We start from the raw sequence: 115343 nt of genomic DNA on the forward strand, positions 1-115343 counted from the left end.
TGATACTTGATTTCGTCACCCGGTTGGACCGCCTGAAATATGCGCTGCTCAATGCGGTCAATTGCTTTCAGTTCTGGCACGGCTTGTGGCTCCGTTGTCAAAACCAGCCCCTCCGGCTGCCACTCGAAAAACAGGGTTTCGGTGCGTCCATTCCGCGTCAACACCGTGCACCGCCGGACAGAGTTTGGGTCATCATCGTTGTTCAATGCCATGAGCACCACGGTTTCAACCTTGCGAGCCAAAGCCGCACTTCCGAAAAGCGAGTCACGGCCAAAGTATTTGTTGTCCTTGCCGCGTTGCTTTGGGCTGCCCACCGTGCCAAGCACTGCGACATCACGCCGGGTAGCAATGCGCTGCAAGCCGTCAATCACCGGCCCTACGACCTCCATCTTGTTCGGGTCCGTAATCCAGAGGTCCAGGCCCTCAATGAACCAACACTCAACGCCCGGTTCCCGTTCAATGGCCGCCTCCAAAGCCTCAGCGGGCGGATGTGATTGCTGCTCTGAGGTCAACCGGATGACGCGCTGAATTGCCTCTGTGGACAGCCCCAAGGACTTCACTGTGCGCTGCATGGCCTTCTTGGAACGGTCATGCAACAACACCCGATAGTCGCGGGGCTTCGCACCGTGCCCGAATATGTCCGCACCTTTGCGAATCTTCTCAAGTAGCGGCATTGCCCATGACGTTTTGCCCGCACCAGATGACCCGCCAATGAGGGAGACTTCGCCCTTCGGAAACCAACCCTCGTGCATTGGCTCCGGGAGCGCGTCAACGAGATACTCCGTGGGTCCGTCATCTTCGATTGGGTCATGGTCACTGCCATCGAAAACGGGCGTGTCCTTCGCTACAGCGGTCACAGCCCGTGTGATTGTCCCTTCCCTGTAGTCGTCCCTCTCCCACTTTTCCCGATACAGGCCGGAGTCACGAAACTCCGCGTCAATCTTGAACGCATTGCAGCGGTGTTTCTTTGCAAGCAAAATACACAGCGCAAAGTCCGCCGTGCTGTGGTCATCCTTGTAATCACTCATGTCCCCGGCCATCAGCTTGCGAAGCCGCTCTTCCTCACTGAGTTGGAGAGAGATTGTAAGGCCGCTTTTCGGGCTGGTGGCCTTGGACACGCGGTCATAAAGCGCGTTCACCTGCTCCTTCCGGTCCATGAGCAGGTTGGGCGTCTTGTTCAAATGGCGTGCGGTGAATGTGAAGTAATAGCCGTCTGACTTGACCTCAACGGACTTCAGACCAAGGTAAGGTTTCTTGATTCCCGGTCCAGGCAGCCCGCCGATGCCAAGCACGTGGCAGCCCGTCCCCGATGGGCTGTATTCCCCATAACTGTCCAGGCCAATGATTATCTCACGTGACTCGGGAGTGAATTTGCCCGTGTGCGCATCACAGCATCCATCAATGTCAACGCCCCAGACGCACACGCCGTCCACCCTCCCGAGCGCAAGGCCCACCCCAGAGAATTGTGGAGCGAGCGCCGCGCACTCAGCGTGTGTGTGCCACGTGCTTGGATTGTTCGCCATAGCCTTGCGTCCGCTTGGCTGATATGGAACCTTGGTCTGTTTGTCGTGGACAGTTTCCATACGCCACAGGACCCAACGCCGTTGTGCTTTCAGGTTTTCAATTGAGAGGGCCATTACCAACGCACCCCCTCAGCGAATGGAGAAACAACGCTGTCATCCAGCAACACGGTATCGAAATAGGATTTTCCTGCATGATTCCGAATGAGGAGTAAATGGCCGTGCCCCTCTTCGCAGCGCACCTCCAGGCGCACCCAACGGCGGTCCCGCTCGCGGGGATCACGTTCCCACACCACGTCAACAATATGTGTTTTGTGGCCGCACTTGCACTTGGTCCAAGGGCACCTCAGATAGCCGTCTTTGATGAGGTCGTCAATGATTGGCATTGGAAAAGGAAATTCTGGAGATGTTAGCCGTGAGGCAAGTTGATCAATTTCCGTTGTGTTGGACAGCATTTATAACTCGCTTTCTGCCGCTAGCTGCGGGCTTCGGATTGGTGACAGCAATGCCCCGCAATCGCGCTGCAAGGCGCGTAGGTGTGTTGCTGCGAATCACTGGGCGTCATCCTGCCACACAACGTAGTGTCCCGCAAGGGCGAGTACAATTGTTCTATGCAAAAAATGTCACCCATCCCAACCGTCCCAATCGCGCTCCACATCCGGGCTGCTCGGATTCCGCTTCGATGGACCGTGCGCGACCACGAGTTACAGGAATGGCGTGCTGCTGATGGGAAAGTGATTAGTGAAGGCGGAATCGAACGGGTGTTCTGGCCTCAAGTCGAGACAACGAAGTGGGGGGACGTTGAGCTAACCGAGATAGAAGACCCTTTGGAGTTCCGCATCAAGCTGTTTAGGTTTTTCAACATCAACAAGACGGAGGCCGCCGCGTTGGACTTTCTCCAGGACATTGGCGCATGGCGCATCGTGACTGAAGAGCATCGCGAACGGTGGGCCGAAGGGACGTATGCGAACGTAACCTACGGGCACCGTCAAGGTGTCGGACTTCGTATGCTGCCGACAACCCTCCCCGAGATTCTCCAGGCGATTGAGGGCTGGTACAAACTTCTGGGCAATCACAACCCGAAGAAGCTGGAGAGCCAATTCAAGCCGCCCCCTCCGCCGGATGCCCGCGTATCTGACCGCAATCTTTTTGCGATGGAAGCACAATTCGTCAACACATTGCCGGTTTCGCTGGAATGGCGCGGAAAGGACCCCTATGCGGTCATTGAAACGATTAGCGCATGGGAACTGATGATTGCTGCCGCTTGGGTTGACGTTGTGAGCCGGGCGGAAGAGCAGGTATGCGCAAGATGCGGGACGCGGTTCACATGGCCACGAAAAAAAAAGCATTGCCGGTGGGAATGTGGGCACTTGGCCGCCGTTGGCAAGTACAAGAGAAAGAAAGCACTCGAAAAACAACAACAGTCGGAGGCAGCGAACGGCACGCCTGCTTAGGAGCCGCGCCGGAGCTTCTGAGATGTAAACTTTCAAAAGAAAACAAGAGGATTGTCAGACCGTATGCCGGAGCTTCAGTTCAAAGGGAAAGAGTTCGTCTACAACCACCATTTGACAGTGCCGTACCGCCCTCTGGTGCCGGATGCGGGCAAGTCTGTGGGGGAGCCGTCTCTGCTTGGCAATCTCATCATCCACGGAGACAATTTGCACGCGCTCAAGGCGCTGTTGCCGATGTATGCGGGCAAGGTGGATTGCATCTTCATTGACCCGCCGTACAACACGGGGAATGAGGGCTGGAGCTACAACGACAACGTGAACAGCCCAATGATGAAGGAGTGGCTTTCCAGCAATCCTATCAACGCTGAAGACATGCTCCGCCACGACAAGTGGTGCGCAATGATGTGGCCACGACTAACGCTCTTGAAGGAGCTTCTTTCGGAATCGGGCAGTATTTGGATTACGTTGGATGACAACGAGGTCCACCACGCGCGCAATCTACTGGACGAAATATTCGGAGACGATCATTGCATTGGTCAGTTGGCATGGCAAAAGCGCACCTCTCGTGAAAACCGTGCTGTGCTATCTCCTAGCATTGACCATCTAATTGCCTACTCGAAGTGTTCCACGAAGCTATGGCGACTGGTTCGGAATCTCCTGGAGCCTGGTGACGAAGGCTATTCAAATCCGGACCAAGACTCACGAGGAGATTGGAAGTCCATACCCTTTTCGGCACAAGGTTTTCGAAAAAATCAGGTCTACAAAATCACATCTCCAACAGGAAAAGTCTTCGATCCGCCGAAAGGGAGGTGTTGGGGCGCAACAGAACCAGAATTTGAATCGCTGAAACACCAAGGTCTTGTTTATTGGCCAAAGGACGGTGATGGGCGGCCCCGAATCAAGCAGTTTCCAAAAAACGCAAAGGGACTTGTGCCTGAGACTCTTTGGCTCGCACGTGAAGTCGGAGATACTGAAGACTCGAAGAAACAATTGCTCGAAATATTCTCAGACAGGGACGAAATTGACTTCCACGCCCCAAAGCCTCCTCAGCTAATTGAACGGATACTAAAAATCTCAACCGAAAAAGATTCGGTGGTGCTCGATTCGTTTGCGGGAACAGGTACAACCGCCCATGCGGTCTTGCTTGCGAACAAAGATGATTCAGGAACACGAAGGTTCGTGCTGGTGGAGTTGGAGGATTTTGCAAATACGTTGACCGCTGAGCGCGTGCGCCGGGTCATCGGGGGATATAAGTTCGTGGGAACGCAGAAGGAGGAGCTTCTTCGAGATTCCCTCACTTGGACAAAGTTGAACAATGCCGAAAAACTGCTGAAAAAGGTCGTCCGTCTTGAGGAATTGAGTGCCGCCAATTACAACAATATCGGCAAGGTTGTGAAGGACGGCGAATTGGTGGTGACGGGAGAAAATACGGTAACCGAACGCACGGAGGGCTTGGGCGGCGAATTTACCTACTGCACGCTTGGCGCTGAATTGAATGTGGACAAGATTCTGACTGGCGAATCATTGCCCGATTACCTTTCGGTTGGCGCGTGGCTCTTTCATACTGCCACTGGCGAAGCCTTTGATGCCTCCAAAGCAAAGGCTAAGGACTGGTATCTAGGCGAGAGCGCGGCGTTCCACGTCTGGCTTGTGTACCGCCAGGAGTTGGATTTTCTCAAGTCCGCTGATGCTGCGTTGACTCTGGCACTCGCAGAGAAGATTGCAAAGGCGAAGACCGCCGGGAAGAAGCATCTTGTGTTTGCGCCCGCAAAGTATGTGCCCAATACCAAGCTGTTGCCAATGGGCGTGGAGTATGCGCCGTTGCCATTTGCTCTCTACCGGATTGAGAAGGGCTGACCGACATGGAGCTGAAGCCCTATCAACAGGACAGTCTTGACACGGTTGACCTCTACCTTGAGCAGCTTGTTCTATTCAGAGCCAAGGCGGAAAAGACCCGCGCCCTCGCGCTCGAAAACCCCGATGTGGAAGTGCCGATTCCCGACTTTCCAAGGCAGGCATGGAACGCGCTGCGCAACAAAGGCGTCCTTCCGGTTTCTCGTAGGAGCCACCAGTACGTTTCCCGCAAGGACGGTACAGGAGAGGATGTGCCGAGTGCCTGCCTGAAAATTCCCACGGGCGGCGGCAAGACTCTGCTTGGGGCGTATTCGGTTTCTCGAATCATGGGTAGTTATCTGGAGAGCAACTGCGGCTTTGTTCTCTGGATTGTGCCCAATGAAGCGATCTATTCACAAACAAAACGGCAACTCACAAGCCGCGAACACCCAATACGCCAAATCCTTGACCGTGCGGCGGCGGGGCGCGTGAAGATTCTTGAGAAGGATGACCCGCTCAACGCGCTGGACGTGCAGAGTAACCTTTGCGTGATGCTGTTGATGCTCCAGTCCGCCAATCGGGAGACGAAAGAGACATTGCGCCTCTTCCGGGACCGGGGCAACGTACACGGTTTCTTTCCGGCGGGAGACGACATACAGCGCCATTGGGATTTGATCGGGCGGATTCCGAATCTGGATTGCTACGGGCGTGCCGATACGATGGGCGCGACAGCCAAGGACAGCTTGGGCAATGTGTTGAGGCTACTGCGCCCCGTAGTGGTGATGGACGAAGGCCACAAGGGTTACTCCGCCATCGCCATGAACACAATCAACGGATTCAACCCGTCCTTTGTGTTGGAGCTTTCTGCCACTCCGAAAGAAAACGCGAATTGGCTGGTGGATGTGCGGGGCGCTGCGCTGCAAGCGGCGGAGATGATAAAGCTGCCCATCAATGTGAAGGTGAAAGCCGGAGACGACTGGAAAGACTGTCTGCGGGAGAGTTTTGACAAAATCAACAGCCTGCAAGTGAGCGCGGACCGGTTGAGAGCAAACACGTCCCGCTATATTCGCCCAATCTTGCTGGTGCAAGTGGAGCGGACGGGCAAGGAACAACGCGACGGGAAAATGATTCATGCTGAGGATGCGCGGGATTTTCTCCTGTCAATTGGACTGGACCGCACACAGGTTGCAGTGAAGACAGCGGACACGAATGAACTGGACAATCGAGGCAACGGTGACCTGCTCAGTTCCACTTGCCCCGTGCGCGTCATCATCACGAAGCAGGCATTGCAGGAAGGGTGGGATTGCCCCTTTGCCTATGTGCTTTGCACGCTGGCAACGAATCGCAACCTCAACGCCGTTACACAGCTTGTGGGACGGATTCTGAGGCAGCCGGAGGCGACTTACGTTTCAGAGGAGTTAGCCGTCCTGAATGAGTGCTACATCTTTTGCCACCATGCGAGCACAAAGGAAGTGGTGGACAGCATCAAGACAGGTCTGGAAAAGGACGGCATGGCGGACTTTGCCGGGAAGGTGAAAGAGGGCGACAGCAGTTCCAGTGCCAAGCAGACAACCCGCAAAGTGCAAAGGCGGGACCAATTCCGTACACTGCGGATTTTTCTTCCAATGGTGAATTGGGTGGACGGAAAGGCATCACGCCCGCTGGACTATGAGCAGGATGTTTTGTACCGGCTGAATTGGGAGGCGCTGGACCTCAAGCCACTGGTGGAACAACTCTCGAAGGCTCCCACAGCGGAGGCAAGCTATGTTGTGCGTGTCGGTATCGGGACCGGCAAGGATTGGCTTGAGGAGTCGGGACGGCAGACAGTTGTTGAATCCACGAGTTTCGACACCGTGTATGCAACCCGGCTGATGGTAGACATTCTGCCGAATCCTTGGGTGGCACGCGCACTCATCGGGGAGTTGCTTGCTGCCCTACGTGGGCGCGGGTTGACCGATGCTGACCTTGGCGGCGCGTCCGGCTACATTCTGGAGGAGCTTCGCAAGTGGCTGGTGAAAGAGCGTGACCGGCTGGCAGAGACGCAATTCTTCGGTGACGTATCGGCGGAGCGGATTCAATTCAGGTTGCGGGCGGACCGTGCGGTTTGGGAATTGCCGATGACCTTGGACACGGAGCGGCCTGAGAAGGCGCGTAAATTGGTGCGGCCATCATCGGGCGGCCCCGTAGAGAAGAGTATTTTTGCGCCCGTTTATGAAGAGGATTTCAACACGGATGAGGCGGAGTTTGCCTGCTACTTGGATGAGCAAGCGGCCTTGGACTGGTGGCACCGCAACGTTGCCAAGGCTGGGAACTATGCACTTCAGGGGTGGCGCAAGAATCGGGTTTACCCCGACTTTATTTTTGCGCACCAGAAGTCCGGCAAGAAACAGCGCATTGTGGTTTGGGAGACAAAGGGCGACCAACTTGAGGGGAACCTAGACACCGTGTACAAGCGCAAATTGCTGGACGCGATGTCAAAATCCTTCAAGGCTGAAGACGTGGTTCACGCTGGTGAATTGGAACTGGTGAGCAAGGACGGTGTAAGCGTCAGTTGTGAGATGGTCCTGATGAGCGAATGGAAAGGGCAAATAATCGGCACGCTGGGGTCCGAAGGATAGAGCTTCGGTGGAGTCTTGAGGAAGCGACTCCGGGGCGTAATCGTCTTGGAGCACCCGGAGCGGCTACACAGGTGAACCTATCGGAGCATTCGGATTCCGCGTGTCGTGTAAGAGGGTTTGTTTAGGAGATTTTCAAGTCGGACCGGGGCTAGTCGTTCCGCCACTTGGCGCAATAGCCGCATTCCATTGCAGAGTCCTCAATAGCTGCTTTGATTGCATCTGTCATTTCACGGCGGTCTGAAAAGACACCGTTCAACTCGCCCGAAGAGAATAGGCGATTGCCGCGAATGTATGCCGGAGTGTTGTCGTCTCCGGGTGCGCCATAGACTTCACTGTGGAACTCGCAACGTTTCAACACACCCGCGTCCACTGCAATTTCTTGGGCGATTATCCATTGATCTTGCTCTAATTGCATCTGCCTTTTCGCGAAGCCCATATTCTGCTCCTGCCGTTTTCTGCTCTAAACCACTTCCGCTATTTTGATCGACAATCCTTGCACTAATTGAGTACTCGCCTTACAATTTCCCTCTGGAGGGTAATCCTTCTAAGTCGTTGATTCTAATAATGGTCGGGACGGGCAGATTTGAACTGCCGACCCCTCGCACCCCAAGCGAGTGCTCTACCAGGCTGAGCCACGTCCCGACACGGTTTAGCCGGCTCAGATCGTGTGGACCGAGCCAGCATGGGGTTCTGATTTAGTTTACACGAGCCGCGCTTGATACGGATTTGGGCCCGGCAGAGGAGGGCTAGTGCTTCGGCGGAACGTACTCTGCCGGCAAGGCTGCGCCGTCGCCAAAGAAGAACTCCTGCATCTGTTCAACTAGAAAGCTCTGCGCCTGCGGAGTCCATGGCTGCAGCCGGTATTCATTCAGCAGCATCTTCTGGCGCTCGCTCCACTCTGCCCACGCCTGCTTGGAGACGTTCTTGTAAATCTTCTGACCAAATTCGGAGTCGAAGGGCGGCTCATCGAGACCCTCCATCTCTTTCTTGTTGCGAACGCAAAATACCATGTGTGCCATCGTCATCGGGCTCCTCAATCAATTGTAGGGGATGTTGGACAGCGCCGCTTACTTGCGCGGCCGCCCTTTCTTGGAGAATTTTCGCTTGCCGCCGGGGCGCGTGGCTTCCCTCCGGGAGGCTTTGGCTTTGCCTGACTTCGTAATCGCAGTCTTCTTCGGCGGCTTGCCGGCAATTGTGCCGCCCTTCTTCGATTTGAGCGGGGGGGCTTCTACAAGTGCAAATTGCAGCTTGCGTTCGAGCGCCAAGACGCGGTCCAGAATCACCCGCACCTGGTCGCCCGCGCGGTAAACCCGACCGGTCTGCGCGCCAACAATCTCGCGGGTGTTTTCGCGATACGTGAACCGGTCGCTGACCAGCGTCTCAATCGGCACCAAGCCTTCGACAAACAGGTCTTTCAACTCCACAAACAGGCCGTATTTCGCTGGATTCAGCACCATCGCCTCAAATTCCTCGCCGACGCGATCCTGCATGAAGCGAACCTTCTTCCACTCGACCAATTCGCGCTCAGCGTCGGCGGCGCGACGTTCCGTAATGCTGGTTTCGGAGGCGATGGCTGCCAACTCGGCCTCGGGGATCGGAGGGCCTAAAGGAACCGCGACCTGCTTCGGCGGACGCAGATCGCGAATGCCGAATTTTGCTCCCAAACCCTCACTTGTATGCGACCAGGGCGAATTATGGCGATCTTCGCCAATAGCGCCTTTGCCTGAGACGCCTTCGCGCAGCAGGCTCTTGCTGATGCGATGCACGATCAGATCCGGGTAGCGGCGGATTGGCGAGGTGAAATGCGTGTAGCTGGGCGCAGCCAGCGCGAAATGGCCTTCGTTGATCTCCGAGTACCGCGCCTGCTTGAGCGAACGCAGCATCAGGTAGCTCAAAATCCGCTCCTCTGGCTTGCCTGCGATACGCGCGCTCAGCTTCTGATACATGCGCGGCGTCACCGCAACGTCTTCCGGAACTTCGTAGGAACTGGCGTCGCGCTGGTTGCGTCCGGTTCGCTGCTGTTCGCGGCGATCTCCCCTCGGCTGGAATTTTTTCACCGGCAGCGCTCCCAGACCCAGCGAATAGCCAAATGCCGCCGCAGCGTCTTCAAAATCGACCACCCTGCGCGGGTCCGGCTTCTCGTGAATGCGGTAGATCGACGGCATGCCGAGGTCTTCGAGCCACGTAGCGACGCACTCGTTAGCGGCCAGCATGAACTCCTCAATCAGACGGTTAGCCCATGTTCGTTCCGCGCGCGAGACCCCCTGCATCTGGCCGATCTCGTCGAACTCGATCACAGGCTCCGGCAGGTCGAAGTCAATGCTGCCGCGCTCGGTCCGCCGCTTGTTGAGCCGTCCTGCAAGCTCGCGCATGCGCTCAAATTCCGGGACAAGATCGTGGTATTTGGCGCGGGTCGCTTCGTCGCCTTCCAGAATTGTGTGGACCTCGGTGTAAGTCATGCGCGCTGCCGAGCGGATCACGCCTTCGACAATTTCGAAGCTTTCCAGTCGCGCATCGTCGGTCAGGCGCATCAGGCAGCTCAGAACGAGCCTGTCTTCCTGCGGACGCAGCGAGCAGATATCGGTTGAAAGCTCATGCGGAAGCATCGGTATTGCACGGTCCGGAAAGTAGACGCTGGTTCCGCGCAAACGGGCCTCAAGATCCAGATCCGTCGCAGGGCGTACATACTCGGCGACATCGGCGATGTGGACTTGCAGCTCCCATCCGCCTTCTGGAATCTGACGGACAAATACAGCATCGTCAAAGTCGCGCGCCGTCGCGCCGTCAATCGTGACAATCGGCAGATTCCGAAAATCGTGCCCTGCTTCAACGCGGCGAACCACCTCGGTCTGGTCGAGATGAGCCACGCTGCGCGCTTCCGCAAGCACGTTCTCGGGAAAGATGCGCGGCAACTGGTGCTTGCGGATGATCATCTCAACGTCCACGCCGAAGTCGTCGGGCGCGCCAAGCACCTCGATCACGCGGCCAAAGGGTGGTTTAGTCGGCGTGGGCCAGCTCGTGATCTCCACATCGACCACCAACCCTTCGAGATCGTCGTAGGCCGCAGCAGACTGCGCTTCCGTGCCCAGAACGCGATGCTTTGCTCCATCCGACACTTCCGGCGTCTCCGCACCCTCGGGAATCAAGATCGGCTGGCTCATCCGCGAGTCAAACGGAGTGACCATGTTCCCGCGATGCTCGCCAGGAATAAAAGCGCCTCTGCGTCCCTTGCGCGCGTAATGGAAGACCCCAACTACGGTCGGATTGCGGCGCTCAAGGACGCGCACAATCCGCCCCTCGCGCCTACCATCCCGCTTCGGCGGCCCAACCTCCACCAACACCTGGTCGCCCTGCATCGCGCCGTTGATCTCGTTGGGAGGAATGAAAATATCGTCGTCATTTCCGGTCGAGCGCGCACCCGGCTGGGGATTGGGGCGGACAAAACCAAAGCCATCCCGATGCAGATCGAGACGCCCTGCGGCTAGATTGTCACGGCTCTGCCTGTCGCGGGTCCGGTTGTCGCCGGTCTGGCTCGCTCCGGAACTGCCCGGTTTTGAGGCGTTCAAATCTTTCGAGGGGATGGCCCAATGTTCACGGTCCAGCTTGGCAAGCTCGCCACGCAGCGTCATTCGATCCAACTGCTCCAGCAGTTCGCGTCGCTCTTTGCCGCCGCCAAGGCCCAGCTCGCGTACGAGCTGTTTATAACCCGCCTTCTGACCGGGCGAGCGGCTGATATGCCGACTTAACTCTTGATCCGTCATCTTTCCAGAGTAGGCCATTCCACTGCCAATCCGCTCTCACGGTATATACGTGGGGCCGGTGAGATTGATTTGGCGGACGTACTTGAATGACAACTGTGGTTCCAATTGGACATACGATGTTGCGCCGGCGAGCTAAGATCGGTTCGATTTGCAAGCGGTTCGCTTGGGCCAGGCGTTGGAAGGATGCCATCGGAAAGGAGGGAGTGTCATGGCCACTTATGCAGAGAAGCCGGAATCGGAGTACCATTCCGGAATAAAGGATCAGACTAAGGAACTGATTCAGGATGTAAAGAACGAAGTGACGCACGAGGTCAGCCGGATTCAGACCAGCAAGGAGCCGGTCGATCCGTCCCACAGCGATCGTTTGGTGCGCCGACACATTGCCGGATTGTCGATCTGGTTCTTTGTCGCTATCGCGTTCTTTCTGATTGCTGCGATTGCAGGAATCATGATTTACACCCAGACCCACCACTAATGCATCTAACTGGTGGGCCGAAGGGAAGCATGACCAAACTCCTCACAGAATTCGAGAAGCATTCGCGCCACACCGCAAACGATGCAATTGACGAATTCGTCGCCCAGGAGACTCCCATCGACGAGTTGGTAGAAGACTTGCGGAGTGAATTCCGTCGCGGAATGCGGCGTGAAATCGCCCGCGGTAAGGCCGAAAAACAAAGGCGTACGAAGCGATGGATCATCGCGCTGGCGGCGTTGGCCGGGGTTCTCGGTACCGCTGCCGCGATTGAATTTGTCTCACACCATTCGCATTGAAACCGCTATTACCGCGAATTATCGCGCTACATACCCGGCTCCGCGCAAAACCTTCCCCGGTAGAGCTGCGGTCATTTTTCCCGCCGCGATCACCGGAACTCCATTGACCAGCACATAATCCATGCCCTGCGAAAGCTGATTGGGCTGCTCGAAGGTAGCCATATCCCGGATCGTTGCCGGGTCAAAGATCACCACATCCGCCCACATTCCCTCCTTCAAGACACCGCGATCTGTAAAGCGCATCCGCTGCGCCGGAAGCGCGGTGAACTTGCGAATGGCATCCTCCAGCGTGAGCGCCTGCTCTTCGCGGACGTACTTGCGCAGAATGCGGGGAAACGTGCCGTAGGCCCGAGGATGCGGGTGTTCCTGGCCGAGCAGGCCATCAGGCGATGTGCCCTACGAATCATTGTCGATGGAAACCCAGGGCTGTTTGAGTGCAAGCACAACATCCGGCTCGTCCATCCCGAAAACCGCAACGTTGGTGAAGGCCTTTTCTTTGATCAGGATGTCGCAGAGCACGTCAATCGGGTCTTCAGATTCCCGATCGCGGCAATGCGTCCTGCGCGAATGCTGATATCGCCCGAGTACCAGGGCGACCCGGTGCCATCGATGATGTGCCCGTGGACGATAACGACATCTAAAGGGGCCGCGTCCGGCGTCGCTGTCTGCACTGAAACGGTAACGCCCGCCCCTGCGGTCACAAGGAAAACTACGAGTCGAATCAGATTTCGCATGAATTTCATTGTTTCCTCAGACAAGTCATTCGGTTCCGTAGAGCGCAAGCAGCGCCGAATGAACAGTTTGAAACAGTATTGAAATATATTGTCCAACGGATAAAACCGGCATGATTCCCGGTAAATCGCGAAAATAGTTGCCTGCCTTGAGTCTCGGCATCGACCTCGCTCCCGCGCAATCAGGCCGCTACGCCCACCCATGCGGCTACAATCGAAGCAAGCCAGCTGTGCGATGCGGTGAGAGCGATCGCGGGGAATTTCTTTGAGTGTCATCGCACCGGCTTGATCCGTTTCATTCCGAAGTTGCAGAGGAAAGGAAGTCACCGAATCTTATGTGGAAACCCAGTCAGCCAGGAGCATCGTCCGTGCCGCCAGCACCCGAGCCGGTTCGTCCCACGGCTACCCCCGCCCCTACGTATGAGCCGCCTGCGCGCGCGGCAGCTCCGACCGGCGATCAGGCCACCATCGGCAAGGGTCTCGTTATCAAGGGCGAGATCAGCGGCAGCGAGTCGCTTTTCATCGATGGCAAGGTCGAAGGAACCATTAACCTGCCCGGCAATCGCGTGACCGTCGGCCGTAACGGCCAGGTTGCCGCCAACATCACCTCGCGCGAGATCGTTGTGCTGGGGAAGGTGCGCGGCAATATCACGGCGACCGACCGCGTCGATATCCGCAGCGAAGGTGCTTTGACCGGCGACGTAACCGCAGCCCGCATCAGCATCGAAGATGGCGCCTTCTTCAAAGGCGGCATCGACATCCGCAAGCCCGATGCCAAGTCAGGCGCACCAGCACCGGCAGCCGAGCCCGTTAAGGCAGTGCAGGCGTAATTCCGCAACGAGCAAGAGATCGCGCAGAACCCCGGATGAATCCGGGGTTCTGCGTAGGTTTCAGGAAAGGCCAAGCCGCCTGAGCGTCGCTCTGGGCAATGCCGATCCCAGCCGCTCCAGCAGCACGCCGGTAATCGCCAACCATAACGCGGAGCCTGCCACCAACTCCGCAGCGTCCATCCAGCGGCTGCGTCCGGGCAGAAAATGGGTTGCGCCCAAAACTGCCGCCCAAACTGCTACACCGCTCGCGGCTCCAGCAACCAGGCATCGGCCCAGCTCCCGATAGTCGATGCTGGCCAGCGACACCATGCGGCGTTGATGCAGCAATACCGCCAGCGCAAGCGTCTGCAGCGCGATCCCAACGTCCGATGCTACCGCCAAACCTGCGGCTCCGTGCCAGCGATACCCGATGCCGTATAGCGGAAAGGCCGCAATCGTGACCACCGTACTCGATAGCATCGGCAGCCACGTCGTGCCCGAAGCATAGAACGCCCGCGCATAGATAGCCTGTGCTGACCAGAGAAAGAGTGAGACGGAGAAGAGAGCGAAATATCCCGCGGTCTGGCCCGCAATCGCAGAAGTATAAAGGCCGCCGCGAAACACCAAATCCACCAGCACCGGCGCAAGCGCAATCATCGCAGAAGCCGCCAACAGACCAAGAGCCGCAACGCGAGATACAGAGTCGGCTACTTCGACGGCGAAATCGTATCGCTTTTCCTGCGCCCAGAGTTTGGCGAAAAACGGCATCGAAGCGGCCCCGGCTGCCTGCGCCAACACTGCCATCGGTGCGGAAAAAAGTTGCTTGGCATTTGTCAGCCGGGTGATATCGCCCGCGCCGTGCGAGGCGTAGTAGCCCGCAAAGTATGGGTCGAGAAACGGCAGAGTAAAGCCGAACATCAAAGGGACAGTCATTTGCAGCCAATCGCGCAGTCCCGGATGGTGCAAGTCAATACCCCAGCGATATTTCACGCCTGCCCGCGCCGCTCCAATGGCGTTGAGGAGAAAGGCGCCGAGAAAAGCGCCGACGGTCGCGCCCACGGCAAGCGCCGAAACACCGAGACGGCGCGCGAGCAGCATTCCTCCGCAGATAATGCAGAGGTTGTAAAGAATTGGCGTCATCGCCTGAAAGAGAAACTGTTTGCGCACCAGTAGCGTTGCGCTCAGTACGCCGCCTGCGAAGAAAAATATTTGCCCCGGCAGCAGTATCCGGGTCATACGCGCCGACAATTCCACTTGCTCGGGGGTAAAGCCAGGATTGGTGTGGCGGATGTACGGGCCAGCCAGGAACATAAGGACGATGGTTGCTGCAATCAGTACAAGCACAACCAGACTTAGCACGATCGATAAGACGCGCTCGCCCTCGGATTCCTGACCGCGCTCTTTGTATTTGTTGAGAATAGTGACAAAGGTGATCGATACCGCTCCGCCCACCAGGAAGTTATTCATCAGGTCGGGCAGGCGGAAGGCTGCCTGATAGGCGTCCGTCTGCGGCCCTGCGCCAAAGAGCCAGGCAATGTATTTTCCCCGGACCAGACCAATAATGCCCGACAGGAAGGACGACGCCATCAGCAGCACCGTCGCCGTGTAAGCAGTATGGCTGTGCGAGGGACGAAGCAAACGCAACACCCGTGCAATTTTCGACGGACGCGCGCCATCCTCGGTCGGAGCGGACGTCACCGTCATCGGACGCGATTGCACAATGTCCTCGACAGGATCTTGCGGTCCGATGCCGGGTAGAAAATCCTCTGGCGGAAGCTTGGCCACTGGATTGATTCTACAGTTGCGGCCACTTCGATCACGCCCGCATCCAGCGTGCCCACGCTGTGCGGAACCAACGTCCGGACAAATGTTTGACCAATGTATTGTTGTGGAAGCGGAGCTTATCATGCGGACCGATTGGATTGCCTTAGCTATCGTTCTTACCACTGCCCTGACTCCTGTTGCAATCGCTGCTCAGACAGCCAAGGAATCACCCAAGGAACCGGCCCGCGACACAATTCGGGGCGGCGACCATATCCATCTACCGTCGCCGCCAGCCGCTGATGCCATTCCCGTTGTCGACAACTACTACGGTACGAAGATCACCGACAACTATCGCTGGCTGGAAGACGCAAAAAGCGCCGAAACCCGCGACTTCCTCGACAAACAGATCGCGTATACGGATCGCTACCTCAAGCAGGCAAAGGTTCGCCCCGAGTTCGCCGACAATCTGGATGCGCTGGTGCATGTCACAACCTGGACCACCCCCATTCAACGCGGCGACAGCTACTTTTTCACCAAGCGCCTCTCGGGTGAGGAGCAGCCTTCGATCTTCATGCGTCATGGCTGGGCCGCTTCAAGTGCAGTCAAATCCATCCCCAAATCCGCCAAGCAGACCACGTCCGAAGTGGGAAAAGACATCCGCCTGATTGATCCGGCATCCCTGAGCCGTGATCCCAACACCTCCGTCTCGCTTCTCGAAGTCTCTCAGGACGGCAGCCTGCTCATCTACGGAGTCCGCGAGGGTGGCGCGGATGAAGAGGAAGTCCATATCTTCAACGTTAAAACGCGCAAATCGATGGAGGATTCGCTGCCCGCCGAGCGCTATCAGAGCGTCGACTTCGCGCCCGACCTAAGCGGCGTCTATTACTCCCGTTTTACCCACAAAGGTTGCCTTGTTTACCTCCACAAATTCGGCACTCGCCCCAGCAGCGACATCCTTGTCTTTGGCCGCGAATTCCGCGGCGAGCCGCTGGCCGAGATGGACCTGATCTCCGCCAAAGTGACGGATGACGGCCACTATCTCGCCGTTACGATCAGCCGCGGCGTGCCTGCCAAACGCGTCGATATCGTGTTCCGCGACCTCAAGAAGCCCGGCAATCCCTTCGATCTCCTCATCTGGGGCACCGACTCGCGCTTTGCACCGCTCTACTCCAACGGCGACTGGTTCGTCCGCACCGACTATAAGGCTCCCAACGGCCGCATTCTCAGGGCCATCCCCGGCGGCGTTGCCCCGGACGCCTGGGAGACCATCGTTCCCGAGGGCCCCGACGTGCTGGACGGCGCCAATATCGTTGGCAACAAGCTCTTCGTCCATCGCCTGAAGGACGTCAAATCCGAAACCACCATCTACACGCTGCAAGGCAAGGCGACCGGCGCCATCCAGTATGACGGTATTGGAGACGCCTCCGTTGTCAGCGGCTCCGCGAAGGACCGATACGGCTTCTACAGCTTTCAATCCTTCATTCAGCCCCCGACCATCTACCGCTACGACACTACGACCGGCAAGCGGGAGATCTTCGCGCAGCCCAAAACGCCCTTCGATTCCAGCGAATATGAGTTGAAGCAGGTCTTCTACAAATCAAAAGACGGTACGCGCATTCCCATGTTCGTTGCCGGAAAAAAAGGCCTGAAGACGGACGGCAGCGAGCGGTTGCTCATGACTGGCTACGGCGGCTTTAATCTCAGCGAAACACCGGACTGGAACCCGCTGTGGGCGGCTTGGATGGCGCAGGGCGGCTGGTTTGCGCTTCCCAATCTGCGCGGCGGCGGCGAGTATGGCGAAGCATGGCATGAGCAGGGAATGTTCGCGAAGAAGCAGAATGTCTTCGACGATTTTTACGCCGCTGCAGAATACCTGATCGCCAATCACTATACTTCCGCCGCGCACTTCGCCATCAGCGGCCGCTCCAACGGCGGGCTGCTCATGGGCGCGGCCATGACCCAGCGCCCCGACCTCTTCGGCGCGATCTGGTGCGGCTATCCGCTGCTGGACATGCTCCGCTACCAGAGCTTCGAACTCGGCCGCCTCTGGACAGCCGAGTACGGATCGGCGGAGAACGAAAAGGATTTCCCTTATATCCGTAAGTATTCTCCCTATCAGAACGTGAAGCCGGACACCGCGTATCCCGCCATCATGTTCTTCACCGGCGATAGCGATACCCGCGTCGATCCGCTACACGCACGCAAGATGACAGCCCTCATGCAGACCTCCAGCAGCAGTGGACGTCCTGTCTTGCTTCACTACAGTCTCAAGAGCGGACATAGCGCCGGAGTCTCGGCAGCGCAATTGATTGACGACTACGCCGACCAACTTGCCTTCCTGTGGACGGAAACAGGCCCAAGGTAATCCAAGCTTCCTTACCATCGGTACTGTAATGTCTTGTTCTCAGCCTCCGATGAAGAGAGAGCAGAGACTCTCGGATTGGGCGGGCGGTGTCGTCTTCGCACCTCGCCTTATTCCGGAGCCTTGAATTGCTTCCGGAGCCGCGATGCCCCAACTCACACACAAACCTGGGACGATACCAGACGCAGCGGAAAAGGCGCGTCTCGACGCCTTGCACGATTTGGGGATTCTCGACACCCCGCCCGAACCTTGCTTTGACGCCATCACCCGCATGGCCGCGAGTTGCATGAAGCTGGACACAGCTTACCTTGCCTTTGTGGACGAAACCCGCGTCTGGATCAAGTCGAAGCGCCCAAACGAGGGGAAGGAATCACCGCTAAACCGTTCCCGGCATGGCTCGCACTACGAGCGAATAGTGCTCGAAGGCAAACCCATTATCGCCATCCCGCACGAGGACCATCCAGACATCCGTCCCGACAGCCATCCCGGCGCCAGCCGCAAGAAACCCGCCCACCCGCGCCTCTTCGCCGGGGTGCCCGTGCGTACAGCGAGCGGACACGTTGTCGGAGCATTGTGTGTCTGCGGAGCCAGGTCAAATTACAGCGTTTCCGATCAGGAATTGAGCCTGCTTGAGCAGTTGGCGGCTCTCATCACCGATGAGCTGGAGCTGAGAGATCGGCGCCGCACCATGCCTGCGATCAGCAAAAACCTGAAATCCAATCCGGAAAGTTACCCGTTGTACGCGGGCGCAACCGCAGGTTCTCAGGATGAGGGCACACCCACGCTCTGGCCGAGACATGCCGACATGGTCCACGCGCTCAACCTGAACCAGTTCGTGCTCTTTTACCAGCCTGAAGTGGAGTTGACGACACGGAGGATCGTCGGAGTCGAAGCCCTCGTTCGCTGGCAACATCCGCAGCGCGGTCTAGTCTCCCCGCTCGATTTCATCCCGCAGGCCGAGGAAAACGGGCTGATTCTTCCCCTGGGAGACTGGGGGCTGGGCCAGGCATGCCGCCAGTTACAGACATGGCAAAAAAAGTGGCCCCGGCTTTCGAATCTGCGGGTCTGCGTAAACCTTTCCGCCCGCCAGTTTTCCCGCATTGGCCTCGCCGATCACGTCGAGTCGCTGCTTCTCGAAACCGGCATATCGGCGAATCAGCTTGGCCTGGAATTGACGGAATCCAGCCTGATCTCCGATGCGACCGAAGCAGCCAGGGTCCTGACCAGCCTCAACCGTCTCGGCGTCTCCCTGCACATGGACGACTTCGGGACTGGCTACAGTTCCCTCAGCCACCTTCACCTCTTTCCCTTCGACGTTCTCAAGATCGATCGCTCCTTTGTGCAGCGCATGAGCGCTGGCCAGCAATCTCTTCAGATCGTCCAGACCATCCTTGAACTGGCTCGTGTTCTGGGCATGGATGTGGTTGCCGAGGGAATTGAAACCGAAGAGCAGTCCAAAATGTTGCTGGAGTTGGGATGCCGCTATGGCCAGGGATACCTGTTTTCTCCGCCGCTTCCTGCAACGGAGATCGAAGCTTTGCTGGCTCATCCGGAACTACCCCTGCACGAGGAGCCCCGGACGCCCATCGCCGGTCAAGTACTCCCTGAAGCACTCCCGGAGGCTCCGGCTCACGCGGCTTCGTAGAATAGAGCTCCAGCTCAACCGCAACGAAATTCGATTCCCAAAACAATCCAGCAACCGGATCAAAGCCTGTTCCGGGAAGACGGCGCCGCAGTCGAGCGCTATTCGCTCATGAGGCGCTCATGGACCACGCTATGCTCCGACCATGAGCCGCTTTGTTCCCCCACCGGAGACTGGAGAGCAGGAGTTCGCCGCATTCCTGGAACCATTCCTGGAACGCCTTACCGGCAGTTCCAGAGACGAGACCGCCGAGCAGGACTCCGGAGTCTATTTCACGTCGAGCGAGCACGGGGCGAAAAACGCGGAGAAAAACTCTGTAGCGAATTCGGTCGCAACCAGCCGCACAATGACGCGCCCTTTGGCCCCGGAATCGAAAGCTCGTAAACGCGCAGCGGAATCCGAAGGCGCGCAGATCAGTTACGAGAAGGCGCTGCGATTGCACACCCGGCATCGCAATGTATCGGAAGACGATCTCCCGAAGGCCGAACCAGACGGGAACGATCCCCAGAACCATCTCGGGGTCGATTCTGCAAACATTGCCCCGGCAGGACATGCCAAATCCGGCAGGCCAACCGGTCCTGATCTGGAGATTGCCAACGCATCAAGGAAGACAAAGCAGGCCAAATCCCTAAATCGCACGGGGCTGTCCAAGAGCAAACAGAAGGGAAAATCGTCGGCTCCGTCCATAGTTGGGCCGAAGACGTCGCGAGCGAAAGGACATCGTCTGTCGAACCAGGAGGCTCCGGGACCGTATCTGCAGAAGTTACGGCCTCAAGCCCTGCAATTGCCGCAAAGGCGAGCCGTCGTCTCCGTCCGGCTTACGGAGGTGGAATTTGCTCAACTCCGTGACCGGGCCGATGAATCTGGCATATCGGTCTCTGCTTATATGCGCTCGTGTGTTCTCGACGCGGAGATTCTCCGCGCCCAGGTCAAACAGGCGCTCGCTGAAATGCGGGCGTTTCGTGACAGATCAGAGCCTGCGCGCAATCCAGCCATCGCGCCCTCGCGAAACGCCGATGCCGCTGATTGTGGCGCGTGGTTCCGAGTACTCCAGCGATCCGCGGCATTTCTCCTGAGTCCGCTCCTTCCATTTCGGCGCAGCGCCTGATTCCTAGGCCTGACCGTTGGGTATTGAATACGGAAGATCGATCCTCAGGCTCACTTCAGCTTCCCTATTGTTGGGCGTAAAACCGTCCGACAAAGCTCGCCAACCGTGCCGCCCGGCGCATTTTCTTCAACCGCGCCGGGGTGAACGGCTGGATAGGGCCCTCAGCACACTCCAGGAAATGCTTGTCGCCGTTCCAGGGTGGATTACCGGAGAAAGCGGAGCTGACAAACTTCTTGCGCCAGGGCTTCTTTCTCCCCACCGTGTGGTACATGGTGAAGCCTCCGGGAACCCAGCCCATCCCCTCTGGACCAATTGTCGTCAATGGCGTCTTGGCGTACATCGCGGCCACATTCAATGCGTCCTGATCCGTGGAGAAAAACGCCTCCGTCCGAGTGCCATGCTGTATGTGGTTTTCGTTGACTCCCGCCGAAGCAGCAACCCGCATTGCAGCTTTCCACGTCTCCACGAATGCCCGATGCTCCAGACCCAGTCCGACAAAACCTCCGTTATAGTAACGCTCCTGCTGACTGACAACTTCTCCCCAGCCGTGGTTCTTGACTATTTCCATCCATTCGCAACGAAGCGGGTGATTGGAAGGCATCACCCCCATAGTGATTTCTTGGCAAAGACAGACTCCAAAGCGGACCCATCGTTCGAAGAATTCCCATTCGCACCGGACCGTAATGTCCGGATCAAAATACCAGAGGTACTTCCTTGCGATCCCTCGATCGATAATCGTGCTCATGAACTCCGGCTTGAACTGGGTAAAGTGGCCGGAGCGGTCGATCAATTCAAAGCTAAGCAACGCTTCTCCAACCTGGTAGAGGCCGTCCGCTCGCAGTTGCAACTGTGTCGTCCAAGGCGGCAGCTCACCCCGATAGCCTACCCAAAACAATCCCCGGAAGCCGCCCCTGACAATCGAGTTGATCAATGCGGCTAGGCCGAAGTGATAGTCCCCTTCGTAAAGCGTGCAAATCACCTGCTCATTGCATGGCAGTGTCATTAACTCCTCGGTCATTCCTATAGCTTTCCCCATGGCCTACGTTCCGGACTCCAGGCTTTCCTGCAGCCCCGGCTGATGTAGCTCTTGCCCGCCTCGCAAGAATCCGTAAACGCCGCAGGAGAGATTGACCGCCAGTGAGACCAGCGCCGACGCGACATTCATGATCAGAACATTCCGCACTATGCTGAGATCTACCTTCCAAATAAACAGCACCTCCACTGCCAGGATAAGAGCTATATTGGCAATCGTGACCCACCAATAGACGAAGCGGCGCGAGGAATGCACGATCCATAAGAATCCGCTGAGATATTGAATGGAAGAGCTGAGAACCATCAGACCAACCTCAACCCGCAGTTGGCTGTAGTGCGGTCCCAGTATCCAGAGAAAGGCCTCGGGAAAGAGAAAGGCCAGTGCTGAAAATGCCGCCACACCAAGAGCCACCAACCCCACGGCCAATAGGTAAATCCGTTTGAGCCGCGCCTTCTCGAGCTTTGCGAAGAACGGTTCGGCCAGAATAATATTCATCTGCGAAAACAATACAAGAATCTGGCCCAATCGGCCCAACGCGCCAATGCTGGCCACACTCGATACATTGTGCCCAAAGACAATGATCAACATCAGCATGACCTGGCCCTGGATGGCATAAAAGACCGTGCTGGGCACATTCGGCATTGCCAATCGAACGATTGCCTTTTCCTGCGGTGCGCTTGGCTGGCCCTTGACTCCCAGCAGTTCCCGCGCGCGCCGGTAGTAGGTAAAGGCGAGAAAGAGAGTCTGCGCAACGTTCAGCAGAATTCCGACATAGACATTCATGCCATGCAGAGCCCAGAAGATCACCAGAAGAGTCAGCGATCCAAGACTGCCGATGATCTGCGCGCGATAGTAGCGGCTGCGGTCACGCCGCAGGATTAATACTGCGCCATAGGCGGAACTCACTCGCGCAAACCACGTTGTTACCAGCAGCACAACAACCATCTGCGCCACCACGAGCGCGCCCCAATGCTGCCTCTGCACCAACAGAACAAAGATCACTCCCGCGACGGGAGCAACAACCAGGTACATGCGCACTGCGATTCTGCGGATAGAAGCGACGTAGTTGGCAATCAGAGGAAGATTGGCGATCTGGCCGCCCACGAGTGGAGTTATCGTTCCTGACATGCCAACGTCGAGCAGAGTTGTCAAAGAGCCCATAAAGCCAAACAACACGGCAAACTTGGCATAGGACGGGACGGGAAGCATCCTTACGCAAAGCAGGCCATAGAGCATATTGCCCGCCATCGCGATTCCCTGCTTCGTCAGAAAATGAAACGCAGCCCGAAGCTTTGGAATAAGAAATAACTTCCCTCTTTCCAACCACGTCATCGCGGAATCCATAGGGCAAGCTCTAACCGATGCAATGTATGGCCTCCCGGCTTACTCCCTGGCTTCGAACAGGGGATTTGTAATTGGGATCTGGCGCCTCGAATGCCATTCCGCAAGACGAATAGAAGTAGGAGTTTGCGGCACCTTCTCGCAATCTGTTAGTTCCCGATAGCGAGAAAGGTGTGCGTCATTGGATTACTTCTTCTTCCCGGACGAGAGGTAGCCGCCGACTCCGGAACCGTAATAGCTCCCGCCGCCACCGTAGCCTTTGCCGTAGTACTTTCGGTAGTTGCCATAGCCGCCGTAGTAGGTGTCGGCATGCGGCAAGGCATTCACCACAACTCCCGTCTGCTTGCCTGGATACTTAGCCAGATCCTGCCGGATTCTGCGCAACGCGCGTTTCTGCGCGACCCCAATGCGCACCACAACGAGCAATGTATCGCAGTGGGATGCAATGATCAGCGCGTCCGTGACAAGCAAAACCGGCGGTGTATCGATTAGAACGTAGTCGTAGTGATCGCGCGACCAGGCAAGCAACTGCTCCAGCCTTCCCTGACCCAGAAGTTCGGATGGAAATGGAGGAATCTCCTGAACGGGGATAACGTCCAGTCCCGCAACCTCCGGCACCTTCTGAACACATTCTTCGGGAGCTACTGTAACGTCGCTCAGAAAGCGGCTAAGTCCAGGCTGGTCGGTCGCTGGCATTTTGAGCCGTTGCGCAATCGTCGGCTTGCGCAAATCGGCGTCGATAAGCAGCACTCGCTTGGACTGAGTCGCCAGAACCACGGCCAGGTTCAGCGCGGTCGTAGACTTGCCTTCTCCAGGTCCGCAACTTGTCAACGAGATAACGCGATGCTTCTGGCTCACCGGCATCAAGGTAATCGCCGTTCGCAGCAGCCGGTATGCCTCTGTGCCAGCGGAACGCGGCGCAAGCAAGGTCACAAGGGGCAGCACATCGTCCGAAAGGCGCATGGCGGCCAGATCTTCCTTGTACTCCGGCACAGAAGCCAATACCGGCATAGGTAGTCCTTCTTCCACCTGCTCCACGGTCTGCACCGTATCGCTGTTCAAGACAATGATTCCGACGATCACAAGTGCAATCAGAAATCCGCCTGCCGCGCCGGCCATCGTATCGGCGCGCACATTTGGATACGCCTTGATCCCTGGCACCTCAGCCGCGGTGAAGCGATTCAGTTCCTGAGATTGCATACCGGCCTGAATTGCGCCCGTTCCCATGGCAGAGAGCAACACGTTGTAAAGTGTCTGATCGCTGATGTATTGGGATTTCAGAATCTCGTAGCGCACCGTGTCGGGAGTCTTGCCTTGAGCCTCCTTTTGCAACGCCCCCAGACGGTCATTGATGCTTTGCTCTGCCTTCTGCGCTCGTTCAAGGTTCTCCGCGGCGCCGTTGAGAACATTCTGGCGGAGGCCCTCAGCGCTCTTTTGCAGACTGGAAAGCTGAGCCTTGGCCTGCTGAAGAGGTGGATAATTCGGCCCATACCGATCTTCCAGCGATGCCACCTGTGACTGTGAGGCGGCCAATTGGGATTGCAAAGCAACCAGCGCGCCGGCGGATGGAATATCAGGAGGAATGCTCGCATCGGGATGATGAAGCATATTCTGATATTCAGCTTCCGCAAGATATCGGTCGCTCTGGACCTTTACGCGCTCGCTGAGTAGCTGCGTCGTTTCGCTAACGAGCATGCTCGAATCCGAGTTAGCGGTGGAAGATAAGATTCCGAGCTTTGCCTCAGAATTCAGAAGATCGTTCTGTTCGTCCTGAATCTTCTGCTTCAGACTATCCATCTGCACTGTCAGATAGTGCGTTATGTCCTGAGTGCTCTTGTAGCGCTGGGCAAAGCTTTGTTCCATGTAGACATCGACCAGCGTGTTGGCCACCGAGGCCGCCAATGCCGGGCTCGAGCTTCGAAACCGGATCGATAGAAGCTCCGATCTTGGAACCTGGGTCACACTCAATGACCCCAGGAACTGGTGTACCAATTGATCCCGCTGAACTGGATTATCAAGATTGATATGCGCTCCACCCGCGAAGACAGGGTGCTTGGCCAGATCGAGCCTGCGCATCGTCATCTCTGCAATCGTCGGGCTCTGAAAACCGATAATCAGTGTTTGCATCTTCAGGCTATACTCGTCGCCGCTGCCGCCCCCGCCGCTACCGATACTTATGGAACTATGCTGGTCCATATGAACCATCGCAACGGCATCATACTGCGGAGTTTGAAATTTCGCCCACAGCGTAGCCAGCGTAGCGCCGAGGATCATAAGACCGAGCAGATACAATCCATATTTCCGCAGAATACGGACAATATCGGAAAGGTGTATCGCGTTCTCCGTGAATTTCGTCGCCGCTATTGGTGGATTTGTCGTCACACGGACCTCGTCAATAAATCTCCAGCCTCAAATTCCTGGCTCGATGTGTTATCCGGATAATAAAAAGCGCCCAGGATGAACGCATAGCCCATCATCACCTGCGAAGATGTCATAGTTGCGTTTCGAGTCAGATCCCCCTGGTAGGCTTGCGCCAAAAGACAAAAAGAGAGAGGCAGCACATGCGGAGAGGTGCCCCCGCGCACAATCCGAACGGCGACAACCACCATGGCCAATAGAAATCCAAACCTGATCATGATGTAAAAGAAACCCACCGGCGTCCCCAGTTCCATTACATTGCGGATAGTGTCACCCTCCGAAAGGTCGTACGTGTAATTGTAAGTATTACTGTCACCCAGGTGCGACGCGTCGACGCCCAAACCAATTCCAGCCCCGATCAGGCTGAACTGCGGTATAGTAGCGAATCCGATCAACCCATCCGTCAATCGCCCCTTACTGTTTTCCACATAGCTCGCGCCAGTGAATCGCTCAAGCACGATGTTGAATTCTGAGGGTGAAATCACGTAGGTCATCGCAGCAGCTGCCGGCATCAAAATACAGATTCCTCCGATAGCCAGGATCGCGCGGGTCGAACCAAGAACGATAGCGCAGACCAAGCCGCCGAGAATTGCCGCGCCTGCAAGGGCAATTGCAGACCTGGAACCACTGACCAGATGACAAAGGTTCGCCGCGAAGGTGCATGCGATGAGGAGCCAACGATTTCCAATCGTCCGGCGCTCCTTCGGCAGCAACCACTCTCCCATGCAAAACGCAACCGCGATTGAAACCCAAATGCCATAAAAGACAGTGAAGTTGAAGGTGCCTGAGACCCTGGCAATATCTGCGCCCGGCAAGCCGAAGGCGTCACCCTCCGAGGTTTTGTTGATCCACGCCGAAGTTGAAGACTCCGCCTGAGCAATCGCCAAAGCACACATAGGAATGCTCAGTAACAGGTTCGACCAAATGAAAATCCGGCGGTATTTCTCCGTCAGACAAATCGGGAACACGATCAACATTGGCAGATAAAACAGGTAGTTGTGAATCCCCACCGTCGCCACAAAGATAGGAAGACCGACAATAATGATCTGCAACAGCCCCTGCAGGATCAAAACTGCGCTTACCAGAATCATACCTAGCAGTAGATATCCTCGATCGAACAATCCAACCCATATCGCGTAGATATAGGCCAGGCTGATCGGAACATCTTGCAGGAGGTAGAGAATAGAAACACCCGGGAATAGCCACTTACGCACGGCTCCCGTAAAAATAATGGCCCAAAATGTGGCGAAATAAAACTTCGCCAGCGTGCGGGCAGCAGAACTCTCCCGCGGATTCTCGACGGTAAGTTCGTTCCCAAATTGGAGTGTCGTTGCCAATAATCGACTGTTTCCCGGCTCTCAGCTAGAAATTCGCTTCCCTGAGCGTAGTAGCCGCATAAAGACCGCTGAGCGCCGTCCCGAAGATATTGTTGGTCTGCTGACGCAAATAACTCGGTTGCAGGTAGATGATGTCATTCGGGTGAAGTATCGGGTCTGCAATCTCTCCCTTGGATAGCTTGACCTGATCGAGGAGAATCTCCTCGCGCTTCCCATCCACAGTGCGCAAGAGATATAGTTTGGACCGCTTTGCAATCGACGTCACCCCGCCCGCTTGCGTCAAAGCCTCCATGAGGGTGATATCCTTCACAACACCTTCCCCGGAAACCGGAGATGCCTGCCCGACGCTCAGCGCGCCGCCAAGAGGGTAAATTCCTGGGCGAAGCACCTCGCCACCTACAAAATAAACCCCGCGATTGGCCACGACTACAATGTCACCCGGTTGTACGGGCGTATTCATCGCCGAAACGCTCGGGGCGTCCGGGTCGAGTTCCACCGCAGTAGGAGGTTGATCGCTATGGTGGAGAATCGAGAGGTGATGATCTGCGAGCCCTGTCAGTCCGCCGACCTGAGCGATCACATACGAAAGTGGTGTTGGCGCAAATATGGGAATAACCCTGGGAGTCGCGACCTGGCCGATCACATTCACAGAAAGGTTGATTGCGGTGACTACGTCGACTGTCACATTCGGGTCTTTGACAATCCCTTTCGCCTGCAGCGATTCCGAGATCGCGTGCTGAAACTGATCGGGCGACATACCGGCAACCGGAATTGTGCCAGCATAAGGAAGGTGTACAGAGCCGTCCGCGCCCACGTGCACCTGAAGTCCCGAAGCGAGTTCCGGAAAATCGTACATATGCACGCTCAATTGGTCCCCCGGCGCGAGGCCCGGAGGGACAAACTTCCCGTCTGGCGCCGCAGGTTCCTGAGACCAAACCGGAATCGGCAGCATCAAAAGGCTAACTAGGAGAACTCTGGTCAGTTTCACTGAGAAATCGTCACCTGTTTCAAAGCGATTAAGTGTCTGGCCCTTGTCTCAGCGAGAGCGCCGCACCCGGACCAATTTCATTCCCGCCCAAGGCCGCGTACCCGCACTCGAACAGCTAGGTTAAAGATACCATGGGGCCTTTGTCACACGAAGCCCAATTCCAGTCATCCGCATCTCGCCAGAGGCCGGGCGTGACTGTCCTAAGTAATCTTGGCAAATCCTTTGTAGCAGTTCTGTCGCGTTCTGCGCACCGACCGGTCTACCCGATTCCTAGCGCCTTATAGACTTCCTGCGCCGCATTGTTAAGCGCGTAACGTCTTTGGTAGCAATCCAGGGCACGGGCTTGCATGGTCTTCAGCTCCTCGGGATTCAGTTTTTGAAACGCCGTCAACAAGCGAACTGTACCCTCGATGGTGTCGGTTTCCATCAACCCCGCGCCATCGGCGGCCACATCGGGCGCGATATTGACTTTGTCAGAGATCAGCGGCACAACCCCACACGCCAGAGCGTCCGCTACCGCTATTCCGAAATTCTCCTGATGCGACGGAAGCACAAACGCTTCCGCCCCATAAAAAGCGCCCCACTTCGCATCGCCGCGCAGCATTCCGGTCCACGTAATCCGCTCCCCAATGCCCAGTTGCGCCGCTCGGGCCTTCAATTCCGCACTCCAGCCCGTCTCGTCCGGACCGGCCATGACCAGTTGCAGCTCTGCGCTGACCGCCTGAGCAAAAGCTTCCAGCAGCAAATCGCAGCCCTTCTTCGGATGAATTCGCCCCAGGAACAGCAAGTAGTCTTTCCCACGTAACTGCGGCCAGTTCTCTAGAAACGCGCGCTTCAGCATCTCAGGATCGCCGATTGGTCCCATCGTTCCATAAGGCACCACAACTCGGCGAAATCGGCAAAACGGAAATCCGTCCGCCGCCACTCTCCGCTCCTCTTCGCTCGTGAAGCAGACTGCCTCCGCCGCGTTCAGATTGCGATGCTCCTGGAGTGTCCAGTACAAGAGTTTCTTTAGGTGCTTTAAGGGAAACCTGTCCCTGAAGTAAGGGTCGAGCATGCCGTGAGCAAATACCACATAGGGCTTCCGGCCCGCAAGAGCCTTCCGCACCGCTACTCCGTGGTATTGCCAGACGCCGTTGACGATCACGCCATCGAATCGATGGTGATTGACCTTGAGCCACTCGTCCAATTGCGGTGAATAGCCGTAATTCGTCTTACCCGGCCCACACGGATGGACCGCGCAATCAAGCAGGCTCCGAAAGCCGTCGCCCTCCGGACCGTCGTTCGCGCCATCCAGCGTAGCTACTTCGACCTCGTTGCCGGCCCGCTGATGCGCACGCGCAAACATCCGAACAGATTCGCTCGGGCCACCTCTATCCGGGTTCAATGTGTGCACAACGTGCAAAAGACGCATGAGTGGTCAGTATATCGTTGAGCCGCTCTGACTCTTGCCGCAACACACGGTTCAATTTCCTGAAGGCGTCTCACCCTCCTGGCCGGATCCTTCCTGGTAAATAAAAAAGCGCTCATCGGGATAGATCGGACGCTGATCGAAGGACTGGATCAGATGCAGTCGCAGGCCCTCCCGCGTCGAGTCCGGAAGCGGAGCATTCATAATCACCAGGGTGGGCAGCGTGGAGGTTTCGCGGACGCGGTTCAAGTCCTCCTGATCTAGTACGTGCTCCTCGTCTCGTTGCGTGTTCCAGACGACAAAAGACTCAAAACAGCGACACGTCGTGTAGTAAGCCGAGGGCCGCTGCAGATAGCCGATGAGGCCGACACCGGCGTAGTCCGGTCGTATAACCATGGGGTTGTTGGCAAGACCCGAACGCTGAAGCCATTGGCTCGTGGCTTTGGCTTCAGAATACGGACGGAGGACGTCGAGCCCGGCGGAGACAAGCGCCGCCATGGTCTGAATGCCCAGGAAACAGACAAGCAGCAGAGTCCGCACTTGGTTTGGAAGCCACGAGGACCGCGACCTGCCAGGCTGTCCGGAGTTGGAGTCTGGCAGAGTATCGATGAAAAGTGCAATCACGAGACTCGCGAAGATCAATCCATAGTGACGCACGGGCGGAAAGTGGACCGTGGCGGCAAAGGCTACCAGATCGAGAAAAGCCGCGCAGAGAAAGAAATAGCGAGCACGAGCCGTGCGAAGCGTAGCGGCCACGAAAAGGAAAACAGCCAGAGAAAGAAGGGCAGCTACAGCCGAGGGGTGATGGCGCGGCACCAGAACTTCAAGTAGATCGCGTGGAATGTAAGAGCCGGGTATGGGGAAAAATGCCTGCCAGGCGCGGCCTTCACAGATCAGGAAATAACCGGCGAGGGACTCTTTTCCGCTCGTGTAGGCCGGCGTGAATATGTCTGCCGGCGGACGGACCGTGAAATAAGCGGCAATCAGGCTTGCCAGCAGGAGTGCGAGAGCCACCCAGAACTGGCCGCTGCGCAATAATCTGGCAGGGCGGGCGAGGCTCTCAGCGTCCGGGAAGCAATAGAGCCAGAAGAAGATAACAGCGGCAATGGGAATCGCAAAGAAATGCGCTTGGATCGCCAAAACCAGAAGGACTATGCCCATCCAGCGGCGTGGGCGCTCGCTGAGGAAGCAGCGCGCCGCAGCCGTAAGCAGCAGCATCGCCAGCATGTAATTCCTGGCGACGGCGCCGTAGCCGTAAAAAACGAAGAAGGAGAAAGCCGCAAGGGTAAGCAAGTACCATTGGATGCGACGCGCGGAAAGAATAAGCCAGCCTTGTGCCAGAGCGAGCAGGTAATTGAGCACCTGCATACTGACTGGATTCCCCGAAATGTGGGCCGGAATATAGAGAAGAAGATGCCACAGGGCTGGATGGCCTTCGTACCGCAAATTGTGGAAAAGAGCCGAGAGCGTGGGGCTATCCCGGGCGATGAGCCACGCCTGCAATTCGTCGTGGAACATTTCGTGGCGCCAGGTGACAAGCCCCAGCAGCAGACCGAAAACGCCAAATACGAATCGCTCGAAGCGCTGCGCGGTGCCAAACAAACGAGGGTAAGACACTACGCGCTGATAAACTGTCGTAGTAGAGATCGTTGACATGGTTCCTTTCGCAGACGATCAGCGACTTGAGACCAACGCCAGTCGGATCAACACGGGCCCGGCGTTAGCCTGCGTCATACTTCCCTTCGCAGCAAACTCCATCAAGTTCATCGCCAAATACCCAGGACGTTTCCTGGCAAAACGCATGTTTTTGCGGATTCGCCTCCCAAAGTATTACCTGCTTTTAAGTCGATTCGCGATAAATTATTCACATAATAAGAGCATTGCCGTCCGCGTCTGCCAACCGAAATTATCTGTAAGAGCTTCCTAACCGCTGTTATACTGATATAAGATGCGAGGACTTATATCGAACGATGTCATCAAACAGCGGGCCATCATCATCGGCGCAGGACCTGCGGGCCTAACCGCAGCGCTGGAACTGTTGCGCCGTACAGGCGTCCAGCCCGTCGTCCTCGAAGCGACTGATGCAATCGGCGGCATCAGCCGGACGATTCAGTACAAAGGCAATCGGATGGACATCGGCGGTCACCGCTTCTTTTCCAAGTCCGATCGCGTCATGCAGTGGTGGATGGACGTAATGCCCCTGGAGCCTTCGCTGGCTAACGGGAATGGCTCTGCTGGCGCACCAGCGAGCTCGATCCAACTCAGCTATCAAGGCAAGCAACGCGAACTCTCCGCCAGCCTCACCGCAACCTCAGTCGCAGACGCTCCGGTTGATCCAGATCTGGTAATGCTTCTGCGCCCGCGCAAGAGCCGCATCTACTTCCTTCGCCGCTTTTTCGACTATCCCATCCGCCTCACGGCCGACACTTTACTTAACCTGGGACTGGTCCGAACCTTTCTGGCCGGCATCAGCTACATGCGCGCCGCTCTTTTCCCCAAGAAGGAAGAGAAAACCCTGGAAGATTTTCTGGTCAATCGCTTCGGCCGCCAACTCTACAGACTGTTCTTCGAGTCCTACACCGAGAAAGTCTGGGGTGTGCCTTGCAGCCAGATCAGCGCCGAGTGGGGAGCGCAGCGAATCAAGGGGCTCTCCCTCAAAGGGGTTGTAGTTCATTTCCTCAAGAAAGCCTTCAGCGGCAAATCCCGCAAGGGAGCTAAAAACGGCATCGCCCAGAAGGAAACCGAAACCTCTCTGATCGAACAGTTCCTGTACCCGAAGTTCGGTCCCGGCCAGCTATGGGAGCATGTTGCAGAAATGGTGCAGGAGGCCGGCGGCGAACTGCACATGGGCGTCAACGTCGACCGCCTCATCGTCTCCGGCAATCGCATCTCCGGCGTCGAAGCCATCTCCGGCGCAGCCTCCGGCAATCCCCAGCGCGCCACCTTCGCAGCCGATTATGTCTTCTCCACGATGCCTATCCAAGAGCTGATCCGCACGCTCTCAGTGCCAGCCCCCGAGGAGGTTCGCGCCGTCAGCGAAGGCCTCGTCTACCGTGATTTCATCACCGTAGGCCTGCTCGCCTCGAAACTCGATGTGCGCGAAAAAGACGGCAGCCCGCTCAAGGACAACTGGATCTACATCCAGGAACCGGACGTTCAAGTTGGCCGCCTGCAGATCTTTAATAACTGGAGTCCCGCCATGGTCGCCGACCCCTCAAAGGTCTGGATCGGCCTTGAATACTTCTGCTATCAGACCGACCCCATCTGGAACCTCAGCGACGAAGCAATGATCGCCCTGGCCAAAGATGAAATCTCCAGAATCGGCATCCTCCGCGCCGAAAATGTACTCGATGCCCACGTTGTCCGCGTGCCCAAAACCTACCCCGCCTACTTCGGCACCTATGATCGCTTCGACACAATCCGCAACTTTACAGACAGTATCGAGAATCTCTTCCTCGTAGGCCGCAACGGCATGCACAAATACAACAACCAAGACCATTCCATGCTGACCGCCATGACCGCCGTGGATAACATCGCCAAAGGGATCACTGATAAGTCCAATCTTTGGACCATCAACACGGAAATGGAATATCACGAAGAGAAGAAATAAATCCGCCCTTTACCCACCAGAAAAATCGGCAGATTCCCTCCCCCGAAGGAATCTGCCGTCTCGAGTGTGACTGAGAAAACTCGTTTAACTGCTGCGCCCCCTGCTAGAGAGCCCACACCGGAGCATTGCCCAAAATGGCCGCGCCAGAAAAGGCAACCGGCCCATCCCATGCAGGCACCACAAATCCCTTCACCGGGTGAACCTCCGGCCCGGCCCCGGAATGATGATGATGTCGCAGCGTGGTCTCCACTTCACGCAGTGCAGCCGCCCGTTCCATCTTCGTCCCACGCTCCCAGAACATCACAAATCCTTGGCCGCAAATCGTGCAACGCGTCTCTGGCGCGACCTCGGTGCTCTTGAGAAGTACTTGCATTTCGCTCTCTCCTTGTTGCTATGCGCCGGGCATCGCCCAGCCACTCGTTGACGTTAGACCTCGGCGCGAAATCGCAATATTCCACGAACAAGGCGTTTGCACAACCTTGCGCGTTATCGCGCCTCACTCAGAGGATGGTTCCAATACCACCCCTGTGTGAGTGACGATACGGAACAAGCAAAAGTGTCTGGAATGAAGTGTCATGAACGCTTGAACCGTATCAATACTGATCAACTTCCGCGAATTTTTCCAAAGTGAAGTCCATCCTGAGACAGGAATCGAAATGCGCTGTGACACGGCAAACACGTCTTGTACACCCTGCAGCCGGTATATCCTGAAAGGTCGCTGTGACAGCACATGCTCCGCGGCTAAAGACTTCTAAGGACACCGGTTTCCATCATGAGCACGCAGACTATTGCCGTACATTTGCCCGACGGGGCAATTCGTGAAGTGCCCGTTGGTACGACCCCGCTCGAAATTGCGAATTCCATTTCGCCGCGCCTCGCCGCCGTCTCGGTCGTAGCCCGTCTCACTCCCATCGCATCCACCGGCGTCTCCATCGGTTCCGAAAACACGAACGCAGCGGAAACAGACAGCGACGCCGCAATGTACTCTGTCGGAGACGCCGCAGCCTCTCGCCTCGTCGACCTTTCCACTCCTCTGACCGAAGACACCCAGCTCGCTCTCGTCAGGGAGCAGGACCCGGAAGCTCTCAAGGTCATCCGCCATTCCGCCGCGCACGTCATGGCGACCGCCGTCCTCGAACTCTTCCCCGAGACCAAGCTCGGCCACGGTCCGGCCACAGACCAGGGATTCTTCTACGATTTCTATCGCGAAAAGCCCTTCACGCCGGAAGATCTGGCCGCCATCGAAGCCAAAATGGCCGAAGTCATCGCGCGCAACGAGAAGTTCGTGCGCGAGTCCACGCCGCGCGAAGAAGCCCTCGCCACCTTCGAGCATGACGGCGACTTCATGAAGACCCATTTCGTGACGAAGTTCACCCACCCCGGCGAGCAGGTCAGCTTCTATCGCAACGGCCACTTCCTCGACTTCTGCCGTGGCCCGCACGTGCCATCGACTGGCCGCGTCAAAGCCGTCAAAGTCACCAACCTCGCCGGCGCCTACTGGCTCGGCGACGAAAAGAATCCGCAGCTCCAGCGCATCTACGGCACGGCGTTTTTCTCGCAAAAAGACCTCGACGCCCACTTCGCCCGCCTCGAAGAGATCGCCAAACGCGATCACCGCGTGCTCGGCAAGCAGCTCGACCTCTTCAGCATTCAGGAAGTCGCCGGAGCCGGTCTCATCTTCTGGCATCCCAAAGGCGCCATGATCCGCAAGATCATGGAAGACTGGATGCGTGAAGAATGCCTGCGCCGTGGCTATTCCATGGTCTTCACACCGCACGTCATGCGCCGCGAACTCTGGAAGATCAGCGGACACGAGGGCTTCTACTCCGGCAACATGTACACGCCCATGGAACTGGACGACGCCGATTACCGGCTCAAGCCCATGAACTGCCCCGGCCACATCCTCATCTACAAGAACACCCCCAAGAGCTACCGCGACCTGCCCGTCCGCTACGCAGAACTGGGAAACGTCTACCGCTACGAGCGCTCCGGAACGATGCATGGCCTCCTGCGTGTCCGCGGCTTTACCCAGGACGACGCGCACATCTTCTGCACACCCGGCCAGATTGAAGATGAGATGGACGCCTGCATCGACTTCGCCGAGGCTGTTCTCAAGACCTTCGGCTTCGCTGAATACCGCGTAGAACTCTCCGCGCACGATCCCGGCAAGCCGGGCGAATTCGTGGGCAAAGAGGAAGACTGGCTCCGCGCAGAGTCGGCCCTCGACCGCGTCCTCACCCGCCGCGGTCTTACCTTCAGGAGAATTCCCGGCGAAGGCGCCTTCTACGGCCCCAAAATCGACTTCAAACTCGTCGACGTTCTCGGTCGCCTGTGGCAGCTCTCCACCGTCCAGTTTGATTTCAACCTGCCGGCCCGCTTCGAGCTCGAATACGTCGGCGAAGACGGCGAGCGCCATCAGCCGGTCATGGTGCACCGCGCTCTCTTCGGATCGGTCGAGCGTTTCTTCGGCGTCCTCATCGAGCACTATGCTGGAGCATTCCCGCTCTGGCTCGCACCCGTCCAGGTCGGCCTCGTCCCCATCAGCGAACGCCACCAGGAATACGCAGCCCGAGTCAAGGCCGAACTCGAAGCCGCCGGCCTGCGTGTCGAAATCGACGACCGCAACGAAAAGATGAACTCCAAGATCCGCGATTTCGCCAACCAGAAGACGCCCTACATTCTCGTCATGGGCGACAAGGAAGCCGAAGCCCACGCGGTCAGCGTCCGCACCCGCGCCAAAGGTGACCAGGGATCGATGCCCTTAGCCACCTTCCTAGCCAACTCGCTGGAGCTAGTCAAAACCCGTTCCGTCGACCTGTAATACTCCGCAAGCATTTCGATGCTCGCCTACATCTGATGTTTGATGTATGATGCAGGTGAGCATCCTTTGATGCCACGAAGAGGTCTATGCGCACTACACTGACCATCGACGATGACATTTTGGCGGCCGCACGGGAACGAGCCGACGCCGAGCGAAAGACCGTGGGTGAGGTCATTTCCTCCCTCGCCCGAAAAGGACTCTGCCCGACGGAGTCCACCCCCGTTTTTCGTAATGGCATTCGGCTACTGCCGGTCCAGCCCGGAGCCGGGATTTCGACTGTGGAGTTGATCAAGGAGCTGATGGACGAACTGCCATGACGTTCCTTCTCGACGTGAACGTCTTGATCGCACTCATCGATTCTCGGAATAGTCACCATCAAGCTGCCCATGCGTGGTTCTCGCGAAGGATGGGAAAAGATTCCTGGGCGACCTGCCCTCTCACGGAAAACGGCGTCCTGAGAGTCGTTGGAAACCCCAGATTTCCCAACTCGCCCGGAAGCCCCCTTATCGTTGCTGAGTCCTTGAATAGCCTGCTGACGCAACCGGGACATGACTTTTGGCCTGACGACATCAGCCTGCTGGATTCTCAAAAATTCGACCTGCGTCATTTACTCAACGCCAGCCAAGTCACCGACAGCTATTTGCTTGCGTTGGCAATCGCCCACGGAGGGCAATTGGCAACCTTCGATCGCAAGCTGATCAAGGATGCTGTCCGAAACGGCGCTCAAGGGCTGCATCTAATCATCTGATCAGCCCGAGCGCTCAGTAATTCCCAGGTGCGAACAGCTATATGCCCATGCCGAACTCAGAAGCAGTCTGCGTCCCCGCGTTGGCATAGAAGTCATACGGAGTCCGGTGATTGAACACGTAGCGCTTACGCAGCTCTCGCCCTATAAACAGCCCAACCGCAGCAATCCCAAGACCGACGGAGACCCAGCCAATCGCTCGCAGAGCGTTGTGATTCGTGGTGCAACTCGTTTCTGCTTCGTTCTCGGGCATCGGGACTCCTCCAAGTAAATGATAACGCACATTAACTTAAGACTGTCCAGGGCAGACGAGGTAACACTTTCGTGCCAGTCCGGAAAGAGACAGCCTGCTCACATCACTGATTCGATGCGGGAAAGCCAATCCTGCTTCGCCGATTCCGGCAAAAAACTTGCGCGAAACGAGTTCTTTGCGAGTGCCTTGAGGCCGCTGCGGTCAAACCCGTGGATCTCGTGCGCCAGCCGGTACTCGTTCTCGACCGGCGAGCCAAAAAACGCCGGATCGTCCGAGTTCAGCGTGACCATCAACCCGCGATCGAAGTACTCCCGCAACGGATGCGCCGCGAACGAGGGGCAGACCCCGGTCCGCACATTCGAGCTGGGATTCAGCTCCAGGGGAATTTGCCGCCGCGCAAGCTCCGCTACCAGTTCGGGATCGCGAATCGCCGAAAGCGCATGACCGAGCCGTTCTGAACCAATCGACAAAGCCTCCCAGATCGCCTCAGGCCCGGTCGTCTCCCCCGCGTGGTTCGTCAGCCTGAGACCAGCCGCAGCCGCCTCGGCATACATCTCCCGGAACGGCTCCGAAGCTGCGACCCGCTCGTCCCCGCCCAAGCCAATGCCGATGATCGACGGATACTCCTGCCGCATCCGCGCCGCCAGACGAAAGACCCGCCGCGCCTCGGGAACACTGAAATGCCGCACCGCGTCGAAGATCCAATAGAGCGTCACGCCATAATCGCGCTCGCCCCGTTCCCGCGCGCGCTCCAGCCCGGCAAAGATCTTCTCAAACAGCAGCGGATCGGCTGCGTCTTCCTCCTTGCGCCAGAAGTAGACCACGCCCACCGAGATATATACCTCGGCATGAACCACCCCTTGCGCCGCAAGCTGCCCGATCATGCGGTAGCCGGCCAACTCATACTCCTCAGGCCCGCGCAACCGCCGCGTCACTGCCTTGAAGGCCAGCATGAATCCCGAAAAATCTGTGTACTGGTAAAGCGCCTCGGCCTCAGCCAGCGTTAATGGCGCAGCCCCAAAGCCAGCATCGACCCGCTCGCTCAGCTCCGCGAGGGTCGCCGGCTCAATCGTGCCTTCCAGATGTAAATGCAGTTCCGCCTTAGGCAACCGGCGGATAAACGAAGAAAGATCATCGGACATACTTCATTCTATTGCGCCCGATTCCACCAAGGAACCTCGCCGGAAGCCGTTAGCACCTTACTTTGAATTTTCACGAGGCCGGCCGAAGAACAACACATAGCCGCCAGCATCTTCCAGTTCGAAGCCGCGCAATCCATCCTCCGTATCCTTGAGCGGTACGGAAAAGGCGACACTACGCGAAAGAAACTCATCCGCCAGCGCATCCGGATCGGATACAGAAACGTAGGCATCCAACCTGGCCCAAGGGTGCCGTGCCGCATTGGGCAGCGGATCGACTCCCACCGCCTTCACAAAGAGCATCGCGTTGTTCCGCCGCACGATGGCAAAGAAAGGATCGGCGTCCGGGTGTTGATATTCCACCTCGAAACCCAGCTTGTCGCGATAGAAGGCGATGGAAGCCGTGACATTGCGCACAATGAACGAAGGCGAGATGCTGGATATCGCAGGTCGGCTCATGCAAGGTTTCCCTCCAAGGTCTTCCCCGCAAACATGCTAGTGCCCTCAAGGTGCAAGTGCAGCTCCGCCTTGGGCAAGCGGAGAATGAAATCATTCATGGATTCATGCCGAGATTGATCTTGCATCCTTCTATGCTACCGGGACGCTCTGGATTAGCGAACTCCAGCAACCGCTCGTCAGACATTATGTACCGATGTGGAAACCGCTTCGATTTCATTTCGTAGTAATGATATGTTAATTTTGCACTTCGCCGAGAGTAAGAGGAACATGATCGACCTGAGATCAGTTGACGACGTTGAGAGCCTAGTTCCGCGAGTCTCGAACTGGAAGGGCGCTGAGTTTGCGTGGACGCGCTGGAGCGACGTTCCGCATCAGGAGTCCTGGACACATGACCATTGCCCGTTCTGCGCGGCATGCATCTGCAACCACAGAGACCGCTTTCCTGAAATTACCGTGGGACCGGAGGATGGTGGGCATTACCGACGCGCCTACTTCACTCAACGATCCAACACAATTTACTTATGGGTCTGCAGGTCCTGTTTTAAGCGCATGCAGTCTCGGATGGAGTGGACTGTATGCAGCTCGGGTTCAATTACAAGCAATTAATTCGTTGCCCTCTGACGTCAAATACCGCTGTTAGCTATTTCGCCGGGGCAAATTCGGACCGGTGGCGACTGTAGAGGTAATAGATCACCAGCCCGATTGTCAGCCAGATGAAAAAGCGGAACCACGTAATGATCGGCAGACCGCACATCAGCAAAACACAAAAGAGGATGCTCAGCACCGGAATCACCGGACCACCCGGAACGCGGAAGCCGCGTCGGCGATTGGGTTCCCGCACTCGAAGAACGAGAACCCCGATCGAGACTAGGACAAACGCAAACAGTGTCCCGATATTGGATAGATCCGCAAGCAGCTCAATATCAAACAAGCCCGATGGAATCGCAACCAGAAATCCAGCAACCCAGGTCGAGAACGCCGGCGTTCGAAAGACCGGATGAACCTTGCTGAAGATCTTCGGCAGCAATCCATCCCGCGACATCGAGTACCAGACGCGCGATTGACCGAGCTGATATACCAGCAGGGAGGAAACCATCCCCATCAGCGCGCCGACCAGCACAATCAGCCGTACCCAATGCAGCGGATGGCCACCCGGCAGCACCGACAGCTTCTTGAGCGCATTGACCACCGGCGCCGCGTCATCGACCATCGTATGCCACGGAACAAGTCCCGTAAGGCAGACAGCCACCGAGAGATAGAGCAGCGTACAGACAATCAGCGTGGCGATAATGCCAATCGGCAAATCCCGCTGCGGATGGCAGCACTCCTCAGCCGCGGTCGAAACCGAATCGAATCCGATATACGTAAAAAATATGATCGAGCCGCCGGTCAGCACCCCCGAAAAGCCATTCGGCATATACGGATGCCAGTTGCCCGGATGAATATAACCAAGCACAGCGAAGACAAAAATCAGAATGGCCGCAATCTTGATCCCAACCATGGCATTGTTCGCCTTGGCCGACTCCTGAATGCCGCGCACCAGCAGCACCGTGAGCAAGAGAACGATCAGAAACGCCGGAATATTGAACCCGAAGTGCCAGCCCGCGTTATACAGGACATTCCCCTGCAGGTCCGTCATGCCATCCGACAGATACGCAGGGGTAATCCATTTCGTCGAGGGATGCAGCCCGAACCAGTCCAGAAAGTCGACCACATGTGCGGCAAAGCCAACGCTCACCGTCATGTTTGACCCGGCGTACTCCAGAATCAGGTCCCAGCCAATGATCCACGCAACCAGCTCGCCGAGCGTCGCGTAGGCATAGGTATACGCTGATCCCGCAATGGGGATCATCGACGCCAGTTCCGCATAGCAAAGACCGGTCAGCGCGCAGACAATCGCCACCAGCACCAGCGAAATCGAGATCGCCGGCCCCGCTCCCGGCCTGCCGCCCGAAAGCGCAGTATGCCGCAGAGCATGAAGCACCAGGCTCGCGACCGGCGCCTTGCTCCACTCGGAGATATTCGACTGGCTCCCTGAGATCGCTGTCCCGATCACGGTGAATATCCCGGAACCGATCACCGCCCCAATGCCAAGCGCCGTCAGCGACCATGGGCCGAGGGTTTTCTTGAGGCAGTGTTCCGGATCCTGGGAGTCCAGAATCAGCTTGTCGATGGACTTACGGGACAGCAGTTGGCTCGCCAGTGGAAAGCTCCTCGCCCTTGGAATGGAACTCGTCTGATTCACATCACCCGCCCCGAAAACTCCAATCCACCGGAAAGTCAATGAAGACAATGGGTGCCCCGGGTCTCGCCCTTGAGAACTTGGAGACCTGGGGTCAAACTCACCTTACTTGCGCTTCGCCTGGCCGCGAGCAGCCTTCTTCAGCTTCTGCTTATTCTCGCCGCGTGGCCCAGTCCGTGGTCCCTTCGGAGCGGCCTTCTTGCGAGCAGCGCGCTTGATCTTCTTGCGTTCCAGTACGTCTTCTACAGCCTTTGTGTTTGCCATCTTTTTCTCTTTTCGTGTTGTTTTTGGATTGCCCCAACCAGTAAAGACCAGGGCTTGAACTCATAGAGGGGCGTCCGCGTTACATCTTCTCCAGCTGCGCAAACTTTTCGATCAGCTTCTTTACCCCAAATCTAGCAAAGTGTACCGTAAGTTTCGCATCTTCGCCGTCGCCTTCGCGCAGAATTACGGTTCCCTCGCCATATTTTCCGTGCCGCACGCGGCTGCCCTTCGTCAAACCAGGCGTAACCGGGCTCATCGGAACCTCCATCTTTGGCCGGGCAAAACCAGCGCCGCCCCGCCCGCCAGCACTGCGTCCGCCGAAAAACTGGGCAATATTATCCAGCGAATCCGGCTTCTTCTCCGCTGGCTTCGACGCGTCCGCCGTACCTGTTTTCCGCTGCGGCGTCCACACAACCGGCTTCCCGCCAGCCTGCGGATACGGCGTAGCCTTCACGCCCGCGTAAGGCGCACGCAACGGCGTCCGCCCGGGAGTCCTGTCGGAACTCTGGTCCTCATCCTCATAACTGTAGTGGCCGCCGCCAAAATCGTCGTTGGCTCCAGCCGCCAATCCAGTCCGGCGATTCGCCCCAAATCCGCTGCCCCACGCACCCGAACCATACCCGCCGCCGCTGGCTTCGCGCCGATGCATCGGCGTCCCAAGATTCTCAATCAGCCGCCCCGGAATCTCCTCCAGAAACCGCGAAGCCAGGCTAGCCTCCGGCGCGTCGTTCCCGTACCGCCGCCGATACTGCGCCCGCGTCAGCACCAGCGTGTCCATCGCCCGCGTCATGCCCACGTAGCAAAGCCTGCGTTCCTCTTCCAGCCCATCCGGGTCGTTCATCGTCCGCGAATGCGGAAACAACCCCTCTTCCATTCCAGTCAGAAAGACCAGCGGAAACTCCAGCCCCTTCGCCGCATGAAGGCTCATCAGCGTCACCCGCGCGTCCTCGCTGTACTGGTCCGTATCCGAGACCAGCGCCGCATGATCCAGAAACTCGCTCAGCGTCTCGCCCCGCTGCTCCGCATCCTGCGCCGCGTTCGCCAACTCCTTTAGATTCTCAATCCGGCTCACAGCCTCCGGCGAACCCTCCGCCTCCAGCACTCGAATATACCCACTGCGATCGATCAGGAACCGAATCAGCTCCGGCAGAGTTCCCCGATCGCCCGGCTTGCGAAAAGCACGATCTTGTTCCGGGTCCAGCGGATTGAGCTTGCTGGCGTCTCGCGCTGCCTGCTCGGCAATCTTCTTCTGCGCCGTGGTCTTGCTGTTGACTCCGGCCGTGTTGCTGAGGAAAGGGGAAAGCATCGCAGGATCGAAAATCGGGATGATCGCTGCGGGCACCGATTCAACGATCTCGCCTCCAAAATCAAAATCCGTCCCGTCGCCAGCATCCGACGACGCCCCAAAGTCAAAGCTGGCATTCTCGCCAAACTCAAACCCTGAATCCGATCCAGCATCCGAACCGACATCGGCCTCGCCCACAGCGTCCGCCGAATCCCCAGCGACATCCGCCGCCAGCTTCCCGGCAAAATCGTCGCCGTCCAGATGCACCAGCGCCCGAGCATCCTTGATCAGCTGCCGAAAACCCTCCAGAGCCGCGCAAGCCCGCGCCGGAACAAGCTGATTCCGCGCCGCTTGCTCAATCGCCTCCCACGTCGACGTGCCCGTCTCCAGCGCCAGCCGCTCCAGCGTCTCCAGCGTTGTCTTCCCAATCCCCCGCGTCGGCGTATTCACACACCGCTGCAAGGCGACCGAGTCATGCGGATTCAGGACTAACTTCAAGTAGCTCAACATGTCGCGAATCTCAGCTCGCTCGTAAAAGCTGAATCCGCCGACCATCGTGTACTTCACCCCGTACCGCCGCAGCGCCTCTTCCACCAGACGCGACTGCGAATTCGTCCGATAAAGCACCGCTGTCCGCGCTTCCCGTTCGCCGTCGGCCTCACGCAGAAATTTATTGATCCGGTCGGCAATAAACAGCGCCTCATTCTCGCCATCCGGAGCCTCATAGAACCCCACCAGCGACCCGCCGTCGCGCTCCGTCCACAGCGTCTTGCCCTTGCGCTGAGCATTGTTCGCTACGACCGTCCCAGCCGCCTCCAGAATCACCTGCGTCGAGCGGTAATTCTGCTCTAGCCGGACGATCTTCGCGTTCGGAAAATCCTTCTCAAACTCCAGAATGTTGCGAATATCCGCCCCGCGCCACGAATAGATGCTCTGGTCCTCGTCGCCCACCGCGCACACATTCCTGCGCTCGCCGGCCAGCATCTTCATCAGCTCATACTGCGGACGGTTCGTATCCTGGTACTCGTCCACTAGCAGATATTTGAACCGCCGCTGGTACCGCTCCCGCACCTCGCCCGAAGCCTTCAGCAGCCGCACCGTCTCCAACAGGAGATCGTCGAAATCCAGCGCATTGTTCTTGGCCATCTCCTTGCGATAGGCCTCATAAATATGCGCAATTCGCTCCGAACCCGGATCGGAAGAACTGAGGTAATACTCCTGCGGATCGATCATGTGGCTCTTGGCCCACGAAATCTTCCCCAGCACCGTTCGCGGCGTAAGCTGCTTCGTATCCAACCCTAGCCGCTTCATGATCGTCTTCACAATCGACTGCTGATCGTTCTCGTCGTAGATCGCAAAATCCCGCGTCAGCCCGACCGCATTCGGCCCGGTCCCGATCCGCAACGCCTCAATATCCCGCCGCAAAATCCGCACGCAAAGCGAGTGAAAGGTCGCAATCAGCGGCTTCGTCAGCGAACCCCGTTCGAGGAGCTTGTCGATCCGCTCGCCCATCTCCTTCGAGGCCTTGTTGGTAAAGGTCACAGCCAGAATCGAATCCGGCGCAACCCCTTTTTCCTGGATCAGGTAAGCGATGCGGTAGGTAATGACACGCGTCTTCCCCGACCCGGCCCCAGCCAGGATCAGCACCGGCCCCTCCGTAGTCTCCACGGCGGCGCGCTGTTCAGGATTCAGTTGTTCGACAAGATGCTGCAAGAGTTCCGTATCCGGCGGGAAAATATCCTTCCTCTAGTGTACCGTCAGCAGGTTATCGCCGCTCGACGGCGCCAGAGAGGAGTGTGCTACGGACATGTTTTGTCTTGCGCGAACAAGGCATGCAATCATTCAAGGAAATGGGCAGACGTCGCACCCCAACTTTTGAATTTTCCGTCCCATCGGCAACACCGGGCACCCTACCTTCTGTGGCTTTGCGTAACGCAACGTCGGGAGTGTTTCGGGGCGTTCGCGCCTAGCAACATGGAGCGCTCGGAGGCGCATGATGACAATTTCCGATGAAGACCGTGAGGCGAAGCTCATTTTTATTGAAGCTTTCTTTGAGGAATTCGAACGCAGAATCGAACGTCTCCCGAAGCTGTTGGCAGATTCCTTTAAAGACGAGGCGCTCACCTTATGCGTGGTGTATATCGACCACCTTGCATCTGGACACTTTGGTGGCGATCAAAGCAACAACGAGAATTTCTCGCGTGCGCTCAGAACACTAAGCGGAGATTCGCTCTTCGCAATGATTCATCCGCGAGATCTGCTGGAGAAAGCGGCGGGGTTTTGTCACGAGGCCCTTCCCCTACTGGAATCCGTGGTCCAGAATCACCCCAATGCACTTCTGGAGGAGGCCCTGCTCCGCAGGGCCGTTCAGGAATCCGGCCTTGCCGAGCCTGTAAAACAGAAATTGAACTCTAACTTGTGGAGAGCGTCGATTGCGTCGATCTGCTACTCCCACATCCGGGGGCAGTTGGTTCATGGACCAGGAAGCGGGGGCCTCTTGTTCGAGGACAGTTTGTACAAGGGAAAAGTGGGCGTAAAAGTGGATTTCGATCTTCTCTACAGGGCTCTTCGTAGCATTTACGATTCAGTTAAGACAAAATCCCTCCAAAACGCTGAATGGTTCGGAAATCCTAGCTATCCAGACCGAAATAAGACGGGCTAAGGTCCCGACAGGTCTAAAACCAGATCTAGCGTATCTGATGGAAGGTGGCGCAGGTCTGAATAAATACCAATGCGGGTGCCTCACATCTGGCTTCTGAGATGTGGGTTTCTCAAAGCCGGGCCGGGCGAACTATTGGGACCCCTCCCGCTCGAGCACGAACAATTTAAAGTATGGGTCCCCCGTTGGAGGATCGGCAAGAAAGCTCAGTTGATCAGGAAGCTTCTGGCTAAGCTCTTCAATTTCGAGTGCTAGAGACGCTCTCATTTGTTCTCTTGACTTGCCGATCTTTTGAAGGCTGCGCCAGTAAATATATGAAGAAATGAGGCCCAATGAAACCAAGGCAAGAACTGTTGATTGAAGGTACCTCTCAAAGAAGGCGTCGCCAAGCAAGCAGATTGCGATTATCACCACGGGTGGGCCAAGGTCAGAACAGAGTTGACCCACGGCCTTGTCCTCACCGCGACTTCCAGCGATTGCTAAGCCTCGTGCGTAGATAGCCTCGATGGAAGGTGCGTGCAGCGCCTGTTCTTTGGCTTCCTTAGAACGTGCGTGCGATGCATCTTCTTTGGCTTTCTTTCCCCTCCCCCTGTCTCTCTGCAAAGCCTCCGAAACAGCCAAACGGACTGCGTAGTCAGCCGAAACGCCTCGCATTTCTGCGAACTCTTGAATAAGGGAATCAATTGATCTACGGATAGCCATGGCCGTTGCCTCCCGAACATGTTAGGTGGGTGGCGCAGGTCTGGCAAACAACCAAATTGGGTACCCCACATCTCGCTTCTAAGATGTGGGGCTCGCAAAGCCTGATCAAGCCCGATATCCCCTAGATCCAGCCAGATTCTCGCATTTGCTTTTCTATCTGTCATTCCATTCGCGAATATGCTTCTTCACCACCAGCCCAACCGCCGCAAACCCATTCGCGCCCCGCGCGAATTCGGAGGGAGCAGGGGCATTCATGCCCCTGAATAGCCGCCACGCAACGAAGCGGCTTTAGCCGCGGGCCTTCGCTCCCAAATCAAGAAAATGCCCGCGCCTAAAGGCGCAATATGGCAGCCCCATCGTTCCAGGGCATAAAGGCCCCGGCTCCCTCCGTGCTTCGACCTCGAAAATGCTCCGGCATCGGATCCAGCCTACCCTAACCCGCCGAACTGAACGGATACGCATCGGCGCTCGAAACAAGTCTGGCCCGAACTGGATTCTCCTCGATACAGCGCACGCAATCAGCGAACTTGTCCGCCGTTGATATCTGGCTTTCGTTGAAGCTCCTCATCCAGACATCCATCTTGCTCTTCAGGCGAAAGGAAAAACCGCCCTTGATGAATTGCATGGCCTTCTCAAGGGAAACCTCAGCGGCTGGCGTAATCAGCACATGGAAATGATCCGGCATGACGACGTGCGCATGGAGAAGAAACCTCCCCTGCTCGCGGTAGTCGAACAGCACCTGCCGGAACAATTCCGCGTTAGCCGTCACCTGAAACAGCCTCCGCCGCTGCGCTGTAACTGCGGTTACCAGATAAGTGCGGGTCTCTTGCGGCGCAAAACGCATTGCGAAAATATACAGCAATCACCTGCCGTCAAAGGCGGATGGCGCTCGATACCGGACTGTCCCGGTCCCGCCTGCGTCTTATACCGCCCCTTGTGGGCAGCGTGAGATTGTAATCATGCTTGGAGCCTCATTCGCTATCGGATCGGAGCTGCCTGCCTTATGGTTGCTGTCAACGCGGAGACAATGACCACACGAGCGGCAATCTTTTCTGCGAGGCTCGACCGCGTTGGTCAATCCATTAGGCCGCTCGATGTTCAAATCACACACTTCAGTCATCTCCGCAGTTCGCGTTGCGAACTCTTCAGCTCTTTCTCAGGAGACAACCGGGCGATCACTTTGTATATTGCGCATTGGCATCATGGAAGGTGGCGCATTTGTCACTTTCCATTGGTTACTTCTGGCTCTTGGCATCCTGACGGGCTGAAAACGTGCTAATCACATTGCGTAAGTGTGTAGCAGCCAATAGATAAGGAACAGCGCCACAAAGGCCAGCACGATATGGACAAGCCATTGTCCAGGAGAATTCGGTCTGCCGAAGTTGAACACGCTGGAATACTATCAGCCCATTTCTGGAATCTACAGAGCAAGACTGACCGTCATCCTGAAACCGGAAGACCACAGCAATGGGAACGGCTATCAGAGTTGACGGAATCAATATCCCAGATTCGGGTCAGATTCCCTCAAGGCTGGCGGGGGCCCATTAGCACTTTCTGTCCTAACCACACGAGGGGTGCCCCATCCTTCCTGTCCTTTGGGAAGGGTGGGAAACCACAAAAGCAGCCCTTTCTTGCCCTTGCTTTTCTTTCTGTCATTCCCGGCTAGGGAATCTGCTTCTCCGCCGCGTAGAACACTCCGCTCCACAGACCATAGTGCTATGGCCCATAACGTTGTGTGCATTGTCAGATCTACCTTCCCGGCCTACTCTCTCACTAACATGAGCACAGTCTGGACAGTCGAACGGAATTCGGGAGCCCGCGCAGGACTCGTCGCGGGTGATGTGAGGAAACAGCTCTGGCGGTCCCTGAGGATGAGCCGACTGGACTTCTTCCAGTTGCTTCCCGAAGGCACGCTGTTGGACGAAAAAACTCTGCTTGAGATCACAAAGATTCTGAAGGAACAGCTCTAGGCGCTCTATGCCGGCTCCGGCAGTCCGCCGTCAGGCACTCCGCGGGGTTCGTCGTCTTCGCCTTCCGGGAGAAGCTCGACCCCAAGTTCAGTGATTGGCTTAATCGGCGGAAAAACTTCCGGACCGTCAATATCGGTTTCTGCATCGGGCGCAAGAGGACTATTTGAAGTGGCCATCGTATTCTCCTGCCTGCTTGGATGCGGAAAACCGACCCACAGACCAAGCTTCCCATTCGCTGCAACAAAGCACAAATCCCCATAAAAACACGCAAATTCAACCCCAATAAAATGAATAACTCGCACCCCACCCGCGCCAAGCCCGTCCCATTCGCCAGAAATTGTTCTACGTGGAACAATTTCCAGCACCAGACTCACCGCCGCTGGCCGGGATAGTTCTGCGCATAGGTATCGCGGGCCAGCCCCGCCGCACGCGCCTTTTGCACCAGCGCAAACGCCTCATCGCGGCTCATGCCTCCGCCAAGCGTCACCAGGTACGGCGCATGCCCGGTCGGCGTAAACACCTCAGGCCGCAACTCCGGATGCTTCAGAGCCACCGTCGAACGCTTCTTCTGCGCCTGGTCTTCGCGGTTGTACGTATACGCCACCACCCGCCAATCCCCATGGCTACCGGACGCAGCATTTGGAACCGGCAGCGATCTGGCAGCTCCAGCAGGAGCGGCCTCCGTAACCGGAGCCGGGACAGGCGCAGAGATCGTCTGCCCGGCAGTCTCGTGATTCGCAGGCCGGGAGTGCGCGAAATGCCATCCAAGCCACAGTGCCAGCAGCGCCACGACTACACCCGCAACGATCAATCCCGTCTTTGGCGAATTTTCGCGAAGCCAGCTCTCGATGGAATCTCTGCGCAACCAGCTTTCAATCCTGAGAGGTGGCCGATCCGCAGACGAGGCAACACGAACCGCTCCTAACCTCGTTTCAGGGATTGCTCTGGCCTCAGACGCAGCGCTCTTTGGCCCAAAGCCGGGCTTCCCGTCGCGTTCGGATTCAGGCTTGATTGCGGCCTTGACTACAGGCTTGGCGGCGGTCTTCGTATCAGGCTCGGCTGGCTTATTAACGGCTGTTTGCGTTGGCGATGAGGCTGCTGCCGGAGGGGGATTCGATGGCCGCTCGCCAGTCTGCAGCGCAGCCATAATCTCGACCGCGCTCCACGCTCCGCTCACTCCGTTCCGCACGATCTGATCGAGCGGCGCAGGCAGGGGAAGTTGGCGTCCCGCAGCCTCCAGCGTGCTGACCTGCGTAAGCGATTGCAGAATAACGATTGCTAAATCGTGAATATCTTTTCTCTTAGCTGCCAGGCCGCTCTCGCCCTCGGGAGTCTCACGGATACAATCGCCACGCAGTTTGACTACCTCGCCGACGGCAAAGACGTTGGACGGCTCGACGTGCTCATGCACGAAGCCATTCACATGCAGCACATCGAGAGCCGAGGCGAGGCTGGCGGCAAGCTGTCTGGCCTCGGCGACGGTCAGGCGCTGTCCCCCGATGACTGCGGCGAGGTTGGCGTCGACCGGCTCCATCACGGCATAGACCACCGTGGTTTCGTCGAGCATCAGTTGGCCGTACTTCTCCAGCTTCAGGATGTTGGGATGGCCGAGCGCTTCCACACCGCGCCAACGGGCCAGTATCTCTTCCTCGTCGAAGTGAGAGGCGATCAGTCGTATGACTGTCGGTTCGCCCTTGCCGTTCGAGGTGGAAAAGAAGGCGCTGCGTCCTTCGGGCAGCAAGAGTCTTTCCAAAGGGAAGGCGCCATCAATGACTCTGCCTTCATATTCCGTCCATAGTTCCATAGGTCGCTTCCAGTCCGGAGATGGGGCCAAGACAGAGAGGCCGCGAAGGGCAAGTCAAACAGGACAGACTAGAACAAGCCAGAACAGGCCGAATATGCAATAAGGGACACACGTATACGACTGTGCACCCCCTGCAATCACTCTTCCATTATCGTTCATTCCGATGGAGAGCGGGTAGCACGGCACTCCGCGCACTGGCAATTGCGCCGGAGAAAATCCCACGAATAGATCCCGCTCGAGTGCCCATCCTGCCAGTTGAACTGGATCGCATAGCGTCCGACGGCATGGGCGCTGGCGGGGCGCGCCGGGGCCTCGTACATCTGCAAGAGCTGCGTAGGTTTGGGCTTGGGCTGCCCGGGTTCGCGGCCTTGCGTCTGCCGCTCTTCGACGCAGGTAGCACAGGGGCAGGCATTGCGCAGCCACGCAAAATTCCAATGGCTCTTATGCCCGTCTTCCCAGTCGATCTCCATGCCGGCGCCTTCGGTCTTGAGCACGCGCACCTTACTGGGAGTCAGCGCTCTCTTGGTTAGCGCGGCGGCGTGCTGCTCCTCACGCTCGTGGCGCTCCTGCTCTTCCTTGCTGACAAAACGAATACCTTCGTGGCTCATACACTTCTATTTTGCCTGATACCGATCAGGACGGACCGACGTGGACTAGCGAACACGGTCATCCGTGGTTTCTCCAGAAGAAGTAAGCCGCGATCCCCAAACCGACGCATACCACCAACCCGCGCAAAAACCGTGGATTCAGCCGCTGCGACACGCGCGCCGAAAGATACCCGCCGATGGCGCAGGTTACCATCGCCGCGAGGCAGAAGCGCCACTCCACTTTGCCGCTGAAGGCAAACAAGATACACGCAACGCCGTTGGCCATGGTGGTCGAAACCACTTTCATCGCGTTCATCTCATTCAAATCCTGAAAACCGAATAGCGACAGCAAGGAAATGATCAGAAATCCCGCCCCGGCGCCAAAATAGCCGAGGTAGACGCAAACCAGGGTGATCAGGATCACCAGCAGCCAGTGCTTCCGGCCGGTTTCCTGGTCCGGGTCGCCGCCTTGCGCGTCATCGCCTTTCATTCGCTGGATCTGCTTCATGATTGGGCCACTGAGCGCGAAGATTAGCGCCGCGAAGAGCAGCAGCCACGGCACCATGTTGAGAAAAGTCTGTGCTGGAGTGTTGAGCAGAATGATCGCCCCGACTGACCCGCCGAGGAGACCTGAGAGCGCCATCTTCGTCGCCAGACTGCGGTGTTTACGTACCTCGTCCCGATAACCGGCAATCGAGGTGAGCTGTCCGGGCCAAAGAGCGACTGTATTTGTAGCGTTCGCCTGGATCGGCCCGAGCCCAACCCCCAGCATCGCCGGGAAACTGAGAAACGAGCCTCCGCCGGCGACCGCATTCAGCGACCCGGCCAGAAACGAGGCCAAAATGACCCAAGGCATGCGCCAGTCAATGGAATGAATGGAGTGAATCAAGCTATTCGGGTCAAAGTAGGTCCAACTCGCCGGAACCCATGTCAGAACTACAATCCGATGCATCTGAAACCATTCTATCGGCTGCTGAAACTACGACTTTGGCCCGTACACGTGCCAGAAGAAATAAGCTGCCGTCAGGAATCCTATGCTTGCGACGAGCCGTCGCATCACTTTTTGATTGACTCGCTTGCTATAGCGGGCTGCGAGATATCCTCCAATTGCCGCCAGGATCGCCATCTGCCAGCAATAGAACCAGACCACGCGGCCGTTATAGATAAACCAGAAGACAGCAATCCCGATCGAAACCGTCGCCGTCACCACCTTCAACGCGTTCACCTCATGGATGTTCGTCACGCCGCAGACTCCAAACAGCGCCATCACCAGGAAGCCGCCCCCAGCCCCGAAGTAGCCGACATAGAAGCTCACCACAGCCATGCCCACGATCAGCCAGAGATCGGAGCGATGCGCTTCTCGCCGGGTCTGGAGCCATCTCCCCAATGGTTCGCAGAGCACAAACATTACCGCCGCAAACAACAGCAGCCATGGAAGCAAATACATAAATCGCGAATTTGGAGTGATTAGAAGCAGCCATGCCCCTGCGAGCCCTCCAACGAACGACGCGATGCTCAGTGGCAGCAGGCGCTTGGTGTGGCGTCTAAGATCGTCCCGATACGCGAAGGCTGACGTCAGCTGGCCGGGCCAAAGCGCCACGTTGTTCGTCGCCTGAACAGAGACGGAGCCGACACTGCTGCCCTTCATCGCATTCAAGAGAGCCGGAAGCGAAAGAAACGAGCCGCCTCCAGCTACCGTATTCAGAGCCCCGGCAAGAGAGGAAGCCACAGGCAGCCAAAGCGGCTGCAAAGTGTGCAGAAAAGGGGATTGCATACCTCAATGTAATGGCTTAAATGCCATTCCCCAAGCCATATTTGTGGCCTTCGTCTGCCAAATCACAGGTCTGTTGCCGTCGTTTTGACCGGCACCTGATACACTCCCGTTGAATACCCAGTGGAGTCTTCAGAACCCTTATGACACGAATTGCCCTGATGTTAGCGTTCGCCGGCACTCTCGCCGTGGCTCAAACTCCTACCGCGCCAGCACCCAAATCCGCTACTCCCGCGAGTGCAGGGGTTGCGCCCAAGCCAGGTACAAAACCGGGCACAGCAGTCAGACATACCGCCGTGCTTGGAACCGCGTGCAGGCCGACCTCTGTGATCGGCATCAAGCTGCCCCCCGGCATTCCCGTGGTCAAGGCCGTGACAAAGCCAGCTTTCACCCTTTGCTACGAGGACATCAAGATTGGAACCGGCGCGGAAGCTGAGCCCAACAAGATGTACAAGGTGAACTACACCGGCTGGCTTGCCACCGACGGCAGGAAATTCGACTCCTCCTTCGACCATCGCATGCCTGTGATGGACAAGGATGGCAAGCCTCAGAAGGACGCGGACGGAAAGCCAGTCCTTGGCGATGCACAGCCCTTCACCTTCCCGCAGGGGTTTGGGCGTCTCATTGCGGGCTGGGATCAAGGCTTTGAGGGGATGAAGGTGGGTGGCAAGCGACGCCTGTTTATTCCCTGGGAGCTTGCCTACGGTGTTCGCGGAGTCCCGGCGCGCGACGCCGACCATCCTGGAATTCCTCCCAAATCAGATTTGATCTTTGACATCGAACTCCTCGACGTGACCGATATGCCCAGCCGGCCAGCGCCAGGAGCTGGAATGCGTCCGATGCCGGCACGGCCTGGTGCGGCGCCCGGTGCAGCACCAGGCGCAAGCGCTTCTCCGACCTCGCCAAGCTCGCCTGCAACTGCGCCGAAGCCTGCGGAACCAGCAAGTCCAGCTGCCGCTCCAGCTCCCACAACGCCGACACCAGCTCAGGCACCGGCGCCGACTGACAAGCCGGTCAACCCCGAACAGCCGAAGTAGTCGGCTTTCCGACGACCGATTGGCCAGAACTGCCCGGCAGCTATCGATTCACACTCTGCCGGGCAGTTCTGGCGTTGCTGCCAGGAGCTGCCGCGTATAACTCTCGCGCGGCCTCGCACAGAGTTCCTCTGCGTCCCCGGTCTCTACCAGCCGCCCGCGTTCCATCACCGCGATTCGCGACGAAAGATAGCGCACCAGCGGCATCGAGTGGCTGATAAACAGATAGGTCAGTCCGTGCTCGCGCTGGAGTGTGCGCAGCAGGTTGATAATCTGCGCGCCGACGCTGACATCGAGCGCGGATACCGGCTCGTCCAGCACGACAAACTGCGGCCTCAGCGCCAGCGCCCGGGCGATGTTGATGCGCTGCCGCTGACCGCCGCTGAATTCATGCGGATAGCGGTCCAGCGCCGACTCATCGAGGCCGACCGACGCTACCAGCTCCCGCGCCTTGGCCATCAGAGCCGCGGGCCGGGTGTCAATCTTATCCACGCTAGCTTCCCTGCGATGTCTGCCGTGCCTACCGTGCCCACCATGAATGACAAGCGGCTCGGTGACAATATCCAATACCCGCATCCGGGGATCGAGCGCGGCCGACGGGTCCTGAAAGACGGGCTGCATTTCGCGCCGCAAGCCTTGTGTACGTTCTCCACCCACTTCGACTCCGGCGACCCGAATGATGCCGCTCGTAAGGGGCACCAGTCCGAGAATCATCCGCGCCAGTGTGCTCTTTCCCGAGCCGGATTCGCCCACCAGGCCAAGCGTTTCGCCGCGAGCTATGGTAAGGCTCACATCCCGCACTACGAAGTGATCTTCCCGCCGCAGGCCGTCCCTGCGCGGATAGTTCTTGCTGACGGATTCGACTTCGACAAACCCCATGCCTGGATGCTACCGCACGGGATGCTATTGCACGGTCTCATTGCAATTTCCAATGCTGCGCGAAGGTTTTTTCTGCATTCTGTGCGATCCGTGTGATAGAAGCGTATCGAGCTTTCCTTGAAGCATTTTCTGCATTGAATATTGGGAGGAGAAGATGGAACGATATCGCATTCTCACGCTCGATGGCGGCGGGGCGTGGGCGCTTATTGAAGTAATGGCGCTCATCGATCTCTACAGCGCCGATACCACTGGCCACCAGGTGTTGGGCGACTTCGACATGGTCGCGGCGAACTCGGGCGGGAGCATTGTGCTTGGCGGATTGGTAGAGGACCTGTCGCTCCAGACAATGCTGGATTTCTTTCTGAGTCAGGATAAGCGGCAATCCATCTTCGTCAGGAAGTCGCTGCACCTGCCCAGCATGGAGAAATACGTAACCACGGGCAAGCTTGCCGGTCTGCGCGCTGCGTTTCCAAAACGGTGTGACGTCCCTTTGAACAAGGTCGCGCAGGATATTCCCGGCCATTCCGGGAAACCGGTACATCTGCTCATCGCTGGCTTCAACTATGACCGCAACCGCGGTGAGTTTTTCCGGTCCGCGCCGGCGACCCGCGATGGCTTCGGAATCGGTGTTCCATCGACGGCAACTTTGGCAGAGTGCATCCACGCCTCCAGCAATGCGCCGATCCGATACTTCGACCGGCCAGCGGAGCTTCCCACGCAGCCCGGCTCACACTACTGGGATGGCGCGATCAGCGGGTCGAACAATCCGATCCTGATCGCCGTCACGGAGGCGCTTGTGCTGGGACAGCCTGGGCTGGGGCTGGCTGCGCTTTCGATCGGCACTGGAGGCACTTTTCTGCCGATGGCGCCTGAAAACGCAGCGCCGGAGCCTTATTATCTGACCGTTCACGAATCCTGCCTGACGACGGATCTCGAAAAGATCGCGGGCGCTATCCTCGACGATCCTCCGGATGTTGCCAGCTTTGTGGCGCATGTGATGAGCGGCGGGCCTCCGGCCGGGGCGGTCGCGCCGGTCGACAGCTCGATCGTGCGGCTCAATCCGATGATTGCGCCGGTCGTGAACGAGGATGACGAATTCGTGCTGCCGCACGGAATGGATGCCGAGTCTTTTGAGAATCTCGTCAAGCTGGACATGGATGCCGTGGAGCAGGACCAGGTGGATGAGATTGTGAATTTTGCCCGGTTGTGGCTGAAAGGGTCGATCTCTAATCAGCCGGTGCGGGCGGCGGCCGATCTGACGCCGGTGATCGGCCAGGGAAAATATGCGCAGGGCAAGGACGCGTGGAACAAGCTGGCGGCGATGCCGTTCTGATGGCCGGATTCAGTTAATCCGGCCCGCTAATCCAGCTTGGGATGCAGTTTGTGGAAACCGGTTGCTTCCTGATATGCCCTCGCGAAGGCGCAGAGCTTTGCGTCCTGATAATGCCCGGCGAGGAAGGTAATGCTGACCGGCGTTCCGGGGCCGCCGACTCCGTCATTGTCATCGCCGGAGTCATTCAGGGGCTTGGGGGCATCCGCGCCGCGCAGGCCATTGGGGACGATTACTGCCGGGTGGCCGGTGAGGTTGGTTGTCACCAACTGGTCGCCGAAGGTGGGGGCTACGATGATGTCGACTTGCTCGAAGAGTTTCGACACTTCGCGGATGGCCAGCGAACGGGCGCGGTTGGCCTGGATGTATTCGACCGCTGGGTAAAAGCGCGCGACGCGAAAGGTATTGGGCCAGTCGCCGGGGCCTTGTTCGGTGAGCAGTTTGTCGCGGCCTGAGATTGTGAGATCGTCGAAGGCTGCCGCGGCCTCGGCTTCGAGCAAGGGTGTCATTGCTTCGTAGGGCAAATCCGGCAGTTCGACCGGGACGAGTGTCACGCCCATGGTACGGAGCTTGTCGAGCGCGGTCAGGTCGTAGCGGCGGTCCTGTTCACTCTGCGCATGCATTGCGTTGCGCATGGCAATTCGCGCTTCGCGTTTCTTCTTCTCTTCCGGAGTTTCGTTGGCGGGAATGGTGGGAGGTTTCGGCGGCTTCGGCGGATCGAATTCGCTCTTCAGGTAGCCGACGCGCAGGCTCTTCCAGTCCAGATTTGCATCCCAGTTGAAGGCGGCTTCGCGGGTCGCGAGATCGCGGCCATCGGGGCCGTAGATGCTGCTGAGGACGATAGCGCAATCTTCGACGGTGCGGCAGATCGGGCCGAGTTTGTCCATGGTCCAGCTCAAGGCCATGGCTCCGGTGCGCGGAACGAAGCCGAAGGTCGGGCGCAGGCCGGTGTCTCCGCAGCGTGTGGAGGGCGATGAGATCGACCCCAGCGTTTCGGAGCCGATGGCGAAGGCCACGCAGCCTGCGGAGACTGCGCTTGCCGAACCTGCTGACGATCCGCTCGATCCCTGATTGGGATTCCAGGGGTTGCGGGTCTTGCCGCCGAACCACTTGTCTCCCATGGCGAGCGCGCCGAGCGTGAGCTTGGCCACCAGCACGGCTCCAGCGGCATCGAGGCGCTGTACTACTGTGGCGTCTTCGTCGAAGTGCTGTTTTTCAAAGCCGCCAGCGCCCCAGGTTGTCGGATAGCCCTTCACTGCCAACAGATCTTTGCCGCCCCAGGGAATGCCGTGCAGCAGGCCGCGATAGCGTCCGGCGGCAATCTCGGCATCGGCCGCTTTTGCCTGGGCCAGAGCGCGCTCTTCGGTCAGGGAGATGACGAAGTGCAGCTTGCTGTCGTAGCGCTTGAGCCGCGACAGATACATCTGCGTCAGAGCCAGCGACGTGACCTTCTGGGTCCGCACCAGCTCGGCCTGTTCGCGCACGCTGGTGAAGGCGAGGTCTTCGATGTTGGCGGAGACGCTGATGCCGCTTGCTTCGCTCCAGCGCGGCTGCTTCTTGTCTGTGTCGACCTTCGCGCCGGGTGGAAGGGGATCGAAGATGAAGGCCGGGGCGACGCTGTTGGGCAGGTTCAGCTTGCGGATCGCGTCATAGGATTCGCGCTGACCGACCAGTCTTTCGAGCATCATCTTCTTCTGGTCAGCGGTCAGTGGAACGCCTGCGAGCTCCGCTGCGTGATCGAGCATCTCGGGGGTAACCTTAAATGGTTCCCCTTTGGGTGTTGCCTCCTGAGCCTGAGCGGCCAGCGTGTAGAGCACGCCTGGCAGCAGCGCCGATGCTATGCCTGCCTGGCTGCACGCGGCCAGAAAACCTCTGCGATTCAATGTCATGTTTGGATTGCCTTCTGGAGAGCGAAAAATATTCCTATTCGCAAACTAAAGGCCGGGATCGGGGCAATGCAAGGAGAATTCGGATGCGCATCTTCGTGCAATGATCAAACGGTCGATCTGGAGCAATACCCGAAGCTTTCAGCCCGGGAGTAGCAAATTGCTTTGAGAGCGGATGGAGTTACGAAATTCGAGGTTCGTTCACAAGAGGAGAGAGGAAATCGATGAACAATCCGCGCAGGTCGTCAACGGGCGCCTCGCCGCAGAGAATCTCCACCAATTGCCTTAAAATCTCCCCGCGCCGATAAGTTCGTAGGGCTGCGAGGTAGAGGGTTTCACTGGGTAATTCGCTAATCGTCTGAGTCCCAACGAGATAGTCATCGAAGCCGCGTTGCGCCTGCATCTCGCTACAAATTTTGACCACCTCTTCTGCGTTCTCGCTGTTAATTTCTCCACGAGAGATCAGCTCAGCCCAGCATCGGACGAAGAATTCATCAGTCTGATCTCGCTCAGGCCGGATGTCCCAAGAAGCCAAAAAGTGTAAACCCTCAGGTTCTCGTGCTTCGATGATTTGAGCCGCGAGAGACAGTTTATACTCCGGCGTTAATGCCAGGGGGCGAAGCTCCGACAGGCCAAGTGCCCAGCCCATGACCGCAAGAAATTCCCACATCTGCTCAACTAGCTGCTTCTCTTTCTCTGTCCAGTGCCCATCTGGTGCAAGCAGAAGATCTAGAAATTGTCGCTCAAGACGTTCCATCATCCCACTGTCACGAAGACGATCAATTAGGACACGGCGAGTTATCACCTCGAACTTGGATGGGATTTCCTTTTCGAGAGCCCGTTCGCTTCCAGCTCTTTCCAGAAGCGTTGCTAGTAGATAAGCTTCACGGTAGATCGCCAGCTTCAATGCTTTTGGGACGGCAGGTGACGTCTCCTCTGCCAAGCGGGCGTCGCGTCGTTCACTCCACCAGGCATATAGGCCGACCCCGCCGAAGAGCGCGACGTAAAACGCAGTCTGAACAAGGGCGACAGAGAAGGATTCCTTCGCCGCAGCATAGAAAGCGAAAATCACGACGCCTACGATATAGGCTATCCGGGCAATTAAGAGGATTAGGCTACGTAATTTTTGGCGAGCGCGCTGGTCTTTCGGCGACCTGAGCACAGCGACCCAAAGAGATTGCCATGCGGAACGCCTAAACATAAGATTTGGCTGCGGCCCCGTCCCTTGAATCTAGTGGAAAGGTCGCGGGTTCAGTACGATTTCTGGGTTGGACGAGCATGGCCTACTTCGTTCCGATCTTCAGCACATAGGCGTACCGGCAATTTGTTGAAGCAGGCAGCTTCACATTCAGCGCTTCGGGGGTCTGCATCCACATCGGTTTTTCTGTCGATCCGATCAGTTCGATCGATCCTATTGTCATGCCTTTGGCCTCCTTGTCGGAGCCGAAGGCGTGGATGGTTGCGAATGCTTCGGTTCCGGCGGCCGGGCAGCCCATGCCGATGGCGTAGATTGTGTCGCCCTTGGCTGTAAAGCGGAAATCCTCGGTCGTATAGGGCTTCGTGTCCTGATCGTGGAAGGCTCCGCCGATGACCTTGGTCGGACCCTCGCCGTAGACCTTCCACGGAGTGGTGCCGTAGATGGCTTCGCCATTGGCCTTGAGCCAGGTGCCCATCGCCAGCAGCGTGGTCTGGATCTGGTCGGGGATGGTGCCGTCTGGCTTGGGGCCGATGTTCAGCAGCAGGTTGCCGTTTTTGCTCACGATGTCGATGAGCTGATGCACCAGGAACTCCGGCGGCTGGTACTGGTCGTTCTCGATGTATCCCCAGGAGAGCTTGCTGATGGAGGTATCGGTCTGCCAGTGGTTCGGCTCAATGGACGCAAGCTGTCCGCGCTCGAAGTCGCGCACGGCGGAGGTCCAGTCCATCGAGTAGTCTTTGAAATTGACGACGCCGGTATAGCCGTGGGCGAAGGCGAAGTTGTAGTAGAAGGCGTCGAACTCCTGCACGCGCGAACGGAAGTTTGGCTGGCCGATCCACCAGTCGTAATAGACGATCTCGGGCTTGTATTTTTCGACTAACTCGGTGGCGCGAGCGAGCCAGTCGGCGGTCCAGGCGGGGCTTACGTAGGTCCAGTCATTGATGAGGGTGTGGTTGTCGCCGCTGGCCTCCTGCCACGCATGCGCGGGGCCATAGAGCGAGGCGTACTTGGGGTCGTTCACGTCGGAGCGGATGGTTCGTCCGCCGTCGAAGAAGAAATTGTGCTCGGCGCGATGCGAGGAAAGGCCGAAGTGCAGTCCCTCGGCGCGCACTGCTTTGGCGAGGTCGCCGACCACATCGCGCTTGGGGCCCATCTTCGCGGCTGTCCAGTCGGACAGGCCGGAGTCGTACATCGAGAAGCCGTCATGATGCTCGGCTACCGGGACAACATACCTGGCTCCCGCTTCCTTGAAGAGATGTGCCCATGCAGCGGGGTCCCATTTTTCGGCGCGGAAGAGCGGGATAAGATCCTTGTAGCCGAGAGCATCTTTTTGCGCAGGGTCCTTTGAGGCGAAGTGCTCCTGAAAGTTCTTGTAGGCTCCCTCGCTGGGCCGGTACATGTTGCGCGGATACCACTCGTTCTCCGCACCCGGCACCGAGTACACGCCCCAGTGAATGAAGATGCCGAACTTCGCATCCTTGTACCACTGCGGAATCTCATAGTGCCGCAGGCTCTCCCAATCCGGACGGAACGGTCCGTCGTTCGCCTGACGTTCGGCTTCTTTTAGCAGGGTATTGCGCTGGGTATCGTATTTCGACACGGATTTCTGCCATTCCTGATCGATCTGCTCGGCACTTTTGGTGTCGTGCGAGGGCGCGAGCGGGTCGGAGGCACTTGTTGTTGCCTGGCAAAAACCTTGAAGGCTGGTTGCGGCGGAAAGCAAGGCAACTGCGAGGAGGGAAAATTGTAAGCGTTTCATCGCCAACGAGGATAAAGAGATTGGCCATCGCAGGCAAGGGCAATTCTCGCCGGACAACGTGTTCCCAGTTCTCAATTCTCAGTTCTCAGAACCCCTGGCGTGCGGCGGTCGTGCTCATCTGCTGCATTGGGCTGTCGAGCACTCGCTGCAGCGCCATCTCTGCCGACTCGGGCCGGCCGAGCAGATAGCCCTGCGCCTCGTCGCAGCCGAGCGCGCGGAGAATTTCGAGCTGCTGCTCCGTCTCCACGCCTTCGGTCACCACGCGAAGATTCAGCGCCTCGGCCATGGCCAGCACGGAACGCACCATGCTAACCGTGGCGGTGTCCGTGGTGAGGTCGCTCACAAAGGAGCGGTCCAGTTTTACGGCGTCAATGGGCATGCGCTGCAGGTAGCTGAGCGACGAGTATCCAGTCCCGAAGTCGTCGAGAGCGATGCTTAGTCCCACTCGCTGGAGTTCGCGAATGCGGGCTACGGCTAGATTCAGATCGCGGATGAAGATGCCCTCGGTGATCTCCAGTTCCAGCAATGCCGGAGGAAAATCCGACACGGCCAACGCTTCGGTGACGATATGCGGGAAGTCGGGACGCATGAACTGCATTGGCGAGATATTGACTGCAACCCCGATGCGTCTGCCCGTGTCTGTCCAGGTTTTTGCCTGCCGCAGCGCATCGAGCAGCACTCGCCGACCTATCTCCATGATCAGGCCTGTTTGCTCGGCGATGGGAATGAACCGGTCCGGCGCAATCGGCCCCAATTCCGCGCTTGTCCATCGGCAGAGCGATTCAAAGCGTACGAGCTGGCCGGTTGCGATCTCAAACTGAGGTTGAAAGACCACGCGAAACTCATCTTCACGCAATCCGCGCAAGAGCGCCGACTCTATCTGGTGGCGTTGAGCCGCACGTTCCTGCAACGAGGGATCGGCCACATAAATCGAGTCGCCGCCGCGCGATCTGGCTTCCAGCATTGCGGCGCGGGCAAATTTGATCAGCGTATCGGCCCCCGCGTGTCCGCCATGACGCGAACTGCTGGATGTCGTCAGGCCATCGCTGGAGTAGGCGATCCCAATGCTCGCCGAGAGAGGAATCTTGTGCTTGCCAAACTCGCCGGCACGACGCAGGGACTCGCGCAACTCGCCTGCGCGGGCCATCGTCGCCTCGTCATACGGAGCAGCCATCACGAGCATCCCAAAGCCATGGTCATCGACTCTTCCGACGATTTCGTCCTTTCGCCGAAAAGCCGCAAGGCTGGATCCCAGTTCGTTTAATACTTCGTCTGCCACGCTGCGGCCGAATGTGCCCTTCAGGAAGTCGAAGCTGTCGATTTCCATGTACAGCAGCGCGACTCCGTGAGTTAGTCCGACTGAAGGTTTCAGAGCGGCGGTCAGTTGTTCTTCAAACGACCGCCGATTGGGCAGATTGGTTACGGGATCGAAGTTGGCCAGAAAAGCCAGCCTGTCGTAAGCTTGCTTCTGTTGCGTGATTTCCTCACTGGTAAAGAAGCATTGCCTCTCTTCGCCAGGGAGATTCATCAGATTGACGTTGTTACGCACCCAAACCAGCGTACCGTCCTTTGAGATGTACTGCCTTTCCCCCATATAGCTGGACCGCTCGCCGCTTACGAGACTGGCAAGCTGCTGGATGTGACTCTGGTGAAACTCCGGAGCAATGAACTCCCGGATCTTTCTGCCAATGATCTCGCTCGGTTCGTAGCCCAGAATCTTCGCAGCGACCCGATTCGCGGACAGAATCGTTCCGTCCATTGCGACGATTCCCATGCCCACTTCCGCCGAATCGTAGGCGAGTTGCAGCTTGTCTTCGCTTGCTTGTAAATCCTGAGTCGCCTTTCTCAACTGACGCTCGGCCCGAAGACGTTTCCAATCCGTCCACACGAGAAGCACCAGGACAACAATCTTGATGAAGACCGTGATGAGGTATTCTCGAAGCGTGCGCTTCAGGGTATCGGAGACTTCTGCAATTTGCCGTGCCGAGGAAGCCTCGAATGCCGCCCCACCGCTCCGAATCTCCTGATTCAATCGCAGAAAGGCCGAATTCACCTCGTCCTCATCGATCTTGTTTACCCCGTCGTGCCTGCTTTTCAGAGACGCGAGCACAGCGTTGCGAAGCGTCACATAACGCAACCAGTCCTGATGAAACTGCCGCGGACTATCCCCTGGGTTAGGCTCCAGTTGCGCGATCCTGGATTCGGTGCGCGCGATCATGTCATCGTAATCCTGCAGTGACCGCGTCTCGTTTTCAATCTCTTCCGATCTCGACTGGGAAGAAAGGATGCTCAGGTACTGCCGGCGACTCTCCTGAATCTGAGTTTGTAGATCCCCTTCGAGGCCGATCCCTCGCTCATCGACCGCGTAAACCTCCCGCAATAGCTCCAGATCGCGATGAACCATTGGGATGATGCGAATCGAGGTATACCCCAGAGTCACGACAATCACGGCCACCACTCCGTACCGCAATGGAGAGGCGACTGCCAATTGCGCAAAAAATCCTAGGCCGGATGATCGGGTCTGGGGCCAGCGAGACGTCATTGACTATAAGTTACTACGGTACTACTGATTTCCTGGCCCAAATTACACGGAAGTAACTCTGTCGAGATTCAAATGAGGACGGCAACGGATAGAATTCCAAGATTCCCGTCCTCTGATGTGATAGCCGGACGCAAAATCCGTTCCCGCTCGGAACGACATGTGCGGCCAGAGAGGATAATACTTCTCGCCGGAGGGATCTTGCGACATTCATTAGTCTATTATAATCAATGATTTACGCATAAAATACGCCGAAACGCTCCTTGGGACGCATCAAGAAATCCTAAAGCCACAGATGGAACGCATAAGCTGAGATCCCGATTCGACTCCCTCACAAGGGTGCTTACAGATGTCGTATTGCGCAGGGACTTGAAGCCGTCGAGTGCACCACAATGTGGCTGCTACCGCGTTCGGATATTCGTAGCGTATTCCGGCGGAGCGATTTCGCTGGAGACAGCGCAAGGGAAGCAACATCCCGGCGCAGCAGCGCGAGATCGCGATCCTAGAGGCACCGATCTCATGCTCACCACGCATGGCCGGGCGGCTGAATCATCGACGGCCTCTCGTCCCTGGCGCTCTCTCACACTTGAGATGATTGTCGGACCGTGTATGGTGCGCTTCAGCGCCGGTTCTGCCGGAATTCGGGACCGACAATCGGCGGCTTTCCACAGTAAAGGATGGTTCACTAATTCCGTTTTTCATTTGCTAATCGTGAAAGTAAAAGGATGAATGCAGGAATGACTTCGTGATGGGTCCCAAAAAAGTTGCTTCCAAAATAAAGAGATTTAAGCCATTATGAATAAACGTAAAAATACTCGGTATCATTTTTCACGATCCGTTACACGTTCTATCGTTTGACGCATTGACTGCTACAAGGGGCAATAAATCCCCGAGGGAAGCCTGCGGCCCACAACGCTAAGGCTGACCTGTTCCATACCTACGATGAGTTAGACCTGCAATCTGCTAGACCTACGACCAGCTAGATCGAATCACGCCGAGCAGTTGAACGACTTCCACAATTTCAATTTAAACAGAGCCTGCAGATGCAGACACCACAGACCAGGAGTCCAGAATGCACCGAATGAAGTGGCATCTCTTCGCGTTCATCGCACTGTTAACCTGCGCCGTCTATCTACCCGCGCAAGATACTGCGTCGGTTGTTGGAACGGTTACGGATACGACCGGGGCGGTCGTACCGGGCGCGTCCGTTGAACTGGCGAATCCGGCCACAGGCAAGACCTACAAGACCGTGACTGGCGGCAATGGTTCCTACACCTTCGCCGACATCACACCCGGCCCGGGATACAAGGAAACCGTATCGCGAAACGGATTTCAAACCACGGTGCTGACTGACCTCTACATGAACGTCGCGTCGACCCGTACGCAGAACGTCAAGCTCGCAGTCGGTTCGGTTTCCGAAACCGTTGACGTATCGGCCTCGAACGAGGGAGTAACCCTGGATACGACCGATGCCACGGTGGGAAACAACTTTGAAGCGCAGTTTATAAATGAGCTCCCAGTCTCAATGCGCGATTCCCCCGTGGCGTTGCTGACACAACAGCCGGGCATGACCCAGGATGGCTCGGCAACCGGTGCGCGCACAGATCAGAACCGCCTGACGCTGGATGGCCTGGACGTGAGCGATATGACCACCGGCACAATTCTCAATGCTGCAAATAATGGCGCTGGTATTGTTCACACGATTATCGGAAACGCCCCGGTGGACTCGATCCAGGAGTTCCGCGGAACCACAGCCGGTATGCTCTCGAGTTCCGGCAACGGCGGCGGCGGCCAGTTCGAGATGGTTACCCGATCGGGAACCAACCACTTCCACGGCAACATCAACGAATATCACCGGGACACGGATCTCGAGGCCAACGAGTGGTTTAACAACTTCGATGGCGTACCGCGTTCTCCGCTGATCCGTAATCAGTTTGGCGGCAACTTCGGCGGTCCGTTCTGGAAGGACAAAGCCTTCTTCTTCTTTGACTACAACGGCCGGCGCGATACGCTTGCCGCTCAGGCCGAGCGCACCGTTCCGACAGATAGTTTCCTCAAAGGCAACACTGTCACCTACTACACCAACATTGCCTCTGGGACCACCAACAGCATCAACGCAGCCCAGGTGGCCGCCTACGACCCACAGGATGTCGGCTTCGACTCAAGCATGATGCAGGCCATTGGAGGCCGTTATCCTTCGCCAAACGATTTCACGGGCGATAAGGGCGATTTGCTGAACACGGCCGGCTACCGCTTCAATGCTCCGACACCCTACGTGGAAAACAACTACGTTGGGAAGGTCGACATCAATCCCTGGCAAAACCACCACCTCTTTGGCCGTGTGACCTATAACCGCACCAACGCAGTTTATAAACCCGTTCAATTCCCCAATGATCCGGAGACGTCTCCTTACATTGACGACAGCCATGCCTGGGTTGTTGGCTGGGATTGGGCGATCAGTACGAGCAAGACAAACAGCCTTGTCTGGGGTAACACGATAGCCAACCTTGGCTTCCCGATCACCTACAACCCACAGGGCCCAAACCAGTACAGCTGGGATGGAGACCCGACCGGTGGCTCCTTCCTGGACCCCATTTATACAACTGCCGCCGGCGCTCAGGCGCGCTACTTTCCGATTCCCTTGGTACGTGATGACTTCCATTGGGAAAAAAGTCGTCACAGCTTCTCGTTTGGCGGCACGTTCAAGTACCCGAGCCCTCACTTCAGCAATTATTCGGACTACAACAGTCCAAACCTCGGATTGGGCGGGGGCATTACCGGCCTGACCGACGGAGATACCTGGCAGTTTCGTCCCAATGACCTGGACCGCAATCAGACCAGTTTGACGATTTACGACTCCGCCTATGTCTTTGGGCTGGGCCGTTTCGCGAGCGCTGGCGCCACCTTCAACTACACAGCCGCAGCCAGCGTCGTCCCCCAGGGTACCGGCTTGCAGACCAAGTTCCAGTACTACGAGACAGAGGTCTACTTCGGGGATACCTGGAGAGCGACGCCGTCTCTCACGGTCTCCTATGGATTGCGCTACCAAACCTACACCGTGCCCTACGAAGTTCATGGCCTCGAGTCAGTTCAGAGCGAGAGCTTCAAAGACTTTATGAACGCTCGTATCGAGCAGAGCGCGGCGGGCGTAGGCGGCAATGCTTCCTTGCCGGGCGGGACGGCGGCAGTGCCGTACATCACCTACAGCCTGGGCGGCAAGGCAAACCACGGTCCTGCTTATTTCAGCCCAAGCAACGGAGATTTTGCTCCGCGCGTGGCCTTTGCGTGGACTCCCACCCAGAGCCGCAAGCTCGTCTTTAACGGCGGCGGCGGCATCGTGTATGACCAGACTGTCGTCAACGCCATTCTGCAAGAGCAGGCGGGGTATTCCTATCTCTTTGAGAGCGCTGGGACCAAAAACTATGGCGTTTCCGGCAACACGGTCCATTCCGCGGCGTATTACTCTCTGCTGGGGAACCCGCGTTTCACAGCGCTCACTTCCCCTCCCGCTGGACCCGTTGCTCCAGCGATCACCAAGCCCGATTCGCCCTTCATCGGTCCTGGCGATCCAAATTGCGCTGGCGCGGCCGGCCCTTGCGGCCTCACCAACGGCAACGCGTTCAACGTATCGGTGGATCGTTCCCTGCCTACGCCATACAACATCGTGTACAACTTCGGCATGCAGCAGGAGGTCAAGGGAGGCTTCATCTTCAAGCTTGGATACGTGGGCCGTCTGGGACGCCGTCTACTAGCCCAGGCCGATGCCGAGCAAATCATCGACTTCCCGGATAAAGCCTCGGGACAGAACTTCAGTCAGGCAGTCGCTAATCTGACCACCTGGCTGCGTCAGAATCCCAATGCCGATCCGTCAACGGCCCCGGCTCAGCCATGGTTTGAACATGTGCTGTACCAAAATCCGTCTGGCGGTAGCAACACAGGCTATGTGGCGAACCAATGCTCGCCTTACCCGGCACGCGGCGACGTCGCCGACACGACGCAATGCATGTCCTTCTACGGATTGCTGCCCGCCAATGTCGGCATGGGTGCGCAGTTCTCGGAGAACACCTTCTTCACGGACAAGGGTTTCTCCGCCTACAACGGCATGCTGGTTACGCTGCACAAGAACAACAGTCACGGCCTGCAGTTCGATCTGAACTACACATGGTCGCACTCTATCGACAATGTCTCACTGGTTGCCAACTCCTATGCCTACGGCGGATACGGCTTTATCTGCGATGTTCTGCGTCCGCGTCTGTGCCGCGGCAACTCGGACTTTGACGTGACCAACTATCTGAACGGCAACTTCCTGTATGAGTTACCGTTCGGCCATGGCCGCGACTTTGCGGCGACGCTTCCGCGGTGGGCCGACGAGGCCGTGGGCGGATGGGAGCTGAGCGGTTTGCCGATTTGGCATACCGGCACTCCATACATGGCCAACTCTGTCGCCTTCCTCATGAGCTATTCGAACGAAGACCCCGCGATTCTGACCGGCGGCCTGGCCCCGATGAAGTCCCATGTGACGGTGCAAAATGGCCAAGTCTACGCTTTCAAGAATTATCAGCAGGCCTACAGCCAGTACAGGGCTCCCGTGGGCTTTGAGATGGGTTCGCGCAACAATCTGCGCGGTCCCGGTTTCTTTGACCTCGATCTCGGACTCGGCAAGACCTTCCCGATCTATAGGGAGGGTGTCAATCTGAAGTTCCGCGTCGATGCCTTCAACGCTCTGAACCATCCAAACTTTCAGGCTCCCAGCTTCGAGAACAACATGAGCCTGGTTGCGGCGCCGAACGAGTTCGGTGTAATTCCGGGCACGGTGATTCCCAACGGCAGCGATCAGGCTGCCCGTGTATTGCAGGGTTCGCTGCGGTTGGAGTTCTAGCCAGCCGCGGCTTTGCATAGACGTGCAGTCGTGTGGATGCGGAGTTACAGGAAGAAATCGACGTCAGCGATGCGAGTATCGATCCTTGACTGGACTGAACAGCCAGGAGCTTATCGCTCCTGGCTGTATTTTCGTGAGGGCCGTAGCTTCTGGCATCCCCGAAGCATGCAAGGACGATGCAACTACATTTCAGCCCAGCGGCGCAGCAGATTGTGGTACACGCCGGTCAGTTGGACGCCTGAGCTGTTGCCGGGATGCTCCTTTGCGAGGCGTTGAATGGACGTATCCAGATCGTAGAGGAGCGTGCGATCTCCATCGCTGCGAATCATGCTCTGAATCCAGAAGAAGGAGGCCACACGCGCACCGCGAGTCACGGCTTCCACGCGATGAAGACTGGTGGATGGATACAGCACCATGTGTCCGGCGGGGAGCTTGACGCTGTGTACGCCGTAAGTATCCTCGACCAACAATTCGCCTCCGTCGTAGTCCTCGGGCGCGCTCAGAAACAGTGTCGCCGAAACGTCGGTGCGAATGCGCTGTCCGGTGGAAGCCATGGCGCGAATCGCGGTGTCGACGTGCGTGCCGAAGCGGCCTCCGCCCGTATAGCGATTGAACATGGGCGGAAACACGCGCAGAGGCAGCGCTGCGGACATAAACAAGGGCGAGCGGGCCAACGCGGCCAAAACCATCTCGCCCAGCTTCACCGCAACCGGATGGCCTTCGGGCAACTGTAGATTCTCCTTGACGGTGTGCGCCTGGTATCCTGCGGTCACTTTGCCGTCAACCCATTCGGCTGCGTCCAGCGCGGCGCGAGCATGCGCGACTTCTCCGGCATTCAATACATCTGGAATTGTGATCAACATTCGTTCTTCTCCTGCCTCTAATTCGTCATGAAATGTTCGTTGAAAAAGGTGATTCGTAAAGATGGCACTCGCGTCTTCCGCGAGTGCCGTCGTGGCTTGAGAAAAAGAGCGGCTCAGAACCTGAAATTCGCGCCAATCAACGCGCTGGCGCCCGCGCCCGGCACCAGATGACTGGGATGAGGAAGATCAATGTAATAGCGGTTCAACAGGTTATTCACGTTTATCTGAAAGTCGATCTTTTCCGTCAAGGGGTGTTTCAACATGCCATTGAAGACCCAATACCCCGGCACCTGCTTCATCGCCACACTGGTGACCACATAGCCGGGCCCATCGGGATTTACCGCATAACCCGTTGGAACATAGGGAACGGTGGAGCTAGCGGTTCTGCTGCCGACATAGTTACTTCCCAACCCGCCATTCAACCTCCAGGGAAGCCGGTGCGTCACAAACAAATTGAAGGTCTGCTTAGGGACGTTGGCCAGTGGATATCCAACCGCCGTGGGAAAGAACTGCGAGAAGATGACCGCGCTGTCGAGATATGCGTATCCCGCCACCAGGTCCATTCCTTCCGGCAGCCGTCCGATGAAGCTGAACTGAGCGCCCTTCACTAACTGGTTGCCGGCGGCAACAATGTTATTGGAGTTGGTGGGATCGGTCTCGTGCGCGTTATCCTTCTCGGTGCGGAAGACTGCGCCCTCCACCAGCAAGCGATCGTTGAGGAAGCTCCATTTGGCTCCGCCTTCATAGGTCTGGTTTTCTTCCGGCTTCACCGATCCGTTGACGAGACCCACGCTGAGGCTCAGCGATTCGGCATCGGGATCGAAGCTGGTGCCATAGTCAAAGTAGACGCTGCCGTGCGTCGATGGCTTGAAGACCAGCGCGGCGCGATAGGTCGGCTGCTCGTCCAAACGGCTAATGGGAGGCACCGCGGCGGTTACTGTTCCACCGGCGGGCGGAGTAGGAGAGGCCAGGTTGTAGTCCGTGTCGAAGCGATCCCAGCGCACGCCCCCGCTCAACTCAAACAGGCGGCCAAGCTTCATGGTGTCCACAAAGTAGAGGCCAACGCTTTTCGATTTCGTGTGCACAATGGAGGTGATATAGCCGGTTCCGCTAAAGGGCTGGTCTTCGTTGGGATTAAGCAGCGTCGTCTCCGGAACAGTATTGATCTTGTTGATGGTGTAACTGGTCCGAATGGGATTCGAAATCTCCTGCCCGCCCTCCACGCCTGCCACCAGGTCGTGACGCGCTCCCCAGGTTTTGAAGTGCGCGGTGACCTCGGTCTGATCCCAGAGATCGCCTTCGACACTCTTGACCTGAATCTGATTGCGATTCACCTGCGTGATCGCGCTGGCCAGTCTGGCAGACGTGTAAGGACAGGGGAGATTTGCGTTATAGGCGAGTGTGGGCAGTGCTGTCACCACCGTGCCCACGGGCACGCTGAGCGAGGCGTTCGAACAAATCTGCGGCTCGGTGATCTGCGCCTGCCGCGGGTAGTTGGCAGCGCGCGCAATGGTGTGCAGGTTGAGGCTCGGTGAGAACTCATGCTCGACCTTCAGCGTCATGATGTCGTCATTGGTCTTGAGATAGTTTTCATCCGGAAAGCCGAAGTAGCTGTGCCGGTTCGCGGGCGCGAGCTGATTGAAGAACCATGGCAGCCCATAGTCCGGCGTGTCGTCTTCAGAAAGGTGGATGTAGCTGAGCGTCGCGCGGGTTTTGGCGTCCATGCCGATGGAGACGGAGGGAGCAATGCCGAAGCGGCGCAGCTCGGCGGCATCGCGACCGGCCACGCCGCCTTCCTGGGCCATAATGTTGGCCCGGAACGCTGTGCCGCCCAACAGACCTGCCACCGGACTGTTGATGTCGGCGGTGATTCTGCGGGTGAGATCGGTGCCAAACTGCGTGTCCACCTCGACGAGCTTTTCCACCTCGGGAATCTTGTTCTCCTGGTTAATGACGCCGCCAGTAGCGCCGCGCCCGAACTGGACTCCCGCCGGTCCTTCGAGAGCTTCGACCTGCTCGAAGTTGAACGAGTCGCGATAGTAGCTGCCGAAGTCGCGAATACCGTCCATGAAGATATCGTTGCGGGCGGTAAAGCCGCGGATGGTGAGGTTGTCGCCCTGCGCACCGGCCTCGCCAGCGGCAAGGCTGATGCCTGGAACGTTACGCAGCGTGTCGCGCAGAGTCGACAGCCCCTGGTCCTGCATGACGAACTGCGGCACCACGCTGATGCTTTGGGCGGTATCGATTTGCGGCTCGGTAAACCGGGTGATGGCGATTTCATTTGCCACCGGCGCGGTGACCGACACCGTATCCCGGGCCTGAACGCCAATCACCATCGTGGTGGCATCCTCCGCACGGTAATTCAGGCCGGTCCCTTCGAGAATCTGCCGCAGCGCATCGTCCTCGCGATACAGCCCCGTAACACCGGGCGAGCGAAAGCCTGCGAGTGTTCCCTCCGGCAGCACAATCCTGACCTTCAACCCGGAGGCCTTTTCATAAGCTTCGATTGCAGCGTCCAGAGGACCGGCGGGAATGTCGAAGCGCTTCAACGGAAGTGTTGCAGCGACCCCGCCATCGGCTGGTTCCTTGTTCCAGACCGCGGCCAGCGCAGGCCGGCTGGAGCCCAGAGCCGTATAGGCAGCCAATGTCCCCATTGCTACCAAACCCCGGGCATTGCCCAGAAGCACACGCTGTGCATTTTTCTTCCTCCCCACAGCGTTCCTGGTTTTCGCTTGCATCTTCATCCTCGGTTTCTCCTCCGGTTGGCAAAGGCCTTTTCAGTTGCAGCACAGCCCTTTGCGGTTCAGTTGTTTTGGGAGCGAGCGTGCAAACCTGGTCGCAGTGGGGCGCAGGCGTGACAGGGCACACCTTGACCGCTGAGTCCGGATCTGGCGCAATCCCGCGCCTTTTCTGCCGATTTTTATGAACGGGGGTCCAGCCGAGGAGAGGCGAACATATAATGCAGTTAGCTCGCAGTCCAATCGGCTGTAGCTCCAGGGTCTTCGCGGTCTCCGCCAAGAGATTTTCCGCAGGGCCCTGGCCCATCAAGAATTGCCAGCCTGATGCCTTCCTTCAAAAATCACTCAAATTTGCTGCTGAATTGAATATACGACAAATTTGGTCCGATACCGAAGGAATCGAGGCAAAGCTCACAAAAATCCTGAAACATTTGTGCAAAATTCATTTGTACGTTGGCGTCTTCATCGCGTCGGCGCTGTGTTTTTCGCGTTTACAGGTGCGGTTCAAACGTTCAACCTGCATGAGACTACGCAGAGCAGCAGCTACGCTCCGCCCAAATGGCTGACGATGCCCGGGTAGCTACACATCAAGTCGTCAAGCTGACCCTTGTAACGTTTGCTCACAACCTGAGCACGTATTTTCAGGAACCGAGCAGGGCATTGCGAAGAGCCGGCACTGCGGTTGTCAGGGCATCCTTTATTTCACGTTTCAGAGGTGCTGTGCGTGAATGTGATGCTGCCATCAGCTTCTTGTCGGTCGATATAACCAAATCGCCGGCTGTTTCAACGACTTCGAGATCCGTATGCGAAAAGCAACGCCGCGAAGCCGACGAGCGATACGAGAAGGATGCTGTGCTTCAAGGTAAACCGGAAAAGACGCGCCTGATCGGGCAGCGACATTCCGGTTGCCGCAGCTGCGACTGCGATTGTCTGGAGACTGATCATCTTGCCCATCACGCCGCCGACTGAGTTAGCTGCCGCCATGAGCACGCGGTCCAATCCAAGACGTCCGGCTGTGAGGACCTGGAGATTTCCGAAAAGTGCATTGGAAGCGGTATCCGACCCGGTGAGAAACACTCCGAGCCAACCGAGGACGGCACTGAAGAAGGGAAATGCCGCGCCCGCCGCCGAGAAAGCCAACCCTAACGTTGCGGTAGCGCCACAATAGTTCATCAGGAAGGCCACGCCGAGCACGCTGGTGACGGTGATCGTGGGCAAAGCCAGTTGATGGACCACGGAAGCCAGCAGACGGAGAAAGCGGCCAGGGGTCATTCTCGCGCTGGCTGCGGTAAGCAAGGTGGCCGCGGCGCAGGCTGTGCCGGCGGCAGAGAGCCAATTCACGCGAAATATGGCAGGGTAAGGAGCGGGTGCGGCTGAGATAGGTGGCATGCGCCACACTACATCGTGCAGAAACGGCCAGGGAAAGGAGAAGCTCAACGCATCCAATCGGCGCTGAACAGGCCCAAAGCCCCACAGCAGAACACACCCTACGAGAAAGATATAGGGCAGCCATGCGAACAGGATAGCGCCGACGGTATACGAGGACGCGGGATCACGCTCTGGAGACCGGATTACGACTACGTTTGGCGCAGACGCGGTTGCCTGGAAACCATTGGGATGCCAGAAGCGAAGCAGCGCGATCAGAGATGCCATCGTCAGCAGAGAGGCAAGGATATCCGTCAGTTGAGGCCCCATATAGCTGGAAACCAGCAACTGTGCAGCCGCAAATACAGTGCCCGTCAGCACCACCGGCAGCCATATTCCGCGAAGGGCTCGAAATCCCCACGTGGCGGCGACCAGATACATCGGCATGATGAGGACGACCGGCGTACAGAGACGCCCTATGTCCGTGCTGAGTTGCCGCACGGGAAGGCCGGTCGTGCCAGCGAGAGTGATAACCGGAATTCCAATCGATCCGAACGCTACGGGAGCCGTATTCGCGACAAGACAGATGGCCGCAGCAGTAAACGCAGGGAATCCCAGCCCCGTCAACATGGTGGAAGCAATTGCGACCGGAGCGCCGAAGCCAGCCGCGCCTTCCAGAAATGCGCCAAAGGCGAACGCAATCAAGATGGCCTGAAGACGCGGATCGGGCGTCAGTCGTCCGATGGTGCTCTTGATGATTTCGAACTGACCTCCTTCCTGGGCCACTCGAAAGAGCAGAATGGCCCAGAAGATGATCCAGAAAATTGGGAAGAGGCCAAATGCGGCCCCGTTGCAAGCCGCGCTGAAGGCCGTAAGTGGCGGCATGTGGTAGCCGGCAATGGCAAGAAGGAAAGTAACTCCGAGGCCGACGAGTCCCGCGAGCCATGCCGGCTTTCGCATAACTCCGAGTAGAAACAGCAGCGTAAAGATCGGTGCCGCAGCGAGAGTTGCGGAAACGCCGAGTCCGCAACCGAATAAGAAATATGTCTGCGGCCAACTCATACGTGTGTTGCTCTTTTGTGTGGAATCAATGGGAGGCTGTTTCTCGGCTCATATGGCATGGCGATTCTGCCAGAAGAATCCGCAGGTCGCGAAGATTGTTCCCCGTGGGCCCTGTCATGATGGCCACTCCGGCGTCTTGAAAAAAAGAGTAAGAAGCGAAGTGCCGCAGCGCCACTTGTGCTTTCACATACAGAGATTCATCGGACGCCTCATCGGAGGATAGAACTCCCACTCTAACTGCGCGAAGTGTCTGCCCGCTTACCACCGCGCCGGCCGCGACACTGTTTCCATCCACGCCGTCTGAGCCTACGGATAGCACTGCAATCGGCTCGTCGGAGGATTGAAGCAGAGTCGCCGTATACAGCGCGAGATGCTGGTTGCGGCCGCCCACCCTCGCATCCACAAGTTTGCTGCCGAGGCCGGAAACCGGAAGCGGCACTGCGACTTCTCCTACAGAGATCAGGCAGACACGCGCGTGCTCCCGCCTCAGATTGCGAATGCGGCCGAGCAGGTATTCCGATGCGGCGCGATAATCCCAGTCGTCACAGGTATTGTCAATAACAGCATGAAAGCCGAGCTGCGTGGCATGCTGACGTGCCGCTTCCGCCAGATCGCTGGCATCGAGAAGTGTGACCGCGCGCGCGGTCAGGTCTTGCGGCTTCGGTGTCTCCGGGAGTTCAAGGGAGACAAAGAGCCGCCGGACGGAGTCAGGAAAGCGATCCAGAAGATTGTACTTACGAATGACTTCGCGGCATTCGTCGACCGTCGATGTGTCCGGAAGCGTGGGTCCGGACCCGATGGTGTCGAGGTGTCCTGACGGAACATCCGAAATGAATATAGAGAGGCATTCGGCGCCTTTGGCAGCGATAGCTAGCCTTCCACCCTTGACTGCGGAAAAGTGCTTTCTAACGCAGTTGATCTCACGGATCGACGCGCCGCTATACACAAGAGCGCTGTTGAAGAGAATCGTGTCCGCTAATGTGATCTCTTCATCCAGCGGCAGTTCCATCATTGCTGAAGCTCCACCACTCACGAGGAACAAGCACAGCGTATCCTCACCGCGAGACGCCAGCTCAGATGCGGTCCGCAACATTCTGAGCACGGCGCGCGCGCCCGCGAATGACGCGTCGTTGGGCATGGGATGACCGCCGGCGAAGAACTCGAAATTTTCGCGCGGCAACTGTGGGGGCAACGTGGAGATAAGAACTCCCGCGAGATCACATGCCGGAAGCAAGGGCAGCCGTGACAAGAACGCTTCCAGCATTGCCGGTGCGGCCTTGCCGAGCGCAACAACGCGGACATGCCGGAACCGTGTCAGTTCCAACCTGCTTTTATCTTCGAAAAGCAGGCTCGAGCTGCCATCTTGTTCGATGACTCTGACCTTGAGCGCCACGGCTTGTTCGACGTTACAACTCGACAGCGCCCGTTCAAAGATAGTGCGCGCGAGATCGCTCAAGTCTACCCTCTCCAAACTGTTTTCCTCCGGGCGCTTGGCCGGTAAGTTGTCGAGCCTGCGGAGAGACTACACTACGCTCAGCTACTAAGTGCGAATCCTGCGATACATTGCCGCCGATTCATCGACACGATAACGTCATGCGCTGGCATCGACTGAACACGCCCTTAGAGTATGCGAGGCGATCATGAATCATGCTCGGGCCAAATGCTAATCGTATGGTATGACCATTGTCAACCAACGTATTCCAGGCCCGCAAATATCCGCTTTGTCCCGGCTCCGCCTGCATGAATCGCGAATTGTGCGGGCGAAGCAGTTCTCTGGGCGAGCCTGGAGAAGCGCGATGAAGTGCTCTTTCCTGTTCTTGCACCTTCCGTACGTTGGTCGTATAGTCGTAAGATCATCCGGCAGTTGTTTCAGGACTGACGTTAGACAAGCGCATGGAACGAAGCGGTGAACTGGGATTTCGGGTCTGGAGCATCCTCCAAAAATAAGGCTGGTGGATAGGTCCTTCGCAACGCTCGACCATGGAAAGGGATTACAGGTACGAATGGGAGAACTCCATCAATCTCTCTCCAGGTCCGTCGAATCCAAGATTCGGAGAGTTACGAAAATCTCGATCAGTGAAGAGATCGCCAAGCAGATTATGGATCTGATTTCGAATGGCGATCTCACACCAGGACAGCGTCTGCCTTCCGAACGGGACCTGTGTGAAAACTTTGGAGCCAGCCGTTCCTCGCTGAGGGAGGCTCTGCGCTGTTTGTCCATCGTCGGTGTGTTGAATGCTCGCGTTGGAGAGGGCACTTCCGTTGCGCCCGACGGTGGAAAGTTCCTGCGCAAGATCCTCGAATGGAGAATGATTACCGAGAAGCACGATATTGAGAACCTGCTGGAAATTCGCATCGCATTGGAAGGAGTGTCTGCGGCAAATTCCGCTCTCTACGCGTCTCCAGAAGATATCGAGAATGCGCGAACACTCCTGGCAAAGATGAAAGCAGCTGTGAAGGACGAAACACAGTTTGCGATTCTGGATCTCGACTTTCATCTCACCCTTGCCAATGCCTCCCGGAACACACTGCTTCTCGATCTGATCTCCGTAATTCGAAGTCAGTTGGCCAGAGCCTTGTCGACGGTTCTCCAGCTTCCCAACGCCAGACCGCTCTCGTTGAAGGAACATATCGCCATCTTTGAAGCGATTGAGCGGCATGATGCCGAGGCTGCGCGCAAAGCCATGCACGACCATCTGGAAGCCGCACTCAAGCGGTACGCCGAGGCCACCGCCGCGGGAAACGGTTCGCGCACGAAGACGACCGCGCCTGCCAATGCCAAGCGGACGCGGGCTCGCTCGGCGAAGAAATAAAGCAACAATACTACCTGGCACTCGTGAAGGCTCCGAGTGCCAGGTAGCCTTATCTGGTCCGAGCCGCCGTTAGAAGACGAATCGAATGGCAGGTTGAATCGTCCGCGGCACGTTGGTCTGCCCGTTGGCGCGAATGAGTTGCCCGAACTGAGGCGATGTGTAATTGATGTTAGGATCGCCGCCGAAAATCGGGTGATTGAATGCGTTCAGAAATTCGACGCGAAGCTGCAGATTCATTGTCTCGTGAATGTAGTTGTTCTTAGAGAGGGTGAGATTTGTTTCAGTTCCCCAGCGATCTCGTATGTTTCCCATCTGCAGCGGGACGGTTCTCAGAGCGAACGCTGGGAGCACACGCCAGGCTGGCGCCAGTCCGGCCACCTGATTGGTCACGGTGCCGTTTAGCTGGGTCGTGCCGCTGTTGAACATCTGCAGCCATGATTTATTGGGAACGCCGGGGTTGCCGACCAGAGCGACTCCGGCTGGACCGGTCATGGGCGCGCCGGTCTGGAAGAGGATATGTCCCGAGCCTTGCCAACCGCTGATGAAGACGTTGACGACCTTATTAGCTCCGCTAAACAACTCCCTCCCCTTACCGAAAGGCAGCTCGTACACCGGCGTGAAATCGATGCGGTGCTTGCGGTCATAGGGCGCATAGCTATGCGTGGGCGAGGTCAGAGAGTCATCCGTAAATGTGCTGGCATCGGGCGAGCCTGGCTGCAATGCCGGTGCGTGGACGAACGCATCCTGAGGGTTCAGGTAGGTAATCGCCTCAAGACTCTTGGAGAACGTGTACGACACCATCGTATCGAAGTGATGCCATGAATGCTGTTGCATATTCAGTTGAAACGCGTTGTACCAGTAATGGCCGAGGGGAACGTCGTTCTCGGTAACGGAAGTGAACTCCGGGAACGGAAGCAGGGACTGCTGCCGGCTGATGGTTGGCCCATTGAGCGACGTGGTTGGCAGCAACCCCTGAAATGGATTTGGCACCTGTTTAGTGAGATAGCTGGAGGATCCCCCAAGATCGCTGTTACCCAAAGCAAGATTCGCCGCAGTCAGCGCATCGATATTCAGACCTTGAACAGGAATCTGGTTGGCCCTGGAGCCTGCGTACGCCAGGTCCAAAGTGATGCGCGCTGGAAATTCCTTCTGGAGTCCGAACGAGAAAACCTGCACGTGGCCGATCCTGCCGCTGGGGTCGGAGAAAGAGGGATTCTTGCCATTCAACGTGGCAAGACCGGCGGAGGATCCGGTAGGTGCGAGGATGCCTGAGGGGAAGGGATTAGATAGCGGATTCGCGATGGTCTCGCCATTGTTGAGCGTACCCACATACGGTGTGGTTTGACTGAAGCCGCTGCTGCTCGCCTGAGAATACTGCGGAACATAGAAGATGCCCCAACCGCCTCGGAGAGCGATATCAGTGCGCAAGCGGTAAGCCGCGCCAAAGCGGGGCTGGAAGCTGGTCAAATCGACATTAAACGGCGAACGCGAGTTGCCGCCGACACCCACAAAGCCGAGACCGCCGTAGACGTTTTGGCCAATTGCTGCACTGATCGGGTTCACTCCCGCGAAATCGAATCCGTGTGTGAGCTGGTTGTGCCTGTCTGTGATCGGCGTCTGGATGTCATAGCGGAGGCCTGCGTTGACAGTCAGCCTGGGAGTCAGCTTGATATCGTCCTGCACCCAGAGGCCGTAGTACACAAGGCTGTAATAGGGCTTGGGAAGAACATCCGCTTCCCCTGTCGCAGCTCCGCCGACGAGCATGGAAGCAATACTATTGCCGCTCAGTGGATCAGAGACAAGATAGTTCTGCTGCGTAAAGCCCGGCGTGATGCCGAACGTTCCGCCGCCATAGGCTCCAGTGAAATCGTCGAAGCGCGTCCATCGCCAATCAAGCCCGAACTTGATGGATTCGCGTCCCTTCGTCAGGATCAGAGTAGGTTCAGCGGTAAGAGCTGTCGTAGGTTCAAACACGATGTTGCCGGACGAAGAGCCAAGGTATTGATAATTCGTCACGGTGGTATACGGGAACCAATGCGGCGATTGGAACTGAGCGACCGTAGCGGCCGGCAACCCGATATCTGTACCGTTGAAGGAGGTCCAATTGTTGGGAAGGAAGTTCTGCGTCCAGCGGGTGAGCGACGCGCGCAGATCGAGAACGACGTTTGGCGTAAGCACTGACACGGAGTCCGCAACCACGTCGTTATTTACTTTTGTTCCATCGCGCAGGTCGGCTCCGATACCGGGAAGATTGTTCGAATTACCGGTGATATATGCCTTGTTCCACGCGTAACGAACATACATCTTTTCGCGATCCGAGAAGGTGTGGTCGATGCGTGCAAGCACGTTGTGGAAAGGTCCGTCGTCGGTGACATTGTTGCCTAGGTAATTGTTCTGCCAATTCACTGTCGCGTTCTGGTTTGTATTGGGCAAAGGATAGGCATTCGCCAGCGCCTGGCCTACAGGATCGATTTCGTTCGCAGGGATCTTGTTGCCCGGAAACGGGTCGCGCGTCCAGACGCCATTGACGAGATGACCTGAATTCGGGTCGTAGATGGTGATGAGTTGACCGCTGCTGTTGAAGGTCTGCGAGAAGTCGCCCTGGCGCTGCAAAGCCGTTGGAACCGACGTGCCTGTTACGAGATTGATTAGTTCGTTGTAGCCTTCCCAGCTGTTGAAGAAGAAGGTCTTGTCTGTGCCGTTGTAGATGTGCGGAATCCGCACAGGGCCGCCCAGGGTATAGCCGTATTCGTTGAGAGACTGATTGCTCTTCTTTACATGGGCAGCGTCGTTGGCATAGGTATTGGCGAACAGCCAGGGGCGATTGATGAAATCGTATGCTGTTCCGTGAAACGCGTTGGTGCCGCTCTTCGTGGCAACGGAGATGACGCCGCCGCCATTGCGGCCATACTGCGCGTCGAAGGGCGCAGTGATCGCCTTGAACTCGGCCACGGCGTCGACAGCCGGGATGTAGGCGAGTGCGTTCGTCGTGTACAGCATGTCGTTTGGCGCGCCGTCCAGAAGATTCTCAGTTGCGTCGCCGTTCATGCCGTTGAACGAGTAGGCGGAGTTACCGCTGTTGGTAAACGGAAGCAGGTCATATCGTTGCGTGACCTGAGTTACACCGGGAACAGCTTCCACCAGTTCGATCGGGTTGCGCACCGCGAGTGGGACTTCTTCCACCTGACTGGTGGAGAGAACGACACCCCGGTCGGACTTCTCGGTTTCAAGCAGGGGCTGATCGCTGGTCACGGTCACGGTGGACGACTGTGATCCAAGCGCCATGCGAACATCGATCGTGGATGCCTGACTGACGTTGAGAACGATTCCATTCTCTACAAAGGTTTGAAAGCCTTGCGCCTCGGTCGAGAGTGTGTAGGTTCCCGGATCGACAAAGAGAAACCGATATTGGCCGTCCGTGTTCGACGTTGCGGTAGCGCTTACGCCCGTGGCTATATTGGTCAGCTTGAGCGTTGCGCCTACGATCGTCGCAGAGCTGGGGTCGAACACGGTGCCGCTCAGCGTGGCGCGCGTCTCCTGCGCACTCATCGTACTGGCAGCCAAGGACGCCAGAACCAAGAGAACGATTGTGTGAGCAAAGATCATTGCGCGTCCGGAGTGCACCTTTGGCTGCACCCCCGTTCTCGCTTTTTGGCCTGCCTCATTTTTTACGACACATAGCTTCGTTTCTGCTTGAAGCATTCTCTTTGACCTCCTTCAGGATTCACTATTCCGGGATGGAAGTACTCGCGCCCTGCTCGTCCTGCGCCGCGAACATTCGCCAGATCCTGACATGTGCGGGAACAAAATTTCCGTTCGTGCGCCTGTCTGTCCATCAGTATTTAGCAACGGGATGTTAAGCATATGGTCATACCATTGTCAACTCCGAATTCCTAAAAAGAAGGGAGGACTCGCAAACGCCTCAGAGAATGGGCCTTTGCGGCGGAGGGTATGCGCCGATGACACGTGGATTCGGTTTAGTTTAGTGCGGTCCATAAAGAAATCACGCGAGCGGAGTGTTCATCGCGGTCCGTCCGCCCCGTCCCGCGCGTGTCGCGCACAGCCTCACACGACCGCGCTACGGCGGATTGCGTGCACGAAGCAAGACCGCACTCCGGCTGCATTCTCTTCGGATTCGCAGTATTACTTAGGCGCCTGTGTACCTAGCCAAAACCTATCTGAAGAAGCATCACTCCACATCGCTGTTCTCCGCAGCGATGACCCGGGCATAAGCTGGAACTGTCAGGAACTCTGTAAACCGCTGCGAATGAATCAATTCGCGCATGAGCTCAGCCGCCTGAAGATAGGACTGATGGCGAGATCGATCACAAGCCTTCTCGACCCGCGTGAGTTCCGCGACGATGAAACTCTCGCAAAGCTCTTCAGTTACCTTTCGGCCATCTTCCATGACCGCTCCATGATGGACCCACTGCCATAGCTGCGCTCTGCTGATCTCTGCCGTTGCCGCATCCTCCATCAAGTGGAACAATGGGACACAACCGATACCGCGAAGCCACGACTCGACATAGCCAAGCCCGACCGCGATATTCCGCTCCAGGCCTGCCTCGGTGATTGCTCCTTCCGGCGCCCGCAGCAGGTCTTCGCTGGTGACTTGAAAATCGGGAAGCTGCTTGTCGATCTGATTGGGCTGCGGCATCACCCGATCAAAAACATCCATGGCGATGGGAACAAGTCCAGGATGAGCGACCCACGTGCCATCATGGCCGTCGGTTGCTTCGCGCTCCTTGTCCGCGCGGACACCTGCCAGCGCGTGCTCGTTGGCTTCCGGATCGTTCTTGATTGGGATCAGCGCGCTCATGCCTCCCATCGCGCTCACGCGCCTGTGGTGACACGTCTTGATGGCGAGTTTGGAATAGCAGCGCATGAAATGCGTCGTCATTGTGATCTGCGCTCGGTCGGGAAGGATGAGCGACTCGTCGCCGGAAAATTTCTTGATATAGGAGAAGATGTAGTCCCAACGGCCGCAGTTCAAGCCTGCCGAGTGATCCTTCAGCTCCCAGAGAATCTCGTCCATCTCAAAGGTCGCCAGGATCGTCTCGATCAGCACTGTGGCCTTGATCGACCCGTTGGGGATACCCAGCTCGCGCTCTGCCACGACAAAGATGTCATTCCAAAGCCGCGCCTCAAGATGGCTTTCTATCTTCGGCAAATAAAAGTATGGACCCGAGCCGCGCGCCAGCAATTCCTTCGCATTGTGAAACGCGTACAAAGCAAAGTCGAAGATGGAGCCGCTCATCGGCTCTGCATCCACCAAGACGTGCTGTTCTTCCAGATGCCAGCCGCGCGCGCGGACAAACAACACCGCCGGGTTGCTGCCAAGCTGATAATGCTTGCCCGTAGCGGGATCATCGAAGGTTATGGCCCGGCGCACGGCATCTCTCAGGTTGATCTGCCCCTCAATCACATTGCTCCAGGTCGGAGTGGTCGAGTCCTCAAAGTCGGCCATGAATACTTTAGCGCCGGAGTTCAGCGCATTGATCACCATCTTGCGATCCACCGGACCGGTGATCTCGACGCGACGATTCAACAGATCTGCCGGCAGAGGAGCAACTATCCACTCGCTGTCGCGGATATACTTTGTTTCTGCCAGGAAATCAGGACGCTCGCCGGCATCGAGGCTCCGCTGGCGCGCAACCCGTGCGTTCAACAAGGCTTTCCGCCGCTCGTTGAAGGTACGCTGGAGTGCCGTCGTGAAAGCAAGCGCATCTGGCGTGAGGATTTGCCTGTACGAATCGGGAACGGAAGCACTAATTTCAATATCAGCACCAAAATTACTCATCGCATCTCCTTGTAACTACCGTCGGGTCCTCTCGGTACACGCAGCTTATTTTCGCGCAGCCGGAATCTTTGCATTCGTTTCTGTGATAGATCAGCCGGTTCCGGCTGCAACTGGCGCCAGAACATCGCGGGGCACAATGCCAGGAAGAATATAGGCCTCTACAACGACCAGTGCGATGATGATTCCGAGAAGTATCAGGGAATATCTCCAGGTCTTCCGAAATATATCCGTTTCCCTGCCGGCCATCCCTGTGGCCGCACAGGAAATAGCCAGGGATTGGGGAGAAATCAGCTTACCCGTAACACCTCCAGCCAGGTTCGCCGACGTTGTCAGAACCGGATTGATGCCGATCTGCAACGCCGTTACCTGCTGTAGCTTGCCAAACAGAACAGCTGAGGAAGTTACGGAACCAGTAAGAAATACCCCCATCCACCCGATGACCGGCGATACCACCGGGAACAGTTTGCCGGTATAAAACGCGAGAGCCAGAGCAAGCGTGTAGGACATGCCTGAGTAGTTCGCGACATAGGCGATACCCACGACGGAAGCTAATGTTATAAGAGCGATTTTCATCTGATTGAGCGACTTTACGAAGACCCGGACGGCTCTTGCAGGGCTGACTCTCAGCAACACGATCGAGATCAGTGATGCAAAAAATATGGCCGTGCCCGGAGCCGTGCTGACCTCCCACCGGTAGCTTGCCGCGTACAGGGTCGGTTTGGCAACAATCGGGACGTTCCTGTATACGATGCCATCCAGGAAGGGCCATGCAGGTATGTTGACTACCAGGTGGCTGGCATTGAGCATCCAAAGCTTGAACTCCGGCACGCTCCAGATGCACATGACGATCATAAGAACAAGAAATGGGGTCCACGCGTAGATGACTTGCCAAACGCTGTGCTTCTTCGAGGCTTCGCCCGCCGCATCCGGATCATTCGGAAATCGCCAGATTTGCCTGGGCTTCCAGAGCTTCAGAAATACAACAAGAGATACGATGGAGACAACCGAAGATAGTAGCGCAGGTAGCTCAGGCCCTAGATAGCGAGTTACAAGGAGGCAGGTGATGGCGTAGCTTCCACCGGCCACAAGCGCCGCCGGAAGTACGTCAATGGCACTCTTCCACCCTGCCATGACCACCAGCATGAAAATGGGGATGATCAGGGCAAGTACGACCATGTCCATTCCTACAGCTCTAGCCAGAACATGATCGTCGATCCTGGTTACGCTGGCCATCATGATGGTCGGAACTCCGAGGGGACCAAATGGAACCGGCTGCGTATTGCCGACGAGACAGACTAGGGCCGCCTGCAGCGGTGCAAACCCAATACCGATCAGCATCGCCGCACACACTGCAACCGGCGCGCCCATGCCCGCTGTGCCTTCCATGAATGCGGAAAAACAAAACGCAATCAACAAAGCCTGCAATCTACGATCGGTGGAAAGCGATGCTATCGAACTCTTGATGATCTCCAGCTGTCCCGATTCCACAGTGAGATTGTAGAGGTAGACTGCGGCCAGAATGATCCATCCAATCTGGAAGAGCCCGTTGACCATCCCCAGCACTGCGGCCGAAAGCGCGACTGGCACTGGCATTCCGTATCCCAGCGTGGTGATGATAGTAATAAGCAACAACGTAAGCAGCCCTGCGACATGGCCCTTCATTCTCTTTACGGAGAGCGCCCAAAAGAGAAAGACGACAGGAATGCACATGACCAGCGCAGTCAGTCCGAGGCTGTTGCCGACCGCGGAGTAGTTATGGAACCATCGCAAAGGCACTCAAGAATCCCCCATATCGCCGGTGCTCAACTCACTCGTCGCAGGAACCTGCTCCATATGTAGTTGCGTTGCCCGAGACCTTCTGCGAACGCTGGAGATCCTTGCGCCGCTACCTATCGAGCGATAGCGGCGCTTAGCGTCCATCCCGGTCGATTGGAATCACAACTGAGACCGTGCGCTCAGGCGAACTATTCGAGTACCGCGACCTCGTGGTCGAGAATGGATCTGACTTCGAATTGTGCCCATCCACCCTCACGTCGTACATGCGTGGCGTTTTCTTTCGAGGCTGTCAGAGTTAGCTTGTTTCCGGCCACGCCTTCCGGCAATTTCAGCCGCACGGTCAATGGGCCAACCGGAATGAGTTCATCTACCGGTGCCCGCCATGTGCCAGCACTGGTTAAGTTCACTAGGTGAAGAATGAGACGATTCTGCTGGCGATAGAGATGGCAGTCGATCAAGCCCGGTCCTTTGACTTCAAGGGAGACATCGTCTTTCGCTGCCCAGCGGACAAGGTTTGCCAATAGATCACCGTGGTCAGGGATGTTGCCTTGTTCATATCGCCGGTCGATGTCGGCCGGCAGGAACGCAATGCGGGCCCCGTTCTGTTCGCGAACCAGAAGCCCCGGTATCCCCGAACGCGGATGCCGCAACCACGAGTTCTCCGGAGGCATAATGGGGAACTCCGGAACCAATGTCAGGAGCACGGTTGTTCCAGGCGCAGGCTTTACCTCTGGGAGCACGCCGCCAAAAGTCAGGATGTTGGTTTCTTCGAAGCCTCGCAGCGCCGGATGACGGACTGCTGACTTAGCCGGCTCGTCGCCGTGGCGCGGCCCATCGACATCCTGCCCTACATCTGGGGTGAGCCGAAGATACGTATGCTGAAGAGTCGCGGGGTTATGCGGACCATAGCGCTTGCCCGTGTAGTTCGCGCCAAAGACATCGGCCAGGGCAAAGTCTTGTTTCGCATCGCCGTACTCGTCATAGAGGCTGGTTTCATCAGTCGCGATCAGCGAACCACCCTTGCTGACGAAACGCCGCACGGCTTCGACCTGAGAGTTGGTCATCGCCGCCAGATTGGGCAGCACCAGCACGGAAAATTTGGCTGCGTCGCGATCGATGTGATCGGCGTGGACGGGAAGATACGGTATGCGGGCCCGAAGGAGCGCCTCGGTTACGCCGTTATACGGAGCCAACGCCAGCAGGTTGCCGTCGTCCCGGCCATACCACTCAAAGTTGCGCTGAGAATAAACCACACCGACGGTAGCGACCGGCTCACGGTGAATCATGTACTGCTGATTCGCAGCATACCAGCGGAAGAAGGGCTCGACGACGTGGAATTGACGCCGGTCCTCCTGGTAGGCTCCCACGTGATGCCACCACGGTTGAATAGTCCCCGCAGCGGCTTCAACCATCCACATCTGCACTTCCGCAGCCGGGCGTGCAGCCTTGCGCGGCCCGTAGGTTGCCATGCTCTCGGGCGCGAGCTTATCCCAGCCGCCAAGCCCATGAACGCGCTTGCCCGTGTCGCCGTTCTCCTGAAAGCCTCCGTTGGCGGCTCTTGCCTGATGGTCCAGCATGATGATGTCGGCGCGCTCGCAGAGTTCTTTCATGTCCCGGAAAGTTGCCGCGTCCTGCACGAAATTTCCGCTGAGCATGCCGCTCCAGATGCACTCCGGGCCGCCCGCTTCCCGGGTCGTGCGATTAAAGAGATCCCATATCTCCAGTCGCCGCTTATGACTCCATTCAATCCACTGCCGGTAGGTCGGATCGTCCCAGTCTTTCTTGGTGGGCAGATCCTTTCCACCGGATTGCTTGAACTTTTTCTTGCAGTTCACGCAGTAGCACATGCTGTCGCGGCCCTGGCCGGCCCAGTGGTTATCGGTGAATCCCTCGGGCCTCTCATGGGCGGCTATTTCGCGTAAAATCCTGGGAATATATTCTTCGTAATACGGGCCGTTGATGCACGTGGTGTAGAGGACGATATCATCGCGCTCCGGCCCGGGTGCATCGCCTCCACCACGCCTGACGCGGCCGTCGGCTTCTGCAACACCGGTTCGATAAGGTTCGCCGTCGGCATTCACGGCGAACCAATCCGGATGCGCCTTATAGAACGGCTCGAAGGCGCTGCCGCAATCCATGCGTGCGAAGACTTTGAGCCCGTCCGCATGAGCTGCGCGGGTGAGGTCGCCGTAGAGATCCTGACCGTTCAGGAACTGAGCCTGATGGTGAAGCGGTTCTTTCGTCGGATAAAAGGCGATAATGCCACCGGCATTGATGACCAATCCCTGCGTCTGCGCGCGCCTCCAATAACTGCGCCACCAATCCATATCGAAATGCTGCGGATCCAGTTCGTTCAGGTTGATCTGTCCCCATCGGCAAGTTGTGCGATACCAGGGAGCCGCACTCTTTTCTGCGCCGACCGGAGCGGCTTGCGCGCTCGCTTCGCTACGGGTAAAACCGCCGAGACTCATCGCCACGGGAAGCACTGCCGCCGCCTTCAGAAAGTCGCGGCGGGACTCTATCTCGCCATTCTTCTGCATCGGTTCCAAGATTCACTCCTTTGTTCTCGCTGATTGATCTCTTCAGAAATGGGAATGCGCGTGAATCAGAACCGATGGTGCCCTCATGACGTCTCCGCATAGCTGCAGCCACAGGGCTGGAACGGATGCAGAGGTCATTTTTCAGGTGGTTCGATACCCGGTCCGAATCTTCGTGCAAATGGTAGATTGGTCATACCATCCTGTCAAGTCAGGCTTTGAAATAAAGTTGGGCGCGGCTGACATTCCTGCCATTTTTCGTTCCCGCTGAGGCGCGGTAAATCCGGATGGATGCACTTGATCTAGCAATCTGGCGGTTTGCACTTAGCCCATGTTGATCGAACCGAGAGCATGAATCCGCGTTATGCAAGGCACATATTGCATCGACCGATGTAATGAGCTGAAGAACGCGGGTAGGTTTCTTTGCCACGCCTGGGATCGACCTGATTGAGGTAAGGCTACGCCCGCTGGCTTGGCCCGAGACGAAGGAGATAGTGCATAGCGGCTTAGTGTAAGGCGCAACGACAGGATCGGCTTTACTTGTAACGCAAAGCTGCTGTGTGGTTAAAGCGGCTTCTCAGTCACTGACGACAACGATAGCGTTATGAGTAGGAGATGACGGCCTGACATTGCCATCCAGCTTCCCCTGCCTGCACCAAACTCTTCGTTCCTCGATGCACACGAAGAGAACTCAATAATAGGAGGTTCAACTATGGAACGATATGCCCTTATCGCAGCTCGCGTGCTCATGTCGATCATTTTTCTTTTGAATGGACTGAACGTCGTCAGCCAGAGCCTTGCCGCACACGAAATGGCCGCTCACGGCGTTCCCGTCAGCCTTGTGCCCATGATGCTTCTGGGCGCGCAAGCTTTGCAACTCGTCGCAAGTATTGGCTTGATATTCGGACTTTATCCCCGTCTCTCTGCGTTAGCCCTGCTTTTATTTCTGATCCCAGCTACCCTCATGGCCCATGCCTTCTGGCAGGCGGTGGGCACACCGCTGTACACGATTCAGCTCATCAACTTTCTCAAGAATGTGTGTATGGCTGGCGGCCTCATTTTCGTCGCGGCTACAAACATTCAGCCCATTCGGTTTCCACATCCAACGCGCTAATTGGATACATGGCTCTTGGAACTGACCGCAATGGCTGATGCTTTCGCCAGTGTGCGTTCTACATGCGCCATTAGCACTTCACCCCATGGAGGAAAATCATGCAAGTCATTGAGTTCAAGGAGTTCGGTAGCCCGTCCCAGTTAAAGCTCGCCGAGAGAGCGCTGCCGCAGGCGGATGCAAACACGGCGGTTGTACGCGTTGAGGCAGCTTCGGTGAATCCAAGCGATGTGAAGAACGTTGCCGGTCGGATGTCACAGACCACCCTTCCCCGCGTCCCCGGACGCGACTACTCGGGCGTGGTTGTGGACGGTCCGCAGGAGTGGATCGACAAGGAAGTATGGGGCACGGGCGGCGACGTTGGATTCACCAGAGACGGCTCCCATGCGGAGTACATCCAAGCCCCCCTTGCGAGCCTGGTTCGCAAGCCCGAAGCGCTGTCGCATGAACAAGCTGCGTGCGTGGGAGTGACGTTTGTGACCGCATGGTGCGCTCTCGAATACTCAAAGCTGTCGAAAGGCGAGACGTTTGTTGTCTTCGGAGCTAACGGCGGTGTCGGCGGCGCAGCGATCCAGATCGCGAAACATCTAGGCGCACGCGTGATCGGAATTCATCGGGGAGATCCCGTAGGCCCTACACCTGCTGCGCAACTTGCGGACATTCTGATCAACTCGCATGATCCGGACCTGGGATATGTGTTGCGCACACATAACGCCGGCCGCGGCGCCGATGTAGTCCTCAATGCAGCCGGAGGCCCGGTATTCAGGATCGGACTCAGCTTGCTCGCGCCCCGCGGTCGGCAGGTTGAAATTACCTCCCCTACAGAGCGCCGCGTGACGTTCGATCTAGTGGACTTCTACCACAACGAGTCGCAGCTCTTTGGCGTGGACACACTTAAGCGAGATCTGACCGCCTCGGGACGCATCTTGAAAGAGCTGCGATCAGGCTTCGATTCCGGCGTATATCAGCCGCCGATTGTCTCAAAGACCATTCCCCTCGCACACGCCCAGCAGGCCTACGAGCTGGTCGCGAAAGGCGAGCGCGGACGCGTGGTTCTAAAGCCACGCTGAGGTGATAGGGATGTTATTCGCTGCCACTCACCAATGCGTTAGCCCCTGCGGGACCGATTGATCAAGGACTGGACATGAAGATCTCTACCAATTCCTCGCTGAACGTACTACGATCATCGTTCATCCGTTGTGCGCCGGCGATGACGGTTGCCATCGTGATCCTGCTGAGCTTCGGACATGTGTTTGCGCAGACTCCCGATCCGCAACCACCGGGCAAGGTGAGCGATCCTGCTCGACCTCCGTTGAACCCGTTTCCTGCCGAGCAGGACTGGAGCTTTCTCTCTCGTCCAGTGCTGCATCCGGACTTCTTCGATCCGGCGAAATACATTCGCCTGGGCGACGGTCCACAGAGGTATATCTCTTTTGGGCTGGAGTATCGCACGGAGTATGAATACTACGACAACTGGATGCTGGGCGCAGGCCCTCAAGACCACAACGGCTACGTAATGAGCCGCGTAATGCCGCATTTCGATCTACATGCCGGAAGTAATTTCCGGCTGTTTTCAGAATTGCAGTTCGACTATGTCATGGGCAGAGTGGGAGGTCCAAGACCTGGAGTGGATGAGGACCCCGGGGACTTCCACCAGGGATTTATCGAGATCGGTCCGCACGTCAGCCGGGAACTCGGAAGCAGTCTGCGACTCGGCCGCCAGGAGGTCGTACTTGGATCGGGCCGCCTCTTCGACAACAACGAAGGCCCGAATGTAAAGCTCAGCTTCGACGGAATACGCTGGATTACGCAAACCTCGCATCTCCACTGGGACGTGTTTGCCTTAAAGCCTGTAGAGGATAACCATGGATTCTTCGACGACGCTCCCAATCCCCAACAAACGACGTGGGGTAGCTATCTCACTGCGCCGGCGCCGATCCTGTCACGAGGAATGGTGGATCTCTACTACATCGGGCTCGCGACGAAAGACGCGTCGTACAATCGCGGCTCTGCGACAGAGCTTCGCCATACAGTGGGTGTAAGGGCCTTCCGGCCACCCTCTAAGGGTCTGGATTACAACTGGGAGGCCAACTACCAGTGGGGCGCCTTCGGTAACGATTCGATTCGTGCCTGGAGTCTCTCTACGGAGACGGGATACACGCTCGATCAAGTGAGATTTCATCCGCGTCCGATGCTGCGAGCCGACATCTACAGCGGCGACAGAAATCCAGCGGGGAACACCCTTGGCACGTTCAATTCGCTGTTTCCTCGCGGCGCGTATTTCACTCCCAAAGCCATTCCGTTCCTGGGCCCCCAGAACCTGATGGATCTTCATCCGATGATGCAGTTTCAGCTACGCCGGAATATCACCGGAGAGGTTTCATGGGATTGGTATTGGCGCGAATCAGTCCATGACGGCGTATATGCATTTGGCAGCGGCATACTGATGGACTCTGCGAGCAGCTCCAGCGCAAGGCATCTGGGAGGCCAGGGCGACATGGAGATTCGCTGGTCGCCCGCGCAGCATTTCATTGCCGCGTTCAACCTGGCGGGGTTTCGGCCTGGTGGTTACTTTGATCATGGGGTGGATAACCGCCCTCCGATCGTCGCCAATGCGGGTCTGACCTATCGCTTTTAGAGCGCGCTGTACCGGCTGACCTCGAAGACTCTGATCCGTTAAGCGAACTCCGGAAGTGGCTAGAATGATGGGGAAGACATTGCCGCTCGAAAAGGCAGGGATCGTGGCTGACGAGGTCGCTGAACTCCAGTTATTCGTACAGATCGTAAAGGCAGGGAACCTGTCCGCCGCCGCTCGAGCCCTCAACTCCTCTCCCGCAGCGATGAGCCGAGGACTCAGCGCCCTTGAATCCCGCCTCGGCGTGCGCCTGGTCACGCGCACCTCTCGATCCTTCGAACTGACGGAAGAGGGACAGTTGTTTTATGAACGGTGTGTACGCATCGTTACCGATATCGCCGAAGCGGAAGCAGAGGCATCCTCAAAGGGAGCCGCAGTAAAAGGCATGCTTCGGATCGGCGCTCCGATGGAGTTGGGCAGACGGCTCATCGCTCCGCTCATCACTGATTTCAGAGATGAATTCCCGGATGTTCAAGTGCATCTCATGCTGTCCGATATCGGCCTGGATGTCATCGACGATGGCCTTGATGTAGCTCTCCGTGTCGGCCTCCCCACCGATTCCAGTGTGATCGCCAAGAAGGTTCTTTCCGCCAAGCGCATCGTTTGCGCGTCGCCAGCCTACTTCAAGAAACACGGGGTTCCAGCGAAGCCGAGCGATCTACTCCAACACGACTGCATCCGCCTGGTCCGCGGCAGGCGCGTGATAGACACATGGCTCTTCCAGGACCAGGGAAAACGCTTCGAAGTGATCGTCAACGGAACCCTGAGCACGACCAGCGGCGAGGTAGTGCATGACTGGGTGCGTGCGGGTGAGGGTATCGCCCTGAAGGCCGCCTGGGATCTGCAACACGAACTGGCTGCGGGCACAATTGTTCAATGCCTGAGCGACTTCTGGTGCGACGAGATCGACCTCTTCGCCATCTGTGCAAACCGCCAGCATCTATCGCCTCGGATCCGGGCTTTTCTCAATTTTGTCGCGAAGAAGATAACCACCTTTGAGCCCCAATGAGCCGGAAGATTGAGACTGTGGCTCCTCACGCGGAATGCCCAGGACCAGGCACTTCAAGGGGCGGTATTGCTCGCTGCGCAAACCAGGTAACGAAGAGGCTCATTTACACGCGGCCGAGGCGTTCCACCTGGAATGACCTCAGCCCACGCACACCGATATGCGCCTCTTCACAATTTTGGCCGCTAAATATCCGAGTAGTTAAATATCCAGGTTTTTGACATCGAGCGCGTTGTCTTCAATGAATTTGCGCCGGGCTTCGACATCTTCACCCATCAGCGTGGTAAAGATATGCTCGGTTTCGGCGATATCTTCCAGCTTCACGCTGAGCAGTGTGCGGGCAGCCGGGTCCATGGTCGTTTCCCAGAGCTGTGGCGCGGTCATCTCGCCCAGTCCCTTGTAGCGCTGCACCTGGTACTCTTTCTTGCCCTGCTCGACAACATACTCGAAGAGCTCGCGGGCGCTCTGCTTCTCGACCGGCTCGCGATTGGCTTTCGCAGATTTCTTCGGAGCCTTCGCTGCCACTGTTTCGATCGGTTCCGCTGCCGCCTCGGCTTCTGCGTCAGCTTCATCCTGTACCACTTCCGCCGCGCTTTTGCCCGCATATTCGATCAGGAATGGAGGCTCCAGTTGATCTTTGATCAGGGCGAACTTCACCATCATCTGCTTGTATTCCGCGCTCGCAGCCAGCGCCCAGTCGATACGGCGCACTGTTCCCTGCACATCCGTGAAGCTCAACGACCAGGTCTGATGCTCCTCATCCCGTTCCGGCTGCCCGAGGGCGCGGAATTGAAACTGCTCCGAGAGCGGTTCCAGTGCGGCCCGCAGTTCCACCAGCTTTTGCGGGATTTCAGTTTCTTCCGTCGAGACAAAATCCGCGCGCTTGGTGAATTCCATTCGGGCGAGCAATTCGGTAACTTTCTCGTTGCGGATGCGCTTATCCACTTTGCCCAGGAAGCCGAGATACTCTTCCAGATGCCCGATAAAGCGGGTCAGAATCGCGCCGTCGATCAACTCTGCGCCTTCGCCATGGCGGATTGAAATGCCTTCCGAGGCGCGTCTGACCGCGACCGTATTGAGTTCCCGCTCATCCTTGACGTATTGCTCGAATCGGCCCTTCTTGATCTTGAAAAGTGGCGGCTGGGCGATATACACATGGCCGCGCTTGATCAACTCCGTCATGTGGCGGAAGAAGAAGGTCAGCAGCAGCGTGCGGATGTGCGATCCGTCCACGTCGGCGTCGGTCATCAGAATGATGCGGTGATAGCGCAGCTTGGCCGGGTCGAAGTCATCCTTGCCGATGCCACAGCCGAGCGCCGTGATCATGGCGCGGATTTCCTCGTGGCCCAGCATTTTGTCGTAGCGGGCTTTTTCGACGTTGAGAATCTTGCCCTTCAGCGGCAGAATCGCTTGGAATCGCCGATCGCGCCCCTGCTTGGCCGTTCCGCCTGCCGATTCGCCCTCGACCAGATACAATTCGCAGCGCTCTGGGTTGCGCTCCGAGCAGTCAGCCAGTTTGCCCGGCAGACCACCTCCGTCCAACGCTCCTTTGCGCCGGGTCAGGTCGCGGGCCTTACGCGCAGCTTCGCGAGCGCGGGCCGCGTCAATGGCCTTGGCGATGATCTTCTTGGCGATCTGCGGATTCTGTTCCAGAAATCCGCCGAGCCGCTCGTTGACGAAGGCCTGGACGATCCCAGCGATATCCGAGTTCAGCTTGCCCTTGGTCTGCCCTTCAAACTGCGGTTGCGGAAGCTTCACGCTGACAACAGCAACCAACCCTTCGCGCACGTCGTCGCCGGAGAGATTTTCTTTCAGGTCCTTGAACAATCCCAGCGACTGCCCAATCGCATTGATCGTCCGTGTCAGAGCAGTTCGGAAGCCGGAAAGATGGGTACCGCCATCCACGGTATTGATGTTGTTGGCGAAACTGAACACGGTATCCGAGTAGCCATCGTTGTACTGGAGAGCAATGTCGATCTCCACGCCATCCCGGCTCGCTTCCATGGTGATCGGCTTCTCATGCAGCACAGCCTTGCCTTTGTTCAGGTGCTTGATGAACTCGGCAATGCCTCCCGCATAGCGAAACTCCGTGCGCTTCGCTTCGCCGGTTTTGGGGTCCACCGCACGCTCATCCGTGAGCGTGATCCCCAGCCCCTTGTTCAGAAAGGCCAGTTCGCGAAGACGCTGCGCCAGAGTGTCGTAATTGAACTCGGTGACCGTGAAAATCGTTCGATCCGGCAGAAAGTGCACTTTGGTTCCGCGCCGCTTGCTTGTGCCGGTCTGTCGCAGCATCGAGGTCGGATCGCCGCAGGAATAGTCCTGCTCGTATGTATACCCGTCGCGCCAGATCTCAACATTGAATTCCTGGCTGAGCGCATTGACGCAGCTCACGCCTACGCCGTGCAAACCACCCGAAACCTTGTACGTCGAAGCATCAAACTTGCCGCCCGCGTGCAGCTTGGTCAAAACCACCTGCACGGCCGGCATCTGCTCGCCGTTGGGCAGCGTCTTCATGTCCACGGGAATGCCGCGGCCGTCATCGACAACCGTGACGGAGTTGTCGAAATGGATGATCACCTCGATGCCCGTAGCATAGCCCGCCAGCGCCTCGTCGACCGAGTTATCGACCACCTCATATACCAGGTGATGCAGGCCCATCTCTCCGGTTGAGCCGATATACATCGCAGGACGCAACCGGACCGCTTCCAGCCCCTCCAGAATCTTGATGTTGTCGCTTGTGTAGCTGCCACTATTGGCAGGGGTCGCGCCGGAAGAGGAGTCATCAAAGAGATTGTTCGTGGACATAAGCTCGCTTAATCAGATCTTTTGCGAAGGGCGTTGAATCCGACCTGTCTCCTGAAGCGTTATCAGTCTTGTGCGCCGCAGGGAAATGGACGCACACACGTCGCTGGTGAACCGCAAGCCCTCCTGAGTCGACCAGGAAACTGCGGCTCTGGAATGAGGATTTCGGACCGCCTGCTAGGTCTATTTTATCACGGGCGCGCCTCTGAGAGACGCGATTCAGTAACCTGTCGAATAGGAGTCTGGTACCCGGAAATCATCAGATTATCTGACCCGTCGGTACGATCAGGTTATCCGAATTGAATTACCCAGGGGATGCTTCCGCAGGTAACTTTACTGTTGCATACTTTCTAATTACGCCGAAATCGCTGGACTCCAAAGTAGAATTCAGTCTATTCCTAACTCAGGTAGAAATACATAACCCGCGCATACAACTTTCGGAGGAGACGTATCTATGAAGCTGATTATTCGCATGTTTGCCCTGACTCTGATTCTCGCCGCAGCTTTTGCCGGAAACTCTTCACCCAGGAATTCCACTGTTGCTTCCATCACCCCGAGCAGCGTTCCAGGGGGCGGTGGACCGATGCCAACCTGCAATCCGTTTACAGACAAATGCCCCCCTATACGATAAAATCCCCAAAAAAATCAGGTCCGCATACGCTACCCCGGTAGCACGAAAGTGCTACCGGGCGATTACCTTATTGGTTAGGCGGCATCAGGGAAACGCGCTATTCTAGGGGTACTTTAAGGATGGCTCGGAGCCGCGCCGCATGAATTGGTCCCTCGCTCATACGATCACCGTAAACCTGGACGTACTGCTGTCAATTGCAGTCTGTGCAACATTTTCGCGGCCGAGTCTTCGTAAGCACTATCCCTGGATGTTCTCATATCTGTCAGTCAGAGCAGTTACCGCGGTAATCGTGGAATTTCTGCTCTACGGTCCGTTGCTTGCCAGTGAGATGACCTACACGAAGATCTACTTCGTCGTCTATTGGACCAGTTGCCTTATTTCCGCTGCTCTCATCTTCCTGAGCTGCCTTGACGTATACCGCGAAGCGATGTCCCCGCTGCCGGGCCTGGCGCGAATGGGCACCACCGTTTTTGCCTGGGCTGCGATTGCATCCGTGGTCGTCACGGCAACAACCCTGACATCTCTCACACCGGGGTCGGAAACGGTAGCCAAAATTGGTCTGCAGCTTCTACGATGCGCCGGCGCAACTGAACTCTGCCTGCTGGCATTGCTTCTCTTGAGCATGAGGGCGATCGGACTATCACTGCGAAGCCGCCCGATGGGGATGGCACTGGGGCTGGGATTGATGGCTGCAATCGACTGCGCCGAATCCATCGTTTCCATGTTGGGCGTCAATGCTACTCCGGCCATTCAGTTAGCCTTTGAGGTCTCCTCGGTCATCACCCTCGGTGTCTGGTCCGTCTACTCGGCGATGCCGGAGCCGGCACGCAGAGCCGTGACCGTTCCTGTAAACTCAGCCATCTACAAATGGGATCAGATCGCCTCGGCCCTTGGACACAAGGGCACACAAGTTGCCGTGCAACCTGCGCCCAGCTTCTTCCTTGTGGACGTTGAGAAGGTTGTAGAACGCGCCTTCGTTCGCACTCTGAAGGGCAAAGAATCGGAATCCTGAGAATCCCGCTTTGTTTGGATTTGATCGAAAACAGAAAAGGCCGGACCCCATCAGGTTCCGGCCTTTTCTTAAGCCATTGCGAGAGCGCCGACCGCGCTTACTCAGCAGCCAGGGGTTCCACGTACGCGAATCGTCCCTTGTTTCCGCGATCCCGGAATTGCACTGTTCCGCTGATCTTGGCGAAGAGCGTATCGTCCTTGCCGATGCCAACATTCACGCCCGGCTTGATCGGTGTTCCACGCTGCCGAACGATGATCGTGCCGCCGGTCACAACCTGGCCGCCGAAGGCCTTCACGCCCAGCCGCTGGGCATTTGAGTCGCGTCCGTTTGTTGAACTACCGCCGCCTTTTTTGTGTGCCATTCGAGTAAATCCTTTCTAAAGTCCAGAACTTCTGTTCTACCGGTTCGGCCGCTTAGACGGCTGCTCCGTAGGGAACGCCATCCACCTCAATGGTCTTGATACGCACCTCGGTGAATGCCTGTCGATGTCCCTGCAGCTTCTTGTACTGCTTCTTCCGCTTCAGGTGGAAGACCAGGATCTTTGCATGGCGACCGTCGCCAATCACCTCGGCCGTAACCTTCGCGCTCGCCGGCCTGGCAATCGTACCCGGCTCGCCGGAAACTGCCAGCACATCGGAAAACTCGACCGTCTGGACGTCCGAATCCGCGGTCTCTACCTTTTCAATCTTGACGACATCGCCTGGGGCGACCCGGTACTGCTTACCACCGGTACGAATCACAGCGTACATAGAACCTCCGGCGCCGCCGCTCAACCCAATATCGATTGGGGCGCGCATCCTTCAAACCTGATTGAATGGGCAAACACATGCTCACCCTGACAACACTCAAGTCCATATCAAACTACTCACCGGACGAGTGCTGAAACAGGGCTACAGGCAGAATCGCCAAACTAAGGTAGTGTACCGTCTTTGTTTCCCTCGCGTCAATCACGCCGCTCCCCCACGGCAAAGCCGCCGAATCAAAGCTAAAATAAAGACTGGCGATCCAGTCTGGCAAACCCAGCAAAGCACCCCGGCAATCAAGAATGACCACTTCTCCTGTTGCAACCATTGAAGTTCAGGCTCCAAAACCCCTATCCGGCGCCTCGCCGGAGGGGACATTGCTACGCGTCCTCGCGGCAGTCAGCTTCTGCCATCTGCTCAACGACATGATCCAGTCGTTGTTGCCTTCTATTTACCCGATCCTGAAATCCTCATTTCATTTGAATTTCAGCCAGATCGGGCTGATTACCCTGACCTTCCAGATCACCGCATCGCTGTTGCAGCCCTTCATCGGCCACTTCACCGATCGCCGCCCTCTGCCCTGGTCGCTGCCCATCGGCATGTCCTGCACCCTGGTTGGACTGGTTTTGCTGGCCTTTGCGCCCACCTTCACGCTGCTGCTGATCGCCGCTTCGCTCTTCGGTGTTGGTTCCGCCATCTTCCATCCCGAGTCGTCGCGAGTGGCCCGCATGGCCTCGGGCGGCAAACACGGATTCGCACAGTCGTTCTTCCAGGTCGGCGGTAATGCCGGCTCGGCCATCGGCCCGCTGCTCGCTGCCTTCATCATCCTGCCCCAGGGACAAATCGGCGTCCTCTGGTTCTCGCTTGCCGCCATCACCGCAATCGCCGTCCTTAGCTGGGTAGGCCGCTGGTACAAGGAGCGCCTCGAACACCTGCAACGCCGCGCCGCTCATCCCGACCACCACCACAACCTCTCCAGAAATCAGGTGGGCTTCGCGCTTTTCATCCTGATGATGCTGGTCTTTTCCAAGTACTTCTATATCGCCAGCCTCACCAGCTATTACACCTTCTATCTCATCAGCCGCTTCCACGTCTCCGTTGCCAGCTCGCAACTGCATCTCTTCCTGCTGTTCGGAGCCATCGCCGCCGGCACGCTCATCGGCGGCCCGATCGGCGACAAGATCGGCCGCAAATACGTCATCTGGTGCTCGATCCTCGGCGTCCTGCCCTTCACCCTGCTGCTGCCCTACGCCAACCTCTTCTGGACCGGCGTTCTGAGCGTGATCATCGGCGTCGTCATCGCCTCAGCCTTCTCGGCGATCCTGGTCTACGCGCAGGAACTCGTTCCCGGCCGCGTCGGCATGATCTCCGGCCTGTTCTTCGGCTTCGCCTTCGGCATGGGCGGCATCGGCGCGGCAGTCCTCGGCAAAATCGCCGACATGACCAGCATCGTCTACGTCTACCAACTGTGCGCTTACCTGCCGGCCATCGGCCTGCTGACTGGCTTTCTGCCAAACATTGAGCCGGCCCGCGACGGGAAACGAAGCTGACTCTAAATCGATTTCGGCGAGTGGCGCAAGTCTTATTGCGAGAGCCCGGTCTCTAAAAAAGGGATCGCAAAGAAACAAAGTGTCATCGGGTCACATTTTCTAAAATTTGCTATACTGTTTTTACTATTCGGTGTCCCAAAGACATCAATTACTTGGCGTCCCAAAGACGTCACTAGAAAGGGGCGCATATGCGCCCCTTTTCAAATTTATTGTGGGTGAACTAATGGGTAGAGTTGCGGTATTCATAGACGCGGGATATTTCTGGGTGCAATCATGCCACGCAGTCTTGGGCAGGCCGGGCAAAAGAAGTGAAGTCATCGTCGATTACAAAAGCCTCCGCAACAGCCTGCTGGGTGCGGTAGGCAGCCAGACAAATGGAGTCGAATTGCTCCGCGTCTACTGGTACGACGGTCCCTCCCAGCTCGGTAAGGGTCCGGATCACCAATCGATCGATGAGCTTGACGATTTTAAGCTCAGGCTTGGAACACGAAACATGACCGGGCAACAGAAGGCTGTGGATGGATTGATTATTGCCGACATGTTGAACCTTACCCAATCAAAGGCCATCGATCACGCGGTTCTGATAAGTGGGGATGCGGATCTGACACCGGGGGTGACGGCTGCACAAGCGATGGGCCTTCGCGTCCACCTCATTATTCTTGAGCCGAAGGTTGCGACCTCGCCCTATCTCGCTGCGGAAGCAGATGGAAAACTCTATCTCACAACAGATTGGATCAAGAGCTTTGCTGCTCAAGCAACGGTTCAGGCACCGATCCCCGGTCCTGTTAGTCCTCAACCATCTGTGGTGACCCACAGCCTGCCATCGGTAGTACCAACTACAGGGTCCGTGACCAAATCCCGCCTATCATGCGAGGAAATCGCCCGACAGACTCATGCAAGCATCCTCCAAGGTCCGTTAGCGTCTCTACTGGCCCCTTCATTAAAGGGCCGGGTTCCGCTGCCTCCGGAAATTGACCGTCCGCTTTTGTACGCAGGCAAGCTAAGGCTAGGCAAGGCCCTCACAGAGGACGAAAAGAGAGATTTGCGATCTGCCTTCAAAGATTTGCTCTGAGAATTGGGTGGCTGTGTGTGTCCCGCAATCGGCCCATTGCCGGAATCGCACTTCAATGCTTGCCCAGAGTGAAATACGTCTGCCCCGAAAGCAGACAGCGTCTTCGCGCGACTAAAGAATTAATAGAGGGTTTTCGCCGCAGTGAGAAGCGTCAGCGTCTCACTGCAAGGGACGCTGCATGATCAACAGGCGAAGCCATTCCCCGAATTTGTACCCTGCTTCCGGCAGTAAACCAACCTGCTGAAATCCCAACGATTCATGCAGCGCCACCGAAGGCACATTCACCCCACAGATACAGGCCACCATTGAGTGGCAACCTTTCGCCTGGCATTCCGAGATCAGCGTGCCCAGAAGAGCCTTGCCGACCCCATGGCCGATACAGTCGGGGCGCACGTAAATGGAGTCTTCGACCGTAAAGCGATAACCCTGGCGAGGCCGGAACTGCGAGGCGTAACAAAAGCCCACAATATAACCCTCGAGCTCCGCCACCAGGTACGGCAAATCGCGATCCAGAACGGCCTGCCGCCTCCGCCGCATCTCCCACTCATCCGGAACTTCAGTCTCGAATGTCGCCGTACTCATTGCGACGAACTGGGCATAGATAGCTGTGACATCCGGCATGTCGGCTGCCGTTGCGGAACGGACCAGGCATTTCGATTCGAGGGGAGTTTCGTCGATCCAGCTGCCGGCGCTGCGTTCAGCTCTCATGTGGCTTGGATTCGAAATAGACGTCAGGTGGATTGAATCGTGTGTTTCCACTTCGTTTCGGTTTGACCAAACCCCCACTTCTCCTACCAGTACACTCTCAATCATATAAAGGAGGGATAAGACTTATGGCCTGTGTCAACGCGCTGCCAAACCGAGCCCTTTGCCGAAAGCCGATTTCCGGGTATACTAAGGGTTCGGCAGCAGGTCTGTGAGCCGCGTCTTTCTGCGTTGTGGCAGCCTTCAACGTTTGCCCAGAGCGAAAAACGCTCCGACGCAATGTAGACAGCGTCTTCACGACCGCCCCGATCCCAATGCGGGAATACCCTTAAGGATTTTGGAGTCGAGCAATGGCACAGGTATGCGACGTTTGCGGCAAAGGCCCGCAGTTTGGCAATAACATCTCTCACGCCCACAACGTAACCCGGCGCCGCTGGAGCCCGAATCTCCAGGCCGTTCACGCTCTGGTCAACGGAGCAGCCAAGCGCATCCGCGTCTGCACCAACTGCATCAAGAGCGGCAAAGTCGCCAAGGCGTAGCGCCCAGGCTTTCGCCGGATACACCTCAAGCACCAAAAAGCAGCCCCCACTCGCCGAACCTTATGCGGGCGGGGGCTGCTTTTTGAGTTGTCCTTACTTCTTTTCGAAGCTCAGCGATGCGGAATTGATGCAATAACGCAGTCCGGTCGGCTTCGGGCCATCCGGAAAGACATGGCCCAGATGACCGCCACAGCGCGCACAGGTCACTTCGACGCGCCGCATCCCGTAGCTCAGATCCTCGTGCTCCTTGATCGCTTTCGAGTCCGCCGGGATGTAAAAGCTAGGCCATCCGCAGCCTGAGTCAAATTTGGCGTCGCTGCCGAAGAGCACCGCTCCGCAGCCTGCGCACATATACTCGCCCGTCTCGTGATTTTGCGTCAGGATCCCGGTAAAGGGTCGTTCTGTCCCCTTCTGGCGAAGGACATGGTATTGCTCGGGGGTCAACAGTTCGCGCCACTCGGCGTCGCTCCGTTCAATTCTTGGTTCGATCTTTGCAGGGACAGTGGAGGAAACTGCGGAATCAGGAGTCTGGCTCATGGACATCACTCAACTTTCTGTCGATTCGATCCACTTCGGCCCCACCCGGTTACAAATCCTTCTGACCCGAAAAGTCTAACTGAGCGGCGCCATATGCTTGGTGTTCGTGTACGTATAGGTGATGCGGTTGATCACCGTGATCGTCGACAGAATCGCCAGCACCCACAGCACCGGAGCCATCACGCCCCAGTGGTTGAAGAGCGCCCCAAGGATGATCAGCACAATCCGCTCCGGCCGCTCCATGAAGCCCACCTTGCACGACCCGATCAGCGCCTCTGCCCGAGCCCGTGTATAGCTCACCATCAGCGAAGTGACCATGACAAACGCGACCAGAACCACGTAGCGAAAATGATTGACCCGCGCGTAGTAGACGATCAACCCGAAAAATAGCACTACATCCGAATAGCGGTCGATTACGGAATCGAAAAACGCACCAAAAACTGTCACCTTGTTCGTTCGCCGCGCGACCCGGCCATCAACCATGTCAAAGATGCCGGCTCCGATGATCACCAGCCCCGCGTAGAGGAACATCCGTCCGGCGTTGGTGGCGTTGGCATGACCGAAGAAAAACGCTGCTCCGATATTGATGATCAGACCGATAAAGGTAAGCACATTGGGGGAAATACGCGTGAGCGAAAGTCCGTGAACAATGCGGTCGAGCAGCCAGCCGCAGGCGCGGCCAAAGGCGCTGGTCCAGGTAGATGCCACGCTATTCCCCTACTTCGTCGTGAATGGTGATCAATTTCAGGATCTCCAGCTCGCGCTTGCCATTGGGCGTAACCACCACGGCGGTATCGCCCACCTTTTTCCCGATCAACCCCCGCCCAATCGGCGAAGTCGTCGAGATCAGCCCCTTCGACACATCGGACTCCTCGCTGGTCACCAGCTTGTAGATAATCTCTTCGTCCTTGGTCGTGTCATACACGGTGATCGTCGAGCCGAAGGCGACTTTGTCTTTGGGAATATTGGCCAGATTTACCAGCGAAAGCTCAGCCATGCGCTTCTTCACCTGGCCTAGGCGCGCGTTGACGAAGACCTGGCGCTGCTTCGCCATGTGGTACTCAGCGTTTTCGGAGAGGTCGCCGAGCGAGGCAGCCTTCTTGATCTCGACGGGTAGCTCGTGGGCTAGTTCATGCTCCAGCTTGGCGATCTCTTCCAGGAGCTGCTTCTTGATGTGATCAGTCATTCGTTTCCCATTGCGGACGGCGTCCTCTTAGGCTGCAAGAGCTGAAATTCCCCGCGGCGCCAATTGCCTGAGCGCCCCGCCGAAACATACATCGTGTCTTGTCCGTGAATTCCGCCGCGTCTATGAGGTTCGCCCTCTCTTGAAATCCGTCCCGGAATCCAGCTGGGCGGGTAAAACCCTGAAACCATAATTATATGACGACTGCTGTCAATCTGAAGCTTCTCCGGGCGCGATGCCACCCTCAGGGGCTTCGTTTTCGAGGTCGCGCCTTCGATTCGAACGGGCGTCGAGAAACGACTGAAGGATCAGCACCGCCGCCACCTGATCCACCAGCGGCTTGTGCTCCTGACGGCTTTTGCCCGCGGCATAAAGAATTGCGTGCGCCTCGCGGCTGGTGAGCCGTTCGTCCCAAAAGTGCACCGGCAAAGCCGCCATCTGTCCTAACTCTTCGGCGAATTCCCGCGTCTTTTCGCCCTGCGTACTAGCCTCGCCCGAGAGATGCAGCGGATTGCCCACCACGATCCCCACGCAGCCAAACCGCCGGCAAAGCCTCGCCAGCGAGCGCATATCCTCCCGCGGATTGCGCTTACGCGTCAGTGTCAGCACCGGCTGCGCCGTCAACCCGAGCTCATCCGAAACGGCGACGCCAATCCTCTTCGAACCGACGTCCAGCCCCAGGTAACGTGGTACAAGTGCAGTTTCCAGATGAGAACTCCTTGGACAACGCAAACCAGTCGCCAGCTTTAGCTTACCGCCATGCCGGTGTTACCGGTTACGGCCAGGAGTACACCGCGAGCAGGGCCGGCCTACCCCAGCTCACCGGAAAGGTCAAATTACAATCGAAGGATTGGAATCTGCACAGAGGGAAAGGCATCCAATCCTTGAATGACATCGGGAGTTGCGCGAATTGAGGTCACGTCGGCGAGGTTCGCGGAAAAAGAAGGGTTCCGGCGCGGGTTTTCTGGTTTTCCTGTTTTTCTTTCTGCTGTTGCTGGCGGGCGCAGCGGCAGCCTGGTTTGTCTTCTTGCCTGCCGGTCCGCAGGGCGAGACTTTTGTCGAGATCGCCCCGGGCAGCAGCAGTAATCAGATTGCAACTCAATTGGAGCAGACGGGCGTCGTTCGCAGCCGTTATGCCTTCGACCTTGTCCGGCTGTGGAAACGGGGCCGTCTCAAGGCCGGGGAGTATCGTTTCGACCACGCTGCTCCGGTGACTGAGGTGTACGCACGAATCGCTCGCGGCGACGTCTACACCTTACCGGTCACCATACCTGAGGGCGCGAACCGCTTCGACATTGCGGCGCGGATAGTACAGGCAGGCTTTCTCAACGTGAACAAGGAGGATTTTCTGGCAGCTACGGTATCCGAAACTCCCCTCATCGCCGACCTCGATCCCCAGGCGCGCAACCTGGAGGGGTATCTGTTTCCGGACACCTATCGTTTTCCGCGCAAAGTGACCTCAGCCCAGATCATCAGCACGATGGTGCGCCGCTTCCGAACCGTAACCTCCGAACTCGATCTGGCTCGGCCCCCTCAAACCTCAGTCTCGCGCAACGTGCATGACATCGTCACCCTCGCCTCTCTGGTAGAGCGCGAAACCGCCGTGGCTTCGGAGCGTCCGCTCGTCGCCAGCGTACTTGCGAACCGCCTGGCGAAGAAGATGCCGCTGATGACCGACCCAGCGGTCATTTACGGGCTCGAAGTCAAAGACCTGTGGCGCGGCGCGATCTACCAGTCCGACCTCTCCGATCCAAAGCACGACACGCCCTACAACACCTATCGCCATATCGGCCTGCCTCCCGGCCCTATCGCCAACCCCGGCATGGCGTCGTTGCGTGCAGCCATGAATCCCGCCGCCACGGACTACCTGTATTTCGTCGCTGCCGGAGCCGATCCGCAAGGCAAGTCGCGATTCGCCTCAACCCTTGATGAGCACAACAAAAACGTCGCCAGCTACCGCAAGGCTGTAAGACAAGCAGGTGGCCGTTGAACGCAGTACGTCCAATTCGGAATCACGCGTGTCGACCGGCAGCCGCCGCCGTCGCGCTTGCGCTTTGCCTGCCCGTTATCGTCTCGCTCACGGGCTGCGCGAGCATGCTTGTCTCCAAGCGCAAGCTGCCGGTGCCGGTTGCGCCGCCTAGTGTGCAAACGGCCTCGGCGTCCGAGCTGGTAGCGCGCCTGAACGATCAATGGGACAAATTCCAGAGCCTGACCGCATCGGTCGACATCCAGGCAAGCCACCTGAAAGCCCAGGAAGGCGTCGCGACAGACTACCCAAGCTTCCGCGCCAACCTGCTGCTGCGCAAGCCGGAGATGCTGCGCGTTCTCGGCAGGCTTCCGGTCCTGCAGACCAAGATGTTCGATCTGGCCAGTGACGGAACCCGGTTCACGCTCGTCATTCCGCCCAAGGACGAGTACTACTCCGACCTCAACTCCCGCAAGGGAACCTCGCTCAAATGGTATGAGAATCTTCGCCCCGGTCCGCTCTTTGACTCCATGGTTGTGCGCGGCCTCGAAAAGGACGACTTTTATTCCGTCATCTCCGAAACCACGACGATGGAAGACACCGTCAATAAGCGGTTGATGGTGGAGCCTGAGTACATCCTCAACATCGTGCGCCGCAAGGCGGACAGCCAGGAGCTTTACCCGGTGCGAGTGGTCCACTTCCACCGCGAAGACCTGCTGCCCTATCAGGAGGATCTCTATAACGACAAGGGCGACCTCGAGACCCAGGTCTTCTACGGTGTGTACAAAAATTTCGACGGAACCAACTATCCCGGCACGATCACTCTCAAGCGCCCGCAGGATGAGTACCAGCTCGTGATGACTGTCGAGCGAGTAACCGCGAACCCCGCGCTTACCGATGACATGTTTCAAGTAGAAATCCCCGAAGACTACAAAAAGCAGGAATTGAAGTAGGCGATCCGGCAGGTTGCGCCCGGGTTGGATCGATTCCGCCCCCAGGCAGGCCACTCCAGCGTCTTAAGACGGGATTCTTTGAGACGCCGTCTAACTTATCGCAAATTACAAAATCGCTTCCGGCAGAAGTGAGCTATAATCCGCACTCAGTCCGCACATTGTTCCGCAAAGCTGATTGCATCGGGCTCGGGCAGTAGAGCATAGCTCGCCATCCTTCGGCTTCCCGGATCCGCTCCGCGATTCTCGTGGTGAGCCCTGCTGTGACCCTCAACCAAAAATCAACAGCTTGATACCGAATCGAACCGGGCAATTCCCGTTCAACAGGAGGGGATGCAATGACCAGAATCGACAGGTGGAGTGCGCTCAGGTGCGCCTCAGGCTTCGCCCCAGGACTGCTGTTAGCCTTGGCAGTGCAACACTGGGCAGTTGCCCAGGATCTCAGGACCGCGCCCCCCAGCAATACAGCCATGACAACGGCCCTGCCGGACGCCGTGAACAGCAATGTCCCACGTCTAATGAAGTTCAGCGGCGTGGTGGCAGACCCAGACGGCAAACCCGCGACCGGCATCGTGGCCGTGACCTTCAACTTCTATAAAGAACAGGAAGGTGCAGCCCTCTGGACGGAAACTCAGAACCTGCAGTTGGACGCGCAAGGCCGCTATACCGTGCTGTTGGGTGCAGGATCGGCGGCTGGCTTGCCGATCGATCTCTTTGCCTCCGGCAACGCGCTCTGGCTTGGCGTGCAGCCGGAACTAGCCGGACAAAGCGAGCTGCCACGTGTGCTGCTGGTGGCAGTGCCCTACGCCTTGAAGGCCGCAGACGCCGACACGCTGGGCGGAAAACCGGCCTCAGCCTATGCGTTGTCACAAGGCCAGGCAACACCCTCGTCTGGCCTGGCAAACGGCAATCTCTCCGTTGCGCAACGAAACGCTCTGCAAACCGAAAATTTCAGAGGCGATCATGACGACCATGGCCGGTCAGTGCGAGGCCACGGCATGAACGACTTCATTCCAATCTGGACCGGCGACGATAGTCTGGGAGACTCGATCCTCTTTCAGACGCTGGACAACGTCGGAGCAGGCACCAGGACACCGGGCGCGAAACTCGATGCCGTCAGCTCCGGCATCGCTGTTCGCGGGACATCCTCCGGCGCAGGCCAAAGCGGCGTCGTTGGCGTTTCCAATGCGACGACAGGCTACGGGAGCGGAGTATCCGGAACCAGCGCCAGCGTAAACGGAGCTGGTGTCGCCGGTTACGCCACCGCGACTTCCAATAATGGGAGCGGCGTCTACGGCCAGAATTCTAGCGGAAGCGGCGCTGGCGTGGTTGGAGTGAACAGCGCCACAACAGGTTATGCCAACGGCGTCTATGGTCAGACCGTCAGCACCAGCGGAAACGGCTTGAGCGGCTTTGCTAATGCGGCCTCCGGCTACACCGCCGGTGTATACGGCTACAGTGCCAGCACCAACGGTTCCGGCGTGTACGGCGACAGCCCGAACAATGTTGGAGTAGGCGGCATGGGCGGCACGCTGGGCGTCTGGGGAGACACCGTCAGCACCAGCGGCTCCGGCGTGGCTGGTTACGCCGACGCAACTTCCGGCTACACCAACGGCGTCTTCGGCCAGAGCGCCAGCACCAACGGAAACGGAGTGAGCGGCAATGCTATTGCAACTACAGGCAATGCCTACGGCGTGAATGGATCGACTTTTACCACGGGTTTCGGAGCAGGTGTTGCTGGAGCGGCATGGGCTACGACGGGGACAGCCTTCGGCGTATTTGGCCAAACTGCGAGCAACAACGCGCCGGGAATCTTCGGTTATGCAAGCTCAACTTCCGGCACGCCAGTTGGAGTCGTCGGGTTTGTCGAGAGCCCGAACGCTGTAGCCGGCCAGTTCGTAGCTCACAGCGGGTCAGGATTGATCCTGCAAGGTCTGTCCGGAAGCGCCACTACGCAGGTCTTCACAGTAGATGCGAACGGCAACCTGGACATCAGCGGCAACCTGACCGTCTCCGGAAGCAAATCCGCGAGGGTGAAACTACAGGATGGCCGGGATGTGGCGCTTTACGCCGTCGAAAGCCCGGAGAACTGGTTTGAAGACTTCGGCACGGCGCAGTTGCAAGCAGGCGCAGTGCAAGTCTCGCTCGATCCCGGATTTCTCCAGACGATCGACTCGACAGCCAACTACCATGTCTTTCTCACTCCAAAGGGCGACTGTCACGGCCTCTACGTAGCGAGCACAACATCGGCGGGCTTTGTGGTGCGTGAGCTGGGCAGCGGAAGTTCGAGCGTCGCCTTCGATTACCGGATTGTGGCCCATCGGCGCGGCTTCGAAACCATCCGGCTCCAGGAAGTAAAAGTGCCAAAAGGCCCAACCGACATGCAGGCAAAAATCGCCGGCATAAAATCGGCTGCACATTCCATCGCACCACCCCGAATCACTGCTCCTGCCATGTCGCATCCAGCTCCACCAGTGCATTAGCAGCCGCCTTGCGCGCAAATGAGGATGCCCCACATCTCGAACTTGAACAAGATGTGGGGCACCCGATCTTCTTAAGCATTCTGATGTGGGCCATCCACTGATCAGCCATTACTGTCCCGCCGGCTCGCCGCTTTCAATTGAACTCTTGGTCGAACTCCTCGCCTTCTCAACCGGGTTGGTCCCGCTCAGCCCGCGCAGATAACGCTCCACGCCGGCATCCAGCGATTCGGCAATCCGCTGCCGGTAGCTGCCTTCCCGTAATTGCTCGGCGTCATCGGGATTGGTAAGAAAGCTGATCTCCGCCAAGATTGACGGCATCTGCGCGCCTATCAGCACCACAAACGGAGCCTTCTTCACGCCGCGATCTCGCAACCCAGGATTGCCCGACTTCAATCCGTCATAAAGACCCGCATCTACATCGGCGGCAAACTCGCGCGACTCGTCGATCTTGTCCCTTAGAGTAATCTTGCGCACCAGATCGGAAAGCTGATGCACAGAGCTGTTGGAAATCGCATTCTCGCGCGCCGCAACATCCAACGCATTCGGGTCGGAAGTAAAATTCAGGTAGTAAGTCTCCACGCCGCGCGCCGAGGGCTCAGGGCTCGAGTTCGCGTGAATCGACAAAAATAGGTCCGCCTGTGCCTTGTTGGCAATCGCGGTGCGCGTCTCCAGCGGAATGAACGTATCGTCATCGCGGGTGTAAACAATCTCCGCACCCAGACGCTTATGCAGCAGCTTGCCCACGCGCAGCGCAACATCCAGCACCACGTCCTTCTCCTGAATACCACCAGGGCCAAGCGTTCCGGAATCATGCCCGCCGTGCCCCGGATCGATGACGATGCGCCCAACCTTCAACCCCAGCGCCCGTACCAGCGAACGCTCTCCGTCGGCGGTTGGCTCTGCGGCATGAGGAACCGCGTCCGCCTCTGTCGAATTGCCCGCCGACGTCGACCCGCTTTTGCCCTTCCTGCGGCTCTTCCCGACGTTGCTGCCAGTCGCACCCGCTGCGGAAGCATCCGCCGAAGCCGTACTGCTGCCCGAATCCAGGGCAGGCGCGGGAGTCGTCACGCGCGCCGAGACTGGCCCACTCGTCGGCCCAGCCGTCGCCGGAACCTTCGCCGGCTCACTGCTCAATTTCGCCACATCCGCAATCGTGCTCTCCGCACTGGTGGCCGGTCGAGTAGCGGGCGCAATCGGCTGCGAAGGCCCGACGGTTGCCGAGGTGCCATTGGCCTGAGCCAGCTTTCCAGCAGATTTGTCGCTGTGAACGTCAATAATCAGCCGCCACGGATTGGGCAGCAAGAACGCCGAATACTCGCTAACATCCGTAACATCCAGCACCACTCGGGTCACGTCCGGATGGAACTGCGCCGCGCGAATGCGCTTGAGATAGCCATCATCCACCACCTCAACCTGGTGCCCATTGAGGCTCGAAGCGAGCCGCGCCCCATGCAGATCAAAAAAAATCCGATCGGGATTGGGAACCCGCGCCGCCTCGTATTCCACCTTGCCGCCAAGATCGATGGCAATGCGCGTCGAGGTCGGGTTGGACCAGTGGCGCATACCGGTAATCATCACCACCCGGCCAGAGCCAGAGGATGTCTGCCCATTGCCTGAATTCGTCGGAACCTGCACCGGCGCGTCATCGAGGATTACCTGGGCGTTCGATGGCGCCGCATCAGTCTGGGCAACCTGGCTGCTCAAACGGCTGGCGCGAGTTTTGGTACCACTGCTGGGAGGCGTCGTCGAATCCGCGGCAACTTCGGGCGCTGGAATCACTGGAGCCATTGATCGCCGGGCTTTGGCCGTCTTTCCGGCTGGCGGCGGAGGAGCTTCGATCTCCCGCAATTCGATCCCCGCCTGCTCGCTGAATGAGCTGTCCGGGCGCTCGGCAATGACCTGCCGAAGTTTCTCTTCGGCGCAGGCCTTGTCTTTCAGGTCCTGGCGGCAGATCTCCGCCTCCAGCAACAAGGCATCGTCAACCTGAGAGCTATGCGGGTATTGATCCCGCAAAAATTCATACTGCCCGATGGCCGCCCGCAGCGCGTGCTGATCGGAGAGAACGCGACCCTTTTCAGCGAGCAGGTCGGCTACGGCAGCGACCGCAGGCGGAGCTTTGGCAGACCCGGGCTTCTGATGGTAGATCCCCCGGAACGCATCCAGCACTTCCTCGTAGCTTTCCCGGGTGCGCTTCTCCTTCGGCGTGGCTTCCAACTGATCGCGCAGCCGCACAGCTCGATCCCACGCTGATTCCACGGGAGTTGAATGCCGGGTCGAGGAACGGGAGAATCCTACGGCGAACGCCGGAGCACAGAACGACCACGCCGCTGCCAGCAGGCAGCAAGCCAGTCCCATCGGCCTCAGCGATTTATGCATCCGCGTAGCTGTCTCCAGTCTGGGCTCGCTGCGGGGTACCGCCGCGAGCGAAACAGACCCTGCTGGTTTGACTCTACCGCGACGGCCGCGACCAATGCGATACCAGAGGAGACACTTGCCGCGAAAGGTTCCCCGCGGGTAAACGGTACTTCGGAACCGGGAATTCCCCGCCTTTTAACCGAGAAATTCCTTCACAATCCCCGGAACAGCCTCCAGCGCCGCGCCCAACTGGCTCTGGTCTTTGCCGCCTGCCTCGGCGATCTCGGGCTTACCGCCGCCTGAGCCGCCGACCAGTTTCGCCACAGCGCCAACCAGCTTCCCGGCCTGAATGCGCTTCGTCAGCCCCGGTGTAACTCCAGCAATAATGGCGACTTTACCCTCCGGCTGTACGGAGCCGAGGACGACGACGCCCTCGCCCAGACGCTGCTTCAGATTGTCCACCAGCGTGCGAAGCTGGCCGCGTTCGAGACCATCAGCGCGGAGTGTCGCGACCTTGACGCCACTGACTTCAACGGCTGAGGCAAGAGCTGCGTCGAGGTTGCCCGAAGCTGACTTCATGCGCAGCTCATCCAGTTCGCGGCGCAGCTTTTTCAGCTCTTCTTCATGGTCGGCGAGCTTGCCGCGCAGCGATCCCGAAAGGTCAGAGCCATTCGAAGGCGGAGCAACCTGCGCGGCCAGTTGTGCGACGGAGAAGTCGCGACGGAACTCGTCGAGAGCGCCAGTGCCGCTGATGGCTTCAAGGCGGCGAACGCCGGAGGAGACGGAGCCTTCGCCGACGATCTTGATGAGGCCGATTTCGCCGGTTGCGCCGGTGTGCGTGCCGCCGCACAGCTCTGTCGAAAAGTCGCCGATCTTTACCACGCGGACCTTGTCGCCGTACTTTTCGCCGAAGAGCGCCATGGCGTGGTACTCATTCACGGCTACGTCGATCGGAACGTCGACCATGGTTTGAACGGCGGTGTTACCAAGCACTTCGCGATTGACGATGGATTCGATCTCTTCGAGTTCTTCGTCGGCGACCTGAGCGAAATGGGAGAAGTCAAAGCGCAACCGCGTCGGATCGACGAGCGAGCCGGCCTGCTTGACGTGCGTCCCGAGAACCTGCCGAAGCGCTGCGTGGAGGAGGTGCGTACCGGTGTGGTTGCGCTTGATCGCGTTGCGGCGCACTCCATCGACGACAGTGTTCACATGATCTCCGACAGCCAGATCCTGCTTGAGCACGGCCTTGTGTGCGCGGACTCCCTGCACGGGCAGAACGCAGCCAGTGATTTCAGCAACGGTGAGGTTGCCATCGGGAGAAGTAAACCGCCCCGTATCGCCAATCTGGCCACCGGAATCGCCGTAGAAGCTGGTGCGGTCGAGCACGACATCGACGGAGTCACCTGCCTTGGCTGCGGGAACGCCTACGCCGTCTTTCACGATGGCGAGGACTTCGGCGCTGTTGGCCACGAATTGCGAATAGCCAAGGAAGTCGGTCTTGGGCAGGTCGCGGAATGCCGGGCTGGCGGTCTTCGCTGCGCCGCCTTTCCAGCTTGCGCGGGCGCGGGCTTGCTCTTCGGCGCGGGCGGCTTCGAAGCCTGCTTCGTCGAAGGCTACGCCCGCATCGCGGGCGGCATCGACCATAAAGTCTACGGGAAGGCCAAAGGTCTCGTAGAGATGAAACGCTCTAGCCCCACTTAGGATTTTACCGCCATCGACGAGCGCTTGAGCTTCGTCGAATTGAGCCTCAGTGTAGCCCTCATCGTATTTTGATTCACGGTCACTGATAATTTCACATGCACGTTCCCACGCAGTCGCTACCGCCTCAAGTTCGTCCTCAAGCTCAGCTAGGCCCATGGACAGTGTTCGGGCAAATTGGACCTCTTCTCCATGAATCACCTTTGCCACCCTGTCTGCGTCTGCAGCCAGCGCGGGGTAGGCTTTGAGCATTTCGTCCCGAACTGCGGACACCATTTGGTATAGGAAGGGGCTCTCCGTTCCGAGTTCTCTTCCATGTCGAATTGCTCGCCGCATTATCTTGCGCAAAACATAGCCGCGGCCCTCATTCGTAGGCAGAACCCCATCGCTGATCAGGAATGTTGCCGCACGTGCATGGTCGGCAATGATGCGTAAACTGGCATTCGATACTTTGTCCTCAGTTCCCGTCAACTCGGCGGCTCGGGTGATGAGGGGTGTGAAAAGATCCGTCTCAAAATTGGAGATCTTACCTTGTAGAACCGCTGCGACTCGCTCCAGACCCATCCCTGTATCAATGCTGGGCTTGGGCAGAGGTGTGAGGGAGTAGCCGGTGGTCTTGCCGCCCTCGACAATCGCCGCGCGGTCGAACTGCATAAAAACTAGGTTCCAAATCTCTACGTAGCGGGCATCGTCCTCTCCAAATGGCCGATCTCTGTCCCGCACACCGGGGCCATATGACGACGCCTCAATGCCCATGTCATAGAAGATTTCGGAGCAGGGGCCGCAAGGGCCGGTTTCGCCCATCTGCCAGAAATTATCCTTGAGGCCGAACTCGAAGATGCGCTCGCGCGGCACGCCGGTTTCGATCCAGAACTGTTCGGCCTCGTCGTCGCGCGGAACGCCATAGTCTGGCGCACCCTCAAAGATCGTGACGTAGAGCTTGTCCTTGGGGATGCCGAACCACTCAGGGCTGGTAACGAGTTCCCAGGCGTACTGGATGGCTTCGCGCTTGAAGTAGTCGCCGAAGCTGAAGTTGCCCAGCATCTCGAAAAAGGTGTGGTGGCGGCGCGTGAAGCCCACGTTTTCCAGATCGTTGTGCTTGCCGCCCGCGCGGACGCACTTCTGCGAGGTGGTAGCGCGGGTGTATTCGCGCTTCTCGGCGCCGGTGAAGAGGTCCTTGAACTGGTTCATGCCCGCGTTGGTGAAGAGCAGCGTCGGATCATTGGCAGGCACCAGCGAGGACGAAGCCACCCGGCGGTGTTGCTTCGACTCAAAAAAGCGCAGAAATTGTTCGCGAATCTCGTTCCCGGATCGATATTGCATGGCTAATTCAGTGTAATTGGCGAAATGACCGCACTGCTTGCAGCCGGGCTATTCTTCGCCCGGTTGTTCTTCCAGATTTTCGAGGGCCATCAACGTCTCGTCGGGAACGTCCCACTGGCGGAGGATTTTGTAGATGACGCCTACGGAGAAGCCTGCTGTGACGAGGCGGCGCATGACGCGGGCGGTCTCTTTTTCGTTTTCGGGCTTGCGGATGCGCTTGCGTTCGAGGTGCTGGCGGGCCAAGGCTTCTTCGCTAACCTCGGCGTACTTGGTTTCGATGGTCTCTGCGATCGTCTGCTGGGCAATGCCTTTGCGGTTCAGCTCCTGGCTGACGCGACGAGCACCGAATTTCTCGTTCTGCTGGCGGAGCTGGGTGTAGTTTTCGGCGAAAGCAGTGTCGTCGAGGTAGCCGTATTCCTTGAGGCGGGCGATGACTTGGTTGACTTTGGCCGCACCGGTCTCTTCGCGCTCAACTTTGGCCTGCATGAGGTGGCGAAGTTCCGATTCGCTTCTCATGCGGCGGCCGAGGGACTTCACGGCGTACTCGTGCAGGGCGTTTTCGTCGAGGGGATCGGATTGTTTCTTGGCGCGACCAAATGGCATTTCTATTCCCTGTTCCCTGTTCCCTGTTCCCTGCTCCCTGCGCTTCCGATCCCTGCACTTCCAATCCACTGATCGACCCAGGCGTTGACGGTCTTGTACCAGAGCTCAGAGTTTTGCGGCTTCTGCACCCAGTGGCCTTCGTCGGGGAAATAGAGCATCTTGGACGGAACTTTGAGGCGCTGGAGCGTGGTGAAGAGCTGATAGCCCTCCGAGACATCGAGGCGGTAGTCGAGCTGGCTGTGGATGACGAGCGTGGGGGTTTTGAAGTTTTTGGCCGAGAGCGCCGGGGACCATCGGCGGAATGGATTTTCGGAGTCGGGATGGCCGTAGTAGTCCCAGGGCTTGCCTTTGAACTCCCACTCGTTGAACCACAGCTCTTCCGTCGATCCGTACGCGGATTCGGGGTCGAACATGCCGTCATGGGTGACGATGCACTTGAAGCGATTGGTATGACCGAGAATCCAGTTGGCCATGTAGCCGCCGTAGCTTGCGCCGAGGGCGCATTCGCGGTTCTTGTCTATAAACGGGTAGGTTTTCTCGGCGTAGTCGAGGCCGAGCATCAGGTCGGTGAATGGTTTGCCGCCCCAGTCGCCGTTCACACCATCGACAAAAGTCTGGCCGTAGCCGGTGCTGCCGCGCGGGTTGATCATGACGACGACGTAACCGTTGGCGGCAAGGAGTTCAGCGTTCCAGCGGTAGCTCCAGGAGTCGCCCCATGCGCCTTGCGGGCCGCCGTGGATCAGGAATTTGACGGGGTATTTCTTGGCAGGGTCGAAGGCTGGGGGTTTGATGAGGAAGCCCTCAACCTCTGTCTTATCAGCGGCTTTGAACCAGAAGGATTCTAGCTGTGATAAGTCCAGTTTTGCCAGCAGATCATCGTTTAGATGAGTGATTTTTGTAATTTCCTTTTTCTCGGGGTCTCCAAGCGCGACCAGCTTTTCTAACTCTTGCTTGCTTCCAACAAAGTCTGTTCCGATGACAACGTCGCCCTTCTCTCGCTGCGGTTCTACGAATTGTCTAATTTGAACAACCTCTCCGGGTTGTCCTACTTTCATTCGAGTCGCCAACAGCGTTTTTCCGTCCCCGGCTATATGCAAATCATTGAATTCCCCCTCGTTCGAATCAGCGCCAACAAACCTATTCAACCCCGTTCCTGTTTTGTCGATTCCATTGCGACTAGCATCGAAAATTTGCGCCATTCCGTCGTTACCAGCTACGAAGTAGATCTTGTTCGAATCTGGCGACCAGACAAACTCGTCCACCCATCGATCAAAATTTGGGAGCGAGTCTTTTATTTGCTTGGTGGTGCGGTCGTAGATCACTAGGCGAAATTTGTCGCTTTCGTAGCCGGGGCGGGCCTGGCTGCGCCAGGCGAGGTATTTGCCGTCAGGTGAGTAAGCAGGGTTGAAGTCGCCGCCCGGGCTGGTGGAGATTTTTACTGGCTTGGCTGTGGAATTGGTCAGATTGAGGGTGAAGATGTCGGCGTTGGTGCTGATGGCTGGTTCTTCGTCGAGGTTTTCGGTGAAAGCAAGTTCTTTGGAATCAGGAGAAAACGCGCAGCCACAGCCGCCTTCGAGCGAAAATGGCGGGACGTCGCGCGGGTCGTTCGGTGTCAGGTCACGGATGGCTCCGGTTTCTACAGTCAGCAGGAAGAGATGGCTGCGCTTGTCGCCGGTGAAGGCGTTCCAGTGCTTGTAGAGCAGGTGGTCGAAGATGCGGGCTTTGACTTTGCTGGCTGCCTGGGCTGCGTCGCGGTCGATGGTGCACTTCGCGCCATCGGGGTTTTCGGGCGTGATGGCTCGGCAGTCGGGGTAGACGGAGGCAGTGAAGACGATACTTTTGCCGTCGGGAGACCACAACGCATTGTCGGCTTCCGGTATGTTGATTGCCGGATTTTCAGCATTGCTTGTCGGACTTCCAACGTTAGTTGCCGGATTTCTCACGTTCTTTGTGGCATTTCTAATGTTGGTTGTCGTTCCGGTGGCCAGGTCGAAGTCGGCGAGCCAGATTTGCTGGCTGCCGGAGCGGCTGGAGAGAAAAAGTAGCTGCTTGCCGTCATGCGAAAACCGTGCGCCGCCGTCGGCGGGCTGGGTGCCTTCGACCTGTTTGGGCTCTCCACCGGTAACGGGCTGAATCCATAGTTTTGGGGTGCGGGTGTTCTGGGCCAGATCGACGTCGGTTACGGAATAGAGGAGCCACTTGCCGTCGGGCGAGACGTCGGTGTCGCCGAGGCGGCGCATCTGCATCATGTCGGCGAAAGTCATGGGTCTTTTAGCCGGGGCCTGGGCTGGGAGTTCCTTTGGCGGGCAGATGGAGAAGAGCAAGACCGGAAAGAAGACTGAGGCCGCAAACCAACGAAGACGATTCCGCATCACAGCATCCCTTTTCTGGATCGATGTATTCCCATGCGCGCCGGTTGAAAGCTGCGCGGGAAACTGAAGTTTACATCTCTCTGGAAGATGGTGCTTTGGAGCTGCGTCAGCTTATGGGCAGATCAGCCTACAGGAAGGTCAACTTATGGGAAGGTCTAGAATGATGGCGGCTCCGGTCGGATCGAGATTCGTAGCAGTGATGTTGCCGCGGTGTTCGCGGACGATGGCGGCGCAGAGGCTGAGGCCGATGGAGGTGGATTCGCTGCCGGCGAAACCTGAGGAAAGCGAATCGAAGGCTCGCTCCGGATGGGCGAATCCCGGACCGGAATGGGAGATGACGACCTGAACGCGGCCGTCTTCTGATGTGGGCGCGGTCGCTTCGATATGAACCGATTTTTCA

The 115343-nt window shown here is 57.5% G+C and carries 84 protein-coding genes and 1 tRNA gene (2 of these 85 running past the window's edge); 29 read left to right on the forward strand and 56 right to left on the reverse strand.

The features are described from left to right. Positions 1 to 1637: the 5' portion of a phage NrS-1 polymerase family protein gene (locus OHL23_RS03120; RefSeq protein ID WP_263350309.1), read on the reverse strand. It extends 124 nt beyond the left edge of the window; the window shows 1637 of its 1761 coding nt (coding positions 1–1637); it begins with the start codon at positions 1635 to 1637; the stop codon falls past the left edge of the window. Then, a complete protein-coding gene (locus tag OHL23_RS03125) occupies positions 1637 to 1975 on the reverse strand; it encodes a hypothetical protein (protein ID WP_263350310.1) in 339 nt (112 codons plus the stop codon). The genes OHL23_RS03120 and OHL23_RS03125 overlap by 1 nt, the downstream gene beginning before the upstream one ends. A gap of 156 nt (positions 1976 to 2131) precedes the next feature. On the opposite strand from OHL23_RS03125, the gene OHL23_RS03130 reads away from it, so the two are divergent. The 3 genes from OHL23_RS03130 (at position 2132) to OHL23_RS03140 (ending at position 7422) form a co-directional block, all read left to right on the forward strand. Then, entirely contained in the window at positions 2132 to 2974 is an 843-nt protein-coding gene (locus OHL23_RS03130) for an FYVE zinc finger domain-containing protein (protein WP_263350311.1), read from the forward strand. 63 nt (positions 2975 to 3037) lie between these two features. After that, positions 3038 to 4828: a site-specific DNA-methyltransferase gene (locus tag OHL23_RS03135; RefSeq protein ID WP_263350312.1), complete on the forward strand. Its 1791-nt coding sequence runs from the start codon at positions 3038 to 3040 to the stop codon at positions 4826 to 4828. Positions 4829 to 4833: 5 nt separating this feature from the next. Next, positions 4834 to 7422, forward strand: coding sequence for a DEAD/DEAH box helicase (locus OHL23_RS03140; protein ID WP_263350313.1), 2589 nt, complete (start codon positions 4834 to 4836; stop codon positions 7420 to 7422). A 148-nt stretch (positions 7423 to 7570) separates the two neighbouring features. On the opposite strand, the gene OHL23_RS03145 is transcribed toward OHL23_RS03140, so the two are convergent. The 4 genes from OHL23_RS03145 to OHL23_RS03160 all read right to left on the reverse strand — a co-directional run bounded on the left by OHL23_RS03145 (position 7571) and on the right by OHL23_RS03160 (position 11183). Continuing rightward, a complete protein-coding gene (locus OHL23_RS03145) occupies positions 7571 to 7858 on the reverse strand; it encodes a hypothetical protein (RefSeq protein ID WP_263350314.1) in 288 nt (95 codons plus the stop codon). Between the two features lie 129 nt (positions 7859 to 7987). After that, a tRNA-Pro gene (locus tag OHL23_RS03150) sits at positions 7988 to 8064 on the reverse strand. A 104-nt stretch (positions 8065 to 8168) separates the two neighbouring features. Next, the gene (locus OHL23_RS03155; RefSeq protein ID WP_263350315.1) at positions 8169 to 8441 is read right to left on the reverse strand and encodes an oxidative damage protection protein; all 273 of its coding nucleotides are present in this window, start codon (positions 8439 to 8441) and stop codon (positions 8169 to 8171) included. A gap of 48 nt (positions 8442 to 8489) precedes the next feature. Beyond that, on the reverse strand, positions 8490 to 11183 hold the full coding sequence (locus OHL23_RS03160; RefSeq protein ID WP_263350316.1) for a ribonuclease R family protein: 2694 nt from the start codon (positions 11181 to 11183) through the stop codon (positions 8490 to 8492). A 208-nt stretch (positions 11184 to 11391) separates the two neighbouring features. Between OHL23_RS03160 and OHL23_RS03165 the strand changes: the two genes are divergently transcribed. Together OHL23_RS03165 and OHL23_RS03170 are read left to right on the forward strand one after the other, a co-directional pair. Next, positions 11392 to 11658, forward strand: coding sequence for a hypothetical protein (locus OHL23_RS03165; RefSeq protein WP_263350317.1), 267 nt, complete (start codon positions 11392 to 11394; stop codon positions 11656 to 11658). 29 nt (positions 11659 to 11687) lie between these two features. After that, entirely contained in the window at positions 11688 to 11954 is a 267-nt protein-coding gene (locus OHL23_RS03170) for a hypothetical protein (protein ID WP_263350318.1), read from the forward strand. Positions 11955 to 11972: 18 nt separating this feature from the next. Here the strand turns inward: OHL23_RS03170 and OHL23_RS03175 are convergent, their stop codons facing one another. Both OHL23_RS03175 and OHL23_RS03180 read right to left on the reverse strand, forming a co-directional pair. After that, positions 11973 to 12332 carry an amidohydrolase family protein gene (locus OHL23_RS03175; RefSeq protein WP_263351717.1) on the reverse strand — a complete coding sequence of 120 codons (360 nt, stop codon included), beginning with the start codon at positions 12330 to 12332 and terminating at the stop codon, positions 11973 to 11975. Between the two features lie 122 nt (positions 12333 to 12454). Continuing rightward, positions 12455 to 12688, reverse strand: coding sequence for a hypothetical protein (locus OHL23_RS03180; RefSeq protein WP_263350319.1), 234 nt, complete (start codon positions 12686 to 12688; stop codon positions 12455 to 12457). Positions 12689 to 13020: 332 nt separating this feature from the next. Between OHL23_RS03180 and OHL23_RS03185 the strand changes: the two genes are divergently transcribed. Next, positions 13021 to 13515, forward strand: a complete 495-nt coding sequence (locus OHL23_RS03185) for a bactofilin family protein (protein WP_263350320.1) — start codon at positions 13021 to 13023, stop codon at positions 13513 to 13515. A 60-nt stretch (positions 13516 to 13575) separates the two neighbouring features. Here OHL23_RS03185 and murJ read toward each other — a convergent pair whose 3' ends face one another. After that, on the reverse strand, positions 13576 to 15279 hold the full coding sequence (gene murJ, locus OHL23_RS03190; RefSeq protein WP_263350321.1) for a murein biosynthesis integral membrane protein MurJ: 1704 nt from the start codon (positions 15277 to 15279) through the stop codon (positions 13576 to 13578). Between the two features lie 121 nt (positions 15280 to 15400). On the opposite strand from murJ, the gene OHL23_RS03195 reads away from it, so the two are divergent. From OHL23_RS03195 to OHL23_RS03205, 3 genes are all read left to right on the forward strand, one after another. After that, positions 15401 to 17623 carry a prolyl oligopeptidase family serine peptidase gene (locus OHL23_RS03195; RefSeq protein WP_263350322.1) on the forward strand — a complete coding sequence of 741 codons (2223 nt, stop codon included), beginning with the start codon at positions 15401 to 15403 and terminating at the stop codon, positions 17621 to 17623. Between the two features lie 142 nt (positions 17624 to 17765). Beyond that, positions 17766 to 19265 carry a bifunctional diguanylate cyclase/phosphodiesterase gene (locus OHL23_RS03200; RefSeq protein WP_263350323.1) on the forward strand — a complete coding sequence of 500 codons (1500 nt, stop codon included), beginning with the start codon at positions 17766 to 17768 and terminating at the stop codon, positions 19263 to 19265. A 142-nt stretch (positions 19266 to 19407) separates the two neighbouring features. Next, a complete protein-coding gene (locus OHL23_RS03205) occupies positions 19408 to 20370 on the forward strand; it encodes a plasmid mobilization protein (RefSeq protein ID WP_263350324.1) in 963 nt (320 codons plus the stop codon). 64 nt (positions 20371 to 20434) lie between these two features. Here OHL23_RS03205 and OHL23_RS03210 read toward each other — a convergent pair whose 3' ends face one another. The 7 genes from OHL23_RS03210 to OHL23_RS03240 all read right to left on the reverse strand — a co-directional run bounded on the left by OHL23_RS03210 (position 20435) and on the right by OHL23_RS03240 (position 30554). Then, on the reverse strand, positions 20435 to 21406 hold the full coding sequence (locus tag OHL23_RS03210) for a hypothetical protein (RefSeq protein ID WP_263350325.1): 972 nt from the start codon (positions 21404 to 21406) through the stop codon (positions 20435 to 20437). Positions 21407 to 21409: 3 nt separating this feature from the next. Further along, complete coding sequence (locus OHL23_RS03215; protein WP_263350326.1) at positions 21410 to 22735, reverse strand: polysaccharide biosynthesis protein; 1326 nt, start codon at positions 22733 to 22735, stop codon at positions 21410 to 21412. Positions 22736 to 22930: 195 nt separating this feature from the next. Further along, complete coding sequence (locus OHL23_RS03220; RefSeq protein WP_263350327.1) at positions 22931 to 25126, reverse strand: GumC family protein; 2196 nt, start codon at positions 25124 to 25126, stop codon at positions 22931 to 22933. Beyond that, the gene (locus OHL23_RS03225) at positions 25123 to 26499 is read right to left on the reverse strand and encodes a hypothetical protein (protein WP_263350328.1); all 1377 of its coding nucleotides are present in this window, start codon (positions 26497 to 26499) and stop codon (positions 25123 to 25125) included. Before OHL23_RS03225 ends, OHL23_RS03220 begins: the two co-directional genes overlap by 4 nt. A gap of 25 nt (positions 26500 to 26524) precedes the next feature. After that, positions 26525 to 27487, reverse strand: a complete 963-nt coding sequence (locus tag OHL23_RS03230) for a polysaccharide biosynthesis/export family protein (RefSeq protein WP_263350329.1) — start codon at positions 27485 to 27487, stop codon at positions 26525 to 26527. A 259-nt stretch (positions 27488 to 27746) separates the two neighbouring features. Continuing rightward, positions 27747 to 28901 carry a glycosyltransferase gene (locus OHL23_RS03235; protein WP_263350330.1) on the reverse strand — a complete coding sequence of 385 codons (1155 nt, stop codon included), beginning with the start codon at positions 28899 to 28901 and terminating at the stop codon, positions 27747 to 27749. Between the two features lie 51 nt (positions 28902 to 28952). Then, on the reverse strand, positions 28953 to 30554 hold the full coding sequence (locus tag OHL23_RS03240) for a hypothetical protein (protein WP_263350331.1): 1602 nt from the start codon (positions 30552 to 30554) through the stop codon (positions 28953 to 28955). A gap of 292 nt (positions 30555 to 30846) precedes the next feature. Here OHL23_RS03240 and OHL23_RS03245 point away from each other — a divergent pair, with 292 nt between their 5' ends. Beyond that, the gene (locus OHL23_RS03245) at positions 30847 to 32508 is read left to right on the forward strand and encodes an NAD(P)/FAD-dependent oxidoreductase (RefSeq protein ID WP_263350332.1); all 1662 of its coding nucleotides are present in this window, start codon (positions 30847 to 30849) and stop codon (positions 32506 to 32508) included. Between the two features lie 103 nt (positions 32509 to 32611). On the opposite strand, the gene OHL23_RS03250 is transcribed toward OHL23_RS03245, so the two are convergent. Next, a complete protein-coding gene (locus OHL23_RS03250; RefSeq protein ID WP_263350333.1) occupies positions 32612 to 32881 on the reverse strand; it encodes a hypothetical protein in 270 nt (89 codons plus the stop codon). Between the two features lie 399 nt (positions 32882 to 33280). Here OHL23_RS03250 and thrS point away from each other — a divergent pair, with 399 nt between their 5' ends. The 3 genes from thrS to OHL23_RS03265 all read left to right on the forward strand — a co-directional run bounded on the left by thrS (position 33281) and on the right by OHL23_RS03265 (position 36077). Then, the gene (gene thrS, locus OHL23_RS03255; RefSeq protein WP_263350334.1) at positions 33281 to 35329 is read left to right on the forward strand and encodes a threonine--tRNA ligase; all 2049 of its coding nucleotides are present in this window, start codon (positions 33281 to 33283) and stop codon (positions 35327 to 35329) included. Positions 35330 to 35415: 86 nt separating this feature from the next. Then, complete coding sequence (locus OHL23_RS03260; protein WP_263350335.1) at positions 35416 to 35646, forward strand: hypothetical protein; 231 nt, start codon at positions 35416 to 35418, stop codon at positions 35644 to 35646. After that, positions 35643 to 36077: a TA system VapC family ribonuclease toxin gene (locus tag OHL23_RS03265; protein ID WP_263350336.1), complete on the forward strand. Its 435-nt coding sequence runs from the start codon at positions 35643 to 35645 to the stop codon at positions 36075 to 36077. The genes OHL23_RS03260 and OHL23_RS03265 overlap by 4 nt, the downstream gene beginning before the upstream one ends. 37 nt (positions 36078 to 36114) lie before the next feature. Here the strand turns inward: OHL23_RS03265 and OHL23_RS03270 are convergent, their stop codons facing one another. The 6 genes from OHL23_RS03270 to OHL23_RS03295 all read right to left on the reverse strand — a co-directional run bounded on the left by OHL23_RS03270 (position 36115) and on the right by OHL23_RS03295 (position 43429). Further along, positions 36115 to 36327, reverse strand: a complete 213-nt coding sequence (locus OHL23_RS03270; protein WP_263350337.1) for a hypothetical protein — start codon at positions 36325 to 36327, stop codon at positions 36115 to 36117. Between the two features lie 98 nt (positions 36328 to 36425). Next, positions 36426 to 37469: an adenosine deaminase gene (add, locus tag OHL23_RS03275; RefSeq protein WP_263350338.1), complete on the reverse strand. Its 1044-nt coding sequence runs from the start codon at positions 37467 to 37469 to the stop codon at positions 36426 to 36428. Positions 37470 to 37526: 57 nt separating this feature from the next. Beyond that, positions 37527 to 37925: a VOC family protein gene (locus tag OHL23_RS03280; RefSeq protein WP_263350339.1), complete on the reverse strand. Its 399-nt coding sequence runs from the start codon at positions 37923 to 37925 to the stop codon at positions 37527 to 37529. A 640-nt stretch (positions 37926 to 38565) separates the two neighbouring features. Further along, a complete protein-coding gene (locus tag OHL23_RS03285; RefSeq protein ID WP_263350340.1) occupies positions 38566 to 40170 on the reverse strand; it encodes an amino acid permease in 1605 nt (534 codons plus the stop codon). A 102-nt stretch (positions 40171 to 40272) separates the two neighbouring features. Then, positions 40273 to 40431: a hypothetical protein gene (locus OHL23_RS03290; protein ID WP_263350341.1), complete on the reverse strand. Its 159-nt coding sequence runs from the start codon at positions 40429 to 40431 to the stop codon at positions 40273 to 40275. Between the two features lie 79 nt (positions 40432 to 40510). Further along, entirely contained in the window at positions 40511 to 43429 is a 2919-nt protein-coding gene (locus OHL23_RS03295) for an ATP-dependent helicase (protein WP_263350342.1), read from the reverse strand. A 280-nt stretch (positions 43430 to 43709) separates the two neighbouring features. Here OHL23_RS03295 and OHL23_RS03300 point away from each other — a divergent pair, with 280 nt between their 5' ends. Further along, on the forward strand, positions 43710 to 44378 hold the full coding sequence (locus OHL23_RS03300; RefSeq protein WP_263350343.1) for a hypothetical protein: 669 nt from the start codon (positions 43710 to 43712) through the stop codon (positions 44376 to 44378). 129 nt (positions 44379 to 44507) lie between these two features. On the opposite strand, the gene OHL23_RS03305 is transcribed toward OHL23_RS03300, so the two are convergent. The 7 genes from OHL23_RS03305 to OHL23_RS03335 all read right to left on the reverse strand — a co-directional run bounded on the left by OHL23_RS03305 (position 44508) and on the right by OHL23_RS03335 (position 51212). Then, the gene (locus OHL23_RS03305) at positions 44508 to 45077 is read right to left on the reverse strand and encodes a hypothetical protein (RefSeq protein ID WP_263350344.1); all 570 of its coding nucleotides are present in this window, start codon (positions 45075 to 45077) and stop codon (positions 44508 to 44510) included. Positions 45078 to 45510: 433 nt separating this feature from the next. Next, positions 45511 to 45921 carry an REP-associated tyrosine transposase gene (locus OHL23_RS03310; protein WP_263350345.1) on the reverse strand — a complete coding sequence of 137 codons (411 nt, stop codon included), beginning with the start codon at positions 45919 to 45921 and terminating at the stop codon, positions 45511 to 45513. A gap of 1131 nt (positions 45922 to 47052) precedes the next feature. After that, complete coding sequence (locus OHL23_RS03315) at positions 47053 to 47223, reverse strand: hypothetical protein (RefSeq protein WP_263350346.1); 171 nt, start codon at positions 47221 to 47223, stop codon at positions 47053 to 47055. Positions 47224 to 47417: 194 nt separating this feature from the next. Further along, a complete protein-coding gene (locus tag OHL23_RS03320) occupies positions 47418 to 48851 on the reverse strand; it encodes an SPOR domain-containing protein (protein ID WP_263350347.1) in 1434 nt (477 codons plus the stop codon). Positions 48852 to 49006: 155 nt separating this feature from the next. Further along, positions 49007 to 49459: a DUF971 domain-containing protein gene (locus OHL23_RS03325; protein WP_263350348.1), complete on the reverse strand. Its 453-nt coding sequence runs from the start codon at positions 49457 to 49459 to the stop codon at positions 49007 to 49009. 58 nt (positions 49460 to 49517) lie between these two features. Beyond that, entirely contained in the window at positions 49518 to 50390 is an 873-nt protein-coding gene (locus OHL23_RS03330; RefSeq protein ID WP_263350349.1) for a sulfite exporter TauE/SafE family protein, read from the reverse strand. 27 nt (positions 50391 to 50417) lie between these two features. Beyond that, positions 50418 to 51212, reverse strand: a complete 795-nt coding sequence (locus tag OHL23_RS03335) for a sulfite exporter TauE/SafE family protein (RefSeq protein ID WP_263350350.1) — start codon at positions 51210 to 51212, stop codon at positions 50418 to 50420. Between the two features lie 140 nt (positions 51213 to 51352). Between OHL23_RS03335 and OHL23_RS03340 the strand changes: the two genes are divergently transcribed. Further along, positions 51353 to 52246, forward strand: a complete 894-nt coding sequence (locus tag OHL23_RS03340; protein WP_263350351.1) for an FKBP-type peptidyl-prolyl cis-trans isomerase — start codon at positions 51353 to 51355, stop codon at positions 52244 to 52246. Positions 52247 to 52294: 48 nt separating this feature from the next. Here OHL23_RS03340 and OHL23_RS03345 read toward each other — a convergent pair whose 3' ends face one another. Then, entirely contained in the window at positions 52295 to 53122 is an 828-nt protein-coding gene (locus tag OHL23_RS03345) for an ATP-binding cassette domain-containing protein (RefSeq protein ID WP_263350352.1), read from the reverse strand. A 154-nt stretch (positions 53123 to 53276) separates the two neighbouring features. Between OHL23_RS03345 and OHL23_RS03350 the strand changes: the two genes are divergently transcribed. Further along, positions 53277 to 54455: a patatin-like phospholipase family protein gene (locus OHL23_RS03350; protein WP_263350353.1), complete on the forward strand. Its 1179-nt coding sequence runs from the start codon at positions 53277 to 53279 to the stop codon at positions 54453 to 54455. A 26-nt stretch (positions 54456 to 54481) separates the two neighbouring features. On the opposite strand, the gene OHL23_RS03355 is transcribed toward OHL23_RS03350, so the two are convergent. From OHL23_RS03355 to OHL23_RS03370, 4 genes are all read right to left on the reverse strand, one after another. Next, positions 54482 to 56341, reverse strand: coding sequence for an amidase (locus OHL23_RS03355; RefSeq protein WP_263350354.1), 1860 nt, complete (start codon positions 56339 to 56341; stop codon positions 54482 to 54484). Between the two features lie 178 nt (positions 56342 to 56519). Then, entirely contained in the window at positions 56520 to 57410 is an 891-nt protein-coding gene (locus tag OHL23_RS03360; protein WP_263350355.1) for a hypothetical protein, read from the reverse strand. A 211-nt stretch (positions 57411 to 57621) separates the two neighbouring features. Next, entirely contained in the window at positions 57622 to 59295 is a 1674-nt protein-coding gene (locus OHL23_RS03365) for an alpha-L-fucosidase (protein ID WP_263350356.1), read from the reverse strand. A gap of 85 nt (positions 59296 to 59380) precedes the next feature. Then, positions 59381 to 61783 carry a putative bifunctional diguanylate cyclase/phosphodiesterase gene (locus tag OHL23_RS03370; RefSeq protein WP_263350357.1) on the reverse strand — a complete coding sequence of 801 codons (2403 nt, stop codon included), beginning with the start codon at positions 61781 to 61783 and terminating at the stop codon, positions 59381 to 59383. Positions 61784 to 62906: 1123 nt separating this feature from the next. Here OHL23_RS03370 and OHL23_RS03375 point away from each other — a divergent pair. Beyond that, positions 62907 to 66713 (forward strand): carboxypeptidase-like regulatory domain-containing protein, encoded by a 3807-nt coding sequence (locus tag OHL23_RS03375; RefSeq protein WP_263350358.1) that lies wholly within the window; start codon positions 62907 to 62909, stop codon positions 66711 to 66713. A gap of 182 nt (positions 66714 to 66895) precedes the next feature. Here OHL23_RS03375 and OHL23_RS03380 read toward each other — a convergent pair whose 3' ends face one another. The 4 genes from OHL23_RS03380 to OHL23_RS03395 form a co-directional block, all read right to left on the reverse strand. Continuing rightward, positions 66896 to 67576, reverse strand: a complete 681-nt coding sequence (locus tag OHL23_RS03380) for a Fe2+-dependent dioxygenase (RefSeq protein WP_263350359.1) — start codon at positions 67574 to 67576, stop codon at positions 66896 to 66898. Positions 67577 to 67689: 113 nt separating this feature from the next. After that, complete coding sequence (locus OHL23_RS03385; RefSeq protein WP_263350360.1) at positions 67690 to 70320, reverse strand: TonB-dependent siderophore receptor; 2631 nt, start codon at positions 70318 to 70320, stop codon at positions 67690 to 67692. Between the two features lie 777 nt (positions 70321 to 71097). After that, positions 71098 to 72741 (reverse strand): L-lactate permease, encoded by a 1644-nt coding sequence (locus OHL23_RS03390; RefSeq protein WP_263350361.1) that lies wholly within the window; start codon positions 72739 to 72741, stop codon positions 71098 to 71100. 25 nt (positions 72742 to 72766) lie between these two features. Next, positions 72767 to 74197 (reverse strand): glycerate kinase type-2 family protein, encoded by a 1431-nt coding sequence (locus OHL23_RS03395; RefSeq protein WP_263350362.1) that lies wholly within the window; start codon positions 74195 to 74197, stop codon positions 72767 to 72769. A gap of 547 nt (positions 74198 to 74744) precedes the next feature. Between OHL23_RS03395 and OHL23_RS03400 the strand changes: the two genes are divergently transcribed. Further along, the gene (locus OHL23_RS03400) at positions 74745 to 75554 is read left to right on the forward strand and encodes a FadR/GntR family transcriptional regulator (RefSeq protein ID WP_263350363.1); all 810 of its coding nucleotides are present in this window, start codon (positions 74745 to 74747) and stop codon (positions 75552 to 75554) included. 69 nt (positions 75555 to 75623) lie between these two features. On the opposite strand, the gene OHL23_RS03405 is transcribed toward OHL23_RS03400, so the two are convergent. The 4 genes from OHL23_RS03405 to OHL23_RS03420 form a co-directional block, all read right to left on the reverse strand. After that, positions 75624 to 79256 (reverse strand): TonB-dependent receptor, encoded by a 3633-nt coding sequence (locus tag OHL23_RS03405; RefSeq protein WP_263350364.1) that lies wholly within the window; start codon positions 79254 to 79256, stop codon positions 75624 to 75626. A 487-nt stretch (positions 79257 to 79743) separates the two neighbouring features. Next, positions 79744 to 81354, reverse strand: coding sequence for a malate synthase A (aceB, locus tag OHL23_RS03410; RefSeq protein ID WP_263350365.1), 1611 nt, complete (start codon positions 81352 to 81354; stop codon positions 79744 to 79746). Between the two features lie 90 nt (positions 81355 to 81444). Next, entirely contained in the window at positions 81445 to 83130 is a 1686-nt protein-coding gene (locus OHL23_RS03415) for an L-lactate permease (RefSeq protein ID WP_263350366.1), read from the reverse strand. Between the two features lie 188 nt (positions 83131 to 83318). Beyond that, positions 83319 to 85670, reverse strand: coding sequence for a twin-arginine translocation signal domain-containing protein (locus tag OHL23_RS03420; RefSeq protein WP_263351718.1), 2352 nt, complete (start codon positions 85668 to 85670; stop codon positions 83319 to 83321). Positions 85671 to 86379: 709 nt separating this feature from the next. On the opposite strand from OHL23_RS03420, the gene OHL23_RS03425 reads away from it, so the two are divergent. From OHL23_RS03425 to OHL23_RS03440, 4 genes are all read left to right on the forward strand, one after another. Continuing rightward, positions 86380 to 86781 (forward strand): DoxX family protein, encoded by a 402-nt coding sequence (locus OHL23_RS03425; protein WP_263350367.1) that lies wholly within the window; start codon positions 86380 to 86382, stop codon positions 86779 to 86781. A gap of 98 nt (positions 86782 to 86879) precedes the next feature. Beyond that, positions 86880 to 87848 carry a quinone oxidoreductase family protein gene (locus OHL23_RS03430; protein ID WP_263350368.1) on the forward strand — a complete coding sequence of 323 codons (969 nt, stop codon included), beginning with the start codon at positions 86880 to 86882 and terminating at the stop codon, positions 87846 to 87848. A gap of 74 nt (positions 87849 to 87922) precedes the next feature. After that, complete coding sequence (locus OHL23_RS03435; RefSeq protein ID WP_263350369.1) at positions 87923 to 89416, forward strand: alginate export family protein; 1494 nt, start codon at positions 87923 to 87925, stop codon at positions 89414 to 89416. 64 nt (positions 89417 to 89480) lie between these two features. Next, the gene (locus tag OHL23_RS03440) at positions 89481 to 90422 is read left to right on the forward strand and encodes a LysR family transcriptional regulator (RefSeq protein WP_263350370.1); all 942 of its coding nucleotides are present in this window, start codon (positions 89481 to 89483) and stop codon (positions 90420 to 90422) included. A gap of 198 nt (positions 90423 to 90620) precedes the next feature. Here OHL23_RS03440 and gyrB read toward each other — a convergent pair whose 3' ends face one another. Beyond that, positions 90621 to 93224 (reverse strand): DNA topoisomerase (ATP-hydrolyzing) subunit B, encoded by a 2604-nt coding sequence (gyrB, locus tag OHL23_RS03445; RefSeq protein ID WP_263350371.1) that lies wholly within the window; start codon positions 93222 to 93224, stop codon positions 90621 to 90623. Positions 93225 to 93991: 767 nt separating this feature from the next. Here gyrB and OHL23_RS03450 point away from each other — a divergent pair. After that, a complete protein-coding gene (locus tag OHL23_RS03450; protein WP_263350372.1) occupies positions 93992 to 94864 on the forward strand; it encodes a hypothetical protein in 873 nt (290 codons plus the stop codon). 97 nt (positions 94865 to 94961) lie between these two features. Here OHL23_RS03450 and rpmA read toward each other — a convergent pair whose 3' ends face one another. Both rpmA and rplU read right to left on the reverse strand, forming a co-directional pair. After that, positions 94962 to 95225: a 50S ribosomal protein L27 gene (rpmA, locus tag OHL23_RS03455; RefSeq protein WP_263350373.1), complete on the reverse strand. Its 264-nt coding sequence runs from the start codon at positions 95223 to 95225 to the stop codon at positions 94962 to 94964. A gap of 52 nt (positions 95226 to 95277) precedes the next feature. Continuing rightward, complete coding sequence (gene rplU, locus OHL23_RS03460) at positions 95278 to 95613, reverse strand: 50S ribosomal protein L21 (RefSeq protein WP_263350374.1); 336 nt, start codon at positions 95611 to 95613, stop codon at positions 95278 to 95280. Positions 95614 to 95909: 296 nt separating this feature from the next. Between rplU and OHL23_RS03465 the strand changes: the two genes are divergently transcribed. Next, positions 95910 to 97157 carry an MFS transporter gene (locus OHL23_RS03465; RefSeq protein ID WP_263350375.1) on the forward strand — a complete coding sequence of 416 codons (1248 nt, stop codon included), beginning with the start codon at positions 95910 to 95912 and terminating at the stop codon, positions 97155 to 97157. 223 nt (positions 97158 to 97380) lie between these two features. Further along, positions 97381 to 98229: an NYN domain-containing protein gene (locus OHL23_RS03470; protein WP_263350376.1), complete on the forward strand. Its 849-nt coding sequence runs from the start codon at positions 97381 to 97383 to the stop codon at positions 98227 to 98229. Between the two features lie 159 nt (positions 98230 to 98388). On the opposite strand, the gene OHL23_RS03475 is transcribed toward OHL23_RS03470, so the two are convergent. Beyond that, entirely contained in the window at positions 98389 to 98937 is a 549-nt protein-coding gene (locus tag OHL23_RS03475) for a GNAT family N-acetyltransferase (protein ID WP_263350377.1), read from the reverse strand. Between the two features lie 347 nt (positions 98938 to 99284). On the opposite strand from OHL23_RS03475, the gene rpmB reads away from it, so the two are divergent. Next, positions 99285 to 99473: a 50S ribosomal protein L28 gene (rpmB, locus tag OHL23_RS03480; RefSeq protein WP_263350378.1), complete on the forward strand. Its 189-nt coding sequence runs from the start codon at positions 99285 to 99287 to the stop codon at positions 99471 to 99473. 93 nt (positions 99474 to 99566) lie between these two features. Here rpmB and msrB read toward each other — a convergent pair whose 3' ends face one another. From msrB to ruvX, 4 genes are all read right to left on the reverse strand, one after another. Further along, positions 99567 to 100010: a peptide-methionine (R)-S-oxide reductase MsrB gene (gene msrB, locus OHL23_RS03485; RefSeq protein WP_263350379.1), complete on the reverse strand. Its 444-nt coding sequence runs from the start codon at positions 100008 to 100010 to the stop codon at positions 99567 to 99569. 75 nt (positions 100011 to 100085) lie between these two features. Next, positions 100086 to 100718, reverse strand: coding sequence for a CDP-alcohol phosphatidyltransferase family protein (locus OHL23_RS03490; protein WP_263350380.1), 633 nt, complete (start codon positions 100716 to 100718; stop codon positions 100086 to 100088). 1 nt (position 100719) lies between these two features. Beyond that, the gene (locus OHL23_RS03495) at positions 100720 to 101196 is read right to left on the reverse strand and encodes a GreA/GreB family elongation factor (protein ID WP_263350381.1); all 477 of its coding nucleotides are present in this window, start codon (positions 101194 to 101196) and stop codon (positions 100720 to 100722) included. A 207-nt stretch (positions 101197 to 101403) separates the two neighbouring features. Then, entirely contained in the window at positions 101404 to 101925 is a 522-nt protein-coding gene (gene ruvX, locus OHL23_RS03500; RefSeq protein WP_263350382.1) for a Holliday junction resolvase RuvX, read from the reverse strand. Between the two features lie 178 nt (positions 101926 to 102103). Here ruvX and mltG point away from each other — a divergent pair, with 178 nt between their 5' ends. The 3 genes from mltG (at position 102104) to OHL23_RS03515 (ending at position 106592) form a co-directional block, all read left to right on the forward strand. Further along, on the forward strand, positions 102104 to 103183 hold the full coding sequence (mltG, locus tag OHL23_RS03505) for an endolytic transglycosylase MltG (RefSeq protein WP_263350383.1): 1080 nt from the start codon (positions 102104 to 102106) through the stop codon (positions 103181 to 103183). Further along, the gene (locus OHL23_RS03510) at positions 103180 to 104112 is read left to right on the forward strand and encodes an outer membrane lipoprotein-sorting protein (protein WP_263350384.1); all 933 of its coding nucleotides are present in this window, start codon (positions 103180 to 103182) and stop codon (positions 104110 to 104112) included. Before mltG ends, OHL23_RS03510 begins: the two co-directional genes overlap by 4 nt. A gap of 335 nt (positions 104113 to 104447) precedes the next feature. Next, the gene (locus tag OHL23_RS03515) at positions 104448 to 106592 is read left to right on the forward strand and encodes an autotransporter outer membrane beta-barrel domain-containing protein (RefSeq protein ID WP_263350385.1); all 2145 of its coding nucleotides are present in this window, start codon (positions 104448 to 104450) and stop codon (positions 106590 to 106592) included. Between the two features lie 108 nt (positions 106593 to 106700). Here OHL23_RS03515 and OHL23_RS03520 read toward each other — a convergent pair whose 3' ends face one another. The 5 genes from OHL23_RS03520 to OHL23_RS03540 form a co-directional block, all read right to left on the reverse strand. Further along, positions 106701 to 108968, reverse strand: a complete 2268-nt coding sequence (locus OHL23_RS03520; RefSeq protein ID WP_263350386.1) for an N-acetylmuramoyl-L-alanine amidase — start codon at positions 108966 to 108968, stop codon at positions 106701 to 106703. 174 nt (positions 108969 to 109142) lie between these two features. Next, complete coding sequence (gene alaS / locus OHL23_RS03525) at positions 109143 to 111968, reverse strand: alanine--tRNA ligase (protein ID WP_263350387.1); 2826 nt, start codon at positions 111966 to 111968, stop codon at positions 109143 to 109145. Between the two features lie 48 nt (positions 111969 to 112016). After that, positions 112017 to 112571: a regulatory protein RecX gene (locus OHL23_RS03530; protein WP_263350388.1), complete on the reverse strand. Its 555-nt coding sequence runs from the start codon at positions 112569 to 112571 to the stop codon at positions 112017 to 112019. A gap of 2 nt (positions 112572 to 112573) precedes the next feature. Next, positions 112574 to 114943, reverse strand: a complete 2370-nt coding sequence (locus OHL23_RS03535; protein ID WP_263350389.1) for a S9 family peptidase — start codon at positions 114941 to 114943, stop codon at positions 112574 to 112576. A gap of 138 nt (positions 114944 to 115081) precedes the next feature. Next, positions 115082 to 115343, reverse strand: the 3' portion of a protein-coding gene (locus tag OHL23_RS03540) for a sensor histidine kinase (protein WP_263350390.1). It continues 1769 nt past the right edge of the window; the window shows 262 of its 2031 coding nt (coding positions 1770–2031); its start codon lies off the right edge, out of view; the stop codon is at positions 115082 to 115084.

The organism is Acidicapsa acidisoli (assembly GCF_025685625.1).
GTDB lineage: Bacteria > Acidobacteriota > Terriglobia > Terriglobales > Acidobacteriaceae > Acidicapsa > Acidicapsa acidisoli.

Excerpts from the sequence above, each read along its gene's own strand:
- OHL23_RS03125 (WP_263350310.1), bottom strand. The coding sequence starts at position 1,975 with ATGCTGTCCAACACAACGGAAATTGATCAACTTGCCTCACGGCTAACA.
- OHL23_RS03130 (WP_263350311.1), top strand. The coding sequence starts at position 2,132 with ATGCAAAAAATGTCACCCATCCCAACCGTCCCAATCGCGCTCCACATC.
- OHL23_RS03135 (WP_263350312.1), top strand. The coding sequence starts at position 3,038 with ATGCCGGAGCTTCAGTTCAAAGGGAAAGAGTTCGTCTACAACCACCAT.
- OHL23_RS03140 (WP_263350313.1), top strand. The coding sequence starts at position 4,834 with ATGGAGCTGAAGCCCTATCAACAGGACAGTCTTGACACGGTTGACCTC.
- OHL23_RS03145 (WP_263350314.1), bottom strand. The coding sequence starts at position 7,858 with ATGGGCTTCGCGAAAAGGCAGATGCAATTAGAGCAAGATCAATGGATA.
- OHL23_RS03155 (WP_263350315.1), bottom strand. The coding sequence starts at position 8,441 with ATGGCACACATGGTATTTTGCGTTCGCAACAAGAAAGAGATGGAGGGT.
- OHL23_RS03160 (WP_263350316.1), bottom strand. The coding sequence starts at position 11,183 with ATGACGGATCAAGAGTTAAGTCGGCATATCAGCCGCTCGCCCGGTCAG.
- OHL23_RS03165 (WP_263350317.1), top strand. The coding sequence starts at position 11,392 with ATGGCCACTTATGCAGAGAAGCCGGAATCGGAGTACCATTCCGGAATA.
- OHL23_RS03170 (WP_263350318.1), top strand. The coding sequence starts at position 11,688 with ATGACCAAACTCCTCACAGAATTCGAGAAGCATTCGCGCCACACCGCA.
- OHL23_RS03180 (WP_263350319.1), bottom strand. The coding sequence starts at position 12,688 with ATGCGAAATCTGATTCGACTCGTAGTTTTCCTTGTGACCGCAGGGGCG.
- OHL23_RS03185 (WP_263350320.1), top strand. The coding sequence starts at position 13,021 with ATGTGGAAACCCAGTCAGCCAGGAGCATCGTCCGTGCCGCCAGCACCC.
- OHL23_RS03195 (WP_263350322.1), top strand. The coding sequence starts at position 15,401 with ATGCGGACCGATTGGATTGCCTTAGCTATCGTTCTTACCACTGCCCTG.
- OHL23_RS03200 (WP_263350323.1), top strand. The coding sequence starts at position 17,766 with ATGCCCCAACTCACACACAAACCTGGGACGATACCAGACGCAGCGGAA.
- OHL23_RS03205 (WP_263350324.1), top strand. The coding sequence starts at position 19,408 with ATGAGCCGCTTTGTTCCCCCACCGGAGACTGGAGAGCAGGAGTTCGCC.
- OHL23_RS03210 (WP_263350325.1), bottom strand. The coding sequence starts at position 21,406 with ATGGGGAAAGCTATAGGAATGACCGAGGAGTTAATGACACTGCCATGC.
- OHL23_RS03215 (WP_263350326.1), bottom strand. The coding sequence starts at position 22,735 with ATGACGTGGTTGGAAAGAGGGAAGTTATTTCTTATTCCAAAGCTTCGG.
- OHL23_RS03235 (WP_263350330.1), bottom strand. The coding sequence starts at position 28,901 with ATGCGTCTTTTGCACGTTGTGCACACATTGAACCCGGATAGAGGTGGC.
- OHL23_RS03240 (WP_263350331.1), bottom strand. The coding sequence starts at position 30,554 with ATGTCAACGATCTCTACTACGACAGTTTATCAGCGCGTAGTGTCTTAC.
- OHL23_RS03245 (WP_263350332.1), top strand. The coding sequence starts at position 30,847 with ATGCGAGGACTTATATCGAACGATGTCATCAAACAGCGGGCCATCATC.
- OHL23_RS03250 (WP_263350333.1), bottom strand. The coding sequence starts at position 32,881 with ATGCAAGTACTTCTCAAGAGCACCGAGGTCGCGCCAGAGACGCGTTGC.
- thrS (WP_263350334.1), top strand. The coding sequence starts at position 33,281 with ATGAGCACGCAGACTATTGCCGTACATTTGCCCGACGGGGCAATTCGT.
- OHL23_RS03260 (WP_263350335.1), top strand. The coding sequence starts at position 35,416 with ATGCGCACTACACTGACCATCGACGATGACATTTTGGCGGCCGCACGG.
- OHL23_RS03265 (WP_263350336.1), top strand. The coding sequence starts at position 35,643 with ATGACGTTCCTTCTCGACGTGAACGTCTTGATCGCACTCATCGATTCT.
- OHL23_RS03270 (WP_263350337.1), bottom strand. The coding sequence starts at position 36,327 with ATGCCCGAGAACGAAGCAGAAACGAGTTGCACCACGAATCACAACGCT.
- add (WP_263350338.1), bottom strand. The coding sequence starts at position 37,469 with ATGTCCGATGATCTTTCTTCGTTTATCCGCCGGTTGCCTAAGGCGGAA.
- OHL23_RS03280 (WP_263350339.1), bottom strand. The coding sequence starts at position 37,925 with ATGAGCCGACCTGCGATATCCAGCATCTCGCCTTCGTTCATTGTGCGC.
- OHL23_RS03290 (WP_263350341.1), bottom strand. The coding sequence starts at position 40,431 with ATGGCAAACACAAAGGCTGTAGAAGACGTACTGGAACGCAAGAAGATC.
- OHL23_RS03300 (WP_263350343.1), top strand. The coding sequence starts at position 43,710 with ATGATGACAATTTCCGATGAAGACCGTGAGGCGAAGCTCATTTTTATT.
- OHL23_RS03305 (WP_263350344.1), bottom strand. The coding sequence starts at position 45,077 with ATGGCTATCCGTAGATCAATTGATTCCCTTATTCAAGAGTTCGCAGAA.
- OHL23_RS03310 (WP_263350345.1), bottom strand. The coding sequence starts at position 45,921 with ATGCGTTTTGCGCCGCAAGAGACCCGCACTTATCTGGTAACCGCAGTT.
- OHL23_RS03315 (WP_263350346.1), bottom strand. The coding sequence starts at position 47,223 with ATGGCCACTTCAAATAGTCCTCTTGCGCCCGATGCAGAAACCGATATT.
- OHL23_RS03320 (WP_263350347.1), bottom strand. The coding sequence starts at position 48,851 with ATGGAACTATGGACGGAATATGAAGGCAGAGTCATTGATGGCGCCTTC.
- OHL23_RS03325 (WP_263350348.1), bottom strand. The coding sequence starts at position 49,459 with ATGAGCCACGAAGGTATTCGTTTTGTCAGCAAGGAAGAGCAGGAGCGC.
- OHL23_RS03330 (WP_263350349.1), bottom strand. The coding sequence starts at position 50,390 with ATGCATCGGATTGTAGTTCTGACATGGGTTCCGGCGAGTTGGACCTAC.
- OHL23_RS03335 (WP_263350350.1), bottom strand. The coding sequence starts at position 51,212 with ATGCAATCCCCTTTTCTGCACACTTTGCAGCCGCTTTGGCTGCCTGTG.
- OHL23_RS03340 (WP_263350351.1), top strand. The coding sequence starts at position 51,353 with ATGACACGAATTGCCCTGATGTTAGCGTTCGCCGGCACTCTCGCCGTG.
- OHL23_RS03345 (WP_263350352.1), bottom strand. The coding sequence starts at position 53,122 with ATGGGGTTTGTCGAAGTCGAATCCGTCAGCAAGAACTATCCGCGCAGG.
- OHL23_RS03350 (WP_263350353.1), top strand. The coding sequence starts at position 53,277 with ATGGAACGATATCGCATTCTCACGCTCGATGGCGGCGGGGCGTGGGCG.
- OHL23_RS03355 (WP_263350354.1), bottom strand. The coding sequence starts at position 56,341 with ATGACATTGAATCGCAGAGGTTTTCTGGCCGCGTGCAGCCAGGCAGGC.
- OHL23_RS03365 (WP_263350356.1), bottom strand. The coding sequence starts at position 59,295 with ATGAAACGCTTACAATTTTCCCTCCTCGCAGTTGCCTTGCTTTCCGCC.
- OHL23_RS03375 (WP_263350358.1), top strand. The coding sequence starts at position 62,907 with ATGCACCGAATGAAGTGGCATCTCTTCGCGTTCATCGCACTGTTAACC.
- OHL23_RS03380 (WP_263350359.1), bottom strand. The coding sequence starts at position 67,576 with ATGTTGATCACAATTCCAGATGTATTGAATGCCGGAGAAGTCGCGCAT.
- OHL23_RS03385 (WP_263350360.1), bottom strand. The coding sequence starts at position 70,320 with ATGAAGATGCAAGCGAAAACCAGGAACGCTGTGGGGAGGAAGAAAAAT.
- OHL23_RS03390 (WP_263350361.1), bottom strand. The coding sequence starts at position 72,741 with ATGAGTTGGCCGCAGACATATTTCTTATTCGGTTGCGGACTCGGCGTT.
- OHL23_RS03400 (WP_263350363.1), top strand. The coding sequence starts at position 74,745 with ATGGGAGAACTCCATCAATCTCTCTCCAGGTCCGTCGAATCCAAGATT.
- OHL23_RS03405 (WP_263350364.1), bottom strand. The coding sequence starts at position 79,256 with ATGCTTCAAGCAGAAACGAAGCTATGTGTCGTAAAAAATGAGGCAGGC.
- aceB (WP_263350365.1), bottom strand. The coding sequence starts at position 81,354 with ATGAGTAATTTTGGTGCTGATATTGAAATTAGTGCTTCCGTTCCCGAT.
- OHL23_RS03420 (WP_263351718.1), bottom strand. The coding sequence starts at position 85,670 with ATGCAGAAGAATGGCGAGATAGAGTCCCGCCGCGACTTTCTGAAGGCG.
- OHL23_RS03425 (WP_263350367.1), top strand. The coding sequence starts at position 86,380 with ATGGAACGATATGCCCTTATCGCAGCTCGCGTGCTCATGTCGATCATT.
- OHL23_RS03430 (WP_263350368.1), top strand. The coding sequence starts at position 86,880 with ATGCAAGTCATTGAGTTCAAGGAGTTCGGTAGCCCGTCCCAGTTAAAG.
- OHL23_RS03435 (WP_263350369.1), top strand. The coding sequence starts at position 87,923 with ATGAAGATCTCTACCAATTCCTCGCTGAACGTACTACGATCATCGTTC.
- OHL23_RS03440 (WP_263350370.1), top strand. The coding sequence starts at position 89,481 with ATGATGGGGAAGACATTGCCGCTCGAAAAGGCAGGGATCGTGGCTGAC.
- gyrB (WP_263350371.1), bottom strand. The coding sequence starts at position 93,224 with ATGTCCACGAACAATCTCTTTGATGACTCCTCTTCCGGCGCGACCCCT.
- OHL23_RS03450 (WP_263350372.1), top strand. The coding sequence starts at position 93,992 with ATGAATTGGTCCCTCGCTCATACGATCACCGTAAACCTGGACGTACTG.
- rpmA (WP_263350373.1), bottom strand. The coding sequence starts at position 95,225 with ATGGCACACAAAAAAGGCGGCGGTAGTTCAACAAACGGACGCGACTCA.
- rplU (WP_263350374.1), bottom strand. The coding sequence starts at position 95,613 with ATGTACGCTGTGATTCGTACCGGTGGTAAGCAGTACCGGGTCGCCCCA.
- OHL23_RS03465 (WP_263350375.1), top strand. The coding sequence starts at position 95,910 with ATGACCACTTCTCCTGTTGCAACCATTGAAGTTCAGGCTCCAAAACCC.
- OHL23_RS03470 (WP_263350376.1), top strand. The coding sequence starts at position 97,381 with ATGGGTAGAGTTGCGGTATTCATAGACGCGGGATATTTCTGGGTGCAA.
- OHL23_RS03475 (WP_263350377.1), bottom strand. The coding sequence starts at position 98,937 with ATGAGAGCTGAACGCAGCGCCGGCAGCTGGATCGACGAAACTCCCCTC.
- rpmB (WP_263350378.1), top strand. The coding sequence starts at position 99,285 with ATGGCACAGGTATGCGACGTTTGCGGCAAAGGCCCGCAGTTTGGCAAT.
- msrB (WP_263350379.1), bottom strand. The coding sequence starts at position 100,010 with ATGAGCCAGACTCCTGATTCCGCAGTTTCCTCCACTGTCCCTGCAAAG.
- OHL23_RS03495 (WP_263350381.1), bottom strand. The coding sequence starts at position 101,196 with ATGACTGATCACATCAAGAAGCAGCTCCTGGAAGAGATCGCCAAGCTG.
- OHL23_RS03515 (WP_263350385.1), top strand. The coding sequence starts at position 104,448 with ATGACCAGAATCGACAGGTGGAGTGCGCTCAGGTGCGCCTCAGGCTTC.
- OHL23_RS03520 (WP_263350386.1), bottom strand. The coding sequence starts at position 108,968 with ATGCATAAATCGCTGAGGCCGATGGGACTGGCTTGCTGCCTGCTGGCA.
- alaS (WP_263350387.1), bottom strand. The coding sequence starts at position 111,968 with ATGCAATATCGATCCGGGAACGAGATTCGCGAACAATTTCTGCGCTTT.
- OHL23_RS03530 (WP_263350388.1), bottom strand. The coding sequence starts at position 112,571 with ATGCCATTTGGTCGCGCCAAGAAACAATCCGATCCCCTCGACGAAAAC.
- OHL23_RS03535 (WP_263350389.1), bottom strand. The coding sequence starts at position 114,943 with ATGCGGAATCGTCTTCGTTGGTTTGCGGCCTCAGTCTTCTTTCCGGTC.